100 protein-coding genes, 3 tRNA genes and 1 riboswitch (1 of these 104 running past the window's edge) are annotated in these 115,343 nt (G+C 65.0%); of the genes, 26 read left to right on the top strand and 77 right to left on the bottom strand.

Translation table 11 applies throughout. From position 1 onward, the window contains the following. The 3 genes in view from CIK75_RS01345 to pdhA are tightly spaced (each overlapping or abutting the next) and all read right to left on the bottom strand, a layout consistent with a single transcriptional unit that may run on beyond the window. Positions 1–952: the 5' portion of a dihydrolipoamide acetyltransferase family protein gene (locus CIK75_RS01345; protein ID WP_241895189.1), read on the bottom strand. 437 nt of this gene lie to the left of the window's left edge; the window shows 952 of its 1,389 coding nt (coding positions 1–952); it begins with the start codon at positions 950–952; the stop codon falls past the left edge of the window. Further along, positions 953–1,960, bottom strand: a complete 1,008-nt coding sequence (locus CIK75_RS01340) for an alpha-ketoacid dehydrogenase subunit beta (RefSeq protein ID WP_086994666.1) — start codon at positions 1,958–1,960, stop codon at positions 953–955. It abuts the gene before it with no gap. After that, on the bottom strand, positions 1,957–3,084 hold the full coding sequence (pdhA, locus tag CIK75_RS01335) for a pyruvate dehydrogenase (acetyl-transferring) E1 component subunit alpha (RefSeq protein ID WP_086994668.1): 1,128 nt from the start codon (positions 3,082–3,084) through the stop codon (positions 1,957–1,959). The genes CIK75_RS01340 and pdhA overlap by 4 nt, the downstream gene beginning before the upstream one ends. 203 nt (positions 3,085–3,287) lie before the next feature. Between pdhA and CIK75_RS01330 the strand changes: the two genes are divergently transcribed. Then, entirely contained in the window at positions 3,288–3,752 is a 465-nt protein-coding gene (locus tag CIK75_RS01330) for an Lrp/AsnC family transcriptional regulator (protein WP_086994671.1), read from the top strand. A gap of 26 nt (positions 3,753–3,778) precedes the next feature. On the opposite strand, the gene CIK75_RS16110 is transcribed toward CIK75_RS01330, so the two are convergent. The 3 genes from CIK75_RS16110 to CIK75_RS01320 all read right to left on the bottom strand — a co-directional run bounded on the left by CIK75_RS16110 (position 3,779) and on the right by CIK75_RS01320 (position 5,972). After that, positions 3,779–3,952, bottom strand: a complete 174-nt coding sequence (locus CIK75_RS16110) for a hypothetical protein (protein WP_158225847.1) — start codon at positions 3,950–3,952, stop codon at positions 3,779–3,781. A gap of 74 nt (positions 3,953–4,026) precedes the next feature. After that, positions 4,027–5,664, bottom strand: coding sequence for a cation acetate symporter (locus CIK75_RS01325; protein ID WP_086994674.1), 1,638 nt, complete (start codon positions 5,662–5,664; stop codon positions 4,027–4,029). After that, positions 5,661–5,972, bottom strand: a complete 312-nt coding sequence (locus CIK75_RS01320) for a DUF485 domain-containing protein (protein WP_241895220.1) — start codon at positions 5,970–5,972, stop codon at positions 5,661–5,663. The genes CIK75_RS01325 and CIK75_RS01320 overlap by 4 nt, the downstream gene beginning before the upstream one ends. 350 nt (positions 5,973–6,322) lie before the next feature. Here CIK75_RS01320 and CIK75_RS01315 point away from each other — a divergent pair, with 350 nt between their 5' ends. The 4 genes from CIK75_RS01315 to CIK75_RS01300 are packed head-to-tail and all read left to right on the top strand — an operon-like array spanning position 6,323 to position 10,135. After that, on the top strand, positions 6,323–7,510 hold the full coding sequence (locus CIK75_RS01315; protein WP_086994680.1) for a histidine kinase: 1,188 nt from the start codon (positions 6,323–6,325) through the stop codon (positions 7,508–7,510). Between the two features lie 35 nt (positions 7,511–7,545). Next, positions 7,546–8,262 carry a LytTR family DNA-binding domain-containing protein gene (locus tag CIK75_RS01310; protein ID WP_086994683.1) on the top strand — a complete coding sequence of 239 codons (717 nt, stop codon included), beginning with the start codon at positions 7,546–7,548 and terminating at the stop codon, positions 8,260–8,262. Beyond that, positions 8,259–8,645: a hypothetical protein gene (locus tag CIK75_RS01305; RefSeq protein WP_241895187.1), complete on the top strand. Its 387-nt coding sequence runs from the start codon at positions 8,259–8,261 to the stop codon at positions 8,643–8,645. Before CIK75_RS01310 ends, CIK75_RS01305 begins: the two co-directional genes overlap by 4 nt. Then, the gene (locus CIK75_RS01300; protein WP_086994688.1) at positions 8,642–10,135 is read left to right on the top strand and encodes a cation acetate symporter; all 1,494 of its coding nucleotides are present in this window, start codon (positions 8,642–8,644) and stop codon (positions 10,133–10,135) included. Before CIK75_RS01305 ends, CIK75_RS01300 begins: the two co-directional genes overlap by 4 nt. A gap of 7 nt (positions 10,136–10,142) precedes the next feature. On the opposite strand, the gene CIK75_RS01295 is transcribed toward CIK75_RS01300, so the two are convergent. The 6 genes from CIK75_RS01295 to rpsB all read right to left on the bottom strand — a co-directional run bounded on the left by CIK75_RS01295 (position 10,143) and on the right by rpsB (position 15,178). Further along, positions 10,143–10,727, bottom strand: a complete 585-nt coding sequence (locus CIK75_RS01295) for a DivIVA domain-containing protein (protein WP_086994691.1) — start codon at positions 10,725–10,727, stop codon at positions 10,143–10,145. 81 nt (positions 10,728–10,808) lie between these two features. Further along, entirely contained in the window at positions 10,809–11,684 is an 876-nt protein-coding gene (locus CIK75_RS01290; RefSeq protein WP_241895218.1) for a phosphatidate cytidylyltransferase, read from the bottom strand. 80 nt (positions 11,685–11,764) lie between these two features. Then, complete coding sequence (gene frr / locus CIK75_RS01285; protein ID WP_086994696.1) at positions 11,765–12,322, bottom strand: ribosome recycling factor; 558 nt, start codon at positions 12,320–12,322, stop codon at positions 11,765–11,767. 80 nt (positions 12,323–12,402) lie between these two features. Then, positions 12,403–13,137, bottom strand: a complete 735-nt coding sequence (pyrH, locus tag CIK75_RS01280) for a UMP kinase (RefSeq protein ID WP_086994877.1) — start codon at positions 13,135–13,137, stop codon at positions 12,403–12,405. A 165-nt stretch (positions 13,138–13,302) separates the two neighbouring features. Then, on the bottom strand, positions 13,303–14,142 hold the full coding sequence (gene tsf / locus CIK75_RS01275) for a translation elongation factor Ts (protein WP_086994698.1): 840 nt from the start codon (positions 14,140–14,142) through the stop codon (positions 13,303–13,305). Between the two features lie 124 nt (positions 14,143–14,266). Then, positions 14,267–15,178 (bottom strand): 30S ribosomal protein S2, encoded by a 912-nt coding sequence (rpsB, locus tag CIK75_RS01270; protein WP_086994701.1) that lies wholly within the window; start codon positions 15,176–15,178, stop codon positions 14,267–14,269. Positions 15,179–15,588: 410 nt separating this feature from the next. Here rpsB and CIK75_RS01265 point away from each other — a divergent pair, with 410 nt between their 5' ends. After that, on the top strand, positions 15,589–16,167 hold the full coding sequence (locus CIK75_RS01265) for a M23 family metallopeptidase (RefSeq protein ID WP_086994704.1): 579 nt from the start codon (positions 15,589–15,591) through the stop codon (positions 16,165–16,167). On the opposite strand, the gene CIK75_RS01260 is transcribed toward CIK75_RS01265, so the two are convergent. From CIK75_RS01260 to CIK75_RS01235, 6 genes are all read right to left on the bottom strand, one after another. After that, the gene (locus CIK75_RS01260) at positions 16,103–17,323 is read right to left on the bottom strand and encodes a glycosyltransferase (RefSeq protein ID WP_241895185.1); all 1,221 of its coding nucleotides are present in this window, start codon (positions 17,321–17,323) and stop codon (positions 16,103–16,105) included. The two genes, CIK75_RS01265 and CIK75_RS01260, sit on opposite strands and share 65 nt — an antisense overlap. 87 nt (positions 17,324–17,410) lie before the next feature. Continuing rightward, positions 17,411–17,484 (bottom strand) — tRNA-Ile (locus tag CIK75_RS01255). Positions 17,485–17,552: 68 nt separating this feature from the next. Further along, the gene (locus CIK75_RS01250; RefSeq protein ID WP_086994707.1) at positions 17,553–18,752 is read right to left on the bottom strand and encodes a glycosyltransferase; all 1,200 of its coding nucleotides are present in this window, start codon (positions 18,750–18,752) and stop codon (positions 17,553–17,555) included. A 90-nt stretch (positions 18,753–18,842) separates the two neighbouring features. Further along, positions 18,843–19,751, bottom strand: coding sequence for a DMT family transporter (locus tag CIK75_RS01245; RefSeq protein ID WP_086994710.1), 909 nt, complete (start codon positions 19,749–19,751; stop codon positions 18,843–18,845). Continuing rightward, positions 19,739–20,359 (bottom strand): CDP-alcohol phosphatidyltransferase family protein, encoded by a 621-nt coding sequence (locus CIK75_RS01240; RefSeq protein WP_086994713.1) that lies wholly within the window; start codon positions 20,357–20,359, stop codon positions 19,739–19,741. The genes CIK75_RS01245 and CIK75_RS01240 overlap by 13 nt, the downstream gene beginning before the upstream one ends. A 96-nt stretch (positions 20,360–20,455) precedes the next feature. Beyond that, the gene (locus CIK75_RS01235) at positions 20,456–21,250 is read right to left on the bottom strand and encodes a phage holin family protein (RefSeq protein WP_158225846.1); all 795 of its coding nucleotides are present in this window, start codon (positions 21,248–21,250) and stop codon (positions 20,456–20,458) included. A gap of 230 nt (positions 21,251–21,480) precedes the next feature. Between CIK75_RS01235 and CIK75_RS01230 the strand changes: the two genes are divergently transcribed. Beyond that, complete coding sequence (locus tag CIK75_RS01230; RefSeq protein ID WP_256382344.1) at positions 21,481–22,704, top strand: multidrug effflux MFS transporter; 1,224 nt, start codon at positions 21,481–21,483, stop codon at positions 22,702–22,704. Positions 22,705–22,763: 59 nt separating this feature from the next. On the opposite strand, the gene CIK75_RS01225 is transcribed toward CIK75_RS01230, so the two are convergent. The 9 genes from CIK75_RS01225 to CIK75_RS01185 form a co-directional block, all read right to left on the bottom strand. Further along, positions 22,764–22,836: transfer RNA gene (locus CIK75_RS01225), tRNA-Asn, on the bottom strand. Positions 22,837–22,903: 67 nt separating this feature from the next. Continuing rightward, on the bottom strand, positions 22,904–24,340 hold the full coding sequence (locus CIK75_RS01220; RefSeq protein WP_086994722.1) for a lipase maturation factor family protein: 1,437 nt from the start codon (positions 24,338–24,340) through the stop codon (positions 22,904–22,906). Positions 24,341–24,453: 113 nt separating this feature from the next. After that, positions 24,454–24,526, bottom strand: a tRNA-Asn gene (locus CIK75_RS01215). 65 nt (positions 24,527–24,591) lie between these two features. After that, positions 24,592–26,529: a DNA primase gene (dnaG, locus tag CIK75_RS01210; RefSeq protein WP_086994725.1), complete on the bottom strand. Its 1,938-nt coding sequence runs from the start codon at positions 26,527–26,529 to the stop codon at positions 24,592–24,594. A gap of 59 nt (positions 26,530–26,588) precedes the next feature. After that, positions 26,589–27,908, bottom strand: a complete 1,320-nt coding sequence (locus CIK75_RS01205; RefSeq protein WP_086994728.1) for a deoxyguanosinetriphosphate triphosphohydrolase — start codon at positions 27,906–27,908, stop codon at positions 26,589–26,591. Beyond that, the gene (dusB, locus tag CIK75_RS01200; protein WP_096222975.1) at positions 27,901–29,085 is read right to left on the bottom strand and encodes a tRNA dihydrouridine synthase DusB; all 1,185 of its coding nucleotides are present in this window, start codon (positions 29,083–29,085) and stop codon (positions 27,901–27,903) included. Before dusB ends, CIK75_RS01205 begins: the two co-directional genes overlap by 8 nt. A 77-nt stretch (positions 29,086–29,162) precedes the next feature. Next, positions 29,163–30,074 carry a GNAT family N-acetyltransferase gene (locus tag CIK75_RS01195; RefSeq protein ID WP_096222974.1) on the bottom strand — a complete coding sequence of 304 codons (912 nt, stop codon included), beginning with the start codon at positions 30,072–30,074 and terminating at the stop codon, positions 29,163–29,165. 75 nt (positions 30,075–30,149) lie between these two features. Then, complete coding sequence (locus CIK75_RS01190; protein WP_086994738.1) at positions 30,150–31,535, bottom strand: glycine--tRNA ligase; 1,386 nt, start codon at positions 31,533–31,535, stop codon at positions 30,150–30,152. Between the two features lie 103 nt (positions 31,536–31,638). Further along, a complete protein-coding gene (locus tag CIK75_RS01185) occupies positions 31,639–32,637 on the bottom strand; it encodes a DMT family transporter (protein WP_086994741.1) in 999 nt (332 codons plus the stop codon). 59 nt (positions 32,638–32,696) lie between these two features. On the opposite strand from CIK75_RS01185, the gene CIK75_RS01180 reads away from it, so the two are divergent. Further along, a complete protein-coding gene (locus CIK75_RS01180) occupies positions 32,697–32,924 on the top strand; it encodes an RNA-binding S4 domain-containing protein (protein ID WP_086994744.1) in 228 nt (75 codons plus the stop codon). Between the two features lie 21 nt (positions 32,925–32,945). Here CIK75_RS01180 and CIK75_RS01175 read toward each other — a convergent pair whose 3' ends face one another. After that, entirely contained in the window at positions 32,946–33,590 is a 645-nt protein-coding gene (locus tag CIK75_RS01175) for a dienelactone hydrolase family protein (protein WP_086994747.1), read from the bottom strand. Between the two features lie 206 nt (positions 33,591–33,796). On the opposite strand from CIK75_RS01175, the gene CIK75_RS01170 reads away from it, so the two are divergent. After that, positions 33,797–34,597 (top strand): SGNH/GDSL hydrolase family protein, encoded by an 801-nt coding sequence (locus CIK75_RS01170; RefSeq protein ID WP_086994750.1) that lies wholly within the window; start codon positions 33,797–33,799, stop codon positions 34,595–34,597. Between the two features lie 18 nt (positions 34,598–34,615). On the opposite strand, the gene CIK75_RS01165 is transcribed toward CIK75_RS01170, so the two are convergent. Next, a complete protein-coding gene (locus CIK75_RS01165; RefSeq protein ID WP_241895216.1) occupies positions 34,616–35,758 on the bottom strand; it encodes a homoserine O-acetyltransferase in 1,143 nt (380 codons plus the stop codon). A 50-nt stretch (positions 35,759–35,808) separates the two neighbouring features. After that, positions 35,809–37,170 carry a bifunctional o-acetylhomoserine/o-acetylserine sulfhydrylase gene (locus CIK75_RS01160; RefSeq protein ID WP_096222973.1) on the bottom strand — a complete coding sequence of 454 codons (1,362 nt, stop codon included), beginning with the start codon at positions 37,168–37,170 and terminating at the stop codon, positions 35,809–35,811. 68 nt (positions 37,171–37,238) lie between these two features. Next, positions 37,239–37,355: riboswitch (SAM riboswitch) on the bottom strand. Positions 37,356–37,562: 207 nt separating this feature from the next. Here CIK75_RS01160 and CIK75_RS01155 point away from each other — a divergent pair. After that, positions 37,563–38,207, top strand: a complete 645-nt coding sequence (locus tag CIK75_RS01155) for a VOC family protein (protein ID WP_086994755.1) — start codon at positions 37,563–37,565, stop codon at positions 38,205–38,207. Positions 38,208–38,285: 78 nt separating this feature from the next. On the opposite strand, the gene CIK75_RS01150 is transcribed toward CIK75_RS01155, so the two are convergent. Genes CIK75_RS01150 through CIK75_RS01115 form a run of 9 tightly spaced genes read right to left on the bottom strand, consistent with a single transcriptional unit; the run spans position 38,286 to position 46,983 of the window. Beyond that, positions 38,286–39,137, bottom strand: coding sequence for a GDSL-type esterase/lipase family protein (locus CIK75_RS01150; protein WP_241895183.1), 852 nt, complete (start codon positions 39,135–39,137; stop codon positions 38,286–38,288). 30 nt (positions 39,138–39,167) lie between these two features. Continuing rightward, positions 39,168–39,446, bottom strand: coding sequence for a hypothetical protein (locus CIK75_RS16445; protein WP_241895180.1), 279 nt, complete (start codon positions 39,444–39,446; stop codon positions 39,168–39,170). Next, positions 39,443–40,030 carry a TetR/AcrR family transcriptional regulator gene (locus CIK75_RS01145; RefSeq protein ID WP_096222972.1) on the bottom strand — a complete coding sequence of 196 codons (588 nt, stop codon included), beginning with the start codon at positions 40,028–40,030 and terminating at the stop codon, positions 39,443–39,445. Before CIK75_RS01145 ends, CIK75_RS16445 begins: the two co-directional genes overlap by 4 nt. A 55-nt stretch (positions 40,031–40,085) precedes the next feature. Further along, positions 40,086–40,829, bottom strand: a complete 744-nt coding sequence (locus tag CIK75_RS01140) for a CPBP family intramembrane glutamic endopeptidase (protein ID WP_096222971.1) — start codon at positions 40,827–40,829, stop codon at positions 40,086–40,088. A 9-nt stretch (positions 40,830–40,838) separates the two neighbouring features. Continuing rightward, positions 40,839–42,059: an imidazolonepropionase gene (gene hutI / locus CIK75_RS01135; RefSeq protein ID WP_086994767.1), complete on the bottom strand. Its 1,221-nt coding sequence runs from the start codon at positions 42,057–42,059 to the stop codon at positions 40,839–40,841. Then, positions 42,056–43,300 carry a formimidoylglutamate deiminase gene (locus tag CIK75_RS01130; RefSeq protein ID WP_096222970.1) on the bottom strand — a complete coding sequence of 415 codons (1,245 nt, stop codon included), beginning with the start codon at positions 43,298–43,300 and terminating at the stop codon, positions 42,056–42,058. Before CIK75_RS01130 ends, hutI begins: the two co-directional genes overlap by 4 nt. Next, a complete protein-coding gene (locus CIK75_RS01125) occupies positions 43,297–44,574 on the bottom strand; it encodes an allantoate amidohydrolase (protein WP_096222969.1) in 1,278 nt (425 codons plus the stop codon). The genes CIK75_RS01130 and CIK75_RS01125 overlap by 4 nt, the downstream gene beginning before the upstream one ends. A 1-nt stretch (position 44,575) precedes the next feature. Further along, the gene (locus CIK75_RS01120; protein WP_096222968.1) at positions 44,576–46,270 is read right to left on the bottom strand and encodes a urocanate hydratase; all 1,695 of its coding nucleotides are present in this window, start codon (positions 46,268–46,270) and stop codon (positions 44,576–44,578) included. Beyond that, positions 46,267–46,983 carry an IclR family transcriptional regulator gene (locus tag CIK75_RS01115; protein ID WP_086994779.1) on the bottom strand — a complete coding sequence of 239 codons (717 nt, stop codon included), beginning with the start codon at positions 46,981–46,983 and terminating at the stop codon, positions 46,267–46,269. Before CIK75_RS01115 ends, CIK75_RS01120 begins: the two co-directional genes overlap by 4 nt. A 146-nt stretch (positions 46,984–47,129) precedes the next feature. Between CIK75_RS01115 and hutH the strand changes: the two genes are divergently transcribed. Continuing rightward, on the top strand, positions 47,130–48,692 hold the full coding sequence (hutH, locus tag CIK75_RS01110) for a histidine ammonia-lyase (protein ID WP_086994782.1): 1,563 nt from the start codon (positions 47,130–47,132) through the stop codon (positions 48,690–48,692). A 31-nt stretch (positions 48,693–48,723) separates the two neighbouring features. Further along, positions 48,724–49,329 (top strand): HutD family protein, encoded by a 606-nt coding sequence (locus CIK75_RS01105; RefSeq protein ID WP_096222967.1) that lies wholly within the window; start codon positions 48,724–48,726, stop codon positions 49,327–49,329. Here CIK75_RS01105 and CIK75_RS01100 read toward each other — a convergent pair. After that, positions 49,326–49,823 (bottom strand): MarR family transcriptional regulator, encoded by a 498-nt coding sequence (locus CIK75_RS01100; RefSeq protein WP_143413230.1) that lies wholly within the window; start codon positions 49,821–49,823, stop codon positions 49,326–49,328. The two genes, CIK75_RS01105 and CIK75_RS01100, sit on opposite strands and share 4 nt — an antisense overlap. A gap of 85 nt (positions 49,824–49,908) precedes the next feature. Here CIK75_RS01100 and CIK75_RS01095 point away from each other — a divergent pair, with 85 nt between their 5' ends. Both CIK75_RS01095 and CIK75_RS01090 read left to right on the top strand, forming a co-directional pair. Then, positions 49,909–53,181, top strand: a complete 3,273-nt coding sequence (locus CIK75_RS01095; RefSeq protein ID WP_158225845.1) for an efflux RND transporter permease subunit — start codon at positions 49,909–49,911, stop codon at positions 53,179–53,181. Between the two features lie 122 nt (positions 53,182–53,303). Further along, a complete protein-coding gene (locus tag CIK75_RS01090; protein WP_096222964.1) occupies positions 53,304–54,473 on the top strand; it encodes an AI-2E family transporter in 1,170 nt (389 codons plus the stop codon). A 32-nt stretch (positions 54,474–54,505) separates the two neighbouring features. Here the strand turns inward: CIK75_RS01090 and CIK75_RS16400 are convergent, their stop codons facing one another. From CIK75_RS16400 to CIK75_RS01080, 3 genes are all read right to left on the bottom strand, one after another. Beyond that, positions 54,506–54,679, bottom strand: a complete 174-nt coding sequence (locus tag CIK75_RS16400; RefSeq protein WP_206745466.1) for a hypothetical protein — start codon at positions 54,677–54,679, stop codon at positions 54,506–54,508. Next, positions 54,676–56,001, bottom strand: coding sequence for an ISL3-like element ISPfr2 family transposase (locus CIK75_RS01085; protein ID WP_096222963.1), 1,326 nt, complete (start codon positions 55,999–56,001; stop codon positions 54,676–54,678). Before CIK75_RS01085 ends, CIK75_RS16400 begins: the two co-directional genes overlap by 4 nt. Positions 56,002–56,633: 632 nt before the next feature. After that, positions 56,634–56,945: an antibiotic biosynthesis monooxygenase gene (locus CIK75_RS01080; RefSeq protein ID WP_096222962.1), complete on the bottom strand. Its 312-nt coding sequence runs from the start codon at positions 56,943–56,945 to the stop codon at positions 56,634–56,636. Positions 56,946–57,053: 108 nt separating this feature from the next. Here CIK75_RS01080 and CIK75_RS01075 point away from each other — a divergent pair, with 108 nt between their 5' ends. After that, positions 57,054–57,995, top strand: a complete 942-nt coding sequence (locus CIK75_RS01075; RefSeq protein WP_096222961.1) for a helix-turn-helix domain-containing protein — start codon at positions 57,054–57,056, stop codon at positions 57,993–57,995. Between the two features lie 453 nt (positions 57,996–58,448). Here the strand turns inward: CIK75_RS01075 and CIK75_RS01065 are convergent, their stop codons facing one another. Beyond that, positions 58,449–59,648, bottom strand: a complete 1,200-nt coding sequence (locus tag CIK75_RS01065) for a glycine C-acetyltransferase (protein ID WP_096222959.1) — start codon at positions 59,646–59,648, stop codon at positions 58,449–58,451. Positions 59,649–59,672: 24 nt separating this feature from the next. Further along, positions 59,673–60,722 carry an L-threonine 3-dehydrogenase gene (gene tdh, locus CIK75_RS01060; RefSeq protein WP_096222958.1) on the bottom strand — a complete coding sequence of 350 codons (1,050 nt, stop codon included), beginning with the start codon at positions 60,720–60,722 and terminating at the stop codon, positions 59,673–59,675. Between the two features lie 131 nt (positions 60,723–60,853). Between tdh and CIK75_RS01055 the strand changes: the two genes are divergently transcribed. Both CIK75_RS01055 and CIK75_RS01050 read left to right on the top strand, forming a co-directional pair. Next, entirely contained in the window at positions 60,854–61,774 is a 921-nt protein-coding gene (locus CIK75_RS01055; protein ID WP_096222957.1) for a LysR family transcriptional regulator, read from the top strand. Positions 61,775–61,987: 213 nt separating this feature from the next. After that, positions 61,988–62,185, top strand: coding sequence for a hypothetical protein (locus CIK75_RS01050; RefSeq protein WP_086994803.1), 198 nt, complete (start codon positions 61,988–61,990; stop codon positions 62,183–62,185). Between the two features lie 104 nt (positions 62,186–62,289). Here the strand turns inward: CIK75_RS01050 and CIK75_RS01045 are convergent, their stop codons facing one another. From CIK75_RS01045 to CIK75_RS00980, 14 genes are all read right to left on the bottom strand, one after another. Further along, positions 62,290–63,069 carry a type 1 glutamine amidotransferase domain-containing protein gene (locus CIK75_RS01045; protein ID WP_086994806.1) on the bottom strand — a complete coding sequence of 260 codons (780 nt, stop codon included), beginning with the start codon at positions 63,067–63,069 and terminating at the stop codon, positions 62,290–62,292. A gap of 63 nt (positions 63,070–63,132) precedes the next feature. Beyond that, entirely contained in the window at positions 63,133–64,314 is a 1,182-nt protein-coding gene (locus CIK75_RS01040) for a Gfo/Idh/MocA family oxidoreductase (RefSeq protein ID WP_096222956.1), read from the bottom strand. Between the two features lie 56 nt (positions 64,315–64,370). Next, positions 64,371–65,408: a dipeptide ABC transporter ATP-binding protein gene (locus CIK75_RS01035; RefSeq protein ID WP_096222955.1), complete on the bottom strand. Its 1,038-nt coding sequence runs from the start codon at positions 65,406–65,408 to the stop codon at positions 64,371–64,373. Next, positions 65,395–66,423 carry an ABC transporter ATP-binding protein gene (locus CIK75_RS01030; RefSeq protein ID WP_241895179.1) on the bottom strand — a complete coding sequence of 343 codons (1,029 nt, stop codon included), beginning with the start codon at positions 66,421–66,423 and terminating at the stop codon, positions 65,395–65,397. The genes CIK75_RS01035 and CIK75_RS01030 overlap by 14 nt, the downstream gene beginning before the upstream one ends. Further along, positions 66,424–67,338, bottom strand: coding sequence for an ABC transporter permease (locus tag CIK75_RS01025; protein WP_096222954.1), 915 nt, complete (start codon positions 67,336–67,338; stop codon positions 66,424–66,426). Continuing rightward, on the bottom strand, positions 67,335–68,258 hold the full coding sequence (locus CIK75_RS01020; protein WP_086994818.1) for an ABC transporter permease: 924 nt from the start codon (positions 68,256–68,258) through the stop codon (positions 67,335–67,337). Before CIK75_RS01020 ends, CIK75_RS01025 begins: the two co-directional genes overlap by 4 nt. A 101-nt stretch (positions 68,259–68,359) precedes the next feature. Beyond that, entirely contained in the window at positions 68,360–69,952 is a 1,593-nt protein-coding gene (locus CIK75_RS01015) for an ABC transporter substrate-binding protein (protein WP_096222953.1), read from the bottom strand. Between the two features lie 195 nt (positions 69,953–70,147). Continuing rightward, positions 70,148–71,383: an ROK family transcriptional regulator gene (locus CIK75_RS01010; RefSeq protein ID WP_158225844.1), complete on the bottom strand. Its 1,236-nt coding sequence runs from the start codon at positions 71,381–71,383 to the stop codon at positions 70,148–70,150. Positions 71,384–71,447: 64 nt separating this feature from the next. Next, positions 71,448–72,365, bottom strand: coding sequence for an aminoglycoside phosphotransferase family protein (locus tag CIK75_RS01005; protein WP_096223026.1), 918 nt, complete (start codon positions 72,363–72,365; stop codon positions 71,448–71,450). Positions 72,366–72,469: 104 nt separating this feature from the next. After that, positions 72,470–73,981, bottom strand: coding sequence for an Asp-tRNA(Asn)/Glu-tRNA(Gln) amidotransferase subunit GatB (gene gatB / locus CIK75_RS01000; protein ID WP_096222951.1), 1,512 nt, complete (start codon positions 73,979–73,981; stop codon positions 72,470–72,472). 1 nt (position 73,982) lies between these two features. Continuing rightward, the gene (gene gatA / locus CIK75_RS00995; protein ID WP_096222950.1) at positions 73,983–75,530 is read right to left on the bottom strand and encodes an Asp-tRNA(Asn)/Glu-tRNA(Gln) amidotransferase subunit GatA; all 1,548 of its coding nucleotides are present in this window, start codon (positions 75,528–75,530) and stop codon (positions 73,983–73,985) included. A 3-nt stretch (positions 75,531–75,533) separates the two neighbouring features. Next, positions 75,534–75,830 carry an Asp-tRNA(Asn)/Glu-tRNA(Gln) amidotransferase subunit GatC gene (gene gatC, locus CIK75_RS00990; RefSeq protein WP_086994834.1) on the bottom strand — a complete coding sequence of 99 codons (297 nt, stop codon included), beginning with the start codon at positions 75,828–75,830 and terminating at the stop codon, positions 75,534–75,536. Positions 75,831–75,872: 42 nt separating this feature from the next. After that, complete coding sequence (locus CIK75_RS00985; RefSeq protein ID WP_096222949.1) at positions 75,873–77,219, bottom strand: MFS transporter; 1,347 nt, start codon at positions 77,217–77,219, stop codon at positions 75,873–75,875. Then, positions 77,119–77,637: a GNAT family N-acetyltransferase gene (locus CIK75_RS00980; RefSeq protein WP_086994840.1), complete on the bottom strand. Its 519-nt coding sequence runs from the start codon at positions 77,635–77,637 to the stop codon at positions 77,119–77,121. Before CIK75_RS00980 ends, CIK75_RS00985 begins: the two co-directional genes overlap by 101 nt. 518 nt (positions 77,638–78,155) lie before the next feature. On the opposite strand from CIK75_RS00980, the gene CIK75_RS16440 reads away from it, so the two are divergent. Next, the gene (locus tag CIK75_RS16440) at positions 78,156–78,326 is read left to right on the top strand and encodes a hypothetical protein (RefSeq protein WP_241895178.1); all 171 of its coding nucleotides are present in this window, start codon (positions 78,156–78,158) and stop codon (positions 78,324–78,326) included. 18 nt (positions 78,327–78,344) lie between these two features. Here CIK75_RS16440 and CIK75_RS00970 read toward each other — a convergent pair whose 3' ends face one another. The 3 genes from CIK75_RS00970 to CIK75_RS00960 all read right to left on the bottom strand — a co-directional run bounded on the left by CIK75_RS00970 (position 78,345) and on the right by CIK75_RS00960 (position 82,214). Further along, positions 78,345–79,169: an inositol monophosphatase family protein gene (locus CIK75_RS00970; RefSeq protein ID WP_086994842.1), complete on the bottom strand. Its 825-nt coding sequence runs from the start codon at positions 79,167–79,169 to the stop codon at positions 78,345–78,347. Next, on the bottom strand, positions 79,166–81,415 hold the full coding sequence (ligA, locus tag CIK75_RS00965) for an NAD-dependent DNA ligase LigA (RefSeq protein ID WP_241895215.1): 2,250 nt from the start codon (positions 81,413–81,415) through the stop codon (positions 79,166–79,168). Before ligA ends, CIK75_RS00970 begins: the two co-directional genes overlap by 4 nt. Positions 81,416–81,602: 187 nt before the next feature. Next, on the bottom strand, positions 81,603–82,214 hold the full coding sequence (locus CIK75_RS00960; RefSeq protein ID WP_086994848.1) for a DUF998 domain-containing protein: 612 nt from the start codon (positions 82,212–82,214) through the stop codon (positions 81,603–81,605). Positions 82,215–82,297: 83 nt separating this feature from the next. Between CIK75_RS00960 and CIK75_RS00955 the strand changes: the two genes are divergently transcribed. Continuing rightward, positions 82,298–82,648, top strand: a complete 351-nt coding sequence (locus tag CIK75_RS00955) for a MerR family transcriptional regulator (RefSeq protein ID WP_086994851.1) — start codon at positions 82,298–82,300, stop codon at positions 82,646–82,648. 39 nt (positions 82,649–82,687) lie between these two features. On the opposite strand, the gene CIK75_RS00950 is transcribed toward CIK75_RS00955, so the two are convergent. From CIK75_RS00950 to CIK75_RS00880, 15 genes are all read right to left on the bottom strand, one after another. Continuing rightward, on the bottom strand, positions 82,688–83,491 hold the full coding sequence (locus CIK75_RS00950; RefSeq protein WP_086994854.1) for a CPBP family intramembrane glutamic endopeptidase: 804 nt from the start codon (positions 83,489–83,491) through the stop codon (positions 82,688–82,690). A gap of 28 nt (positions 83,492–83,519) precedes the next feature. Continuing rightward, positions 83,520–84,545 (bottom strand): S66 peptidase family protein, encoded by a 1,026-nt coding sequence (locus CIK75_RS00945; RefSeq protein WP_086994856.1) that lies wholly within the window; start codon positions 84,543–84,545, stop codon positions 83,520–83,522. Positions 84,546–84,600: 55 nt separating this feature from the next. Further along, positions 84,601–85,302: a hypothetical protein gene (locus tag CIK75_RS00940; protein ID WP_086994859.1), complete on the bottom strand. Its 702-nt coding sequence runs from the start codon at positions 85,300–85,302 to the stop codon at positions 84,601–84,603. A 54-nt stretch (positions 85,303–85,356) separates the two neighbouring features. Next, complete coding sequence (locus tag CIK75_RS00935) at positions 85,357–86,994, bottom strand: serine/threonine-protein kinase (RefSeq protein WP_096222948.1); 1,638 nt, start codon at positions 86,992–86,994, stop codon at positions 85,357–85,359. Beyond that, positions 86,991–88,619: an FHA domain-containing protein gene (locus CIK75_RS00930; RefSeq protein WP_096222947.1), complete on the bottom strand. Its 1,629-nt coding sequence runs from the start codon at positions 88,617–88,619 to the stop codon at positions 86,991–86,993. Before CIK75_RS00930 ends, CIK75_RS00935 begins: the two co-directional genes overlap by 4 nt. Next, positions 88,616–89,452 (bottom strand): protein phosphatase 2C domain-containing protein, encoded by an 837-nt coding sequence (locus CIK75_RS00925; protein WP_096222946.1) that lies wholly within the window; start codon positions 89,450–89,452, stop codon positions 88,616–88,618. Before CIK75_RS00925 ends, CIK75_RS00930 begins: the two co-directional genes overlap by 4 nt. Further along, complete coding sequence (locus CIK75_RS00920; RefSeq protein WP_096222945.1) at positions 89,449–90,627, bottom strand: RDD family protein; 1,179 nt, start codon at positions 90,625–90,627, stop codon at positions 89,449–89,451. The genes CIK75_RS00925 and CIK75_RS00920 overlap by 4 nt, the downstream gene beginning before the upstream one ends. Before the next feature lie 3 nt (positions 90,628–90,630). Continuing rightward, a complete protein-coding gene (locus CIK75_RS00915; RefSeq protein WP_096222944.1) occupies positions 90,631–93,021 on the bottom strand; it encodes a DUF3488 and transglutaminase-like domain-containing protein in 2,391 nt (796 codons plus the stop codon). Further along, the gene (locus CIK75_RS00910; protein WP_096222943.1) at positions 93,018–94,415 is read right to left on the bottom strand and encodes a DUF58 domain-containing protein; all 1,398 of its coding nucleotides are present in this window, start codon (positions 94,413–94,415) and stop codon (positions 93,018–93,020) included. Before CIK75_RS00910 ends, CIK75_RS00915 begins: the two co-directional genes overlap by 4 nt. Positions 94,416–94,442: 27 nt before the next feature. Further along, positions 94,443–95,426 (bottom strand): MoxR family ATPase, encoded by a 984-nt coding sequence (locus tag CIK75_RS00905; protein WP_087000621.1) that lies wholly within the window; start codon positions 95,424–95,426, stop codon positions 94,443–94,445. A gap of 53 nt (positions 95,427–95,479) precedes the next feature. Further along, a complete protein-coding gene (locus CIK75_RS00900; protein WP_096222942.1) occupies positions 95,480–101,575 on the bottom strand; it encodes an Ig-like domain-containing protein in 6,096 nt (2,031 codons plus the stop codon). A 128-nt stretch (positions 101,576–101,703) separates the two neighbouring features. Further along, entirely contained in the window at positions 101,704–103,071 is a 1,368-nt protein-coding gene (locus tag CIK75_RS00895) for an adenylate/guanylate cyclase domain-containing protein (protein ID WP_241895177.1), read from the bottom strand. Next, positions 103,052–103,612 carry a PH domain-containing protein gene (locus CIK75_RS00890; RefSeq protein ID WP_096222941.1) on the bottom strand — a complete coding sequence of 187 codons (561 nt, stop codon included), beginning with the start codon at positions 103,610–103,612 and terminating at the stop codon, positions 103,052–103,054. Before CIK75_RS00890 ends, CIK75_RS00895 begins: the two co-directional genes overlap by 20 nt. Positions 103,613–103,688: 76 nt before the next feature. Then, entirely contained in the window at positions 103,689–104,564 is an 876-nt protein-coding gene (locus CIK75_RS00885) for a biotin--[acetyl-CoA-carboxylase] ligase (protein ID WP_096222940.1), read from the bottom strand. A gap of 73 nt (positions 104,565–104,637) precedes the next feature. Then, positions 104,638–105,513, bottom strand: coding sequence for an NAD(P)-dependent oxidoreductase (locus CIK75_RS00880; RefSeq protein WP_087000613.1), 876 nt, complete (start codon positions 105,511–105,513; stop codon positions 104,638–104,640). Positions 105,514–105,710: 197 nt separating this feature from the next. On the opposite strand from CIK75_RS00880, the gene CIK75_RS00875 reads away from it, so the two are divergent. From CIK75_RS00875 to CIK75_RS00845, 7 genes are all read left to right on the top strand, one after another. Next, positions 105,711–107,324: an acyl-CoA carboxylase subunit beta gene (locus CIK75_RS00875; protein WP_096222939.1), complete on the top strand. Its 1,614-nt coding sequence runs from the start codon at positions 105,711–105,713 to the stop codon at positions 107,322–107,324. After that, positions 107,321–107,569, top strand: coding sequence for an acyl-CoA carboxylase subunit epsilon (locus tag CIK75_RS00870; RefSeq protein ID WP_087000609.1), 249 nt, complete (start codon positions 107,321–107,323; stop codon positions 107,567–107,569). Before CIK75_RS00875 ends, CIK75_RS00870 begins: the two co-directional genes overlap by 4 nt. A 75-nt stretch (positions 107,570–107,644) precedes the next feature. Further along, the gene (locus CIK75_RS00865; protein WP_096222938.1) at positions 107,645–109,336 is read left to right on the top strand and encodes a DUF885 domain-containing protein; all 1,692 of its coding nucleotides are present in this window, start codon (positions 107,645–107,647) and stop codon (positions 109,334–109,336) included. A gap of 159 nt (positions 109,337–109,495) precedes the next feature. Further along, entirely contained in the window at positions 109,496–110,917 is a 1,422-nt protein-coding gene (locus CIK75_RS00860; RefSeq protein WP_241895176.1) for a dicarboxylate/amino acid:cation symporter, read from the top strand. A gap of 154 nt (positions 110,918–111,071) precedes the next feature. Then, complete coding sequence (locus CIK75_RS00855) at positions 111,072–111,737, top strand: TetR family transcriptional regulator (protein ID WP_158225842.1); 666 nt, start codon at positions 111,072–111,074, stop codon at positions 111,735–111,737. A gap of 3 nt (positions 111,738–111,740) precedes the next feature. Continuing rightward, the gene (locus tag CIK75_RS00850) at positions 111,741–114,587 is read left to right on the top strand and encodes an MMPL family transporter (RefSeq protein WP_087000601.1); all 2,847 of its coding nucleotides are present in this window, start codon (positions 111,741–111,743) and stop codon (positions 114,585–114,587) included. Between the two features lie 4 nt (positions 114,588–114,591). Next, the gene (locus CIK75_RS00845) at positions 114,592–115,305 is read left to right on the top strand and encodes a nucleoside triphosphate pyrophosphatase (RefSeq protein ID WP_087000599.1); all 714 of its coding nucleotides are present in this window, start codon (positions 114,592–114,594) and stop codon (positions 115,303–115,305) included. The last annotated feature ends 38 nt before the right edge of the window (positions 115,306–115,343 follow it).

The following is a 115,343-nucleotide window of genomic DNA, read 5'->3' as shown; positions in this document are numbered from 1 at the left end:
TCTCACCGGCGGCGGCATCCCAGCGTGAGTTCAGGGTCGGCTGGCGTTCCAGGGCGATGCAGACGGCCTTGGCCGCGATCGTCAGCGGGGTGAGCTTCACGTCCTGGTAGGCACGATCGGCACGCAGCCGGGTGAGCAGCTCCATCATCGGGGTCACATCAACGGTCAGGAACTCGGTGACATGCGGAGCGGTGAAGGCGCTATCGACCATGGCCTGCGCGGTGTGCTTGCGCATCCCCTTAATCGGCGTGCGTACCTCGCGCGGTTGGCCGCCCAGGGTCTTCGTTCCTCCGGCAGCCACGGTTCCGGCGCTCTGGGTGGGTGATCCCTCAGAGGGGGCGCCCTCCCCCGCCGAGGATCCTGCCGCATGGGCCGCGGTGACATCGTCCCGGGTGATCAGTCCGCGCGGACCGCTGCCGCCCACCTGTTCCAGGTCGACGCCGAGATCACGGGCAAGTTTGCGGACCGGAGGGGTGGAGCGGGGTCGCTCGGTCGCCGGAACCCGGGCCGCGGGGGCCGGTGTCGCGGCGGCTGCCGTGCTCGCGGCCCCCTGGGCACGCGACCTCCGGGCCGGGCGTTTGCCGGTCTCGACTTCGGCACCGTATCCAACCAGAGTGGGTTCCCGCTGGGCGGGGGCCTCGTCCTCGGCAGCGGCTTCGGCCGAATCCGATGGCCCGACGGGTGCGTCGCCGGAGCACGCCTCTCCGGGCACGTCGAAGGAAACGATCGGGTTACCGACCTCAACGACGGTGCCGGGCTGCTCGTGCAGCTCGGTGACCACCCCGGAATACGGGCTGGGCAACTCCACCACGGCCTTGGCGGTTTCCACCTCGGCAATGATCTGATTCAGCTGGACGGTATCGCCGACGGCGATCTTCCAGCTGACAATTTCGGATTCGGTCAGTCCTTCGCCGAGATCGGGAAGTTTGAAAACCTTCAGCACTGTACTCATCTAGCCTTCCAGACTGCTCAGGGAATTGGGGCGGTCCATGACCCGGTCGACGCCATCGAGGATGCGGTCCAGGTCGGGCAGGTGGTGCATTTCCAGCTTCGAGTAGGGGTAGGGGATATCGAAGCCCGTGACCCGTACGGGAGCATGCTCGAGCTGGTAGAAGCAGCGTTCGGTGATGCCCGAGGTGATTTCCGCTCCGAGGCCCAGATTTTGGCTGGCCTCATGGGTCACGACGAGGCGGCCGGTCTTCTTCACCGAGGCTTCGATGGTGTCGAAGTCGATCGGCGAGATGGAACGCAGGTCGATGACCTCAACGGAAATCCCGTCGTCCTCCGCTGCGGTGGCCGCCGACAGTGCCGTCTTGACCTGGGCGCCGTAGGCCACCAGGGTGACGTCGGTACCGGGGCGGCGCACGGCGGCACTGCCCATTTCGGACCCGGCAACCACGGCCTCCAGGTCGACTTCGCCGCGCTCGTGGTAGCGGCGCTTCGGTTCGAAGAAGACCACGGGATCATCACAGGCGATGGCCTGCTGCATCATGACGAAGGCGTCCTGCGGGGTCGAGGGGCTGACCACGCGCAATCCTGCCGTATGGGCGAAATAGGCTTCCGGGGACTCCGAATGGTGTTCGGGGGAACCAATGCCTCCGCCAAAAGGGATGCGGATGGTCAGCGGCATGGAGACCATTCCATGGGTGCGGTAGTGCAGTTTGGCGACCTGGCTGACGATCTGGTCGAAAGCCGGGTAGACGAATCCGTCGAACTGGATCTCGACCACGGGCCTGAAGCCCCGGTAGGCCATGCCAACAGCTGTACCGACGATGCCGGATTCGGCCAGTGGGGTATCGATGACCCGATGTTCGCCGAAGTCCTTCTGCAACCCATCAGTGATGCGGAAGACCCCTCCGAGTTTTCCGATGTCCTCCCCCATGAGCACGACTTTTGAGTCGGCTTCCATGGACTGGCGCATACCAGCATTCAGGGCCTTGCCGAATGTCAGCTTGCTCATCGCGCACCCTCTTCCGTGGCCGACCCGGTGTCGGCGAATTGTTCCTGATACAGCGCATAGTGTTCCCGCTGACGATCCAGGGCCGTGTGCGGCTGCGAATAGACGTGATCGAAGACGGCCATCGGCTCGGGGTCTTCCAAACCGATGATGCCCTTGCGCAGGCTGGCCGCCACGCCGTCGGCCACTTCCTCGGCAGCTGCCTTCAGCTCGGTCTCGTCGACCCCCAGGCCGACCAGGTGCTTCTCGAGGCGTTCGATCGGGTCCTTGGCAGCCCAGAGGTCCAGTTCGTTGGCATCGCGGTAGCGTGTGGGGTCATCCGCCGTGGTGTGCGGGCCCATCCGGTAGGTCACTGCCTCGATGAAGGTCGGGCCGTTGCCACTCCGGGCACGATCCAGGGCGATCCGGGTGGCCGCCAGACAGGCCAGCACATCGTTGCCGTCGACCCGAAGCGACGGGATGCCGAAGCCTGGTGATCGGTCGGCGATGTTGGTCAGGCTTTGCACGTCCACCGGCTCGGAGATCGCCCAGTGGTTGTTCTGGCAGAAGAAGACCACCGGCGCCTGATAGCTGGCGGCGAAAACCATGGCTTCGTTGACGTCACCCTGGCTGGTGGCGCCGTCGCCGAAGAAGGTGATCGCTGCTTGCGAGCCGCCGTCGTATTTGATGCCCATGGCGTAGCCGACGGCGTGGAGCGCCTGGGCCCCGATGATGATCTGTGGGGTGGCCATATTTTTCCCGAAGGGGTCCCAGCCGCTGTAGGCGTTGCCACGCCAGACGCGCAGGGTGTCCTCGGCGCTGATATCGCGGCAGTAGGCCAGGCCCGTCTCCCGGTAGGAGGGAAAAATGAAGTCGTCGTCTTCCAGCGCCCGGCCGGCGCCGATCTGCGCTGCTTCCTGCCCCAAAAGCGGTGGCCAGAGGGCGAGTTCACCCTGGCGTTGGAGTGCCGTCCCTTCATGGTCGACACGACGGATGGCCACCATATCGGTATGCAGGCGGCGCAGGGCCTCCACATCGATGTCGGTGACCCAAGGGTCGAATTCCCCGTGCGGGGTGCGGCGTCCGCTGGGGTCGATGAGCTGGATCAGCTCGTCGCCCCGCTCACCGGCTGCCTGTGGATTATTCATGGTCTGCGCTGCGTCCTTCGTTGTTCGTCGGCCGACTCGCTGGTTGCCGGATGGGTGCTCCGGTGTCCGAACGGCGGGGCGGACTTCGTCGTCGTCCCCTACCTGTGACGGTACTCACAAGAAGCAGTGCGCACAACCATCAATAAATTCTCTGAGCACTCTGCACGGTGAGCGCGAGGGCTTACCTGATACGGTTGCGCATTATGACTGACTTGGATGAGCTTGATCACAAACTGTTGGGTGCCCTGGCGCTGGATCCGAAGGCGACCACCGTTGCCTTGGCGACGACGTTGGGCTTATCCCGCAACACCGTGCAGGCGCGGTTGAATCGGCTGGAGAACCACGGGGCTTTTCTTTCCTTCGAACGCCGGATCAATCCCGCCGCCCTGGGCTACCCGCTGACCAGCTTCGTGCACATCCATGTCCAGCAGAAGAAGCTCGGCGACATCACTGAGGCCTTGGCCCGCATCCCCGAGGTGGTGGAAGCCCATGGGCTCAGCGGTACAGCGGATATCTTGGCCACCGTCGTGGCCCGTGGCGCCGAGGACCTGTTCCGTGTCAACGGAGCAATCCTCGATATCGACGGGATCGAGCGTGCGGACACCTCGTTGTCGATGGCCGAGCTCATCCCCCACCGGATGCTCCCGCTGCTGGAACGCCGTATCTGAGCGAGCTCTGCGGTGGCGACGGCAGACTAGTGGTGGTGGCGGCCCTGACCCGATACGGCAACGGCAACCAAGCCGGCGCCGACGCCTCGGGAGGACATCACCGATCCCACGCTGTCCATCGAACAGTTCGAAAGCATGGAGCCTCTGCTACCGATGCTCAGGAACGGGTCCTCGGAGGCGACGGACCATGGTGACGACATGGCGGGAGCCGGGTCCGCTCTCGCGAACCCGGCTCCCGCCGTCGTACCGGATGAAGAATCCGGGGGTGGAGGACCTAGTGGTCGGTCGCTTTCTCTGCCCCGAAACCGGTCAGTGAACGAACTTCCATTTCGGCCTGCTTCGCCGGGTCTTCCTTCCGGTTGCTGAGCACGGTGCCCAACCAACCCAGCAGGAACGCCAGCGGAATCGAGACGATGCCCGGGTTGCTCAGCGGGAAGATCGCGAAGTCCGCGCTGGTGATCATCGAGGTCTCGGTGCCGGAAACGACCGGGGAGAACGCGATCAGGATGATCGCGGTCGCCAGGCCGCCGTACATCGACCAGACGGCGCCCTGGGTGGAGAAGCGCTTCCAGTACAGCGAGTACACGATGGTCGGCAGGTTCGCCGACGCGGCGACGGCGAAGGCCAGGGCGACCAGGAAGGCCACATTCTGCCCCTGGGCACCAATGCCGCCCACGATGGCTGCGATGCCGATCACGACCACCGTCCGGCGGGCGACCTTCATCTCCTTCTGCGGGGTCGTCTTGTCCTTGGCGATGACGTTGGCGTAGATATCGTGGGCGAACGATGCGGCAGCGGTGATCGTCAGTCCGGCCACGACGGCCAGGATGGTCGCAAAGGCCACCGCCGAGATCACCCCGAGCAGGATCGGGCCTCCGAGTTCGAACGCCAGCAGCGGGGCCGCGGAGTTCACGCCTCCCGGTGCGTTGGTGATGCGCTCCGGGCCGATCAATGCTGCGGCGCCGTAGCCCAGGACCAGGGTGAACAGGTAGAACGCCCCGATGAGCCAGATCGCCCAGACCACCGATTTGCGGGCCTCCTTCGCGGTGGGGACCGTGTAGAAGCGCATCAGCACGTGCGGCAGGGCAGCGGTACCGAGCACCAGCGCCAGCGCCAGGGAAACGAAGTCCAGCTTGGATGCTTCGGAGACGCCGTACTTCAGGCCCGGATCAAGCAGGGCCGGATTATTGGCGGTTTCCACGGCGTCGCCGAGCAGCGCCGAAAGGTTGAAACCGTACATGGACAGTACCCAGACGGTCATCACCAGCACGCCGGCGATCAGCAGGCAGGCCTTGACGATCTGCACCCAGGTGGTGCCCTTCATGCCGCCGACCAGTACGTAGACGATCATCAGGGCGCCCACGACGGTGATAACCAACGACTGGCCGACTCGACCGTCGATGCCCAGCAGCAACGAAACCAGGGCGCCGGCGCCGGCCATCTGGGCCAGCAGGTAGAACAGGCACACCGAGAGCGTGGTGATGGCCGCCGCGATGCGAATGGGCCGCTGCTTGAGCCGGAAAGACAGGACATCGGCCATGGTGAACTTGCCCGTGTTGCGCAGCATCTCTGCCACGAGCAGCAGGGCGACCAGCCACGCCACCAGGAAGCCGATGGAGTAGAGGAAGCCGTCGTAACCGTTGATGGCGATCGCGCCGACGATCCCCAGGAACGAGGCAGCCGAAAGGTAGTCCCCCGCGATCGCTGTCCCGTTCTGGGTTCCGGTGAAGGACCGACCGCCGGCGTAGTAGTCGGCTGCCGTCTTGTTGTTCTTGCTGGCCTTCAACACGATCACCAAGGTGACGCCGACGAAGAGCGCAAAGATGCTGATGTTGACGATGGGGCTGCCCACCGACGTTGATTCCGTCGCCGCGGCCAGAGGTGCCGCCGCGCTCAGGCCCAGAAGGCTCATTTCAGGTCTCCTTCGTCGACGTTGGCTTCGAGTCGTTCGCGCAGCGCGGTGGCTCGTGGGTCCAGCTTCCTGTTCGAGAAGTGGACGTAGGCAGCGGTGATACCGAAGGTCGAGACGAATTGGAGCAGCCCCAGGAGAAGCCCCAGGTTGATGTTCCCGATCACCTTGATCGACATGAAGTCGTGCGCATAGTCGGCCAGCAGCACATAGGCGAAATACCACACGAGGAACGCGATGGCCATCGGGAAGATGAAGCTGCGTTGTGTTTTGCGAAGGTCTTGGAACTCGTCGCTGGCCTGGACGGCCATGAATTCTTCGGACACCTGGTCCGGGGCTGGGTCGGTCCTGACGGCGGCGTCATCGGCGTCGTCCTGCGGAGCGGGGTCCGGGGTGGTGGGGTGGGCCATTTTTTTCTCCTCAAAGTGGTGGCATCCATCCGCCGACGGACAAACCGTGTCAACACGCATCCTCGGCGGAGAGGTGACTCCCATCACTCTCGATCACCACCCGGTGATAGTGAAGCACCTCACATCATGTCGTGGCCCAGCGGTGGGCTCCGTGCGCCGAGCGGTCACTCCTCCCGCCGAACGGTCGGCCCCGACACGGCGGTCAACGCCCTGCCCCGGTGACCCCGCAGGCCGGCGTCTAAGCTGACTGCATGCTTTCCGCTGCCGCCCAGACCACACTGATCATTGCGATCCTCACGATCGCCGTGGCAGTGGTCTACTACGTCGGTTTCCATGTGCTGCGCGCTTCCCGCGAGCTGGGGACCGATGCCGATCGGGCCACGTACGAGACATTGCACCGGGTGTCCCAGGCTGCCCCGCATTTCAGTTCGGGGCTTCAAGCCGAAGGAGCCGGCAGGGCAGCACGGCATCTCCGTGACGTGCTCGGTTGCGAGGGTCTGGCGATCACCGACGAAACAACGGTTCTGGCCGTAGACGGTGTGCTTGCCGAGACCGTATCCCGGGAACCGGGCAGGATCGAAGAACACTCCTCCGACGCCGTGCGGGCCGCCCGGACACAGGTGATTCGTGGGCAGGGTGCCGACGGTGTCTATGCACCCATCATGGTTCGCGGCCAGGCCGTGGGAACCGTCGTGGCCCTGGCCCCACGGGCCAACGCCGGGCTGGTGCGGGCCACCACCGAGTTGGCTGCCTGGGTGGCCGCCCAGCTGGGTTTGGCCGAGCTGGATGAATCACGGGCCCTCTTGATGGAAGCCGAAGTGCGCGCCCTGCGGGCCCAGATCAGCCCACACTTCATCTACAACAGCCTCAATGCGATTGCCTCGTTCATCAATACCGACCCGCAACGGGCCAGGACGCTCGTCGTGGAATTCGCCGATTTCACCCGGTATTCCTTCCGCCGGCACGGTGACTTCACCACCGTGGCCGAAGAACTGCAGGCCATCGACCGCTACCTGCTCTTGGAAAAGGCCAGATTCGGCGAACGCATCAGGGTATCGCTGGCGATCGCCCCCGAGGTCCTGAGCACCGTCATCCCGTTCCTGTCGCTGCAGCCGTTGGTGGAGAATGCGGTGCGCCACGGCCTCGAGGGCAAAGCCAACGGCGGTTTGATCACCCTGACGGCCGCAGATGACGGAGCATTCGCCGAGATCACCGTCGAGGACGACGGGGTGGGCATCGACCCGCAGGAACTGCGCTCGTTATTGGCGGGGACCACCGACGGCATCCACGTGGGGCTGCGCAATGTCGATGTCCGCCTGCGCCAACTCTACGGCGATGATCACGGGCTGGTCATCGACACGGCCCCTGGTGCCGGGACGCTCATCACCGTGCGGATCCCCAAATTCCAGCCCGGTAATGACGCCGGCCCACCGCTGTAAGTGCCCAGCGGCACGGCTATCCCTAGACTATGAGCATGATCAATGTCGTCGTTGCCGATGATGAGCTGCCCGCCGTCGAGGAACTGGCCTTCCTGTTGGAACGTGACTCCCGGGTGGGGCAGATTCACCGGGCCACCTCGGGTGCCGCGGCCCTGAAGGCACTCCAGGAGTTCGACGTCGATGCCCTCTTCTTGGACATCCACATGCCTTCCTTATCCGGGCTGGACATTGCCCGGGTCATTTCTCGATTCAGCCGCCCTCCCGCCGTCGTCTTCGTCACCGCCGATGAGGCGCAGGCGCTGGAGGCTTTTGAACTGGCGGCCGTCGATTATGTGCTCAAACCGATCCGCCCGGAACGGTTGGCCGAATCGGTGCGGCGGGTCTGTGAGCTGATCCAGGACGGTCCGGAGGAACCCGAGGTCATCACCGTTGACCAGGGCGGGATCACCCGGATGATCCGGCGCGATGAGATCCGCTACGTCCAGGCCCAGGGGGACTATGCCCGGCTGCATACCGCCGAAGCCAGCTACCTCATCAGGGTCCCGTTGAACGATCTGGAGCAGCAATGGAACTCGGCAGGGTATCTGCGCATCCATCGCGGCTATCTGGTGGCCATGGACCGGGTGGATCAGGTGAAGTTGGCGCCGGGCAAGGCCTCGGTCGTCGTCGGGGATACCGAACTACCGGTGAGTCGTCGTGCCTTGCCGTTGCTGCGCGAACAATTGGCCGCCAACCGCATCCGACCACTATGAGCACCCCTGATTCCGGGCAGCCCTCCGCAGCCGGCTCCCGCCCGGCTCGGGTGCGAGTCACCGCCCCGGAAGGAGCACCCCTGGGGGTGTCCCGACGTCGGGCCACCCATGACCCCGCAGCGGAGTTCTACGTCAGGTCACTGATCCGTTCGCAATTGCGTTTGTCGTTATCGGTGGCGCTGGGCTTTCTGCTGCTTCTACTGTGCCTGGCCGTCGTGGTCACGTTCTGGCCGCAGATCCAGGACATCCGACTGCTGACCATCCCGCTGCCCTGGCTCGTTTTGGGGGTCGGAGTCTACCCGATCATCCTCCTGGGGGCTTTCCTCTACAACCGTGTCAGCGCCCGCTATGAGCGACAATACGTGGACGTGACCCGCGAATGAACGCAGGAACTTCGCTGCTGGCGATTGCCGCCGTCGTCATCTCCACGGTCCTGATCGCCGTGCACGGGCTCCGCCTCTCGCGGACCACCGGCGACTTCTATGTCGCTTCACGGACCGTCAAACCCTGGTGGAATGCTTCGGCGATCGGCGGAGAGTACCTTTCCGCGGCGAGTTTCCTGGGGATCGCCGGGCTCATCGTCGTCTCGGGTCAGGACGCCCTCTGGTTCCCGATCGGGTATACGGCCGGTTATCTGATGCTGCTGCTCTTTGTGGCCGCCCCGCTGCGCCGTTCGGGAGCCTATACGGTGCCCGACTTCGCCCAGATCCGGTTGGCGGGCCGCACCGTACGGTTGGTCACCAGCATCATGGTGGTCGTGGTCGGGTGGCTCTACATCGTCCCGCAGCTCCATGGTGCTTCGCTCACTTTGGGGATCACCACCGGTCTCCCCGGATGGTTGGGCGCCGGGCTGGTGATGACCGTGGTCTGCCTGACGGTGTTGGCCGGTGGGATGCGTTCGATCACCTTCGTCCAGGCCTTCCAGTTCTGGCTCAAGCTCGGGGCTTTGGCCATCCCCACGGTTTTCCTGCTGCTGCAGTTGGGGGTGACCGGCCAGTCCCCCACCCTGGGCGGTCTCGCCTTCGACCTGCCCCAGCAAGTACTGGGACGTTCGGGGATCTACGCGACGATTTCGCTGATCGTCGCCTTGCTCTTCGGCACCCTCGGGTTGCCGCATGTGCTGGTGCGGTTCTATACGAATCCCGATGGTGCCTCGGCCCGCAGGACCACGTTGATCGTCCTGGGGCTGCTGTCCTTGTTCTACCTGTTCCCCACGATCCTGGGAGTCCTGGGCCGGGCCTACCTTCCGGAGCTGGTTTCGGAAGGAAACGCGGACGCGACGGTATTGTTGCTCCCCACCCGCATCGTGGGCGGGACGATGGGGAACGTGTTGACCGCCCTGGTCATTGGTGGGGCGTTCGCCGCCTTCATGTCCACGACCTCCGGTCTGGTGGTCTCCTTGGCCGGGGTGATCAGCCAGGATCTCTTCGGAGGGACCGTGCGCGGCTTCCGTTTTGCCACGGTGCTGGCCAGCGTCATTCCGCTGGTTTTGGCCCTGGGAACCAGCACCTTGGCGCTGGCAGGGGCCATCGGGGCTGTCTTCGCGTTTACCGCCTCAACGATTTGTCCGCTGCTCCTGCTGGGCATTTGGTGGCGGGGCCTGACGGCTGCCGGCGCCGTCGCGGGCATGCTGTGCGGGGCCGTGGGATGTGCCGCGGCCATGGCAGCGGTTTCGTCGATGCCCCAGCTTTCCGGGTTGGCCCGCGAGGTAGTTAGCCAGCCAGCGGCATGGACGGTCCCGCTGGCGTTCATTGTCACCGTGCTGGTGTCCCGGGCCACCCGGGGGCCCTCCCCCGAGGCGATCACACGGGTGATGGCTCGCCTGCATGCCCCCGAGCGGACGACGGCCCACGGGGCCGCTGGCCCGCAGTAGCTGCGGATCAGTCGATGGAGGCCATCAACTCCACGACACGGTCCAGGAAGGCGTCGACCTGGCTCTCCTCGTATCCGTCCTTGCCGACTGCCTCGCGGAAGGCGATCCGGCGGACGGCATCAACGCTCATCGGCACGTCCTCCTCGAAGTACGCGAGCAGTTGGGTGCATAAGGAGTCGACGTCCTCGACGTTATAGCTGGGTGCGTTGCGCCGGCTCGGGCGGCGGAACCGTTCGCCCGGTTCCCGGTGCAGACGTCCGCGGAGGATCGCTGAGAGCCGACCGACTTGCTCAAGCCAGGCGTCTTCGCCCTCGGTTTCGATCAGGGCGTCCCGCTCCCGTTGGGCAAAGACGTCCTCGAGACGGTCCAGTGCAGCGTCGACCTCCTGGGCGGAGTAGCCGCCCTTCTGAGGTTCGAAGGAGGTGCGGCGAACCAGGTGGCTGGTGACCACGCTGTCATCGTCTCCGGTCCCGTTATAGGTCGCACGGGCGCGGGCCAGGAAATGGTCGACTTGCTTGACGTTGTAGCCGAATTCCCCTGACTCGACCCGATTGAAGGGGGTTTGGGTCTTCTGTTGGCTTTCCTGACTCAATGAACTTCCCTCAAGCTTGCACTGCACATGATGAACAATTTCACGGTGGCCGCATCCGGCCTCAACACTACTGACCCCATCCTAAGGCAGCAGCAGCCCGATCGTGCCGTCCGCCCCGGGCAGCAACAACACCGAAATAATGTAGCCAATGGGAATGGAGAAGACGACCGAGTCCAGACGATCCATCACGCCGCCGTGGCCCGGGAGCAGGTTGCTCATGTCCTTGATGCCCAGCTCGCGCTTGACCATCGATTCGGCCAGGTCACCTGCCGTTGCTGCCGCGACGGTAGCCAAGGCCAGGGGGATGCCGATCCACCACGGGCTGTCGAGCAGGAACACGACGCAGAGGATGCCCACGATGATCGCCCCGGCACAGGAACCGGCGAAACCTTCCCAGGACTTCTTCGGGCTGATCTTTGGTGCCATCGGGTGCTTGCCCATCGAGGCGCCGACCAGATACCCGAAGGTATCGTTGGCGACGACCAGGAGCACGACCACGGACACCAGGATCTTGCCTCGCTGCTCCTGCATCAGCAGGATGGCGAAACTGGCGAGGAACGGGACCCAGAGGACCACGAAAGTTGAGGCGACCACGGAACGGAAGGCCCCGGCGGCGCCTTCAACAATCCGCCAGATCAACACCAGCAGGATGCTTCCGGCCACGGCAAAGCCGAGCGCCTCCGCTCCGCCCAGATACGCGGAGAAGGGGAGAACGACGCCGGCCACCGCCAAAGGGGGCAGGGGCACCTCGGTCTTCGCCGCGGCCAGGGCCCTGCTGACTTCCCATGAACCGACGACGGCGAAGACCGCGACGATGCCGACGAACGCCAGCGGGAAGAAAAATAGTCCCACCAGCACGGCCCCGAGCAGGACCACACCAACACCGATCGCCGCCGGCAGGTTCCTCCCGGCTTTGGAGGGCTTGGCGTCGAGTTCGCGCCGTTGGCGTCGTGACATCTGGCCCGGGGTCGCCTGGGGGGCTCCCGGCGCTTCGCCGGGGCGGCCGTCGGCGCCGTCGGGTTGCGTCGGAATGGGCATTAGACGTCCAGCAGCTCGGCTTCCTTGCGTTTGAGCATCTCGTCAATCGCGTCGGTGGCCTTCTTGGTCAGCGCATCCAGGTCCTTCTCGCCCCGGACGCCGTCATCCTCACCGACGTCACCGTCCTTGACCATCTTGTCCATGGACTCCTTGGCCTTGCGGCGGTGGTTGCGCATGGCCACCTTGGCGTCTTCGCCCTTGCCCTTGACGATCTTCACGTATTCCTTCCGGCGTTCCTCCGTCAGTTCGGGCAACGTCACGCGAATGACCTTGCCGTCGTTGGAGGGATTGGCGCCGATTTCGGAGTCGCTCAGAGCCTTCTCGATGGCCCGCAGGGCGGTGGCATCGAAGGGGGTGATCAGGATGGTCCGGGCGTCGGGGACACCAAAGGAGGCCAGCTGCTGCAGTGGCGTGGCGGCTCCGTAATAATCAACCAGCACCTTGGAGTACAGGCCGGGGTTGGCCCGACCGGTCCGGATCGTGGCGAAGTCCTCCCTCGCCGCTTCGAGGGACCGATCCATCTTCTCGTTGGCGTCCTGCAGGGTTTCCTCGATCACTACTCTCTCCTTACGAATCCGGGCCGCTCAGCGGTACCCGGGATGGTTTCCGAGCTCAACATTCATCCTATGCCACCGGGCTAGACGGTGACGCGTGTGCCCCGGGCCTCGCCGCGAATGGCGCGGGTGACGTTACCCTCGCCTTCCATCCCGAAGACCAGCATTTCCAGCCCGTTGTCCTTGCACATGGTCATCGCCGTCTGGTCCATCACCCGGATGTCCTTCAGCAGTGCCTCGTCGTAGGTCAGCGTGCTCAGACGTTCGGCTGTCGGGTCCTTCTTCGGGTCGGCGGTGTAGACCCCGTCAACACCGCTTTTGCCCATGAGTACGACGTCGGCGCGTACTTCCAGCGCCCGCTGGGCGGCGACGGTGTCGGTAGAGAAGTAGGGAAGGCCGGCGCCGGCTCCGAAGATCACCACACGGTTCTTCTCCAGATGACGGATCGCACGGCGCGGGATGTAGGCCTCGGCCACCTGGGCCATGCTGATCGCCGATTGCACCCGGGTTTCCACCCCTGCCTGCTCGAGGAAGTCCTGCAGGGCCAGGCAGTTCATGACGGTACCGAGCATGCCCATGTAGTCCGCGCGGGAACGGTCCATCCCCGACTGGGACAATTCGGCCCCGCGGAAGAAGTTTCCTCCCCCGACCACGATCGCCGTCTCGACTTCACCGACGGTTGCGGCGATCTGCTCGGCAATACCGCGCACGGTGACCGGGTCAACGCCGACCTTGCCACCGCCGAAGACCTCTCCGGAGAGCTTGAGGAGGACCCGGCGCCGGGCCCCTGTTTCATGGGTGGGGTGGGTCTGTTCCATCTGGGTGGTTTCTTCCACGGTGGGCCTCCTCTGGCGGAGCCGGGTCCGCCGTCGTGCAGTGGTTCTGGAAAGGTCTGGGCGTGGCAAGGGGGCGGCCACCGTAGTGGTGGCCGCCCCCTTGATCACTGCCGCTTGGGCGGGCGGAATCCGGCCGCCGTGTAGCTGCTAGGAGCCTACGCGGAAACGAGCGAACCCGGTAGCTTTCACTCCGGCTTCCTCGAGGACCTTGCCGACCAGCTTCTTGGAGTCCTTGGCGAACGGCTGATCCAGCAGCACGATCTCCTTGAAGAACCCGGTGAGGCGGCCTTCGACGATCTTCGACAGCGCGGCTTCCGGCTTGCCTTCGGCCCGTGCGGTCTCATCGGCGATACGACGTTCGTTGGCGACGGTCTCGGCGGAGACGTCCTCGCGGCTCAGGTGCGTCGGGGCCAGTGCAGCGGTGTGCACGGCCACGTCGTGGGCCACGGTATGTGCTTCGTCGCCGTTGCCGTCGACGGCCATGAGCACGCCGACCTGCGCCGGGAGATCCTTGGACGTCTTGTGCAGGTAGGCATCAACCGTGGCGCCTTCGAGGCGTGCCATGCGACGGACGACGACCTTTTCACCCAGGATGGCGCCTTCTTCAACGACGACGTCGGCAAGCTTCTTGCCGTTCACGTCGGCGCCGAGCAGTGCCTCCAGGTCGGCTGCGCCGGTGGAGACGGCGACCTCGAGGACCTGGTTGGCCAGGGCGATGAACTTATCGTTCTTGGCGACGAAGTCGGTCTCGCAGTTGATTTCGATCATGTAGCCGACGTTGCCGTCGACGACCTTGGCGGCCACGAGGCCTTCGGCCGCGGAACGGCCTTCACGCTTGGTGGCGCCCTTGAGGCCCTTGACACGGATGACCTCGATGGCCTTCTCGGCATCACCGTTGGCCTCGTCGAGGGCCTTCTTCACATCCATCATGCCTGCGCCGGTACGCTCACGAAGCGCCTTGATATCAGCGGCGGTGTAGTTCGCCATGTGCAACCCCATTCTCAGTGGTGATCTAGCTTGTTCTTCCGGTGCCATACCGGCGGGGACCAGCCCCGGTTTGAGCGGAGCCGGCGGGCCGTGTGGCCCGCCGGCTCCTCTTAGCCCAAAGGTGTTACTTGGCGTCCTCGGCAGGCTTCTCGGCTGCTGCCTCGGTGGTTGCCTCCGCTGCGGCGGCGGCTTCCTGTGCGGGAGCCTCCGGTTCGGCGTCGGCTGCCGGTGCTGCCTCTTCGGCAGCAACCTTGGCTTCGTCCGTCTTGGCGTTGCCCTCGAGCAGCTCGCGCTCCCACTCGGCCATCGGCTCTGCGGCGGCTTCGGTGTTCCCGCTCTGCTTATTGCTGCGGGCAATCAGGCCCTCGGCCACGGCGTCGGCGACGACGCGGGTCAGCAGGTTCACGGAGCGGATGGCGTCGTCGTTGCCCGGGATCGGGAAATCGACTTCGTCAGGATCGCAGTTGGTGTCGAGAATGGCGACCACCGGGATGTTCAGCTTCTGTGCCTCGTCGACAGCCAGGTGTTCCTTCTTGGTGTCGACAACCCAGAGCAGCGACGGTGCCTTGGTCAGGTTGCGGATGCCACCGAGGTTGGTCTGCAGCTTGGTGAGCTCGCGGCGCATCAGCAGCAGTTCCTTCTTCGTGTACATCGAGCCTGCGACGTCGTCGAAGTCGATTTCCTCGAGCTCCTTCATGCGGGCAACCCGCCGGGAGACCGTGGCGAAGTTGGTCAGCATGCCGCCGAGCCAGCGCTGGTTCACGTAGGGCTGGTTCACGCGGGTGGCCTGCTCGGAGATGGCCTCCTGGGCCTGCTTCTTCGTGCCGACGAACAGCACGGTGCCGCCGTGGGCGACGGTGGCCTTGACGAACTCGTAGGCGCGGTCGATGTAGGACAGCGACTGCTGGAGGTCGATGATGTAGATGCCGTTGCGCTCGGTGAAGATGAAGCGCTTCATCTTCGGGTTCCAGCGACGGGTCTGGTGGCCAAAGTGGACGCCGCTGTCGAGCAGCTGGCGCATGGTTACGACGGGCATGTCGCAACTCCTTCCGGCGGTAGCAGTCCGGTCCCGGCAGGGACCGCGGTAACCACCTGTTGTTTCGGTTATGTGGCATTCCACCGGTCGGTGGTGCCCCTGGTATCGGCCGCCGTTTCCGGCCCCCTCAGCCCACCGGGTTTCCGGACCGTTGGCTGCAGGTTCCACCCGTGGGAAGCCGCCAAGAGACGGCATCAAAAAGTGGAGACGCAATACGCGAAGTCAGTTCCAGTCGTTTCTTGCCTGTAGGCACAGGCCTTCCACTCACAGAACTGCGATTAATAGTGTACTACAGCGGCGGGCACCGAATGGACGACACCGAACCCTCCACAGCAGCCACCGCGCCCTGGTTTCCCACGGCCTCCTGCGCGGGGGATGCGGCAGCCCATCCAGCGCTGCAGGATCGACTCATGCCCCTCCCCCGAGCTTTCCGTTGGCCCGTCGTCGTGGTCCTGTCCATGGCGCTACTGGTCGGGGGTGGATCGGCGAGCCCCGCCGGTCCTGCCGAGGCGCGGGGCGCCGATGCTGCGGCGGGGACCGGCCAGTGGTCTTGGCCGCTCGGTGGCCCGGAGGCACTCATGGATCCCTTCGCCGCCCCTCCAGCACCGTGGGCTGCCGGGCATCGTGGCGTGGACCTGCGGGCCGGGGCAGGCACGGGGGTTGATTCTCCTGCCGACGGAGTCGTTCGGTTTTCCGGGGTGGTCGTCGATCGCCAGGTGCTGACCATCGACCACGGTGGTGGACTGGTCTCCAGTTTTGAGCCGGTCGTGACAGAGCTGACGGTCGGCACCCGGGTCGTCTCCGGCCAGCAGGTCGCCAGCGTGGGCGCCGGCGGGCACTGTGCGGGATTCTGCCTTCACTGGGGCGTCCGCCTCAAGGGTGACTACATCGATCCGCTGTCACTGCTGATGGACCGGCGTCCTTCTATTCTGTTGCCCGTTCCCGAGGGGGCGAGTCGTCGAGGACTCGACCGTAGACCCCGAGCATGAGTTCTGTCTGGCGGCTTTGCAGCAGCTTCCCTGCCTCCGCCGCTTCGAGGGGTTCCCGACTGCCGTGCAACAGGTCGGCGGTCGCCCGACGCAGGGTCCGGGCCAGCCCCTCGACGGTATCGTCGTCGGTGAGCCAGAGCAGCTGCCGCGGCAGGTCGGCGGCAATGCGGTGATCGCTGAGCACGGCCGGGGTTCCCAAGGCTGCCGCCTCATAGACGGTCATGCCCTGGGTTTCGAAGCCCTGCGAGGTCTGGACCAGCGCATCGCTGTGGCGCAGCTCGGAGAGCATCAGGGCATAAGGAACGCGACCGCGGAACGTGATGGTCGAGGCGGTGATATCCGCGGCGATCCGTTCGGCACGTTGGCGTTCGGCCCCATCCCCGAAGATGTGCACATCGGCTCGGATCCCCGAGGCGGCCACCGCGCGCAGGAAGGGAATCAAACGCTTCTCCGCACTGAAACGTCCGATCCAGACCAGCCGTGGGCGCTCCCGTGTGGACTCCAAACGGGGTTCTTCGAGCAGGCGCTGCGCGACGTCGTCGTCCAGCCCGGTGGGAATCACCTCCAGCCGAGAACAGACCCCGTGCTCCTTCAGCAGCTCGGCGAAATGGGTCGACGGAGCGGTCACGGCCCCGGCACGGGAGGCAAAGCCACGCAAATACGTCCACGCGTCGCCAGCCGGCGGCTCACCGGTGTGCAGAACACGTTTTTGCATGAGCCCGAAACCGCGTTGGAACAGTCCGGGTAACGGCATGGTCGCCTTCAGCCCCGCTTGAAGGTGGTTATGCATGGTGTGTACCACGGGGACCCCCAGCCTCTCGGCGGCAGCGTATCCGATGGCTGCACCCCAGAAATCTGCTTGCACATGGTGCAGGTCCACGGGCCCACGGGCCCGCAAACGGGAGACGAGGGTTCTGATGGTGCGCGCGGTGGGCAGGGTCATCCCGTACTCACCCGGTCCCAGTGCCACGCTGGGAAGGGTCAACACGTGGGCGTCGGTATCGGATGCCCGGCCGCGGAGTGCCGGGGCCACGATGGTCACCCGGTGACCTGCCCGCTCCAGATATTTGCGCTGGAGCTGAACCGAGGTCTGCATTCCCCCGAGCGTCTCGGGATGCTGGTCGGTGAACATGACGATATGCAAGGTCCGCTCCATGCTGGCCTCCCCGGTCGACGTGCAAGCTATGGCCCAGGTTCTGCCGGTGGATCCGACCGGCACGCTCTCGCGTACCGGTCGGACGTGTGGGGCGAGTGGGGCTTGAACCCACGACCCAGGGATTATGAGTCCCTTGCTCTAACCAACTGAGCTATCGCCCCTCGGCACAGGCCGCGTTCGGCACCGCGGCCCTTGTCATCCTAATGGAAACCGGTACCGCAGTGGCCACTCAAGCGTCCGGGGCGACCAGGAAATCGTCGGCGCCGGCACCCCGGTAGAGCGCTTCGAAGATATCCATCGTCTTCGTTTCGCTGTGTTGTTCGGCCTTCTTCAAACCGGCGGCACCCATCCGGGCCCGTTCGGAGGCCTCCAGGCCCAGGATGGCGTCCACCTTTTTCGCCAGATCATTCGGGTCCCCAGGGGTGAACAGGTAGCCGTTGACTCCGTTGTCCACCAGATGCGGCAACGCCATCGCATCGGCCAAGACCACCGGCGTGGAGGCGGAGAGTGCTTCGAGGGTCACCAGCGACTGGAGTTCGGCGGTTCCGGGCTGGCAGAACACATCGGCCTGCAGATAGGCGACGCGTAGTTCAGCGTCCTCGATATGGCCGGTGAAATGTACGCGGTCCTGAAGCCCCAATTCGGCCACCCGCCGCTCGAGCGGCCCGCGTTGTTCCCCGCTACCGACAATGGTCAGATGCGGAGCCGGTTCGCTCCGGGTCAGGCTCAACGCTTGGACCAGCACGTCGACGTTCTTCTCCACGGCCAGCCGGCCCACGAACAGGAGCATGGGATGTTGGGCCCGGGGAACCGTTTCGCCGGGGTCGATCTGGTAGTTGGAGGCGTTGATGCCGTTGGACAACGGCAGGACCCGACGCAGCCGCGCGTGGGTCATCATGGCACGCGCAGCCAAGGGCGTGGGCGTCGTGACCACTGCGGCCTTGCCCATGATCTTGCCCATGTCGCGCCAGGAGTTGCGGGCCACAATGCGTTTGAACCACTTCGGGAACGGCAAGAACGGGTCCAGGTTCTCCGGCATGAAGTGGTTGGTCGCGACGGTTCTGATTCCGCGCTTTTCTGCTTCGTTCACGGCCGCCTGCCCGACCATGTAGTGGCACTGCACATGCACGATATCGGGTTTGATCTCATCCAGGATGCGCCCGATATCACGTTTGGCTTCCCACGGCAGACATAAGCGGAGCGTCGATTTGGTGGGCTGGCTGTGCGAACGCAGCCGATGCACGGTCGCTTCGCGACGGTGCTCGACGATTCCTGGGCCGTTCACGTCACGCGCTGCCACGACGTGGACCGTATGCCCTCGCGACTGCATGGCCGTGGCCAACCGGTGGGAGAAGACCGCCGCCCCGTTGATATCCGGCGGGTAGGTATCCGCCGCGATCAGGATGGTCAGGGGTTTGTCACCGCTCACTGGGGGCTGGCTCCTGCTTCTCGGGGATTTTTTCTGGATGCACGTGAGACACCACGTGCTGCGGATACGGTGGCCCGGCCCCTTAGCGGCCTAGCGTCCCGTTCCCGCCTGCCGGCGTCGTGCCTCTTCCTGCCGTTGCAACACATCGGGATGATGCCGCGACAACGCAGTAACACCCACGATAGCAATGAGAGCCGCCCCGACCATGGACATCGCCACGACCGGGTGCACGTCGGCTCTCAGCTCGCCCAGAATGCCGATGCCAATCGCGATGCCGATCATCGGGTCGATCACGGTGAGCCCGGCGATCACCAGCTCTGGGGGTCCGCTGGAATAGGCGTTCTGTACGCAGTAGGTTCCCAACAGTCCGGCGACGGCCACCGCGAGGATGACATACCAGGCAATATTTCCCAGGAACCTTCCGTTGGGGTTCATCAGCCCAATGGCAATGGTGCGCACCAGGACGGCGACGAAACCGAAGAGCACCCCGGCTCCCATGATGTAGACGAAAGCGCTGATCCGCCGCCGGAAACTGAGCAGAACCACGGTGAGGATGCCAACCACCATGGCGAGCAGCAGGACGGTAGCCAGCTCCTGTTGACGACTGATTTCGTGGGTGCTCGCGGTGACGTTGATGGCCAGCAAGACGAAGCCGATACTGCCGCTCATGCACGCAGTAATGGCCAGGACCGTGGGCCGGTTGATGCGGATGCCCTGGTCGCGGGCGTTGACGACGGTGGTGATGACCAGTGCGATGGCTCCGATCGGCTGCACCACGGTCAAGGGTGCACTAGCCAGCGCATAGACGTTCAGGACCATCCCGACGCCCATCAAGGAAAGGCCCAGCATCCAGCGGGGATTGGCCAGCAGACGCAGGATGCCCCGGGAGGACACAGCCAGGCCGCCGCTACTAGCGCGGACGGCGCTGCTCTGGCGCTGCGTGCCGAAGGCCAGGAAGAACGCTGCCGTGACCGCGCAGGAGACGGCTAACCAGACCATGTTCCCCCGGATTTCAGCATGCGTGCCCGGCGTTGGGCCTGCCGGAAATAGAACACTGCAGCGATCAGGTGCAGCACGCAACCGATGGCCAGCAGCACGATGGCCACGGTCTCCAGCACCTCGCCGGGTGCGGTCTCGACCCGACTGAGCAGCAGCAGGGGCATGCTGACCAGCAGGAGGGCGGTGCGGATCTTGCCGAGGTTGCTGACCGGCTGGTTCGGGTTCCCGCGAGCGAGGATCACCGTACTGGTGATCAGCAGGACGTCGGGGATGATGATCGCGTAGGCCAACCATGCCGGGGCGATTCCGTCGACGACGAAGACGACGATGACCACGATCAGGGCGACCCGATCGGCCACCGGGTCAAGCCATTTACCGACCGTCGAGATCTGGTTGAGCAACCGGGCAACATATCCATCGATCCAGTCGGTGGCACCCAGAACGACGAGGACGATGGTGGCCCAGCCATAACGGTCGGACTGGACCATCCACACGAAGACCGGAACCAGCCCGAAGCGCAGAACGGTGATCAGGTTCGGCAGGGTCCAGAACGTGGTGAGCTCGCGATATTCGATGTCATCACGCCCACCGGCGCCGATGATCTTCACGCGTGCTTCCCTTCTCCCCGGAGATCATGGTCCACCGTCGGGCCGATCGATACTGGTTGAACCACTCGAAACGGCCCGCCGACGGGTCCAGCTGGATCAGGACTTACGGAGCTTGCGCACGAAGGCGCCGAGGGCCACCAGCGAGGCGCCCATCAGTGCCAGCGGCTGCCAGCGGTCCTTGAGCAGTTGCGAGGCGTCGCTCGGAGCTTGCTGGTGGGTCCGCTCGTGCAATGCCTGACGTGCCCGCAGCTTGCCGTCCTGCGCATAGGTCTTGGCGGTTTCGGACTTCTCCTTCGCCTGGCGCTTCACATCGAGCTTCGGGGCCAGGTCGTCGCGGACCTCGGCCAGATGCTCACGACGTTCCTGTGAACGCTTGAGCAGCTCGTTATAGGGAACCGGCGCCGGCTTGTCCTCGTCCTTCTTCTTTTTCTTGTCCTTCTTGGCTTCCTCATCCTTGGGCTTCTTCTGGTCCAAGGTGGATGGGTCGAAGGAGCGACCCTGTTTCGCGACGCCGAGGTCGTACTTCACACCGCGGATGGCGTCCTCGGGGATCAACGGCATCTGCTGCTTGATCTTCATGACGCCGATCAAGGCCAGGATTGCTGCGATGATCAGGAAGAAGGCGGCGACCATCAGGGCGGCCAGCCATGGTTTGAAGACCAGCCCCAAAGCCAGGATCCCCGAAGTGATCAGCGCGACGATCATAAAGGTGATGAAGACGAGGCCGACGACAGCTAGCCCGGCTCCAATCCCCGCCTTGATGGCCTTGCTCTTCATCTGGGCAATAGCGAGCTGGATTTCGTCATTCAGCTGTTTGGGCACCAGTCGACCGACAAGCTTCATGAGGCCGGTGAACGACGATGGGCGACGTCCGGACGTGGTTCGTGTCATCCTGATCCTCCTTCGGTGGCGGCCCAGACGGGCCTGTGCACTCAAAAACCTACCATCTTGCCTGCATACGGGAGCTACTCGGGGGTAGACAACACTCAAGTCAGAGGTCATGATCGCGCCTACGAGCGTCTGTGTCCCGCAGTTCGCCGGTCGCTCGAGGACCCGGGATAGGCTGTGGCTATCGGCTTCGCAGCCGACCCGTTTCCCTCCTCTCCAACCTCGAGGACTCCTTGCCCGGAACCCCTGCACCGACCCCTGCCCCCAGCCGACGTTCAAAGGTCCTGCGCATCGTGGTGCTGGGCATGCTCACGGCCCTCGGCCCCTTCACCGTGGACCTCTACCTTCCGGCCATCCCGGCGTTGCGCCTGGACCTGGGCATTACCGAGGCAGCTGCACAATTGACGTTGACCGGGACGGTCTTCGGTTTTGCTGCCGGTCAGTTGGTGGTGGGGCCACTGAGCGACCGACTGGGACGCCGGGGCCCGCTCATTGCGGCAACGATTCTGCATATCGGCGCCTCAACGGGGGCAGCCCTTTCGCAGGATTTCGACATGCTGATGCTGTTCCGGGTCCTCCAGGGCGTGGGCGCCGCCGGCAGTTCGGTGGTCGCGATCGCCATGGTGCGCGATCTATATGACGGTCTGCGGTTGGTGAAGACGATGAGCTACGTGGCCCTGGTCAACGGCATGGCCCCGATTTTTGCCCCGGTGATCGGCTCCCAACTGTTGTTGGTCACCGACTGGCATGGGATCTTCGGGGCGCTGGCAGGCTACGGAATCGTTGCCTCGACAACGGCGATCCTCCTCTTGGGTGAGTCACTTCCCCCCGAACGCCGTCCGGTCGGTGGCCCACACCTGCTCCGCCGCTATTCGCTGGTTCTCAAGGACCGGATCTTCGTGGGTTTGCTGCTGGTCGGCGGGCTGAACTTCTCCGGGCTGTTCTCCTACCTCTCGGCCTCCCCGTTCGTCTTCCAGGACGTGTTCGGGTTGAACGAGCAGGCCTACGGTTTGCTGTTCATGGTGAACTCGCTGGGTGTGGTGGCCGGCGTACAGACCAGCGCCCGGCTGGTCCGCAGGTTCGGGGCCCAATGGATCATCGCCGCTGCCACGATCGCCCAGGTCGTCTTTGCCCTGTGCATCATCGTCGCCGACCAGCTGGGCTTCGGTTTCTGGGGCACGGCCATCCCGCTATGGTTCTATATTTGCGCCACCGGCTTCAATTTCCCCTGCATCCAGGGCCTGGCCTTGCACCGTCATGGCAGCCAGGCGGGCACGGCAGCGGCGCTGCTCGGGGCTGCGACCTTCGGGTTCTCCGGGGCGATCTCCCCCATCGTCGGTCTACTCGGCGTCGGCAGCGCGACGCCGATGGCTGCGGTGATGGCCGTCTGTATCCTGTTGGCCATCGCGACCTTGTGGATCGTGGTCAGGCCCCGCCAAGTACCACTGATGACCTAAACGACGTGACATGAAGAACGTCCGCCCCACCGTGCGGTGGGACGGACGTTCGCAACTAGCTCCCCCAACTGGACTCGAACCAGTAACCTTTCGATTAACAGTCGAACGCTCTGCCAATTGAGCTATGGGGGAAGGAAGCGAGTAAAACTTTAGCAGGACGCCGTCCCGAATTCGAATCGGCTCCGGTCCTGCCCTGCCCTCAACCGCGCTGGACCGGACCGATGGCCAGTCGCCGGTCCGAACGGACCCAGTGCACGTGCTGTTCCTTCTTCTCGCTCCGGGTGGCGAAACGGTAGCTGTAGGTCAACACTCGGACCCGGTCCGGGGCTCTGCCCGCGAAGGGATCTACCCGTAGCAAGGCCAATATTGCGGGGTCGGCCGCCAGGAGTTTGAGCAGCAGGGCATGGAACCAGCGCTGGTGCAGGGACCCCAACGGCAAAAACCACATCATCCAGTCCAAGCGCAAATGGTAGGGCGCGAACTGTCGCGGCCTGCGGGACGGGTCCCCGGGCTTGCCCCGGAACTCGTATTCATGCCAGCCTGTTTCACCGTCGATTTCTCCTTCGATGACCACCTCGACCCGCTGGCGAGTGACACTGCCGAAGGCGCCGTAGGCATTGCCCAGCTGCCACCGGTTGAAACTGGCGTTCATCAGTTGTGAACGTGAAAAGAAGTTCAGCAGCGCAGGGAACCCGGCGACCGCCAGGACCCCGGTGGCCAGCAGGACCAGGACGATCCACGCCGCGGGGCCGGCACCCACCTCAGGGTGGTACGCCACCGCGCCGGCGGGCACCCCGGGGATGATCGAAGCCACTGCTGCGAAGGCCCGGTCATTAACCGCACAGCAGGCCAGCACGATCGTGATCCAGTTCAGCCACGCGAAGTTACCGGTGGCCACCAACCATAATTGGGTGAAGATGATCAGCCCCGCGGCGATGGAGGCCACCGGTTGGGGGATGAACAGCAGAAAGGGAACGGCGAGTTGGGCCACATGGTTTCCCGCCACTTCACAGCGATGCCACCACCACGGGGCCAGATGCGCCCGGCGGCTCAACGGTCCGGGCATGGGCTGGGTCTCATGGTGGTAGTACAGGGCGGTGAGGTTCCGCCAGGCCGGGTCCCCGCGCCATTTGATCATCCCGGCACCGAATTCGAGCCGGAAGACCAGCCAGGCGATCAAGATCAGGATGGTCCGCGGAGGTTCCACCTGATGCGAGCCGAGGAATCCGACGGTGAACCCTGCCTCGAGCAGGAGCATCTCCCAGCCGAACCCGTAGAAGATCCCTCCGATGTTCACCATCGACTGGTAGAGCCCCCAGAGCACCAGGAACGCCAGCAGCGGCAGCCAGGCAGGACCTGCCTGTGGGAGTCCGAGGACAAGGACGCCGGCCACGACCAGGCCCACCCAACAGACGGCGACCAACTTGGCATCCGAGTACCCCCACCGGGTGAACAACGTGGGGCCGCGTGCGCCAGGCCCAGCCAGGAGCCGATCCGCGGGCAGCAGGCCCCGCTCGCCGAGCAGGGCACGGAACTGGTTCAGTGAGGAGGCGAAGGCGATGAGGAAGACGGCAGCGACCCCGCGCTGCAGGATTTCCCGTGCCACCCAGTAGTCGGGTGCCTGCAACCAGTCCATGGCCCCATGGTAGGTCGGCGATCATGCGAACTCGACGACCGGGTCGGCTCAGCTCAGGCGTTAAGCACGTTCGTCCCCGCCACCAGAGGTGACGAGGACGGACGTTTATTCCGCTCCCCCAACTGGACTCGAACCAGTAACCTTTCGATTAACAGTCGAACGCTCTGCCAATTGAGCTATGGGGGAAAGCAACAGAGACGACTATACAAGAGCTTGGCCGAGGTTGCTAAATCGCCCGGTTCGGCCCGCTCCTATTCCTGGCGCAGCGACCGACGGCGCAGCTCGAGTTCCATCAGCTCGCGCTGGATTCGCTGGTAGCCCTCGGGGTCGGCCACGGGATCCATCCGCTGAAGCTGACCGATACGATCGGCCTTCTGGTGGGTGATCTGCAAATCGAATAATCGGTTCATGATGCCCTGGCAATACCGCGTCAGTGACTCCTCCGAGTTCGCCGGCAAGGGGTTCACTGCCAGTTCGGAGACGAAGGAGCGCAACGGGTCCGGCACTTCCTGTCGGATGGATTCCACCCATTGTGATGGGGTGGCCCCCGCGGCTCCTGCGGCACGGACCGCGTCGTGGACGGCGGCATGAACGGGGGCGAGGAAGCGTGCCGTGTAGAACGCCTGCCATTGATCGGCGCTGAGCACGCCAGGCTGCTGCAGGACGACCTCCAGCGATTCACGTTCCATCCGGGTCACCGGGTCGCGCAGGTCGGGGCGTTCGAAGGTCGGCACGGGGGGTTCCTGAGCGGCCCCGGGACCATAGCCCGGGCCCTGCCGGCTGGTGCCGTGTTGCTGTCGCACCTCCCCCGCGGGACCGGTGCGGGGTCCTCGGTCATGAGCGGCTCCGGTTCCTTCGCGGGCACGTTTGGCAGCTGCGCCCACGGCACGGTTGACCTCATCCATGTCCATGCCCAGCCAGCCGGCCAGCTCACGGGAGTAGGCCGGACGCATGGCAGAGTCACGGATGGCGGCGACGATCGGTGCCGAGGCACGCAAGGCCTGCACCCGGCCCTCAACGGTATCGAGGTTGAATTTCTTCAGTCCGGCACGGATGGCGAATTCGAAGAGCGGACGTTTGGAATCGATGAGTTCCTTCACCGCCTCGGGGCCGCGGTGCTGGCGCAGTTCACAGGGATCCGCGCCGCTGGGTTCGACGGCCACATAGGTCTGGGCGATGAACCGCTGATCCTCTTCGAAGGCACGCAGTGCCGCTTTTTGTCCGGCGGCGTCACCATCGAAGGTGAAGACCACTTCGCCTCCCGAGCCGTCGTCGCGCAGGAGGCGGCGGGCAATCTTGATGTGCTCGGCGCCGAATGCCGTACCGCAGGTCGCCACCGCCGTGCCCAGCCCCGAGAGGTGGCAGGCCATGACGTCCGTATAGCCCTCCACAACAATGAGTTGCCGGTTTTTGGTGATCTCCCGTTTGGCTAGATCCACACCATAAAGGACCTGGGATTTCTTATAGAGCTGGGTCTCGGGGGTGTTCAGATATTTTGGCCCCTGGTCGTCTTCGTAGAGTTTTCGGGCCCCGAACCCAATCGTCGCCCCGGTCAGATCTCGGATGGGCCAGATGAGGCGGCCGCGGAACCTGTCGTAGATGCCACGGTTGCCCTCGGAGAACATTCCCGTGAGTTTGAGCTCCTCGTCGTGGAAGCCCCGGCTGCGCAGATGCTTCAGGAGCTGGTCCCACCCCTTGGGCGCATATCCGACGCCGAAATGATCACAGGCGGCCCGATCGAAGGCCCGCTCGGAGAGGTATTGCCTTCCGGTCGCAGCTTCCTCGGAGAGGAGTTGGCCGCGGAAGTATTCCTCCGCGATCTTATGGGCGTCGAGCAGTCGTTGCCGGCGTCCGACGTCCTGACGGCTGGGCCCGGATCCGCCGTCTTCGTAGCGCAGTTCGAAGCCGATGCGGCCTGCCAATTGCTCGACGGTCTCGGAGAACGTCGTATGATCCATTTTTTGGATGAAGGAGATGACGTCGCCGGATTCGCCACAGCCAAAACAGTGGAACGTCCCCACCTGGGGACGGACGTGGAAGGAGGGGCTGCGTTCGTCGTGGAAGGGGCACAACCCCTTGAACGATCCGATACCTGCCGAGCGGAGCGTGACGTACCCGTCAACGACTTCCTTGATGTCCGTGCGTGAGCGGACCTCGTCGATGTCTTCGCGCTTGATCAATCCGGCCATGGCCACCAGTCTAATGCCCGGGGTGGGGGCACCGGCCCAGTGCGGCGGCCTCCGGGGCCCTAGAAGAGCTCGAGGCTGAAGGAATGGCCCTGCACCAAGGTCGCATGCCATTCTTTTGCCGAGGAGTCCGTCAGGCTGGCGACCTGGTCGATGACCGCACGCAGACGGCCGGCATCGTCGGTGGCGCTGGCCCAGTCCTCGGCGAAAAGAGGTTCGAGATACCGGTCTCCGGTGTCCTCCAACAGTCCGACAAGCTCTCCGAGCACCTCCAGCTGGCGCTGGTAGATGGGCTGGCGTTCCTGGCTGGTCATCACGTAGGCGGCGGCGAGCCCCTTCATGGCGGCGATCTCATGATCTGTTTCTTCGGGAATGATCAGCTGGCCGTTGAAACGTGTCAGCCGGGTCGGGCCGTAGACCGCCCGGGTGGCGTCGAAGGCCGATTGGCAGAACCTACCGATGAACTGGCTGGTCATATCCTTCAACGCGGCGGCCCCCTTGCGGGACTGGTCGTAATGCTCGACCCATTCGTTGGTGGCCTCCAGCCGGGCCAAGGCGCCGTCGATGGTCGCGGTATCCACCTGGGGCAAATACCAGCGTTGGGTGCAGTCGATCACCCGGGCCCGCTGGTCGGCATCACGGATCCAGCGCAGCTGGAATCGGCCGGCGACAATCGCATCCTCCACGTCGTGCACCGAATAGGAGATGTCATCGGCCAGATCCATGACCTGGGCCTCCACACATTTCTGCCGTGGTTCGGGGCGGACCGTGGCGCCGCCGTCGTGCCCCGAGCGCAGCCAATCAAAGACGGGCAGATCATCTTCGTAGACACCGAATTTTCCGGTCTGTCGGCCGTTGACGATCGGGGCGTCGGCGCGCCGCCACGGGTATTTGCAGGCGGCGTCGAGCGTGGCACGGGTCAGGTTCAGCCCTGCGGGTTCGCCGTCGTCACGGAACTTCTTGGTTTCCAGCCGGGTGAGCAGTCTGAGGGTCTGCGCATTGCCTTCGAACCCGCCGATACCGGTGGCCAGCTGGTTCAGTGCCTTCTCACCGTTATGCCCGAAGGGTGGGTGCCCCAGATCGTGGGAGAGGCAAGCGGTGTCCACCACGTCGGGGTCACATCCCAGGGTGGCCCCCAGCTCACGGCCGACCTGGGCGACTTCGAGTGAATGCGTGAGCCGGGTGCGCACGAAATCATCGGACATGGGGGCGACGACCTGGGTCTTGGCACCGAGCCGGCGCAGCGCCGAGGAGTGCAGGACACGGGCCCTGTCGCGTTCGAAGCTGGTGCGGTAGGCGAGCTTCTCCGGTTCTTTGACCCAGCGTTCCTCATCGAAGGGCGTGTAGCCGGCCGGGCTGCGGCGGGTCTCCCGCTCAACCACCTGAGACGTCCAGCTCGGCGGCGGAGATCATGGCCCGGTGTTCCTCGTCCATGATCCGGCTATCCAACCAGCCATCGGGCAGGTGGGTGCGTTTCGGGGAGCCGGCGCGGCCGCGGGGGCCTTCGGCACCGACCCCCGGATAGGGCACGTCGGCATCGAGTTCGGCCAGCAATTCGGCCAGCACCTCGAGGGTCGGCACCGCGGCCAGGGAGGCGCGCAGATCTCCACCGACCGCGTACCCCTTGAAATACCAGGCCACGTGTTTGCGGATATCGCGGAGCGCCTTGGCCTCATCCTCGAAATACTCCACGAGCAGTTCGGCGTGACGTTGGAAGCTCGCGGCCACTTCGGCCAGCCCCGGGCGGAAACGGCGGTCGGACCCTTCGAACGCTGCCTGCAGATCCCCGAAGAGCCAGGGCCTGCCCTGGCAGCCACGACCGACGACGATGCCATCGACACCGGTCTGCTCGACCATGGCGATGGCGTCCTCGGCGCTCCAAATATCTCCGTTGCCCAGCACCGGGATATCCGGCAGGGAGTTGCGTAGTTCGGCGATCGCGTCCCAGTCGGCCTTTCCGGAATAGTGTTGGCCCGCGGTGCGCCCGTGCAGGGCCACCGCTGCAACGCCGGCGTCCCGGGCGATCTTCCCGGCTTCGATGAACGTGAGGTGGTCGTCGTCGATGCCCTTGCGCATTTTGATGGTCAGCGGGATCTCCCCGCGGGCCGCTTCACGGGTGGCTGCCTGAATGATGGCGGTGAACAGGTCGGTCTTCCACGGCAGTGCCGCTCCCCCACCCCGGCGGGTGACCTTGGGGACCGGGCAACCGAAGTTCAAATCGATATGGTCGGCGCGGTCCTCCTCGACGATCAGTCGCACCGCAGCCCCGACGGTGGCGGGGTCCACACCGTAGAGCTGTACCGACCGGATGCCTTCGTCGTCGTCGTGGGAGATGATCCGCAACGACTGTTCATTGCGTTCCACCAGGGCGCGGGAGGTCACCATTTCGGAGACATACAGTCCGCCCCCGTACTCCCGGCACAGGCGTCTGAAGGCGGCATTGGTGATGCCTGCCATCGGGGCCAGAACCACGGGGGTGTCCACGGTGAGATGGCCCAGTTGCAGCGGTGGCAGCTTCAGCTGGGGTGGGTTCGGGGTATCGGTGGAAATCACGGTCACGTCCCTATTGTGTCAAGAACGGGCCGATCCTCCGAATGCCGCCGCCGGGCCGACCTCTCTCCCGGCGGCGTGGCCGCCTAGTTGGCGACGATGATCGTCGTGGTCACGACGGTCGCCGACCCTGCGGTGATCAGCTCGTCGGTCAGATCGGCCAACGGGACCATGGCGTCGTCGACTTCGAGTTTGACCGGGTACTGGTGGGCCAGCATGGCCAGCAGCCCACGGACCGCTTCGCGGGCCTCGGAGTCGGAGAGCGAGGGATCCCAGCCCATGAGGACATCTGCCGGGGCGTCGACCCGGTCGGGCTCGTAGCTGATCGCGAAGGAGAGGATCTTGCCGCCGGCCTCCTTGGGCTTATCCCGCAGCACGATGGCGCCCTTGGCTCCGGTGGCGTCGTTGAGCAGCATCGTCTGGGCGCGGCCCAGGGTCATCTGCGCGCGATCCCAGGCGTGGACCGCGTTGTAGAAGTCAGCCACGATCTGGGAGAGCTCCACCGAACCGGTGGCTGCCTCCTCCAGGGTCAGGCCCTCGTCCTCGAAAACCGGCAGCCGCAAAGAGTCGGGTTCCACGACAACTCCGCGGGAGCGTTGGATCTGTTCCTGACCGAGCGAGACGGTGAAGGCGGCTGCGGCCTCGCCTTCGGCGCCTTCTACCGTGTACCTGGACTTCAGGGCGGTGACTCCCGACGGCGCCGGGAATTCGCGCAGCCGCCGCAAGAGTTCGGTGGCCACACCTTGGCGGCGTAGCCCCGGGGCGACCTCGACGAAGAACCACAGCCGGTCGGGGTGCAGGGAGGATTCAAATAAGGTGCCGGCACCCACCGGGACTCCTTCGTCAACGGCGACGAGGGTACGGGCCCACGGGTCATCGCTATCGGCACGGAGCATCGTGCGATCGATATGGGCCTGTGGTGTGGACGGATCTCCGAGGATCTCCAGGAGAGCCAGGTCGTCGCCTTCTTGCCACGGCCGGTAGGTGAGGTTGCTCATGATGCTCCTGATGCGAGTTAGAGGTGATAAAACAGCTGCGGGCCGGCCGCCGTGGGGCGGCCGGCCCGTGAAGGCTCAGGCTCCGAGTAGACGTGAAGCCAGGTAGGACTTCACCTGGTCGAGGGCCACTCGTTCCTGGTTCATGGTGTCGCGTTCACGAATGGTCACCGCATGGTCCTCGAGGGTGTCGAAGTCCACGGTGATGCAGAACGGGGTGCCGATCTCATCCTGCCGACGGTAGCGTCGTCCGATGGCTCCGGCGTCGTCGAAGTCGACATTCCAGTGCTTGCGCAGTTCTGCGGCCAGGTCCTTGGCCTTGGGGGTGAGCTCTTCGTTGCGGCTCAACGGCAGCACGGCCGCCTTCACCGGGGCCAGCCGCGGGTCCAGTTTGAGGACGGTGCGCTTATCGACACCGCCCTTGGAGTTCGGTGCCTCGTCCTCGGTGTAGGCGTCCACCAGGAACGCCATCATCGAACGGGTCAGGCCGAAGGAGGGCTCGATGACATACGGGGTGAACCGTTCGCCGGTGGCCTGGTCGAAGTAGCTCAATTCGGTGCCTGAGCCTTCGGTATGGGCGTTCAGGTCGTAATCGGTGCGGTTGGCCACCCCCATCAGTTCACCCCATTCGGAGCCCTTGAAGCCGAAGCGGTATTCGAAGTCGATGGTTCCTGCGGAGTAGTGGGCGCGTTCTCCGTCGGGGACGTCGTACTGGCGCATGTTTTCCGGGTTGATGCCCAGATCCAAAAACCAGGCCCAGCAGGCGTCGATCCATTCCCGGTACCAGTGCTCGGCGTCTTCGGGAGCGGTGAAGAATTCGATTTCCATCTGCTCGAATTCGCGGGTGCGGAAGATGAAGTTGCCCGGGGTGATCTCGTTGCGGAAGGCCTTGCCGATCTGGCCGATACCGAACGGGGGCTTCTTCCGTGAGGTGGTGAGGACGTTGTTGAAGTTCACGAAGATGCCCTGCGCGGTTTCGGGGCGCAAAAAGGTCAGCCCGGCTTCGTTGTCCACCGGACCGAGGTAGGTCTTCACCAGACCCGAGAAGAGCTGCGGTTCGGTCCAGCCGCCCTTATTGCCGCAATCCGGGCAGGCAATTTCGGACATGCCGTCGACCGGTTCGCGCTTCTTCCGTGCGGTGAACGCCTCGATGAGGTGGTCTTCGCGGTGGCGCCGGTGGCAGCTGGTGCATTCAACCAGCGGGTCCGTGAAGGTTGCTACGTGGCCGGAGGCTTCCCAAACGGCCTTGGGAAGGATGATCGAAGAGTCCAGGCCCACCATGTCCTCGCGGCCGCGGACGAAGGACTGCCACCATTCACGTTTGATGTTCTCTTTGAGCTCGGTACCCAACGGCCCGTAGTCCCAGGCGGAGCGGGAACCGCCGTAGATCTCACCGGCCTGGAAGACGAAGCCGCGTCGTTTCGCGAGCGAAATGACCTGATCGAGCGGTGACTGGGGCGCCATGAATTCAACTCCAATGGTTTACGAGGCCGCTGGTTGCGGTCCGTAGCGGGGTAACAATATCGGCCAAGCCTAACGTGATCGCCGTGTCGACCGGCAATTTCCACTAGCGGCGGGCGCTCGCCGGACGTGGCCAACGTCCAGCCGGAATGCTAGCCAGACCGACGGCGGCCAGGGTCAACAAAGTGCCCAGGACGGTGGCCACGGCAACGATGGTGCCGGGGGCAGGCAGGATCAGGTCGATGGCCAGCGAGCCGATCAGTTGTCCGGCGATCATGCATAATCCGGAGATCAGTACGCCCAACGATTTGACCAGCAGGGCACCGATGGCGATGAATACGCAGCCGAAGACCCCGCCGGTATACAGCCACCATTGGGGAGGGAACACCACCTGGGCTTCGGCACCGATGGAGCTGATACCCCACAGGATGAACAGGGCGGTTCCACCGACGAGGAAGTTGACCAGCGTGGCGGTGATGGGGGTGCCATAGGCGGCGGTCTGGGTCCCATTCATGGCTTGTTGGAATCCCATGAACAGTCCTGCACTGAACGGCAGGAGCACCGGCACCAGCCAGGAGAGCCCCTGGGTCGAGGATTCCAGCCGGGGTGAAACCGCCCACAGTACGGCGATGATCATGAGCACGGCTCCGGCCATCCGCCGGGCGGTGATGAAGCGTTTGCCGCCGGGGCCGAAACCGACCCGGTCGACCATCAGCCCGCTCATGGTCTGCCCGGTCACGATGGCCACGGTGAACAGTGCGACACCGATCAAGGGCACCGCATGGCTCTGCCCGAAGACGATGTACCCGCCGCTGAGCCCTGCCAGTAGGTACCAGCGAGGAAATTCGCGTCCTGCAACGGCCCGGCGCATGGCCGCCAACCCGGCACGTCCCCGCGGCAGCAGGACCGAGGTCAGCAGCATGACCACGGTGCCACCGGCGAAACTGATGGCCGCTGCGGCGTTGGCGTCCCCCATCCGTTCGGCCAGCCCACCGTTGATCCTGCCTTGGATGGGCATCATCAGTCCGCCGATGATGGCCAGGACCAGCCCGGCCCAGATCGGGAGGTGACGGGCGGTGGTCCTCGGAGCGGTCACTGGGTTCATCGCTGGTCATGCTATCCCCGCGGTGGCGGTCGAGCATGCTCGTGACGCAAGATGGACTCATGACAGCAGCTCAGCCCCAGCCCATCAGCATCCGCGACGAGTCCATCCGTTTGGGGCAGCTGCTCAAGCTGGCGAATCTGGCCGAAGACGGTTTCCATGCCAAGGAACTCATCGAGAACGGGATGGTGAAGGTCAACGGCGAGATCGAGACTCGCCGAGGTCGGCAGCTGCGGATCGGCGACGTCGTCGGGCTCGGCGACGAGTCAGTGGTCGTGGACGCCGAATAGCTCAGCGGCCGGCGCTATGCCCTAGGCCAGGAGGTGGTGGCTCAGGAATTCGCTCACATGTTTCATCTCCGGCTCCGAAACACTGTGGGCCATTCCGGCATAGAGCATCTTGGTCAGGTCGGTGTGTTCCCCCGCCCAGTTCAGGGTGAAGTCGATCTTGGCTTCGGTGATCACCGGGTCTGCCTGGCCGCGCCCCCAGAACATCGGCTTTCGTTCCGCCTTCGTGGCCTCGTCGTCGAAGAATTCGTGCCCGTTGGCTTGGATCGCAAATCCGGAAAGCCCGACGACGGCGTCGATTTCCTGCGGGCGGTGGCGCAGGACCGAGGTCGCCACGGCCATTCCCATGGAGAAGCCCAAGAGCGTCACCGAGGAGTGCTCTTCCTTCACCTCGTCCAGCCACGCCCACACCTGTTGTACCGATTCCACGACCCGCTCCAGCGAGTAGTCCAGATCTTCCATCAGCGGGAACCACGTGTAGCCCGGGCCCATGGCGTACGGGGCGCGGACCGAGGCCAGGGTGAATTCCTCCGGCAACATCGGGGCCAGGCCGATCAGGTCCTTCTCGTGGGAGAGATACCCGTGGAAGAGGACCAGCAGAGGTGTCCCCGCTCGTTCGGACTCGGGACGGGACCAGGCAACGACGGGCCGGGGCAAAGTGTCAGTCATGCGGCCATTGAATCATGTGCGACCCTCCGCCAACAGGACGCTGCCCGCTGCCCGGCGCGTCTTCCCGGCACCGTCTCGGGGTGGCGAACTCGGGCGCCCAGTGAAACACTGTACCCGTGAGTAACCTCGATTCTTCCTCCACACCCCAGCTGTCAGTCCCCCCGCTTTCGGCCACCGGCGAGGCGCCCCGGCATCCGTGGCGTCGCATGGTCTCCCTGGGCGATTCCTTTACCGAGGGCATCGGGGATCCGGATCCGCAAAGCCCCGGCGGACACCGGGGCTGGGCCGACCGTATGGCCGAGCAGCTCAGCCGGGAGGTGGAAGACTTCGCCTACGCCAACCTCGCGATCCGTGGGCGGCTTCTCGATCAGATCCATGAAGAACAACTCGAACCCGCCTTGGCTCTGCAACCGGACCTGATCACCATCTGTGCCGGCGGCAACGATGTGCTGCGCCCCGGAGGCGATCCCGATGCTCTGGCGGTGATCATGGACCGGTTCATCGGCGAACTCTCGGCGACCGGGGCCACGCTCCTGCTCTTCAACGGTCCCGATATCGGCGAAACACCGGTCTTGGGGTCGATGCGCGGCCGTGTGGCGATCTATAACGAGAATTTGCGGGCGATCGGCGCCCGCCATGACGCGGTCATCGCCGATATGTGGGCCATGCGCGAGCTTCACGAAGCACGGATGTGGGCTCCCGACCGTTTGCACTTCTCGCCCCTGGGCCACCACACCATCGCGATGATGGCCCTCAACGCCTTGAACGTTGAGCACGAACTCACGGCGTTGGAGCCCAGCCCTTCGGAGCCCAAACCGTGGCGGGTGGCCCGGCGTGAGGATCTGGTCTGGGCGCGCACGCATTTGGCCCCGTGGGTGTTGCGGCGGCTACGGCACCAATCCAGCGGTGACGGAATCACTGCCAAACGGCCGCAGGCCATGCCCTTCTCCACGGGCGGGACCACCCGCGGTGTGGGCGCCGGCGACCCGCGCAACGAAGCGGACTAGCCCTTCGGCCCGGGCCCCTCAGGCGTAGAAACCCGAACGCAGCACATGATTCAACTGTTCGATATCGGTCAGGAAGCCATCGTGGCCGATCGGTGAATGGATGTACTGGACCTGCGGTTTTCCCGGCAGCGCTGCTGCCAGCCGTTCGGACTGGTGGGGACCGTAGAGCCGGTCGCTGTCGACGGCGGCGACCAGGAATTCCACCCCGTCGCTCCGGCGCAAGGCCGCTTCGACTCCGCCCCTCCCCCGTCCGACGTCGTGCCCCACCAACGCTTCGGTGAGCACCATATAGGAGTTGGCGTCGAATCGGGTCACCAGTTTTCCTGCCTGATGGTCCAGATAGCTTTCAACCTGGTAGCGGCCCCGGGCGAAGCCGGGACTGCCGAAGGGGTCCTCGTCGCCCTGGCCTTCGTGCCCGAAACGGATTTCCAGCTCCGGTTCGGAACGGTAGGTGATATGCGCCAACCGACGGGCGATTCCCAGCCCCGTCAGAGGTCCGCTGCCGCTGCCGCGCGGCAGGGTGCCGATGGCGTCGATCGATCCTGCCAAGGACACCGATCCGTAGAAGTCCCCGCCGTTGAAGTCGGGGTCCAGGCGGATGGCCTGGGTCTGGATCTGTCCGAACGCGACCTGTTCGGCCGAGGCCACGGCGGTCGCCGCGATCACGGCGCACCGGGCCACCCGTTCGGGGTATTCCACGGCCCATTCCAGCGCCCGCGCCCCGCCGAGGGAACCGCCCAGGACGGAATGCCAGCGCGTAATGCCCAAGTAGTCGGCCAGCCGGGCCTCGGTACGCACCGAGTCCCGCACCGTGGTGAACGGGAAACGCGAGCCCCAGGCGCGCCCGTCGGGGTCCAGGCTGGAAGGTCCGCTGGAGCCGTAGCAGCCGCCCACCATATTCGGCGCCACGACGAAAAACCTGTCGGTGTCGATCGTCTTGCCGGGCCCGACGAGGCCTTCCCACCAGCCTTCTTCCTGACTATGACCGCGGGAGACATGGGTGTCCCCCGTGAGGGCATGGAGCAGGAGCACCGCGTTGGATGCCTGGGCGTCGAGGGTACCCCAGGTTTCATAGCCGATCGTGACCTCGGGCAGCCAGCCTCCGGTGTCGAACCGGTAGCCGCCGATGGGCAGGCATTTGAGGATCCCGTCGCGGATCAGCGGCGTTCCGGGGGCCCGACGTCGTTCCCTCACGTCACCAACGCCCTGACTCACCGGACTGCCTGGACTTCCGGGACGTCCCCGGCGGCGACATCTGCGGCTGCGGCGGCGGCAGCGAAACCGATCTCAAGGTCCGCGATGATGTCGTCGATATATTCGATGCCCACCGAGAGCCGCACCAGTCCGGAGCTCACCCCTGCTGCCGCGCGTTCGGGCTCGGAGAGCTGGGAGTGGGTGGTGGAGGCCGGGTGGATCACCAGGGAGCGCACATCGCCGATATTCGCGACATTGGAGTGCAATTCCAGTCCGTCGACGAAGGCCCGACCTGCCGGCTCACCACCGGCGATCTCAAAGGCCAGGACCGCTCCGACGCCCCGCGGAGCGTATTTGCGGCCCAGTTCGTACCAGGGGCTGGAGGGCAGACCGGCGAAGGCCACGGAATCGACCTGGCCGTGGGCCTCGAGCCATTCGGCGACTTTTTGCGCGTTCTCCACATGGCGTTCCATGCGCAGGCTCAGGGTTTCCAGACCCTGGGCGATGAGGAACGCGTTGAACGGGGACACCGCAGAACCCAGATCGCGCAGGAGCTGGACGCGCGCCTTGAGGATGAACGCCAGGTTCGCCCCCAGGGCACCGCCGACCCCGAGATCCCGGGCGAAAACCAGCCCGTTGTAGGACTCGTCGGGAGTGTTGAATTCCGGGAAGCGCTCCGGGTCTGCCGCGAAGTCGAAGTTGCCCGAATCCACGATGACCCCGGCGACGGAGGTTCCGTGTCCGCCCAGGTACTTCGTGGCCGAGTGCACCACGATATCGGCACCGAATTCGATGGGACGGACCAGGTACGGAGTAGCCAAGGTGTTGTCCACGATCAGCGGTACCCCCACCTCGTGGGCCACCGCGCTGACGCCCTCGACATCGAGCACGTCCTGGCGTGGGTTGGAAACGACTTCCCCGAAAAAGGCCTTCGTCCCGGGCTTCACGGCGGCCCGCCAGGAGTCCAGGCTGTCAGAGTCCTCCACGAAAGTGACCTCGATGCCCAAACGCTTCAGGGTGTGCTTGAACAGGTTCTGTGTTCCCCCGTAGAGGCTGGGGCTGGCCACGATATGGTCGCCGGCCCCTGCGAGGTTGAGGATCGAGAGCGTGGTCGCCGCCTGGCCTGAGGCCAGTAGCAGCGCTCCGACACCACCTTCGAGGTCGGCGATCCGCGTTTCGACGGCTTCCTGGGTCGGGTTGCCGATGCGGGTGTAGATCGGTTCGAGTTCCTTCAGCGCGAAGCGTGCTGCGGCACTCTCGGCACTGGGGAAGACATACGACGTCGTCTGGTAGATCGGCAGCGCCCGGGCTCCGGTGGTGGGATCCGGAGCCTGACCGGCGTGGACCTGACGAGTTTCAAAAGACCATGATGCAGACATTTCTGTCCCCTTCTACGACTCAGGGGCCCCTGTTCCACGGCGGTACCCGGGAGGGTATGCCGGGAGGTGACCCGCGCTTGTCCGTTCTCCTGGTGGAGGCGAACCTGGTCTTCACCCGGGGCACCCCACCGCGAGTGGAGGGTTGCCGGCCAGCAAACCGGGGTTTCGCGCTGGCACTCATGACCTGCCACCAGTGTTCTAGATCGGGCCTGACCCCGCAACAAATTCGCACCAATATGACCGCAGTGCGCAACATTCGCCGTCGTCCCCCACTTTTTCCTGTGCGCGGCTGGCCCTTTCCGGGCCTCGAGACGGTCGTCACATAAAACGATAAATAGTGACTTAGGCAACCCTAAGTCGAGACGCACCTCACAAAGTGCGATCATGAAGCCATGATGAGGTTGGATCACGTTTCATACGCATGTGGACCAGACGGGTTGGCCGCAACGGCCGCCCGTGTCGGCAAGACTCTGGGGATCGAGTCCGTCAAGGGAGGCATTCATCCCCGCTTCGGGACCAGGAACGTTATTTTCCCGTTGAAGAACACCCAATACCTGGAAGTGGTGGAAGTCCTGGACCACCCGTCCTCGGATAAGGCGCCGTTCGGGCAGGCCGTCCGTGCCCGCTCGGAGATGGGTGGCGGTTGGATGGGCTGGTGCGTCGCCGTTGACGATCTGGCACCGTTCGAGGAGCGTCTGGGCCGGTCATCGGTCCCGGGCAACCGCAAATTCCCTGACGGTCAGGAACTGACGTGGCAGCAAATCGGGATCAAGGGTCTGATCGCCGACCCGCAGGTGCCGTATATGCTGCGCTGGGATACCGGCACCGAGGACCTGCACCCCTCCCGGGCCCTGGAACCCCAGGGCAGCATCTCGGGTATTTCCATTGCCGGCTCGGTGGAACGGGTCAGGGAATGGCTGGGCACCCCCTCGGAGTCGCCGCTCGGCGAAGTCGAGGTCCAGTGGGAGGCCCCCAACGGCACTCCGGGCATCATGTCGGTGACTTTTGAGACCCCTTCGGGGACGATCACCCTCTAAACCGGTGACCGACCACAACACCGAACGACGGCGGCCCGCGAGCCGCCGTCGTTTTCGTGTTGTGGGTGCCGTCTGTGTTCAGTGGCGCGGGGCCGCCGCAAAGGGGCCGTTGACGCTGAACGCATAATCGGCGAAGCGATCGCCGATCAGCTGATGCGTTGCGGCGTCGGGGTGCAGGTTGTCCGGCGGCGGCAGGTCGTTTTCATCCGAGGCCCCATACAGGCCCAGCCCGTCGAGGAAGTACAGATTCCGGTCTTCCTCCCGGTGCTCCATGAGTGAGCGCATCTCGCGGCGGATGACTTCCAAGGTCAGCCGTCCCGCCGATTCATCCCCTGGGGTCCCCGTCGCGGTGAACTTGACCTGGCTCGTCCCCAGGCTCTCCGGGGCGATCGCGCCGGGGCCTGAAGTGCTTTCGTGGATCGGGCAGAAGATCGGGGAGATCAGTACGATCGGCGTGGTGGGATGCCCGTCGCGGATCGTGTCCAGGAATCCGTGGATGGCCGGGACCAACGCCCGCACGCGCATCGCATCGGTGTTCACGATGTTGATGCCGAAGTTCAGGCTGACCAGATCCGCCGGGGTATCGCGGATCACCCGCGCCATGAACGGGTCCACGATACTGCTGCCCCCTAACCCGAGGTTGCGTAGCTCCACGCCTCCGCGCCGGGCTGCCACGGCGGGCCAGATCCCCGCGGGTGCCGCGGCGTTCGAGCCCTGGCTGATGGAGCTGCCGTGGTGGACCCAGAGCGGACGGTCGGGCTCGATGGGCTGCAGCGGGGCGTCGGAGCGCAGGCCGATCAGCTCGAGGGCCTCGTTATGGGGCAACCAGATCTCCACGCGTTTCTGCCCCGCGGGCAGTCCGTGAAGCACGGTGGTGTGGGAGGGGCCGGGGACCTGCTCGACCGCGCCGGTGGCTAGGTCTACTTCCATGGCGTCCCCGCCCTCGAGCGGTTCGATGCTTCAGGGCTGGTCATCGATGAGGACCTGCAGGCAGCCGCGTGGCCGGTCTGCTCCGCGGTAGACCACCCGACTCGGATGTGTTTCCAACGCCATCTGGGTGGCCTCCGTCGTGAAGGTCAGCCGAACCCCCGAGGGCTGGACCTCCATGGACAGCAATTGTGGGTCGGGGTATTGCGTCCGCACCCAGGTCGGCAGGCGATGTGGCGTGAGGCCGCGCGGGGTTTCTTCGAGTTCGGAGATGCCCCGGACGAGGTCTGCGGTGATGTCGGTAGTGATCATGAGTGCTCCTGCTCTGATGTGGTGGGCCAGCTGGCCAAGGCGCGGTCGAGGGCGTCCAGGGCGCGGGACCACGACCTGCGGGTCTGCTCGTCGCGGTGTTCGAAGGAGGAAGCCCGGTCCAGGGCCAAGAACCCGTTGACCGTGGCGCCCATGAAGCGGGTCGCGTGCACCAGTTCGGTCTCCGGCAGGCGGTAGCCGCGAAGCACCGAGAAGGTGAGGTCAACGAGGCGGATGGCCCCCGCGGATCGGGCGGTCTTCGGTGTGGCAGGCCGCGCCAGGACGGCCCATCTGCCGGGGTGCTGCCCGGCGAAGTCGCGCTGGGCTTCGCCCAGACCGACGAGCGCCTCGTAACCGGAGCGCCCAGCAATCCCCGCGGCCACCGCCTCAGCCACCTCGCCGAGGACGAGTTCGTGCAACCCGTCCAGCAGGGCTGCCAGATCCTTGACGTGCGAGTAGAGGCTGGCGGGGCGGACGCCCACCTCCCGGGCCAACGCCGAGACCGTGATGGCCTCGAAGCCATCCCGGTCAGCCAGCTCGGCGGCTGCCTGGACCACTGCTGCGTAATGAAGGGGTGCCCGTTTCATGCACCAAACCTACACCCTGTAGGTGTTTACCTACAACCTGTAGGCGTTGGGGCGGCTAGGTTCCCAGCCCGATCGCCGAGCCGATGAGCGAATACCCCACGAAACCGGCGATATCGAGCAGCGCATGGGCGATGACCAACGGCATGACCCGGCCCGTCCGGGTATAGATCCACCCGAAGACCACCCCCATGATGGCGTTCCCCAGAAACGGGCCGAACCCCTGATACAGGTGGTAGCTTCCGCGGACCACGGCGCTGGTGAGGATGATCGGCCAGATCCCCCCACCGAGTTTCCGCAGCCGGTCGAAGAGGTACCCGATCATGATCGTCTCCTCCAGGATGCCGTGCCGGATGGCCGAGAGCAGAAGCACAGGGATCGTCCACCAATACGGTTCCAACGCTTCGGGGACGATGGCAGTGGTCACCCCCAGGGCCCTGCCCAGCGCGTAGACACCCAGCGTGCCGACCCCCATCAGCACAAAAAGTCCCACCCCCTGCCAGGAGTCCTTCCCCGGACGGCGCAGGTCGAACCCCAGGCGACGGAACCCATTGCTGCCGGCGAGATGGAAGAGGTAGAACACCAAGGCGACCGGCACCAGGGCGAACATGATGTCCATCAGTTGGTACGTCAGGTCAAAGTACTGCCGATTGCTGAGCGAATTATTCAGTGTGGTCGTTTGTGAGCCCAACGGGCCGCGGCTGAGCTTATCGATCAGCGAAACGATGGCGTAGATGGCTGACTGCCCCAGTGAGAGCCCCATGACGATCAGGATTTCCGGCCAGAGGCTCTTGGTACGCATGGGTGAATACTAGGCCAGTGGCGCGGAGCCGACGGCGATGCGATCCACCCGTTCTCCCGCCCGCCAGACGGCGCCGGTCAGCGGCATACCGGGCCGGTAAGCCAGGTGGGCCGAGGACGGCGCGTTGAGCAGCTGCAGATCCGCCCTTTTGCCGACCTCGATGCTGCCCACCTGATCCTGCACCCCCAAGGCCAGTGCTCCGCCCATGGTCGCTGCCCGCAGGGCCTCGGTCAGCGACAAACGCATCTGGAGCACAGCCGTGGAAACGCAGAACGCCATCGAGCTGGTGTAGCTGGTCCCCGGGTTGCAATTGGAGGCCAGGGCGATCTGGACTCCGGCGTCAAGCAGTCGGCGGCCATCGGCCAGGGGCTGCCGGGTCGAGAGGTCACAGGCGGGCAGGCAGGTGGCCACCGTCCCGGCTTCCCCGGTTCCGGTTTCGGCATCCCAGCCGCTCCAGGATCCGGCGAGCGCCGCGACATCTGCGTCGTCGAGGTAGTTCACATGGTCCACACTGGCGGCACCGAATTCCACGGCCAGCCGCACCCCCGGTCCGGGGCCAAGTTGATTGCCGTGGACCCGCAGGCCCAGGCCCGCATCACGGCAGGCGGTGAGGACCCTGCGGGATTGCTCTTCGGTGAAGGCCCCGCGCTCGCAGAACACATCGGCCCATTTCACATAGGGGCGCACGGCGGAGAGCATGTCCCCACAGACCAGATCCGTGTACTCCTCGCCGTCGGCCCCCGGAGGCACCAGATGGGCCCCCAGATAGGTGACCTGGTCGACAATGGTGGAAGCGATACGCGCGTGGCGGGTTTCCTCGGTGACATCCAGGCCATAGCCGGTCTTGGTCTCCAGGTAGGTGGTCCCCCCGGCGTTGGCTTCGGCCACCCGACCCATCAGCAGGCGGGTCAGTTCGTAGTCGGTGGCGGCCCGGGTTGCTTCCATGGTCACGCTGATCCCGCCGGCGGCGTAGTCCTGCCCGGCCATCCTCGCCTCGAATTCGGCGGCCCGGTCACCGGCGAACATCAGGTGGGTATGCGAATCCACCCAGCCCGGTAGCGCTGCCCGCCCTCCGGCGTCGTACACGGTATCCGTTGCCGGCGCCTGCCGGGGATGCCCGATCCAGGCAATACGCCCGCGGTCCAGGACCACGGCGGCACCGGCCAAAACGCGGGCGTCGGGGTCCAGTGTGGTCAGTTCTCCGATATTGGTCACCAAGGTGGCGCTCATGCGAACTCCCGATGCTCGTGGGTGAAGGTCAGGAACAAGGCGGCAGGATCGCCCAGCCGGGCGTGTATCCCGTTCCGGGCGACCTCGACGCCGTTGATGACCACAGCGTGGACGTCGGCGGCGGTGGCCGTCAAGGGCAGTTGGGCGACGCGGCTGCCGGCGGTACGCAGACTGTGGGCGTTTACGAGGATGTGGTCGTCGTTTTCGGGCAGGGACAGGCTGCGCAGTCCCCCGGCCCGCGATGCGGTGGCCAGCTCGGTCGGGGAGAAACGCCCCCGGATGCCGGTCCGCAGGCGTTCGCCGTATTCGAGGGCACGCATCTCCAGATAGGGGTCGACGACGGCGTGTTGGTCGGTGCCCAGGGCGATGGTCGCCCCGGCATCGGCCAGTTCGCGGGCCGGACCGATGCCGTCGGCCAGATCCGCCTCGGTGGTCGGGCACATCACGATCGAGCAGCCGGTTCCGCCCAGCGCGGCGATATCGGCTTCGGTGAGGTGGGTCGCGTGCACCGCCGACAGGTGCGGCCCCAACAACCCCTGCCCGGCCAACAGGCCGGTGGGGCTCATCCCGTGGGCTGCCCAACAACTCTGGTTCTCTGCGGGCTGTTCGGAAAGATGTACATGCAGCGGCTCCCCCGGTGCCAGCGCCGCGGCAAGGACCCGCAGTGCCGGGACCGGCACGGCACGCACCGAATGGATGGCGGCACCCAGGCAGACCAGTCCGGCGCCCTCTGCCTCGGTGGCGGGCTCCTCGGCGGCCAGTGCCTCCCGCAGGGCGGTATGCCGCTCCACCCACCCGGTGGCGTCGCCGTCGGAGAATCGCCGTTGGGTGGGGTTGAGTTCCAGCGGGTTCCCCGCGGCATCGAGTCCGCCGGAGAGGTAGCAGGTGTCCAGCAGGACCAACCGGATTCCTGCGGCTCGGGCTGCCCGGGCGAGGGCCCGTTCCATCTCATGGTCGGGGTAGGGCGCCCCGTCGGGGCCGTGGTGCAGGTAGTGGAATTCGCCGACGGCGGTGAACCCGGTGACCACCATTTCCGCGAACACCGCGGTGGCCAATTGTTCGTAGCCGGCAGGGTCCAGCCGTTCGGCGGCGGCATACATTTGTTCACGCCAGGTCCAGAAGTCCCCTGCCCCGCCGGCCGTCCCCTCGTGGGTGCGTCCACGCAGGATGCGGTGGAAGGCATGGGAATGCGCATTGACCGGCCCCGGGACCCGCACCAGGGTCTCCTCGTTCGCGCTCACAGCAGGTCCTCCAGGGTGTCGGCCAGGGCCGCGGTGCCTGCGCTCGCGTCCTCGTCCTCGACGTACTCCTCGGGCGAATGGCTGATGCCCGAGGGGTTGCGCACGAAGAGCATCCCGGTGGGGACCTCGGCAGCGAGGATCCCGGCGTCGTGCCCGGCGCCGGTGGAGAGCGCCGGCGCTCCGGGGGTGCTGCGTTGCACCGAGTTCTGCAGGGTCCGGGTGAGCGTGGCGTCGAAGTGCACGGTGCCGGAAGAGGATTCCTCGGTCATGGTCACCGAGCAGCCTTCGAAGGCGGCGATCTTCTGGGCCTGGCCATGGATCCGCTCGACCAGGGACCCGGTGATCGCATCGTCGGGGTGGCGCACATCCATCCAGAAGTCGATCCGGGAGGCGATGACGTTGGTCCCGCCGGGGATTGGTTCCAACCGTCCGACGGTGGCGCGGGCATCAGACTGGCCGGCCGCTGTCTTGCGGACGGCCAACACCATCTGGGCGGCGGCGACCATCGGGTCGGCACGGTCGGTCATCAACGTGGTTCCCGCGTGGTTCCCCTGTCCAGAAACGGAGAACCGCCAGCGCCCGTGCCCGAGGATCGAGGAGGCCACGGCCACCGCGGGCCCGCGTCCTGCGGCATCGGTATGGTCCTCGCCGTTGAGCCCCAGGCCCTGCTCGACGTGTAATTCGACGAAGTCGCCGATCCGGGCCAGTGCCTTCTCGTCGCGCCCCATGGCCGCGGGGTCCAACCCCTGGGCCTTCGAGGCGTCGGCGAAGGTGGTGCCCGAAGCGTCGCGTAGGTTCAGTGCCCGCGTCGGTTCGATGGCCCCGGTCAATAACCGGGACCCCAGACAGGCGACCCCGAAGGCGGAACCTTCCTCTTCGGGGAACACGGCGATGGCCATGGCGCGGTTGCGCTGCAGGTCCCCCGCCGCCTCGCGGGCAGCCAGGATGTCATGGGCTGCCAGCGCCGCGGCGACCCCGAGCGGGCCGTCGAAGGCCCCGCCACCGGGGACCGAGTCCAGATGCGAGCCGGTGACCAGGGCACCACGACGTGGTTCGGCGGAGCTGGGGCCGGGCAGGTCCCACCAGGCCCAGATGATGCCGTTGTGATCGCGTTCGACGGCGAGCCCGCGGCGGCTGGCCTCGGTGGTGAACCATTCGCGCAGTTCCAGTTCGGGGGTGGAGTAGACCGGGCGGGTGTAACCACCGCGGCGACGGTCGCGTCCGGTGTCTGCGATGGCTGCCATCAGTGAGTTGACGGTGCTGTTCTGGCTCATGCTATTCCGCCATCGGGATGCGCACGCCGCGTTCGGCAGCGACCTCGGACGCACGGTCGTAGCCGGCGTCGACGTGGCGGATGACACCCATGCCCGGGTCGTTGGTCAGCAATGCTTCGAGTTTGGCGGCGGCCAGTTCGGTGCCGTCGGCGACGGAGACCTGACCGGCGTGGATGGAGCGCCCGATGCCGACACCACCACCGTGGTGGATGGAAACCCACGTGGCGCCCGAGGATGCTGCGGTCAGGGCGTTGAGCAGCGGCCAGTCGGCGATGGCGTCGGAGCCGTCGGCCATGGCTTCGGTTTCGCGGTAGGGGCTGGCCACCGAGCCGGCGTCGAGGTGGTCGCGGCCGATGACGATGGGCGCTGAGACCTTGCCTTCGGCGACGAGGCGGTTGAACAGCAGGCCGGCCTTGGCGCGGTCTCCGTAGCCGAGCCAGCAGATGCGCGCGGGCAGGCCTTCGAATTCGACATGTTCAGCGGCGGCGTCAAGCCAGCGGTGCAGGTGGGCGTTGTCCGGGAAGAGTTCCTTCAACGCCTCGTCGGTGACGCGGATGTCCTCGGGATCCCCGGAGAGGGCAACCCAACGGAACGGGCCCAGCCCCTCGCAGAAGAGCGGGCGGATGTAGGCCGGAACGAAACCGGGGAAGGCGAAGGCCCGGGCGAAGCCACCCTGGCGGGCCTCGTCGCGGATGGAGTTGCCGTAGTCGAAGACCTCGGCGCCGGCGTCCTGGAAGCCGACCATCGCCTCCACCTGGGCTGCCATGGATTCCTGGGCCTTCTTGGTGAAACCGATCGGGTCGGCCTGCGCCTCGGCGTCCCACTGGTCCAGGGTGTGTTCCACCGGCAGGTAGGACAGCGGGTCGTGGGCGGAGGTCTGGTCGGTGACGATATCGACCGTGATGTCCCCTGACTGGTGGCGGCGCAGCAGTTCGGGGAAGACGTCCGCTGCGTTGCCGACGTAGCCCACGGAGAGCGCACGCTTTTCGGCCTTGGCGGTCAGGACCTTGGCCAGCGCGGTGTCGAGATCGGTTTCGACCTCGTCGAGGTAGCGTTTGCCTTCGCGGCGGCGCAGGCGTTCCTCGGAGACATCGACGATCAGGCAAGCGCCGCCATTGAGCGTCACGGCCAGGGGCTGGGCCCCGCCCATGCCTCCGCAGCCGCCGGTGAGCGTCAGCGTTCCGGCCAGTGTGCCGTCCTCGTCACCGGTGAGCTTGCGCGCGATGGCGCCGAAGGTCTCGTAGGTGCCCTGCAGGATGCCCTGGGTACCGATGTAGATCCAGGAACCGGCGGTCATTTGCCCGTACATCATCAGGCCTTCGGCCTCCAGCTTGCGGAACTCGGGCCAGGTGGCCCAGTCCCCGACCAGGTTCGAGTTGGCGATCAACACGCGTGGGGCCCACTTATTGGTGGTGAACACGCCGACGGGCTTTCCTGACTGGACCAACAGGGTCTCGTTGTCCTCCAGGGTCTCCAGGGTGCGGGTGATCGCGTCGTAGGCTTCCCAGGAGCGTGCTGCCCGCCCCGTGCCTCCGTAGACCACCAGGTCCTCGGGCCGTTCGGCGACCTCGGGGTCCAGGTTGTTCATCAGCATGCGCAGCGGCGCCTCGGTCTGCCATGACTTGGCGGTGAGCTGGGTTCCGCGGGAGGCACGGATGCTGCGGGAGGGATCGTGTTGGGTGAATGACTGGCTCATGCCGTCTGCTCCTTGCTGCCGGCGTCTTCGCCGGCTTCGGTATCAAGTTGGTGGGTGGTGAGGACGGTGTGGGCTTCGGCAGCGACTTGGCGGCCGATCTGGGCGATCAGGTCGGCGTCCATCCGGTACGACGGCGCAATCACCGACAGCGCGGCGATGACCCGTGTTTCGTCGCCGCGGCCCACGGTGATGGGGGCGGCGATCGCCGTCACGTCCTTTTCGACGCCGCGGTCCACGACGACGTACCCGGTAGCAGGGGTCTTGCCCTTCAGGACTGCGCCGACAGCACTGCCCTCGAGCGGAACACTGCGTCCGACCCAGGAGGTATGACGCACCGAATGTGTCCCTTCCTCCACGGCGATGTAGATGCTGTGTTGGGCGGCCGTACCGCCCACCGAGGGGACGCTGAGGTAGGCGGACTCCCCCGTGGCGGCCACCAGATGGCGGAGGGATTCCATGGCCAGCGAGACCAGGGATTCGTGGCTCAGCGCCTGCGCGCCGAGTTGGACGATCCGCATTCCCGGCCGGTAACCGGCTTCTGGTTCACGGCGGACGAACCCGCTGGATTCCAACGTGCGCAGCAACCGCAGGGCAGTGGATGCCGAGAGCCCGGTCTGCCGGGCGGCCTCGGCAAGGCTGATATGCCCTGCCTCGCAGACGGAACCGAGCAGGTGCAAGGCCCGCTCCACCGTGCGGGTGGACGGTTCGGCCATATCTCCTCCTATTTCGCTACCCCGAGATGGTTTCGACAGTCGGCTGTCTTGCCACCAGACAAAATTTACGTTTCACTTATTGAAACGTGAATATCACCACTTGGCAAGCCTTCTGGCCGGGAGGCACCCAACGAGAGGAATACCCCATGGCAGAGAACATCAGCCTGAGCCCAGCGCCGCTGGCGCCGCAGGACGTCGTGCAGGTCGCCCGCCATGACGCCCGGGTGGAGATCTCCGAGGAATCGTTATCCGCCATGGCCGCATCACGTCGGGTGATCGACGCACTGGTCACCGATACGCGACCGCATTACGGGGTTTCCACCGGCTTCGGCGCCTTGGCCACCAAGCAGATCCCTGTTGAGTTGCGCGCCCAGTTGCAGCGCTCCTTGATCCGCTCCCATGCCGCCTCCTCCGGCGCCGAGGTCGATCGTGAGGTCGTGCGCGGCCTGATGCTCAATCGCCTGCACACCATGACCACCGGACGCACCGGAGTGCGTCCGGAGGTCGCCAGCGCCTACGCCGCGGTGCTCAATGCCGGAATCACCCCGATCGTCGGAGAATACGGTTCGCTGGGCTGCTCCGGGGATCTGGCTCCGCTGTCCCACTGCGCCTTGGCCGTGATGGGCGAGGGCAAGGTCCGCAATGCCGCCGGCGAGCTCGTCGAAGCCGCCGAGGCACTGGCCGCGGCGGGCATCGAACCGGTCGTCTTGGCCGAAAAGGAAGGCCTGGCGCTGATCAACGGCACCGACGGAATGCTGGGCATGCTGTTGATGGCCGCCGAGGATCTGCACCGCCTGGTCGCCACCGCCGATTTATCCGCAGCGATGAGCATCGAGGGCCTGCTGGGCACCGATGATGTCTTCGCCCCCGATCTACATGCCCTGCGCCCGCATCCGGGGCAGATCGCCTCCGCGGCAAATATGCGTGCCGTGCTCTCGGGGTCAACGCTCATTGCCGAGCAGAAGGAAGGTTCACACGCCTTCACCCGAGTACAGGACGCCTATTCACTGCGTTGCGCACCGCAGGTCCATGGCGCCGTGCGTGCCACCCTGGCCCACGCCGAATCCGTGGCGGAATTGGAGCTGGCCTCGGCCATCGACAACCCGGTGGTCACCACCGACGGCCGGGTGGAGTCCAACGGCAACTTCCATGGGGCCCCGGTCGGCTACGTCCTGGACTTCCTGGCCATCGCCGTGGCCGATCTGGCCTCCATTTCGGAGCGCCGGACCGATAGGTTCCTGGACAAATCCCGCAGCCACGGCCTCAACGCCTTCCTGGCCGATGATCCGGGGGTGGACTCGGGCCACATGATCGCCCAGTACACCCAGGCCGGCATCGTTTCCGAGCTCAAGCGTCTGGCAGTACCGGCGTCGGTGGACTCGATTCCGAGCTCGGCCATGCAGGAAGACCACGTGTCGATGGGTTGGGCTGCCGGTCTGAAGCTGCGCCGCTCGATCGATGGGTTGCAGCGCGTGCTGGCCGTGGAGCTGCTCACCAGCGCCCGCGCCCTGGACATGCGCGATGGCGGACTGGCCACCGGCAAGTCCTCCCCCATCGTCACCGCGGTGCGTCGGGCGATCCGCGAGGTCGTCGACGGTCCGGGGACCGACAGGTACCTGGCCCCCGAGATCGAGGCCGTGCACACGCTGGTCGCCGACGGTACGCTGCTGGCGGCAGCCAACGGTGCAGCCACCTCGGCGCTACAGTAGGCGCCACACCCCTTAACGTCAGGATCCGTGCATGAACATCCCCGCTCCCGCCCACGTCATCCGTTTCGCGTCGCTGACCCCGGAACGCTGGCGCAATGGCGGGGGCACCACGGTGGAAATCGCCCGTTCGGCAGCACCGCCGGAACCTGGCGCGGAGGCCGTGGCGTCCGGCCCCGACTGGCAGTGGCGCATCAGCATCGCCGACGTGGCCCGGGAGGGCGAGTTCTCCGCCTTCCCGGGCTGCGAACGGATTCTGACCGTCATCGACGGTGAGTTCATGCTGCTCACCGTCGACGGCGTCGAGCAGGGACTACAGAAGTACCGGCCGTTCCGTTTTGATGGCGGCGCCCAGACCGGCGCCACCTTGCCTGAGGGGCCGATCAGGGACCTCAATTTGATCACCGGGCCCAGCCACCGGGGCCACGTGGTCATCCTGGAGCTTTCGAAGAAACGCCCGCACCCGGTTTTCGGGGACCAGCATGCGGTCTTCCTCCAGGGCAACGCGGCAGTATCTGCCGGCCCAGAGGCCGAACCCCTGGGGCTCGAACGGCTCGATACCGTGATCGGCAACGACACGGCTCCTCCTGAGATCTCCGGACGAGGCTTCCTCGCCGTCGTTTCCCACGACCTGGCCTAGACCGTTGCGGTCGGTGTGCCGTCCTCGACGAGGGCGACTGCCGCGAGGGCTTCGAGCCCCTGGACGAGGGCCCGCAGATCGGCGACCGCCAGCCGGGCCATCGCCGCCTTGCGATACCGATCGGCGTCGATGATCACCGCTTGGAGCATCTCCCGACCATGGTCGGTGGCCACCAGACGACGTGAGCGGCCATCGCGTTCATCGGGGAACCGTTCCACGACTCCCTGACTGACCAACCGGTCCACGATCCCCGATACCGTCGCCAGCGACACGTGAAGAACTTCGGAAATACGCTGGGACGTGGCATCACCATTGGCGGTGATCACCACCGCCGCGGCCTTGAGCTGCTGAACGGTCAGGGGCAGGGAGAGCAGCGCCTCCAGGGAGGCGTCACGAAGCATTCGATCAGCACTCGACTCCAGTGCCTCGATGCGTTCCATCAACGCTTCGCGCTCGCCCATGCCCCTCATTTCGTCGTCGTCCACAGTAGCCACCCAGTAAATGCTTAGCCACAAGCTATGCTTATTTGGTTACAGCTTATCGGCTGATCTTCCCCGCTGCCTGCCGAAGGATCCCCTCGTGCACCATCTCGCCCGCCTCAGCCTCGCCAACAGGGCTGTCGTCGCGCTCCTGACGCTCATCATTGCCGTGGCCGGTTTCGTTTCGATGGGTTCACTCAAGCAGGAGCTGATCCCGCCGATCAGCATCCCTCAGACGACGATCCTAACCACCGCCGTGGGGTCCAGCCCTGAGTTGATCGACGAGCAGATCAGTCTGCCGCTCTCCCAAGCAGTCAAGGGTGTCAGTGGAGTCGAAACCGTTTCTGCCACCTCGGCTCCGTCGGTGTCCACCATCACGGTGGCCACCGAATACGGTTTGGACCAGGACAAGGTCGAATCGAGTCTGCGTGAGGCCGTCGCCTCCGTCTCCTCGAAGCTCCCCGAGGGTGCCGACCCCGAGATCCTGGCTGGCAGCACCTCAGATATTCCCGTGGTCATGTTGACTGCTTCCTCCGATGCCTCCGCCGAAAGCCTCAGCCATAGCCTGGAAACAGCCGTCCTGCCCGAGATCCAGAGCATTGAAGGGGTCCGTGACGTCCAGCTCAGCGGCGAGACGAAACAGCGGATCACGATCGATCCCGACGCCAAAAAACTGGCTGCCGCCGGTCTTGGACAGCAGGCCATCTCCTCCGCCCTGAAGGCCAATGGAACGACCCTTCCCGCGGGCACCATCATCGAGGACGACCAATCCGTTTCGGTCCAGGCCGGCAACGCCATCGAATCCCTCGACGCCCTCAAGTCACTGCCCCTGCTGCCCCCCAGCCCGGCCGCAGGTGCCGATGGCGCTCCGGGACAGGGCGCCCCCGGTCAGGCGGACCAGGGCCAGGACGCTCCGGGCCAGGACTCGGATGCCGCAGCGGGCCAAGCCCCTGCCGCCCCCGCGGCCCCCGCCAGCGGGCCACTGAAGACCATTGGCGATGTCGCTTCGGTAAAGGTGACCAACGAGAAGCAAACATCCATCACCCGGACCAACGGCGAACCCAGCCTCTCCGTCCAGGTCACCGCGCTGCCAGATGCCGACATCGTGTCCATCTCCCATGCTGTCAATGACAAGCTCGACGGCTTCAAGGATGCCTTGGGCGCAGGTGCAGCCATCACCCCGATCTTTGATCAGGCCCCGTTCATCGAGCAGTCGATCAACCATCTGGCCATCGAGGGCCTGTTGGGATTGGCCTTCGCGGTGATCGTCATCCTCGTCTTCCTGCTCTCCGTGCGTTCGACACTGGTCACAGCGATTTCGATCCCGATCTCGGTCCTGGTCACCTTCATTGGGCTTAACGTGGGCGGCTATTCGCTGAACATGCTCACCCTGGGCGCCTTGACCATTGCCATCGGTCGCGTGGTCGACGACTCGATCGTGGTCATCGAGAACATCAAACGGCATCTGGGCTATGGGGAAGAAAAACGCCAAGCCATCCTGACAGCGGTGAAGGAGGTTGCCGGGGCGATCACCGCATCGACGCTGACCACGATCATGGTCTTCCTCCCTATCGCCTTGGTCGGCGATGTGGTGGGGGAACTGTTCAGGCCCTTCGCCCTCACCGTCGCCATCGCGATGCTCTCCTCGCTGTTCGTGGCACTGACCATCGTCCCGATCCTGGCCTACTGGTTCATGCGCCAACCGCAGCATGACGTCGACCCGGCCGAGGTTCGCGCCGCTTCCGAGGTCAAGGAGCGCAAAAGCCGGCTACAGCGCGGGTACCTCCCGATCCTGCGCGGCACCCAGCGCCACCCGGTCTGGACGCTGGTCGGTGCCGTGATGATCCTGGTCCTGACCGCAGGCATTCTGCCCCTATTGAAGGTCGACTTCCTGGGCAGCACCGGCCAAAACAGCCTGCAGGTCACCCAGCAGTTCAAGACCGGCGCCGATCTGAAGACGATCAGCACCCAGGCCCAGGCCACCGAAGAAGCCCTGATGGATTCCGAGGGTGTCCAAAGCGTCCTGCTGACCGCGGGAGTGGGCGGGGAAGGCCTAGCCGCCATGCTCGGAGGAGGTGCCAGTTCGGCGTCCTACACGGTGAACACCGACCCCGATGGCGACCAGAGCGACATCAGCGCGAATATCCAAAAACGTCTGGCTGATCTGCCCGACGGCAAGGACATCTCAGTTGGTGAGGCAGCTGCCTACGGAAGCAGCACGGTGGACGTCATCGTCAAGGCTCACGACGATAAGTCGGCACTGACCCAGGCCTCGGGCCAGGTGCTCTCCGCCCTCAAGGACACCCCGCACTCCACGGATATCGCCAGCGACCTTGCGACGGACCAGCCCACGATCGAGGTCGTGGTGGACCGCACCAAGGCCGCGCAGGCCGGGCTGACCGAAATGCAGGTCTCAGGGATCGTGGCCTCCGCAGCCAATCCGCAGGCGGTGGACAGCATCAGGATCGACGGCAAGGACCTCTCCGTCTACGTCGACAGCGGCTCTTCGGTCGCCTCGCTGAAGGAACTCAAGAACTCCCCGGTCCCCAGCGCCTCGGGGATGAAGAAGCTCTCGGAACTCGCAGATATCAAACCCACCAGCGTGCCTTCCTCGGTCAGCCGGCAAGGTGGCCAACTCGTCGCCACGGTCTCGCTGACCCCCGATGAGGGCGAACTGGGAGCGGTGACCTCAGCGGTCACTGACTCGTTGGATGGCATCGACCTGCCGCCGGGGGCCTCGGTGGAAATCGGCGGTGTCAGCGCGCAGCAGACGGATTCGTTCAAGCAGCTGGGGTTGGCCATGCTGGTCGCCATTGCGATCGTCTACTTGCTGATGGTGGCCGAGTTCAGGTCCCTGCTGCAACCGCTGATCCTGTTGGTGTCGATTCCGTTTGCCGCGACCGGGGCGATCCTGCTCATGCTCGTCTCCGGCAAACCGCTGGGTGTGGCCTCGATGATCGGTTTGCTGATGCTCATCGGCATTGTGGTCACCAACGCGATCGTGCTCATCGACCTGGTCAATCAATACCGGCGTCAGGGCCAGAGTGTCCAGGACGCCGTCGTCAATGGTGCCCGGCAGCGGCTGCGTCCGATCCTGATGACCGCTCTGGCGACGATCTTCGCCCTCACGCCGATGGCCTTGGGCGTGACCGGTTCCAGCGGGTTCATCTCCCAAGACTTGGCCATCGTGGTCATCGGCGGATTGGTCTCCTCCACGGCCCTGACGTTGGTTCTGGTGCCGGTGCTATACCAACTGGTCGAAGGTCGGCTCGAGAAACGTGAACAGCGCAAGGCCGGGACGTCCAAGCCGCAGGGGGCCCATGCGGCACCGGTGGAGCCTGACCTGCCGTCGAATACTGCCACGCACGGCTAAGCCGGCAACGGTTCCTCGCGGCCGACGGAAGAGATCGATCTTCCATTGGTCTGGTGGCTGCCTCGCGGTAGATTATAGGCATCGACAGACCGGCCGGCCTGCCCTCCATCAGAGGAACCAGCATGGCTGCACAGCAGAGCAATCGGAAACTTCAGGGGCCTTTCGGCTCCGGCCAGGGGGCAGCAGACCCGTGGGCAGATGCCTTGGGCCGGGCCAGTATCCGTTCCGCCCAGACACTGCTGGTCATCCTTTTAGCCGTCGTACTCATCTGGGCGGCAACGCGGGTGCCATTGGTCTTGATTCCTGTTTTGATTGCCTTGATTCTGGCCTCGGCCATCGCACCGCTGGTGCGCTGGCTCATCGGACACCGCTGGCCACCCATCCTGGCGGTGCTGACCTGCCTGGTCACGATCATGGCGGTGATGGGCGGCGTCGTCACGGGGATCGTCACACTGATCCAGCACCAATCCGCTGAACTGACGAGTCGTGCGGTGGACGGCGTCGAACAACTTCACGGGTTTCTCGTCACCGGCCCCTTTGCCCTCAGCAACCAGCAAATCAACGCCGCCGGGGACAAACTCCGGGGGTTCCTCTCCAGCGGGACGTTCAGCACCGAGGCCATCTCTGGGCTGCGGGTTGCCGGGGAAACCGTGGCAGGAGTGGTTCTCGTTGCCGTGATCTTGTTCTTCTTCCTCAAGGACGGAGAGAAAATCCGCGGCTTCCTCATCGGATTCCTTCCGGAAGGCCAACGCGCCAGGGCCTACCTCGCCGCCGAACACAGTGCCGTGGTGCTGGGCGGTTATGTCCGCGGAACGGCGATGATCGCGGCCATCGACGGCCTGATCGTCGGCGTCGCCCTGGTCATCCTCAGGGTGCCATTGGCCCTGCCATTGGGCGTCTTCGTCTTCTTGGGTGGTTTCGTTCCCATTATCGGAGCCACCCTCGCCGGCACATTGGCCTTCCTGGTCGCTCTGGTCTCCAATGGCCCGGTCTCTGCCCTCATTGTCCTGGCCGTTCTGATCGGGGCGAATCAGCTCGAACACCACCTGCTCCAACCCCTGCTCATGGGGCGGGTGCTCCATATCCATGGGCTAGTGATCCTGTTGGCGCTGGCCGCCGGGGCGGTACTGGCCGGCATCGTGGGGGCGCTGCTCGCGGTGCCGCTGACCGCCGTGGGCTGGACCGTGTTGAAGACCTGGTCCCAGCATGCCGCAGAGGCCTCCGACATCGTCGAGGCAGCCACCGGGGATCCCCCGGCCGACGAACACGACACCGATTCAGAAACCACCTGAGAGTGGGTCCTGGCCCCGGCCGGCGCGTCGACCTAGCGGTACATCCCTCCCCGATCGATCTGCCCGCGGATATTGCGCAGGGCAGCCGCCCTTTCCGGAGCGGAGTCGCGCAACTGCCGCGCCCGTCCTCCTGCATCCTCTTGGCGGGCGCCCTCCGGTGGCCGCTGACAGTCCATGGTCGCACCCACGCCCGTTTCGTGGCTCATCCCAATCGGGGGTGTAGGAGTTGGGGTCTGAAGCCGCCGGTCTCGAGCAGGCTTCGGGCGATGTAGTTGGTCAGGTTGCGGAACCCGAGTGCGGAGCCGCGCAGGTGTTCGAGCCGTCCGTTGAGCGCCTCGGTCGGCCCGTTGCTGGTGCCGGGTCGTTCGAAGTAGGCGAGCACGTCAGCGGCTCGCTTCTTCAGGGTCCGGCCCAGGGTGGTGAGCTCGGTGAGCACCTTGGGGACGCCGGCGCTGAGGTCGGTGCTCAGCTTCTCCATGAGCTCGCGGCCACGTTGCCGGTCCTCGTGGCGATAGGCGGCGATCATGCGCTGGTAGACACCCCAGGTCGCCTCGACCTCGACGTGAGCGTCATCAACGAACAGCGCGCGTAGCCTGTCGCTCTGCTTGTCGGTGAGCAGGTCCGCGCCGGTGTGCAGCGTGCGCCGCGACTTGTAGAGCGGGTCGTCCCTGAACCCACGGTGCCCGTGGATCGCGAGTTGGACCCGGCGCCGGCACCTGTCGAGGGCGTCACCGGCCAGGCGCACGACGTGGAAGGGATCCATCACCGTGACCGCGTCCGGGATCTCCTCTGCAGCGGCGGTCTTGAACCCGGTGAAGCCGTCCATCGCGACCACCTCGACCGCGTCACGGAAGGCGTCGTCGCGGTCGGCGAGCCAGGTCTTGAACGCCGCCTTCGACCGGCCCTCGACCATGTCCAGCAGCCTTGCTGGGCCGGCGCCATCGCGGACCGGGGTGAGGTCGATGATCACGGTGACGTACTTGTCGCCACGCCTGGTGTGGCGCCAGACGTGCTCATCGACGCCAATGACCTTCACGCCCTCAAACCGCGTGGGGTCGTTGATCAGCAGCCGCTTGCCTTCAGCCAGGACCGCGTTGTTGGCGGTGTCCCACGCGACCCCGAGTCCCTCGGCGACACGGGCGACGGTGAGGTGTGCGACCACGATCCCTTCCAGCGCCCACCGCAGCCCGGTGCGCGAGAGCTTCGCGCGTGGCTCCGCCGCGGCGCTGGTGTCTTGGCGCCACACGTGTCCGCAGTCGGCACAGCGGTAGCGGCGCACTACAACTTCCAGCACGGTCGGTCGCCAGCCCAGCGGCTCGTGGGCCAACCGCCGGATCACGGTGTCACGAGCAGCGCCTTCGCTGCCGCACCGTCGGCACCACTGATCTGGTTCCACCACGCGGCACGCGAGGACCGCACGATCCGGTTCAAGTCGTTGTCCCGTCACGCTCAGACCGAGGCCGTCGAGTCGAGCGAAGGCGGTCAGGTCAGGGCGGCCGAAGCCGGCCGGCGGGGTAGCGTCGGACACGTCGAGGTCTTTCGGATGGATGGCGTAGGAACCTCCGTCGTCGGGAGACCTCGACGTCTATCTGCAGACCGACGCGCCCGGCCGACCTACACAGTCATCTGAGAAGACCCCTGAAACGTCTTCGACGACGACTGGACCGGCGAGGAGGAGGGCGCGGTGAGCTAAAGGAATGGAGCTTGCTCGGCTTCGACGCCGCCGCAAGCTCCGGTGAAACGGTCGGTACTGGTCGGTCGTCGTCGGTCACCACCGGATGGCGGCGTCCCCCACGCTCGGCGTTTGCGCAGGTCAGCGGCTCGTTCGCCCAGTGGGCGCATCAAGCGATAGACGCAAAGCCGACGTGATTCGGTCGTCGGTTCGATTCCGACAGGCGGCTCCGGCGAACAGCCCCTGACCTGCGGAAACGCAGGGCAGGGGCTGTTCGGTTCTGGTGGTCGCGCGATGCGCTGGCCTCACGGCTCTGCCCGACACCGACGTCGCTCTCCTCTGCGACGGACCCCTCGCAGGCTGAGCGCTCGCGGCCGGCATCCTGTCCGTGTGCCGATAGGCCTCGCACCGCTCGGCAACGCAGCGTGGCGTTGCGTCGCGACCTGGCGACGGCTCGGCGGGGCGCGATCGTCTCGTGCGTTGGCGGACTACGGGAGCTTGGACGCGAGGACGTCGGCCGCCAGGATCTCGGGTGCTGTGCCGAGGAGGTGCTGGTTGGCCATCAGGGCTGCGACGATGGCGCCGTTGGCGTGGGCGTCGCGAGCGGCCTCGTCGGGGAATGCATCGAAGATCCAGAAGGTGTCGGCGTGGGTCCTGACCGCGAACCAGACAATCGTTCCTACTTCTTCGTTGGCGAGCGCGACAGCGCCGGCGAGCAGATCGGAGAGCGCGTCGTGCTGTCCATCGGCCGCGACGATCTTGGCGACGAAGGCATACGGAAGTGATGCGGGTGTTGACATGAGGGGTTCTCCTAGGTGTCGAGGTTTCTTGGTGAAGCGAGTTCAGTGTATGACGAGCAAGGGCATGTGAGAAGTGGCGTATACGGCAGTATTGCTATTGTTTACGTCATGCGTATCGGACTGATCGCGATCGACGGCTGCTTCGGTTCGGCTATCGCGTCGATCATCGACATCGTGCGGGTGGCCGACGGAGCCCGCGGCGATGTCGACCCGCGGATCGACCCGATCGAACTCGCCATCCTCGGACCGAAACGGCGAGTGACCACGACGGCATCGATGACCCTGTCGGTGGACCACCCGCTGTCGGAGTCCGGAGAGTTCGACGTGGTCGTCGTCCCTGCGCTTGGAACCCTTACGGCCGCCGCTACCAACGACGCCCTCCAGAGCCGAGATGCTCGTTCGGTCATCGCCTCGCTCGGGCGCCTCGACGAGGCGACCACCCGGATCGCCGCGGCGTGCACCGGCGTGTTCGCCGTCGCCGAGACCGGACGGATGCATCATCGGCGGGCGACGACCAGCTGGTTCCTGGGGCCGGAGTTCCTGAAGCGCTATCCGACCGTCGCCCTCGATCTCGACACCATGGTCGTGGTCGACGGGAACCTCGTCACCGCCGGCGCCGCCTTCGCCCACATCGACCTCGCGCTCTCACTCGTGCGATCGATCAGCCCCGACCTGGCCCAACATGTCGCCAAGCTCCTCATCATCGACGAGCGTCCGTCGCAGGCGGCCTTCGTCGCCTACGAACATCTCCGGCACGAGGACCCGATCGTCGTCGAGTTCGAACGCTTCGTGCGCGCCCGCCTGGACGAACCGTTCAACGTCGCCTTCGTCGCGCAGTCGCTCGGCACCAGCCGGCGCACCCTCGAACGACGAGTCCGTGCGGCGCTCAACCTCACTCCGCTCGGCTTCGTCCAACGGCTTCGCATCGAACGAGCTCGGCACCTCTCAGCAACCACGGACCTCACCTCCGCCGAGATCGCGCTACGGGTCGGCTACGCGAACGCCGAGACTCTGCGCTCCCTCCTGCGCAGGGAGCGACGCCGTTCCTGACCTATCGCCATGCCTTAGAACCACCTCTCAGCACGTCGCGTCGACGCTCCTGCGTCGCCCCTGGACGCCCCACTCGACACGCCCGCAGCACAGGCCATGCGACGTGCCCCGGCTTCCCAGACGGTCGGGGTTGGGTGGCTATGATGTCGCTGCGTTCTCGTCGAGAGGATCAGCAGACCCGATCATGGTCGATTGGGATGAGACGCGAAGGCGGTCAGGTCAGGGCGGCCGAAGCCGGCCGGCGGGGTAGCGTCGGTCACGTCGAGGTCTTTCGGATGGATGGCGTAGGAACCTCCATCGTCGGGAGACCTCGACGTCTATCTGCGGACCGACGCGCCCGACCGACCTACACCCTCATCTGGGAAGAGCCCGTTTCGTCCCTTACCCACAGCAGGCAAGGGGCCGATCCGCGATGGCGGATCGGCCCCTTTTTTCACCCATGTACTGCTCCGGCTACCGGGCGGCGATGAACGCCTGCACGCAGGCCTCGACGTCCTCGGCTGAGTGGGCTGCCGAAAGCTGGACGCGGATGCGTGCGGCGTCGCGGGGAACCACCGGGAAGCTGAACGCGGTGACGTACACCCCGTGTTCGAGCATCGTGTCGGCCACCGCTGCCGCCTTGGCTGCATCACCGAACATCACCGGGATGATCGCGTGTTCTCCATCGAGCAGTTCGAAGCCCTCTTCGGTCATCCGCCGACGGAACAGCGCCGCGTTTTCGAAGAGGCGGGTACGCAGTTCCCCGGAATCCACGACCAGTTCCAGGGCCTTCAGCGTCGCGGCGACGATGGCCGGTGCCAAGGAATTGGAGAACAGGTATGGCCTGGCCTTCTGTCGCAGCATCGCCACGATTTCCGAGCGACCCGAAACGTAGCCACCGGAGGCACCGCCCAGCGCCTTGCCGAAGGTTCCGGTATAAATATCGACCCGCTCGGACACTCCTGCATGTTCCGGGGTTCCGGCTCCGGTGGCACCCATGAAGCCGACGGCATGGGAATCATCCACCATCACCAGGGCACCGAATTCGTCGGCGAGGTCGCAGATCTCGTTCAGCGGGGCCAGGAAGCCGTCCATGGAGAAGACGCCGTCGGTGACGATGACCGAACGGCGGGGGCCGGCACCATCGTTCATGGCCGCCGCTTCGATGAGCTGGGCACGCAGGTCGCCCATATCCTGGTTGGCGTAGCGGAAGCGTTTGGCCTTGGACAAACGGATCCCGTCGATGATCGAGGCGTGGTTCAGCGCATCGGAGATCACCGCATCTTCGGGGCCGAAGAGGGATTCGAACACTCCCCCGTTGGCGTCGAAGCAGCTGGAGAACAAGATGGTGTCCTCGGTGCCGATGAAGGCAGAAACCTTGCGTTCGAGCTCGAGGTGCAGGTCCTGGGTGCCGCAGATGAAACGCACGGAGGCCATGCCGAGGCCGCGTTCATCCAGGGCGGTCTTGGCGGCCTCGATGAGCCGCGGGTCATCGGCCAGGCCGAGGTAGTTATTGGCGCAGAAGTTCAGGACGGCGCGGGCCGGCTGGCCGAGGGCGCCGGCGGCGATGTGGCTGGACTGGGCGGAGTCGATCCGGCGCTCATGTTTGAACGTTCCGGCATCACTGATTTCCGCCAGTTCCGCAGTGAGCTGGTCCTTCAGGGTGGAGTACATGGTTCTTCCTTTCGGAACGGACGATTAGTTGAACACGGTCCAGTCGAGAATGACTTTTCCGCCTTGGCCGGCGCGTGCGGCTTCGAAGCCGGCTTCCCATTCGGTGGCCGGGAGCCGGTCGGTGACGATGGAGGAGATCCGCTCGCGCAGTTGGGCGTTGGAACCAAGCATGGCGGACATGGCGTACCAGGTCTCGTACATTTCTCGGCCGTAGATGCCCTTGAGGGTGAGCATATGGGTGACGACCTTGCCCCAGTTGATGTCGATGCTGCTGCTGGGCAGGCCGAGCATGGCAATCTTGCCGCCATGGTTCATGTTGTCGATCATCTCCGGCAGCGCGGTGGCGTGACCCGACATTTCCAGGCCGATATCAAACCCTTCAACCATGCCCATTTCCTGCTGTGCCTCGCGGATCCGGTTGGCTGAGACGTCCACGGCCAGGTCGATGCCCATGCTCCGGGCGAGGTCGAGCCGGGCGGCAGAGACGTCGGTGATGACGATCTTGCGGGCCCCGGCATGGCGGACGACTTCGGCGGCCATGAGCCCAATCGGCCCGGCTCCGGTGATCAGCACGTCTTCACCCACCAGCGGATAGGCCAACGCCGTGTGGACGGCGTTGCCGAAGGGATCGAAGATGGCTCCGAGTTCGGGGGTGATGGATTCATCGCGGTGGACCCAGGCGTTGGTTTCGGGGATCACCACGTATTCGGCGAAGGCCCCGTCGCGCTGGACGCCGACGGAGACGGTGTTGATGCACATCTGCCGCCGACCGGCGCGGCAATTGCGGCACATCCCGCAGACCACATGCCCCTCGCCGGAGACCTTATCGCCCAGCTGGACGTGGGTCGCCAGTTCCCCGACCTCTACGACCTCGCCGTAGAACTCGTGGCCCGGGATCAGCGGGGCCTCGATCATGGAACGTGCTGCTTCGTCATAGGCCAAGATATGCAGGTCGGTGCCGCAGATACCAGCGGTCTCCACACGGATTTTAACCTCATGCGGGCCGGTGACGGGTTCGGGGCGATCAACAAGCTCCAGGCCCTCGTGCGGACCGGATTTATACAGTGCCTTCATGGGATCCTTACTGGCTACGTACGTGGTGCGGCAACCAAATACCGCCTCTGTCCCCAGTCTGACACCGGGATGACGACTTCAACGGTTAAGAATATGTGCCATTATCTGAAGTGACGATTTAGGATGAGCTAATGGAAGTTCATCAGTTGCAGATTCTCCGCGAGCTCGGCGATCTCGGCAGTGTCCGTGCCGTTGCGGCGTCGATGTTCGTGACCCCCTCAGCGGTGTCCCAACAATTGACCCTGCTTCAACGGGGCGTCGACGTCCCACTCACCCGCAAGGAAGGCAGGACCTTGGTCCTCACGGAGGCCGGTAGGATTCTGGCCAACGCCGGGGCCGCCGTCATCTCTTCGATGGCTGATGCCCGGGCAGCCATCGGGAACTACCAGAACGACGCCGCTGCATCGGTCACGCTCGCCGGCTTCCACTCGGTTGGGCAGTCCCTCTTCGCTCCGTTGTTGGCCCGGTTGAAGGCGGCGCAGGGACCCCAATTGCTGTTCTCCGACGAGGACGTCGCCCAAGACGACTTCCCGGCGCTGACTTCCCGCTATGATCTGGTCCTGGCCCACCGGATGGACCACACCCCGCCCTGGCCCGAACGACAGGTTTCCGTGGTGCCTCTGGCCCATGAGCCGCTGGATATCGCCGTGCCCATCGGCCACCGGCTGGCAGGGCATCTGGCAGTGACCCCCTCCGACCTGCTCGGTGAACGGTGGGCGGTCAGCCGCGAGGGGTACTCCCCCGCAGACATCCTGGGAGCCATCGCCGCCGTCTCCGGCGGTGCCCCCGAAATCGTCCACCGGATCAACGACTACGCCACCGTCGCCGAATTGGTCGGTACCGGAAATGTCCTGGGGGTCATTCCCCGCTACACGGCTGGCGCCTCGGTGGGTGACGGGGTGGTGTTGCTGCCCTTGGAGGGGATCGCCAACCGGCGGCGCATCGATCTTTTGGCCCGCCCCGAGTCGCTGCGAAGGCTCTCGGTGATGCGGGTTGCCGACGCCCTGCGCCAGACCATGGCCGAACGCGCCGCAGCGACGCAGGATCATTAATCGTCGAAGGGACCCTCATCCGGCCCCGGTTCATATTTCCGAGGATGGCGGCTGCTTGCTCGGGAGCTGCTGCCTGGCCTACGCAAATGCTCCGGACCCCAAGGTCACGGCCTTCTGGCCATGGTACGTTCGCCCTGACATCGAGACCCTGGTATCTGTCTCAAATCCATGCTGCGCAGCTTTGGCATTCCCAGCTGATTCGGAGGAGCCGCCGTGAACCATAAAATCATCTGGTTGTTCCCGGGAGCTATCCTCACATTCGCCTTGGCAGCAGCGGTCCTCATCTTGACGATTCCCGCGCTATTCGGTGCGCACGAGCCGTACCAGGCGTGGCTCACATCCTCACTGGCCGTCCTCACCACGCTTCTGGGAACAGCCGTCATTCTCCTGCGCCCTCCTCGCCGGAAGTGACGCAGCCTGCAGAACCGGCAATGGCCCTCACACCGGCGGGTGTGAGGGCCATCGCCCCATGTCGGATGGTCACGACTTCAAGAGCCCAAGGTCAGCTCGAGGTGTCAGTGCCCGGTTTCCTCGGCGGCGGCCTTCTCGGCGGCTTTCTCCGCGTCCTTGGCTTCGCGCAGCGCCTGGGCTTCGGATTCCTCTTCCGCCTTTTCCTGGTGGATGACCTCGGCCAGGAGTTTTTCCATCTCCTTGGCCACGCCGCCGGCCGACGCCGGGTTTTGGCCGGTGACCAGGCGGTCGTCCACCACGACCTTCTCTTCGAAGACGTCGGCCTGAACGTGGGTTGCCCCTTGTTCTTCGAGCCGGTCGGCGAGGAAGAACGGGATGACCTTGTCCTTGCCGGCGGCGACTTCCTCGTCATTGGTGAAGGCCGCCACCTTGCGCCCCGAGACCAGGCGGAAGCCGTCGGCCAATTCAACGTTCACCAGGCCGGCCGGTCCGTGGCAGACGGCACCGACGACGCCGCCGGCATCGTAGACACCGGCCACCAGCTTCTGCAGGCCTTCACTGTCGGGGAAGTCCCACATGGTGCCGTGGCCGCCCACGAGGTAGACGCCGTCGTACTGTTCAGGATCGACCACCGCGACCCGTGCCGTGTTGTACAAGCCAGCACGGGTGGTCTCACTTTCGGTGAAGGCCACTTGGATGGGGTCCTCCCGATCGACCACGTCCTGCGGGGGCTGCCCGCCCTGGATGGACGCGAAGTCCACGATGTGACCGGAATCGGCGAACACCTTCCAGGGATGCGCGGCCTCGGCGACGTTGTATCCGGTTTTCTCACCGGTATCGCCGAGTTCGGAAACGCTAGTCAGGACCATGAGGATCTTCTTCATGTCGTGCTCCTTTCGTCCGGTTTCCCAGCCTAGAACAGATGCGGCCTCCTTCACAGGGGGTATTTATTCGCCGGCAACCCGCTCCTGGTCGGCAGCGAAATAGCTCAACACTTCGGCATCCAGCGGCGGAACCTGCCGTGCTCCCCCGTCTCCACGTAAGGATTCGGTGGCCAGGACTCCAGCAGCCACGGCAGCCCGGGCGGCCACCGGGGAGGTTTCCGTCGGGCCGCCCTGGCTAGCGAAACGCAGGAACTCCCCGATCAGCAACGGGTCCGCTCCGCCATGCCCGCCATCGGCGTCGGCGATGACCACCTCATGGTCGGCCTCGACATGGCCGCCCTGGGTCCTGCTGGTCCACACCTTGATCCGGTCTCCCGCGTGATCCCCGACGTTCTCCAAGCGTCCGTTCGTGCCGATCACTGTGTAGTTGCGCCAATAGTCGGGTGTGAAATGACACTGTTGGTAGGACGCCAGCACGCCGTTGCCCAGCACCATGTTCATCATCGAGATATCTTCCACATCGATGACCGGGTTCAGATCCTGCTGTTCGGACGGCGGCCAGTTCTCCAACGAGAACCAGTCCCCCATCCGCCGATCGGAATTATCCCTTCGTGAGGCGACGTCGCCATACACGGCCAGGGTGCCGACCGCGGAAACCTGCTGAGTATAGGCATCGGCCAGCCAATGGATGACATCGATGTCGTGTGCTCCCTTTTGCAGCAGCAGGCCGGTGGTGTTGGCCCGTTCGGCATGCCAGTCCTTGAAGTAGTAGTCGCCGCCGTTGCCGACGAAGTGCCGGCACCAGACGGCCTTGACCTCTCCTATGGTTCCCGCCTGGATGATCTCCCGCATCTGGCGAATCACCGGCATATGGCGCATGTTGTGTCCGACATACAGTTTGGTCCCGGTCCGGAAAGCCGTTTCCAGGAGGGCATCCACAGCTTCGAGCGTGACGTCCAACGGCTTCTCACAAAAGGTGGGGATCCCTGCTTCGAGAGTGCGTGTAGCCACCGCTGCATGTTGATGATCCGGGGTGAGGACCAGAACCGCGTCCAGCCCCGCATTCAATAAGAGATCGAGGTCGGCGGTCACGGTGGCTTCGGGCAGCTTGGCAGCCGCATCGGCGCGGCCCCGTTCGCTGGTATCGCACACCATGGTGACCACCGAACCCTCACCAGGGCGGTGGGCATGCCGGAAAAGTCCTGAGCGCAGGCCGAAACCGACGACCCCTACTTTGAGATCCACGAATCTAACTCCTTAACTATTGATAAAAATGTCACCGCGGGCGCTGCCGGAGGCCTTCACCGTTCCGACACCGTTTCTGCGAAATGGCATCGTGCCGCATGTGTACCGGCAATTTCGACGGGCTCTGGTTCCTTCGTGACGCATATCTCCTGGGCCAGTGGACACCGCGTATGGAACCGGCACCCCGACGGCGGGTCGATCGGCGACGGCGGATCCCCCTGCAACACGATGCGTTCGCGGTCCGTCCCGTCATTTTTGCGGAGTTCGGGTGCCGCGGAGAGGAGCGCCTGGGTATATGGGTGGCCCGTGTGGTCATATACGTCGTCGTAGTTGCCCAGTTCGACGACCTTGCCCAGATACATGGTCGCGACTCGGTCGGAGATATGCCTGACGATTTGCAGGTCATGGGCGATGAAAAGGTAGCTCAGGCCCAACTCGTGTTGCAATGTATCGAGCAGATTCACGATCTGGGCACGGACTGAGACGTCTAGCGCCGAGACCGGTTCATCGCAGATGAGCATCTGGGGGTTCAGCGCGATCCCACGGGCAATGCCGATGCGTTGTTGCTGTCCGCCGGAGAAATTATGTGGATACCGGTCCGCATGATCGGGGTTCAAACCGACCAGTTCCAAGAGTTCACGGATCTTGCTCCGCCGTCCGGCGCGGGGCGCAATTTCGGAATGGATGGCGAACGGCTCGCCGACCAGCTCTTCAACGGTCATGCGCGGGTTGAGCGAGGAATACGGGTCCTGGAAGATCAGTTGGATGTTCCGGCGCATATCTCGCTTTTCCGCACCCTTGAGCTCATTGATGTCCTGCCCCCGGAAAAGCACCCGCCCTTCGGTGGGCTTTTCCAGACCAGACATGACCCGGGCCAGCGTTGATTTTCCACAGCCCGATTCCCCGATGACGCCCAGGGTTTCTCCCGGACGCACCGCCAGGTCCACCCCGTCCAGGGCCTTGACGATTTTGCGGGGTCCGATGGGCAGGTGTCGGTGTACCGGATAGTACTGTTTGATCCCCTGCAGTTCCATCAGCGGTGCGGTGCCGGCCTCGGGGGTACCGTTCTGGATCGTTGCTTCAGGCAGTGACATGGGCCAAGACCTCCTCGGTATGGAAACAAGCGCTCTGGCGCCCGGCGCCCACCGATTCCAACGGCGGTATTTCTTCCAGGCATTCGTCCGTGGCGAAGGAACACCGGCTGGCGAAGGAGCAGCCATCGGGCAAGCGCAACAAATCCGGTGGTGTGCCGGGGATGGCTGGCAGCCGTTGACCCTTCAGTTCCTCTCCGGCAACCGATGCGCGTAGCCCGCTGGTGTACGGGTGGCCCGGGTGGCTCAGCACCTCATCGGTGGCACCATGTTCGACGATCCGTCCCGCATACATCACAGCCACTTGATCGGTGACTTCCTTGACCACCGAGATGTCATGGGTGATCAGGATCAACCCCATGTTTCGTTCCACCTGTTGTTCCTTGAGTAGTTCGAGGATTTGTGCCTGAACGGTGACGTCCAGTGCCGTCGTGGGCTCATCGGCGATCAGCAGCACGGGATCCAGTGCCAGCGCCATGGCGATGACGATGCGCTGACGCATACCTCCGGAGAACTGGTGGGGATAGTCATTCACCCGCGAGGCAGCGGCCGGGATTCGTACCCGGTCCATCATGTCAATCGCGGCCGACTTGGCATCCTTGCGGGAATATCCGCGGTGTACCCGATACAACTCACCGATCTGGCGTCCGACCGGGTGGACAGGGTTCAGCGCGGTCAAGGCATCCTGGAAGACCATCGACACCCGGGATCCGACCAATTGACGGTGCCGTCTGGCACTGACCGTCAGCAGGTCCTCACCCTCAAGCAGGATCTCTCCGCGGGGGACCCGGGCCGGTGGCATGTCCAGAATGCCCATCACCGCACGGGCCGTGACAGATTTTCCGGATCCTGACTCGCCCAGAATGCCCAGCGCCTCACCGCGTTGGACGGTGAAGTTCATGCCACTGACGGCGGTGGCAATGCCCTTGGACGTATCGAATTCGACGTCGAGGTCCCTGACGCGCAGGAGCGCGTCGTCCTCCGAAACGCCGGGTTCTTGCCTCTGTTGCGTTCTCACTTACTTGCCTTTCGGATCGAATTCATCGCGCAGCGCTTCCCCGAAGAGCACGAAACCAAGCACCGTGACTGTCAGGAACAGCGCCGGGAAGACCAACAGGTGCGGTGCCGCAGAAATGTAGTCGCGTGCGGCAGCCAGTTGCAGTCCCCAGGAGACGGAGGGCGGGGTGAGGCCGATGCCGATGAAGGTCAGCCCCGCTTCGGCCGAAATGACCCCACCGACGCCCAGCGTCTGCAGGACCAACAGCGGGGTCAGCGAGTTCGGGATGATGTGGGACTTGATGATCCGGGTCTTGCTGGCGCCCAACAGCATTGATGCCTGAACGTATTCACGGTTGCGTACCTCCATCACGGAAGAACGCATGAACCGGACGCCACCTGGCCAGTTGAACAGTGCCAGCGCGAAGATCACCGTCCAGACGGTACGTTCGCTGAACAGTTGCAGCACCACGATGGCAGCCAGGATGAAGGGAAGGCCAAAGGCCATATCGCAGGCCCGCGAGATGATGACATCGACCCAACCTCCGAAATAGCCGGCCAAGGCTCCGAGGATGGCAGCAACGACGAAGGAAATCGCGGTGACCACGATGCCCACCAGAATCGAGGCACGGGCACCATAGATCACATTCGTGTAGTAGTCGCATCCTTGGATGTCGACGCCGAAAATGTGTTCGGCACTGGGCGCTTGGTTCGTCTCCATCACGTTGCAGTTCGCGTTGGGGTCGCTGCCGAGTCCGGCGAAGAGCTGCGGGAAGGCGGCCATGAGCAGCATCAGCACCACGATCGTTCCGGAAATCAGGAAGCGCGGTCTCAGCCATAATGGCCCGTGGTTCGTCTTCTTGCGTTGGCGTGGCGGAAAGGTCTCGGGTTCGCCGGCGGCAACGGCGGAAGCGGTCGGCTCGGTGGTCTGGCTCATACTCGTACCCTCGGATCAATGACGCCGTAGAGCAGATCCACGAGCAGGTTGAAGAGGAGATACACCAACACGAGCATCGTGGCGATGCCCACGACGATGGTCCCCTCCTTGTTGTTGATGGAGGTCACCATGAGCCCACCGATGCCAGGAATGTTGAAGATGGCCTCGATGATCACTGCGCCGCCGAGCATCCCGGCCAGGCTCAGTCCAAGATAGGTGACGACGGGAATCATGGCGTTGCGCAGGGCATGGCCCCAGATGACCCGTCGTGGGGAAAGGCCCTTGGCCCGTGCGGTGCGCATGTACTCCGACCGAAGCACCCCCACCAGCGAGGTGCGGGTCAGTCGTGCCAAGCCGGCAGCGGCTTCGAAGGCCATCACCAATGCTGGCAAGATGAAGGCCATGGGCCACCCGGCGCGGATTCCTGCCGGATCGACCCAGCCCAATTGGACACCGAATACCGTCTGGGCGCCCAAGGCGATCACGAATCCGGGAACGCCGAGGAAGACGACGGTGAAGATCAGGGCGAAGTGGTCCCCGGCACGGCCGTGCCGCAGCCCGCCGTATACGCCGATGACCAGACCGATGACCAGCTTCAGAACCCAGGCCGTCAGGGCCAGGGCGAAAGTCGTGGGCAGACGCTCCAAGATCAGACCCAAAACCGGGCGGCCGAAGAAATCAATACCGAAGTTCCCATGCAACAGGCCCCACATGTAGTTTCCGTATTGCACCAGGAACGGGTCATCCAGGTGATAGGCCTGACGAATCTGGGCCACCGTTGATTCGGGCAGGGGGCGGGCGCCGGTCAACGCCGCGATGGGGTCTCCGGGCATGAGGAAGGTCAAGGCGTAGATCAGGAAGGTGGCGCCGATGACCACCGGAATCATCTGCCCTATGCGGCGTATGGTGTAGCCGAGCATGCGGATGGTCCTTTCGCGGTGTGATGGGAGTGCTGGGACGGGGTCCGATGCACCGGTGTCTATTGCTCACCGGCGCATCGGAACCGTGGATGATTCACTACCTAGCAGCCGTACCCCGCGCGGTAGAACTGCAGATCCCCCTGGACTTCCTTCATATCGGCGCATTCGGTGTGCAAGCCGAAGTCGGTGGGAATGAACAGCGGGATGGCCGGCATGTCCTTGACGATCAGTGACTCGGCCTCTGCGTACGTCTTAGCTGCCGTGGCTTCGTTCTGCGACGCCCGTGCGGATCTGACCAGCTTGTCCACTGCCTTATTGGAGTATCCCGTGGTCTCGTTGCCGTCGCCGCCCGTTTCGTACTGGCTGAGGTACTGGTCAGGGCTCTTATAGGACCAGCCCCAGAGCCCGAAAACGGCTCCGTCGAGTTCCTGGTTGTTCCGACGCGACTGCAGCTCGGTCCCCAAAACCGGCTTGAGCTGGACCTTGATGCCCAGATTTTCCTTGATCTGTTTGGCGATGGCCTGCACCAGCTGCTGGTCGGAAGCCGAGTTGTGTTCGATCACCAGGGTTCCGTCGAATCCACCAGCCTTGGCCAGGAGCTTCTTCGCCTCATCGGCGTCGAAGGTGCATGAGTCGCAAGCGCCTTCCTCATAGGAATCCAGCGACGGTGGTACCAGTGAGTCCGAAGGCGTGGCGTAGCCCTGCAACAGGGACTTGGCGATGGATTCGCGGTCAATGGACATCGAGATGGCCCGGCGCAGATCCGGGTCCCGCAGATCCTTGATGTACTCCGGGATCTGCAAGGTGTACTGCTTGGAACCGGTTTCAACCTCGTAGAGGGAATCCTCACCCAGCTGGCTTTTGGCCTTGGAGACCATCGTGGCTGGCACGTTGCGGATCATGTCCAGGTTGCCGGCCGTCATGTCGGTGTAGGCCGCGTCCACCGCCGTGTAGATCTGCCCGGTGAGCTTGTCGGCGCCGCCGGAGAAACCGTCGGCCCCCTTGAAGTCGTCCCATTTTTCCAGCACGACTTCTTCGTTGTGGTTCCAGGAGACGAATTGGTAGGGCCCATTGGAAATGGGGTTCTCCTCGTAGGCCTCCGGATCGCTGAAGGCCTGTTCCGGCAGGGGGCAGAGGGCCGAGGTGCTCAGAAGCTTGGGGAAGTCGGCATTGGGCGCGTTGAGTGCGACTTCCAGATGCTGATCGTCAACGACCTTCACCCCGGAAAGCTCCGTGGCCTTGGGTTTGGATCCATCCGCAGGGTTCAGATCCTTATACCCCTCGAAGGCGGTGAAGGAGCCATTACCTTGCCAAGCGTTGGAGCCAGTGGCCGTCTTGTTCCACGCCTTGGCGAACGAGTCGGCAGTCACCGGTGCGCCGTCCTGGAACGTCCAGCCGTCCTGCAGTTCGATCTTCCAGTGCTGGGCGTCATCGCTGGTCACCGATGTCGCGGCCAGAGGCTCCAGTTCCTGAGATTCGGTGTTCACCTCCATGAGGTTCGCGCAGGTGGCCATGGCGACCTGGCTGCCCGGATCCTCATGCGGCACCAATGACTTGGGTTCGCTGAGTTGGAACGACAAAGCGCTGTCCTCCCCTGCCCCGGCTGCGTTCCCCGCACCGGATGCACAGCCACTGGCCATCAGCATCACTGCTGATGATGCCGCGACCAGCGCAAACATCTTCTTCTTCGACATGCTCCACTCCCGTTCAAATGATCTGTGATGATCGAGCTGATTAGGTGGTGTCCGGCGGAGCACGCAGAGATGTGATCCGCTTCACCCAGTTAATTTACGCTCTAAAATAAACCAGATACTGCAGGCCCTGTCAAGGATGGTCTTCAAATAATTGCGAAGGTTACCGACGGTTTCGAGGAGAAAAAACTCGCCGATTCAGCTCTCTGCCGGGTCGGGGGCAGCCAGGCCGATGATCCCCAGCGGATCCGCCAGCACGGCGGCAACCAGTGTTGAGGCGGCAAAAAGCGACAGTGAGAAGACGTGGTCGGTGGAAAGAACCACGCGTTCGGCGGCCCGTTTGCCAAGTTGTGCCCGCCGGGCCACTTCATCGACGAGCGAGGAAAAAACCAGGGGTGATTCGGCTGGGGTGCCGACCACCACCAGGAGCTCGGGATCGTGGATGTCAATGAGTTGGGCCGCTGCCCGGCCGACCCACCGGTTGCGTTGCTCCAGCAGGACAATGGCCCCCGGCTCCCCCTCCGCCGCTTGGAACAAGATCTCGTCGATATTCGGCTTCTCTTGCAGCCCTCGTTCCACGGCGGTGTCGGCTACTGCGTCGTCCGAAGCCATGACCGCCAAACATCCGGTGCGGCCGCAGGGGCAGGGCCGGGTGCCGTCGTCGACGGAGAGATGGGCGATCTGTCCCGCGGTTTGGCTGAACCCTGACCTGATCCTTCCGCCGTCGACCATGACCGAGCCGATATCCGCGGTCACCACCATCAGCACGAAGTCATTGGTTCGTTGCCCGTGCCCGTAGAGCAATTCGGATTGTGCCGCGGCACGGGCATTGTTTTCGAGGATCAACGGCCCGGGCAACCGGCCGCTGAGCAGGCGTATGACGTCAACGTTCTGCCAACCGGCTCCGGGGTTGTCAATGATGATCCCCGCCGCCCGATTCACGATGCCGCCGGTCGCGATCCCCGTCCCGATGATGACCCGTCCCCTGGTATTCTCACAAATCAACTCATCGGCGGCCGCGACGATCAAATCCATGGATTCTTCCGGTGGCATCCCGGTGTGTGGAACCAGTACCGAGGCATGTTCGCTGCCGCCCAAATCCATGAGGACGACGCCGGTGGTGCGCGGGCCCAGATGGATGCCCATGACCAGCGGGGTCCCGGTGTCGATCTGCAGGGGAACGCGTGGGCGCCCCTGCGTGCCCACGAGTGGTGCCAGCTCCCGCAATAAGCCGGCTTCGAGCAGCTGCGCCACCATCTTCGTGACCGACGCGGCACTGAGCCCCAGTTGCAGAGCAACTTCCGAACGAGACAGACCGGGGTGGTCGAAGACATGCTTCATGACGGCCGCCGTATTGAGTCGCCGCAGGTCATCGCCGCGATGTCCGCGACCGTTGCGCAGGGCGGGGTCGGCAGCAGGATCTAGGGTTGCCATGACCGCTGGTATTCTCCTGTCAGTGCCGGCCACGCCGGGATGCGTTGCCCTCCCATGATGCACGTCAGTAGCCCTCAACTGCCAACTGGTCCAGCGCATGCCGGCCCACGGACCGCAGCGGCTCTCCGTCCGGCATCAGGGCCATCATGGTCCCGAAGTGCACCGCCCACCCCCTGGCGCGCAACCAGGTGTCCCCGTCGTAGGGCAGTTCGGCCCTGAAGACGTCACGGCCCGCGGCGGTGAAATGTAGCCAGGCGGCCGCCAGGTCGCAGGCGGGGTCCCCCGCGGTGATGTCCCCGAAATCCACGACCGCAGAGATGGCCGCCGGTCCCGTACCGAGAGCAGTCACGACGTTATGCGGGTGCAGGTCCCCGTGCAACCATAGTGGCGGGCCATGGTATTCGGCCGCTTTCGCCCCGGCGGCAAAGATTTCGTGCCAGGGCCCCTCCAGTGGCGGGTTGGCTGCTGCCAGCCGTCGGGTGAAGGCCTCGGCGCGGGTTGCCAGCGCCTCCCCACGCACAGGATTGCGGGGAGCGTCGGCCGGGGCCGGAACGTGAAGTGCGCGTAGGAATCGGCCCAAGGCTGAGGCATAGCCGTCTCGGTCGGCTGCCGAACGAACCGCAGCGGAATCCCCCTCGAACCAGGGCACCACGGCCCAGTGGTAGGGGTAGCCGGCACCCGGGTGGCCTCGGCGGACAACTGCAGGAATCGACAACGGCAGCCGTGGCGCCAGGAAGGGCAGCCACCTCACTTCGTTCAGCAGCAGCTGATGGGCGCTGGCGCGGCGGGGTAGGCGTACTGCCAGTTCCCCACCGAGCCGGTAGACGACGTTGTCCCAACCGTTGGCGACCCGCAGGAGCTCCAGGCCCGCCAAGTCGGGGTGCTGTTCCTTCAGCAGCTGACGAACCAACGCCTCGGTGACCTCGACGTCGTGGTCGGGAACGGCGGTTCCGGTTCGTTTCGCTGCTCCCTGGGTGCTCATGGAACCACGCTACACACCTGCCCACGGCGAAGGGCGGGCGGAAGATTCTCCGCCCGCCCTTCGGCAGGTACTGCGGTGTCCGCGCCGCTAGGGCCCGGCGAGGGTCAGCCTTCGACGCCGAGTTTCTCCAGGACGATCTCGCGGACGCGACCGGCGTCGGCCTGACCACGGGTGGCCTTCATCACCGGACCGATGAGCGCGCCGATGGCCTGGACCTTGCCATCCTTGATCTTCGCGACGACGTCGGGCATCGAAGCCATGGCGTCGTCGATGGCTGCACCAAGTGCTGAATCATCATTGACGACGGCCAGCGAACGCTTCTCGACGATCTCGCTCGGCGTCCCCTCTCCCACCACTGCGTATTCGAGGACCTGGCGGGCGATCTTGTCGTTGATCTTCTTGGCTTCGATCAGCTGGTTAAGTTCGATGATGGTTGCCGGGGTGACCCCGAGTTCCAGCGGCTCCACGTCGGCGTTCTTAGCCAACCGGGAGATCTCGCCCATCCACCATTTGCGGGCCACGGCTGGGGTGGCACCGGCGGCGATGGTCTCCTCGATGGCGTCCAGGAATCCGGCATTGACCACATCACGGAATTCGGCGTCGGCATAGCCCCAATCGGCCTGCAGACGTTTGCGGCGTTCGGCCGGCGGCTCCGGCAGCTGGGCCCGCAATTCCTCAACCCATTCGCGGGTTGTCACGATCGGCACCAGGTCCGGCTCGGGGAAGTAGCGGTAGTCGTCGGCGTCGGACTTCGGACGTCCCGACGTCGTGGTCCGGGTGTCCTCGTGCCAGTGGCGTGTTTCCTGGACGACGAGGTTGCCGGCATCCAGGACCGCTGCGTGACGTTCGATTTCGAAGCGCATCGCGTGTTCGACGGCGCGCAACGAGTTCACGTTCTTGGTCTCGGAGCGGGTGCCGAACGTGGTGGTTCCCTGGGGCATCAACGAAATGTTGACGTCGCAGCGGACGTTGCCGCGTTCCATTTTGGCGTCGGAGACGTCGAGGTTCTTCACGATCTCGCGGATCGCCGCCACATAGGCCTTGGCCAGTTCGGGGGCACGCTTTCCGGCACCGGTGATCGGTTTGGTGACGATCTCCACCAACGGCACCCCGGCACGGTTGTAGTCGACCAGCGATGACTGGGCGCCCTGAATGCGCCCGGTGGAACCCATATGGGTGAGCTTGCCGGCGTCTTCCTCCATATGCGCGCGTTCGATCTCCACCCGGAAGATCTCCCCGTCGGACAGTTCCAGGTCCAGGTAACCATCGAAGGCAATGGGTTCGTCGTACTGCGAGGTCTGGAAGTTCTTCGGGGTGTCCGGGTAGAAGTAGTTCTTCCGGGCGAAGCGGCAGTATTCGGCGATCTGGCAGTTCAACGCCAGGCCGATCTTGATGGAGTACTCCACAGCCTTTTTATTGACCACTGGCAGCACGCCGGGCAGACCCAGGTCCACCGGGGTGACGTTGGTGTTCGGGACGTCGCCGAAGACGTTCGGGGCGTCGGAGAACATCTTGGTGGCGGTGTTCAGCTCGACGTGTACCTCGAAGCCCAGTACCGGGTCATAGCGTTCCAGGGCCTCATCGAAGTCGACGAGTTCTTCAGTTGCATGGGCCATCTCAGGCGACACCTTCCTTGGACGATTCGGCCAACTCGGGGGCCTGGTTGATCAACGGGCCATTCCAGCGGTCCTCCAGCAGTTTCTCCAAGGCCGCGGCGGCACGGTAGAGCCGTGCGTCCTCATGGGCCGGGGCCAGGAACTGGATGCCCACCGGCAGCCCTTCGGAGAGTCCACCGGGGACCGTGATCCCGGGAATGCCAGCCAGGTTGGCGGGGATGGTGGCGACGTCGTTGAGGTACATCGCCAACGGGTCATCCAGCTTCGAGCCCAGTTCGAAGGCGACGACCGGGGAGGTCGGGGACACCAGGACATCCGCCTGGGCGAAGGCTGCTTCGAAGTCCCGCTGGATCAGGGTGCGGACCTTCTGCGCTGAACCGTAGTAGGCGTCGTAGTAGCCGGCCGACAAGGCGTAGGTGCCCAGGATGATGCGGCGCTTGACCTCGTCGCCGAAGCCCGCGGAGCGGGTGGAGGCCATGACCCGTTCGATGGTCAGCGGCCCCTCGGTCGGCAGAACGCGGTTGCCGTAGCGGACGCCGTCGAACTTGGCGAGGTTGGAGGAGACCTCCGAGGGCATAATCAGGTAGTAGGCGCCCAACGCGTACTCAAAGTTGGGGCAGGAGACCTCGACGATCTCGGCGCCGGCAGCCTTCAACACTTCCAGGGATTCGTCGAAACGCGACTGGACGCCTGCCTGGTAGCCCTCCCCCTGCAGTTCGCGGATGACGCCGACGCGAACACCGGTCAGGTCACCGGTGGCACCCTGTTCGGCGGCCGCCGCCATATCGGGGACCGGGGCGTCGATAGAGGTGGAATCCTTGGGGTCGTGCCCGCCAATGAGCTCGTGCAGGAGAGCCGAATCACGGACGGTGCGGCTCACCGGGCCGATCTGGTCCAGCGAGGAGGCCATCGCGATGGCCCCGTAGCGAGAGACGGCACCGTAGGTGGGTTTGACGCCGACCGTGCCGGTGACGGCACCTGGCTGACGGATCGAACCACCGGTGTCGGTGCCCAGGGCCAGGGGTGCTTCGAAGGCGGCCACCGCAGCGGCCGAGCCACCCCCGGAACCGCCGGGGATCCGGTCCAGGTCCCATGGGTTGCGGGTGTCTCCGAAGGCCGAGTGCTCGGTGGAGGAACCCATCGCAAATTCGTCGAGGTTGGTTTTTCCCAGGATCGGCAGCTTGGCGGCACGGATCTTTTCGATCACGGTGGCGTCGTAGGGGCTCATCCACCCCTCAAGGAACTTCGACCCCGCGGTGGTGGGCTGGCCCTTGGTGACAATGAGGTCCTTGATGGCGATCGGTACTCCGGCCAGCGGGTGCAGCGCCTCGGCCTCGGCTCCGCCTGCGGCGCGAATCGCGTCGACCTCGGCGGCCACGGCGAGGGCTTCCTCCCCGTTCAGGTGCAAGAAGGCGTGGACTCCACGGTCCCCTCCGTCGACAGCAGCGATGCGGTCCAGATGGGCCTGGACGGCCTGGACGGAAGTGACCGATCCGTCACGGAGTTTCGCAGCCAGCTCGGCGGCGGAGAGCTTGATGATCTCGTTCATGTCCTACTCCCCTTCCAGGATGGCCGGAACCTTGAAACGGCCGTCTTCGGCGTCGGGCGCGTTCTGCAGCGCCTCCTCCTGCGTCAGCGTCTGCCCGACCACGTCTTCGCGCATCACGTTGGTCAGCGGTAGCGGGTGGCTGGTGGCTGGAACGTCGTCGCCAGCGGCCTCGCTCACGGACTTGATCGCGTTGACGATGACACCGAGTTCGCCGGCCATTTTCTCCAGCTCGGTCTCGCTCATCTCCAGGTGGGCCAGCTGCGCCAAATGGGCAACTTCCTCACGACTGATCGCAGGCATGTATCTCCCCGAATTCATGGATGGTGGGTTATCCCCACCAGTCTAGTTCAGGACCGGCGTCGCCTGTTGCCGGGCCGCTCTGCTCATCCCCACGAGCGCCAGGAGCACTGCCCCCAAGGAGCCGATTCCGGCAGCGATGATGATCAACCGGTCGCTATCCACCACCAGTCCCGGGGTTCCCAGCAGGAAGCCCAGTCCGACCATGATTTTGATGACGACGGTTAGGTAGGCCCAGGCGGCCCCGTGATGGGCTTCGGGAATCCGTGCATAAACGGCGTTGCGCACCCCCACGTTGTGCATCCCGTTGCCGAATCCGCCCAGGACGAAGACCGCCAGGATGACTAGGGCGTTGGGCCACAGCCCCTCCACCAGGATGGCGGCCCCGATCAGCGCTCCGCCAAGAAGCACGGGCGTCCGTACTCGTGCTCCGAGGAACCGGTTTCCGCAGACCAGGGCACCACCCAGGGCACCCACCGACCAGGCCCCCAGCATCACGGCGTAGATGGTGTCGGTATCGGCGACCGAGCGCAAATAGAAGACCCCCGCGACGCCTTCGGCGGAAGTGAACAACACGACGGCGGCCATGGGCACCAGCAGGATGGCCAGCAGTCGGTCCGTGAAGAGGACCCGCGCACCGGATCTGGCCCCTCCGGCTTTCGGTTCTTCGACATCAACCGTCACGGCATCGCGCGGAACCAACAGCCCGGCGCCGACGGCCAGCAACGTAAAACCCAACGCGTTCAACGCCAGCACGGGCTGGACGGACCACGCGGTATAGGCGATGGCAGCGATCGGCGGTGCGAGGATGCCTGCCAGTGAACCCGCCGAGACGATCAGGCTGCTGGCCCGGGCCAAGGGCAGGGAACCTTTGATGGAGGGAATGAGCTTGAAGATCGCCGAGGCGTTGACCACCGCGCTGATGCTGGTCCCGCACATCAACACCAAGCTAACGAGCAGCTCATCGACGACGGTCATGAGGGCGAACAGCAGGACGTGAGCGAGCAGGCTGGCCACCCAGATCCTGCGCAGGTTCGCGCCATCGACCAACCGGCCCACCAGTGGGGCGGCCAGGATCGGCGGGATCAGCCCCGTGAGGAATAGTGCAGTGACGCCCCAGGACCCCAGGTGATCGGCGGCGGCAAGGGTCAGGGCAAAAAGTGCCATCCCGTCCCCCACCATCGAGACGAAGGCCAAGAGTACGAAACCCAGATAGCTCCCTCGCGTGGGGGTTCTGGCTGGGGGGCATGAGGCGACCCTACTGCATGAGCCGGAGCGCCGGCTGTCGGTCTTAAAGCGGCAGGATGTAGACCTTGAGCAGGATGTCGGTATCGGGGACGAACCAGTCGCGTTCGGTGGCGCGCTGGAAACCCATGGCCGTGTAGAGGGCATTGGCTGCTTCCCAATGTCCACCGGTAGTCAGCGAGACCGTGTCCACGCCCTCGAGCTGCCGGGCCCGGTCGATCACCGCTTCGACCATGGTCCGCCCGGCCCCCGAACGCTGTACGGCGGGGTCCACGACCAGCATTCGGAATTCGAGTTCGCCCGCTTCAGCAATATCTGCGTAGGGGTTCCCCTGCTGAACCAGGGTCACCGCGCCGATGACTGTCCCGTTGTTTTCGGCGACCAGGATCTCGGCTGCCGCGTGCCGGTCGGCGACCTGGCGGACGAACTGCAGGTACTCGTGGTCGGGGTCATCGAAGTGTCCCGCCGCAAGGTAGGAGTCGACGGTGATCCGGCCGATCTCCGGGTAGTCGGCTTCCGTGGCCTGGCGGATGGTGAGCGGGAGGCGGGCGGTTGCAATAGTCATCACCTCCCAGTTTGACAGATTCCGGCACCGCCACGGTACGGGGACCTGAAAATGTCGGCCACCTCACGGCGTCGAGCGATCCTACGGCCACCAGGCCCCTACGATCGGTGGATGGTCGTGTCCTGACTGGTGTTCGCCGCCTTCGGAGTGCTCACCGGGCTGACAACCGTCTTGTTTGGCTTTGGCGGCGGCTTCGTCATCGTCCCTGTCGTCTATGCACTTGCCGTGGCCTCCGGGGGTTCCGGTGAGGCAACGTTGGTGGCCGTAGCGACGTCGACCGCAGTGATGATCGTCAATTCCCTTTCAGCCAGTTTTGCTCATTGGCGCTCTGGCAGATTGCGGACCGATATGCTCCATCCGCTCGCCGCCTATATCGGGCTCGGCGCCCTGATCGGGGCCGACAACAGCTTCTTGGGGGTGGGCGGTTCCATCATGACCGTTCCGCTGCTGCATCGACTGGGGCTGTCGTCCACGCTTTCGCGCTGCCCACTTCCGTGGGGCCGCTACCCACGGCGCATGTGGGCTATATCGACCTGCTGGCGACTGCGGGTTTGCTGGCCGGGTCCCTGCCGACGATTTTCGCCGCCAAACGCCTGGTCGGCAAGCTGCCTGACCGCATCCATGCTGTCGCCTTCCTCGCCCTGCTCGTGGTGGTGCTGGCGTCGATGCTGGTCATTCGGCCGGGTTGATTTTTCTCGGGAACCAGCTCAGCCCGCCGGTGGCGCGGGAAGCAGCTCGAAGTCGATGTAGCCAGCTGCCTGCCAGCCCGGATCGGCCGGAGGACGTAACACCGGGCAACCGGCTTCCTCGGCGATGAGCGCCCCGGCGGACCAGTCGTGTTCACCGGTACCGTATTCGGCGTAGGCATCGAGGGTGCCGTCGGCGACCATGCACAAATCCACGGCAGCCGAGCCGATCCGCCGCACATTGGCGAACCCCGGCAACAGGGTGGCCACCGCTTGGAGCTGGAAGTCGCGCCGTACGGCGTCGTAACCGAATCCGGTGGCCAGCAGGGCCCCCGCGGCTCCGGGCACGGGGCCGGTGAGCCGGCGTGCCCCGGCGTCGTTCCCGGTTTCGGTGCCGCCCAGCCAGGAACCCGCTCCGCGGGAGGCCCACCAGGTGCTGCCCAGCGCGGGAGCCTGCACGACGCCGGCGAGCCACACGGCGCCCTCCCCACCGTCGGGTGCGGGGCCGGCGACGGCCACCGAGGTGGCGTAGTAGACGATGCCTCGCACGAAGTTGGCTGTACCATCCAGCGGGTCGATGGACCAGCGGTAGGCGCTGGGTTCCGCGGGGGTGGTGCTGCCGTATTCCTCGCCGGTGATCGCATCATGCGGGCGTTCGGCGTTGATGACCGCCCGCACTGCCTGTTCGGCGCGTCGGTCGTAGTCGGTGACCCAGTCCCCGGCGGCGGATTTGGTGTCGGCTGCGATATGGACGCCGTGGCGTTCGGCCAGGACGGCGGCACCGGCGGCCGCGGCACGGCGGGCGATGGCCAACAGGTCGGCGGTGGCTGCGGGGTTTTGGCTCATGTGGGGTCTCCATCGGTGGTGGTTTCGGGTACGGGGCCGTTTTCGAGCAGGGCGCGGAAGCCGTCCTCGTCCAGTACGGTCAGCCCGAGGGAGATCGCTTTCTCCAATTTGGTGCCTGCCGCTTCACCGGCGACGACGTAGCTGGTCTTCTTCGACACGGATCCCGAGGCCTTGCCGCCACGGGTGATGATGGCCTCCTTGGCCTCGTCGCGGCTGAAGCCTTCGAGGGATCCGGTGACCACGATGGTCAGGCCCTCGAGCGTGCGCTGAGTCTCACCGTGGGAATCGTCCACCATGCGCACGTTTTCGGCGGCCCACGCATCGACGATTCCCAGATGCCAGTCGAGGTCGAACCATTCGATGAGGGCCTCGGCGATAATCGGCCCGATGCCGTCGACGTCGGCCAGCTTTTCGGTGGCATCCTCGGCGGTGACGGCCTGGCGGATGGCCTCCATCGACCCGTAGTGGGTGGCCAGGGCGCGCGAGGCGGTGGGCCCCACATGACGGATGGACAGGGCCACGATCACGCGCCACAACGGCTGCGTCTTGGCCTTTTCCAGTTCCTCGAACAGCTTCTTCGTAGTGGCGGTCGGGGCCGATGGCTTCTTCTCGGTGCCCTTGCTCCAGAAGTACGGAACGAGTTCGAAGTGACCGGTCCCGGTGCCCTTGGATCGCTTTTCACGCCAGACCTTGACCTCGGCGAGCGCATCGCGCAGCGTGTCGTCTTCATGGCCGCTGGCCAGGTCGAAGATCTGGGCTTCGTTCGTGATGGGGCCGGGTCCTGCAGGTTTGGGCAGGCCTCCGTGTTCGGCGGGATCCGGGCCTGGCCCCACGGTCAGTGCTAATGCGGCTTCCTCGCCCAGCGCCTCGACGTCGAAGGCTCCTCGGCCACCGAGGTGGGCCACTCGCTCGGTCAGCTGGGCCGGGCAGGACTGGGCGTTGAGGCAGCGGATGTCAATATCGCCTTCCTTCGCCGGGGCCAGCGGTTCCCCGCAGGAGGGGCAGTCGGTGGGCATGACGAATTCGCGGAGTTCCTCTTCCCGGCCCTCGCGCAGGGGAAGGACCGGGCCGACAATCTCGGGGATGACGTCACCTGCCTTGCGCAGGATGATGGTGTCTCCGATGAGCACGCCCTTGGCCTTGACGACGTCCTGGTTGTGCAGGGTGGCCATTTCGACGGTGGAGCCGGCGACCTTGACCGGTTCCATGACCCCGTAGGGGGTGACTCGTCCGGTGCGTCCGACGTTGACGCGGATGTCCAACAGTTTGGTGTGGACCTCCTCGGGCGGATACTTATAGGCCACCGACCAGCGCGGTACCCGGGAGGTGTAGCCCAACGCCCGTTGGATGGCGAAGGAATCGGCCTTGATGACGATGCCGTCGATATCGTGGACCAGTGAGTGCCGGTCGGCACCATAGGCCTCGATGTAGGCCAGGACCTCATCGATCGAATCCACGACCTTCGAGTACGGGGTCACCGGTAGGCCCCACCCCTTGAGAAGTTCGTAGGTTTCGGACTGGGAGGCCGCGTCGAGGCCTTCACGGACCCCGAACCCGTGGACAAACATGCCCAGGGGGCGCTTGGCGGTTTCTGCCGGGTCCTTCTGGCGCAAGGAGCCGGCGGCCGCGTTGCGCGGATTCGCCAGTTCGGGTTTGCCTGCTTCGAGCAGGGCCTCGTTATAGTCGCGGAACTTCTGTGAGGGGAAGAAGATCTCCCCACGGATCTCGACCTCGGTGGGCCAGTTGCTGCCCGAGAGCTCGGTGGGGATGTCTTTGATCGTCAGCACGTTATGGGTGACGTCTTCCCCGGTCGTGCCGTCGCCCCGGGTGGCGGCACGGAGCAGCTTGCCGTCACGGTAGAGCAGGTTGATCGCGAGCCCGTCGATCTTGACCTCACAAAGCCAGCGCAGTTCTTGGTTCGGGGCCCGGGTTCCGGCGTTGGCGGTGGCCCGTTCGAGCCAGGCGGTGAGCTCTTCGAGGGAGAACACATCCTCCAGCGAGTACATCTGGGTCAGGTGGACCACCGGGGAGAAGGCCGCGGAAACCTCTCCACCGACTTCTTGGGTGGGTGAATCGTTGGAGACGATTTCCGGGTGCAGTTGCTCGATTTCCTCGAGTCGGGTGAACAGAACATCGAACTCGGCGTCGGAGACGATCGGAGCATCCTCGACGTAATACGCCGTCCGGTACCGGCGGACATCGTCGATGAGCTGCTGGTACTCCTCCCGCAGTTGCCCTGCGGGGATGACCTCTTCACCGGCGGCGGTACTGGCGCCTTCGGCGGAGGCCGTGGTGGAACGGGTGGTGGTGTTCTGCTGCTCGCTTGTCGTCACCCCTCTATCTTGCCTCACTGCTCGGACGCGTGGGAGCGAAGGAGGCCCCTCGTCCATTGGTCGTGCTGAATTGCCCGACGGCGAGCCGGAAGGCTGTCCCTCACCGCAGCATGAACCCCAGGCTCGCGAGCAGTGGGGCGATCGTCACCGCCAGGATGAAGACGCGTTCACTCACGCCGAAGGTGCGTGATCTCAGCGGTCGCACGAGCAGGGAAACCACGAGGGCCGCCAGTGAGATGGCGGAGATGACATGGAGTATCTGCAGTCCCGTCCCGACGCCGGGCATCCCCTGTGTCTCCAGCAGCCGGGCCTGCGGAGCGATCGTCGAGTAGGAGATCGTGAACCATCCCACGGCCAGCAAAAGGTGCACACGACCACGCAGCGTCTTCGCGGCCCCCGGCCCGTCCGTCGGCACCCAGGGCATCACCACGAGAACCAGTGCGAGAACAAAGAGCCAGATCCCCACGGTCGACCGGGGCGCGCCGAGCCCACTATCGGTCAGGAGTCCGAGGCCCAACGCGGCCCAGGCCAGGGCCGCAGCCCAAGCCGAGAGGCGCGACAGAGCCCGCGTCAGGGCGTTTGCCGAAGCGGCGTAGTCGCTGACCGTGTCCCCGACCGGGTGGATTCCGCCAGGGAACAGATGCAAGGCGAGGAACAGGGCCAGCCGGCACGGGAAGAGAACGGCTGCGGCGAGATAGAGAGCGTGACTCATATGGATCCTTGGGAAGCTATTGACCGTGTTGTGGTTCTGGTGTCACGCTAAAGCTTCAAGCGACTTGAAGGTCAAGAGATAGAATGCGCATCGGCGAACTCGCCCATCGAACCGGTTTAGCTGCTTCAGCCATCCGATATTACGAAGAGCGGGACATGTTCAGCCCGGGGCAGATCACGCGTTCTCCCAACGGTTACCGCGATTACGGCCCGGGAGCGCAACGCCGGCTCGAGCTCATTCTCTCCGGACGCGCGGTCGGCCTCTCGCTGGACCAGATGCGAACACAAATGGAGCACTGGGACACCATGACCAGCTCAGAACGTGTGGTGCTGCTGGAACAGCAGTACGCAGTTCTCCACGAACGCATCAGCGAACTGACATACCGTCGGGATGCTCTTTCCACGGTGCTCGCCCAGCTGAGGTGCCCCGACTGAGCGCTCCGGTGGGCGGTGCGGCAGCTCACCGGCGGCCCTTTAACGGGGAACCAAACCGGTCAGTTGCAGCATCGGGAATATGACTGCGGGGGAACTGCTCAACAGGTTCACGATGAAGTGGGCGATGGTGATGGGCAGCAAACGTTTCTGTCGGAGCACGATCAGTGCCGATCCGATCCCCCACACCGTGAACGCCACGACATAGACGATCATGGCGTCCGCCGTCGGGGCGAAGAAGGCGTGCTGGGCGCCGAAAGCGAGCGAACAGAGCAATACGGTGGCGAGGACCGACCACCGACGCAACAGGCGTGACTGGGAGTAGCCACGGAACACCGCCTCCTCGGCGGGGGCATTGAGCGGAGCGAACGTCAGAACGGCGATGATGCCCAGGGCCAGGCCCCATCCGGGGTGGGCGATCGCGGCGGCCTGCGGGTCGAAGAAGACCGTTTCGAATGCCGTGAACATCTCGGGGCCGTGCAGGGCCCACATGGTGCCCATGATGGCGGCCACGAAGGGGAGGTAGAGGACGAGGATCCAGAGCAGTCCCCAGCCGGTTTCGCGCAGCATCGGGCGCCGGGCCGGGATGAACAGGGAACGAAGGTCCTGGCCTTCGGAGCGCAGGAAACGGGCAACGAGCCACAACGAGACGATGTTCACCGGGAGCAAGCTCAACGATGCGAGCAGGGGCGACGGCGGAAACGAGGCCGGACCGTCGACACCGACCATGACCAGCCAGGCGATCGTCGTGGCCAAGGCGACCAGCCCCACCCGCGCGATCAGCAGGACTCCCCCGCGCAGGGCGTGGGTTCGGACCCCGTCCGACGGTGCTGGTTGCGCACTCATGGCATCAGGATACGTCCAGCCCCAGTCATCACGGGATCAGGTGTTGGGTGATCCACCCGTGCCCGTCGACCAATTCGACCTCTGCCAGCGCCCCGTTGACCAACGGCATCTGCGGAGGCTGGTGCCCCGTATCGAAATCAAGGATCACCGGAATATCCAGATCCCCCAGTGCCCGTTCCACCGCTTCGCTCTGCGTCAATTCCGCGGTATCGGGAGCAGTGGTGCGTCCGATCAATATGCCGTTGGCGTGGTCGAACCATCCGGCCAGCCGCAACGCCCAGAGCATTCGAAGCACGCTCACGGCGTCGGAATCGACGACTTCGAGGTAGACGATTAGTCCTTCGGGGGCATGACGGCGAGCGAATCCCGACAGATCCCCAAAACTGGATCCCGCGAGCAAGGACACCGTCTCCAAACACCCTCCCAGGAGTCGGCCACGCAGTTCCACGTCCTCGGCATGCAGCGACGTCCAGGCGGTCGGCTCCTCATAGGCTTCGGCCCGCCCCAACGGTTCCTCGTCCCAGTCGGACCACGGGCGTGAACGACGATACGGGGCAGCTGTTTGGGTAAAGGATGCTCCTTCGGGGAGCGCTGCCACCTCGGTCCACCGATGGAACCCGGCCGGTAGTTCCCACGGCTCGTCCATCAGGCTGCCACCGTGAATGGTTGCGACACCGGTGGTGATCGTCAGTGGCAGCAGGAGGGTGGAGATATCCGACCAGCCCACAAACCATGTGGGGTCCTCCGCGAGGGCTTTCCAATCGGTTCCTTTGACGATTTCGATGGCCAGCTTCCCGCCCCAAGGTGGCAGGACGGCACGGGCCGGACCGGCGAAGGCGGCAGCGAGTTCGGTACGCCTCGTGGATGGCGGGCCTGAGGCCAGTCCCTCCTGGCGGACGGATTCCTCCACCCGTACTTCGAACCCGGCAGCGCGCAGGTCCGATACCGCATGGTCCAAGCGGGCGTGCAGGGATCCCGGGACGCCCATCGACGGGGCGGTCACGTCGATTCGGTCTCCCTCGGCAAGGGGGCGGGGGTATCGCATTCCGGTCATCTGATTGACCCTAGCAATGCTCTGGCCACCGTCCTTGCGTCCCTGGGTCTGAGGACTAGTCGTCGGCTGCGGGAGCTGCGTCCAACAACGGCAAATCCGCAGCGACCACCAGATGCGAGGTGACGGCATGTTCGACCAGGCGGGCCCGCCGGTTGGTCGCCAACTTGCCGGCGCCCCCGCGCAGCCCGGCGACTCCAGACTTGTCCAGCTTGTCGCAGACGTTGTCCAGTTTGCGGTTGAACTTGGTCAACGGCCAGCCCAGCCGGGCGGCTGCCTTGGCCGATGTCGGGATGGAGCTCAACCCGGTGCCGTCGCGGCGCAGCATGGGCTCCGCCAGCGCGACCACCAACGCCCGTTGGGCATCTGTGAGCACGACGGGGCCAATCGTGGTCTGCCCGTCACCATCGTCGGCACTCCATTCCTGACGGAAAGCCGGGGTCGAGAGGTGGACCGAAAATTCGTAGGTCGTCGGCCCTGCAGTGAAAACGACGTTGGTCTGACTGAACACCAAAGGGATACGTGCCCCCGGAGCCACCCAGGCCTGGAGACCGCCGGTGGCATCGGCGATGGTCGCCGAGAGGCGGGACCCGACATTGGAGAGCCACCAGATGCTGTCGTAGCGGGCCACGGTGAGGAAACGCCGATGCAGGTAGGGGTTCTCGTCGACCTCCAGGTCGCCTTCACGCCCAATGGTGAAAACCTGGTCATCGTCGACCGGGAACCATTCCCCACAAAAATCGATGTTTACTTCCACCATGAGTCCTGTCCCCTGTGTCCTGCTTCATCTCTCGCGGATCGTCCACCCACGAGACTAGCCGTCCGAACAGTATCTGCTGGGGTCCGAAGCTTTTCCTGTCGATCGCACCAACACCACTTGGATGCAGGTCGGCTCGCCTTTGACGGCCTCGGTCGTGACGGTGGGCTCCTCCACTTTCCGGTTCTCTCCTTGTTCGGTGGCCGTCACCGGAGCCCAATAAAAGACATCGCCCTTCTGGGCCTTCGGGCTCTTCCAACTGAAGGTCATCTTCGAACCGGACTGCTTTACGGCGAAGTCCTTGACCTGCGGGACCACGCCCTCCTGCCCCAGCAGCGGGTCTGCCGGTGCCTGGCTCAACGAAACACCCGAGGAAACCTCCTGTGCCTCACTTCCCCGGTTCAAGGCAGTCACCACAAAAATTCCCGCGATGACCATGGCCAACACGGCGCCGAGTCCCGCCACCAATCCGGTGGGGAATCGTTGGCCCTCGTGTTGCCGGCCCGCAGGCCGTGACGGTACGACCGGAACCCAGCCGTCGGCACCGGGTTCCTCCCCGTCGACCGCATTGACCACAGGGGGCGGGCCCACCTGACGTCCCTGCCGTTGGCGTGAGCCGGCCAGCGAACCGTCCGGCAGCCGGCCGCGCATGATGGTTGCGTCCTCCGCCCCTGCCGGGTCCGCAACTAGTGGATCCGTGATCGGCGTCGGCCCCCCTGTCGGGGGTCCCGGGGTAGCCCCGGCCTCAGGATCGATGGAAACGACCTGCCGCACCCGGGTCGCCTCACCGCCCTCGTCGACGCCGGATTCCTCGCGGGGAACCGGCTCCTCCATCACTTCGAATGCCGTCACGGACAGGCCGAGTTCGGCTTGGACTCGTTGCAAGGCCAGGGCCAGATCGTGGACGGATTCAAAACGTGCCCACGGACTCTTGGCCATGCTGGTGGCCAGTGTCTGTTCCAAAGCCGCCGGCACATCCGGGCGGTTGAGCGAGGCCAGGGGCGCGGTGGTAATCCGCGAAATCAGCTCGCGCTGGGAGTTGTCGGCCCCCGAGCGGACGAAGGGCGACCTGCCGGCCAGCAGCGTGTAGATCGTCGCGCCCAGGGACCAGACATCCATGCGCACCCCATTGGGGGAGCCCCCGGCAAAGGCCTCGGGCGGAGACCACGGGATCGACAATCCTGCTTCATCGTCCAGTGTGTCGGTCGTTCCGGAGATACCGAAGTCGGTCAAGGCCGGACGGTTATAGTCCGTCACGAGGATGTTCGCCGGTTTGATATCGCGGTGGACGATGCCGGCTCGGTGCGCGGTCTCCACAGCCGAGGCGACCTGGATGGCCAAGGACAGGACTTCGTCGACTCCCAGCCGGGCTCGCCGGTAGCGGACGTCCAGGCTCGGTCGGGAGCAGTACTCCATGGCCAAATACGAATGGCCTTCGGCGGTGATATCGGCTTCGAAGATCGTCACGATGTACGGATGCGAAGACAGCTGAGCCATGAGGTTGGCTTCGGATTCGAAGCGTTTACGGGCGCTTTCCGTTTTCAGGTCGGAGAGCAGCACCTTCACGGCCACCTTCCGGCGAGGCCGATCCTGTTGGTAGAGGTACACATCCGAAAAACCGCCGGATCCCAGGAGGTTCAGATATTCGAACCCCTCGATCGACGGTGGCGGTGCCGGGGGACGCTTGCCGCTCACAGCAGGCCCTCGAAGCGCAACGAGACCCCGTCTCCCAAATCGGCGATATCTCCGTCGAGCAGCATCAGCTTCTCCCCCTGGCCCAGTCGACGCGGCGGCATGTTCTGGCGGACCAGCAGGGTGCCGTTGGTCGCCTTGAGGTCCACCAACATGACGTGCCAGCCCTCGAGCCGTACTTCCAGATGCGAGCGGGAAATGTCACCGCTGGGGCTCTTCACTTGAACAACGCGTGGCATGGACTCGCTCGCCGAACGGCTGACGGTGGGCTGGCGGCCGATGACGGCGGGGCGGTCAAGTTCGACGATCTCGCCGTCGGAGATCACCATCCGGCCCAAGGCCGGCCGGGCCACATCCGTGGGGTCATCATTCAACGTGGCCTCACAGAGGCCACAGGTCGAGGAGGTCGGCGGGTTCGCATGCCCTTCTGCACAAAGTCGGCCCAGAACCAGCGGACCGGTCATCGGCTGTTCGGTTCCCGGGCTTCGCGACGTCGTCGGAATGGCCTCGGTGGGCAGGTCCCCGCGCATCACGGTGTTGCCGTCATGGTCACCCCAGGACGGCGTCGCAGTCCCCTCGAGGTCGGCGACAGGCGCCTGCGTCGGCGTTGGTTCGGGTCGGCCGGGTGCCGAGGTGATCGTCGGCAGGTCCTCGGCGCCGGCATCAGCTGCGGCAACCTTCTGGTTACCTCTGGCCTCCGGGTGTGCTTGGGCCCGTGCGGCTGCCAGCCACGGGACGGCGTCGATCAGTGCTTCGGGGTCCGGTTGCTCTTCCTCACCGTGAAGACCGGCAATGGTGTCGTCCGAAACCCGTTCAGCGGCTTCCGGTTCCTCGGCCCGTGGTTCCTCCGGGGCAGCTTCGGCAACCTGCTTCTCCGCAGGCTCCTGGGCCACTTCGTCCTTCGGCTCGGCCTCCGGCTCCGGTGAGGGCTCCCGGGAGGCCCGGGAAAGAACAGTATGAGACTCGTCGGCTTCCTCAGCCGAAACGAATTCTTCGTCAGCCTCGGCGGGCATCTGCGGCAGCTCGGTTGCTGCCGGCTCGGCGGCGCTCATTTCCGCTTCGGCCTCTGGTTCTGCCACGGCTTCAACGTCAAGATCGGCGGTTGCTGTTGCCGATGCCTGGGTTTCCGGCTGCGGGGCCGAGAGTGGCTCAATGGTTCCAGGGCCATCCGTCGGTAGCTGCACGCGAAGGCGTCCGAAGGGGACGATTCCCTCGACGATCGGCAACCAGGGTTGATCCCCGTCGTCGGGCTGGCGCAGCACGTCATCGAGGGCGAGACTCAGGCTCTCCTGGTTCGGGATGCGCCGTTCCATCCAGGTGGTGACGCCGAGCCCGTTCACGTGGGTGCTCAGTTCTCGACCTTCAGCCGACATCGAGACCGGGCCTCGCAGGATGGTGTGCACATCACTTTCGAGGCTGATGATTCCGAAGGGAGCCATCCCCGTCAGGGCCAGCCCCCGAGCCGAAAGCACTGCTGACAGAAGAGATTCCACCCCCGGCTCCTTCTCGAGTGCCTGCCACAGGCGCTCCAGGTGTTCCGGGTCGGTGCCTTCGGGCAACAGCACGAGGTGGCCATGACGTACCAACGCCCACCACGGCCCGGGAAGATAGCTCATCCGCATGGTCATGCCCCTTCAACCGTCGGACGCGGTTGGGTCTGACCGTGTTCAACCACCGCTCGTGGGGCGGTATCGCTGAACTCATCGTCCTCGTGTTCGAGCTCCACATCGACGATCACGAGGGAGATGTTATCGCGGCCGCCGGAGCGCAGGGCTGCCTGCAACAGGTCATCGACGGCAATCTGAGGTGGTGTGCGAGCCACCAGCACATCTCGGATCGCCCCGTCGCCGACTTCATTCGTCAGCCCATCAGAGCAGATGAGGAGCCGGTCCCCCGGGCGTGCCGGGAGCATCCAGAAGTCGGCTTCGCTGTCTTCGCCGGTCCCCAGCGCCCGGGTGATGACATTGCGGCGGGGGTGGGTCAGGGCTGCCTGCGCGGTGATCTCGCCCCGGTCGACCATCTCCTGGACCTCCGAGTGGTCCACGGTCACCTGGCGGAATTCATCACCGGCGAGCAGATAGGTTCGCGAATCCCCGACATTGAAGACCAGCCAATAGACCGCTTCACCCTGACGGACCAGGGCGGCACCTGTCACCGTGGTACCGGCGCGGGAGGCTGCCGCCTCGCGGATGGCCAAGTCTGCCGAGACCATGAACTGCTGCAGGTCTTCCGGAGTCAGCCAGTCACCTGCGGCTTCCTGCCCCGCGGCGAACGTGGCGACGCAGATACTGCTGGCCACCTCTCCTGCCTCATGCCCGCCCATGCCGTCGGCCACCGCGAAAAGGTGACGCTCGGCCAGGACGGCGTCCTCATTGAGCGGACGACGCAGGCCACGGTCGCTGGCACATCCGAAGTCCAACGCCACGTGGCCGTCGGCGGCTCGGGAATCCGCCCCGCTCATGCGGGGCTCACTACGAAATGACGGTCGCCGAAGTACACAGTGTCACCATACTCGGCATGTTGGGACTGGCCGGCAGCCAACGTCTTCCGTACCCCGTCGGCCCCGGCAAGACCCGATCCGTTGGTCGAGTTGCGGTCAGTGACCCAGACCCCCGAACTATCGGCTGCCAGATGCAGATGAGTTTTGGAAACCGAGCGGCCCATATCCGCGTAGTTGAACAGTTCGGCGACTTCTTCCCCGTCGTGGGCTGCCGGGTTCCTGCCGATCAGTGCCGTGGATTCCAGCACCATGACCTGACCGTCGTCGAAGCGCAGACGGGCACCACGGACCGCTTGGACGACGGCTGCCGACCGCAGTTGGGTGTATTCGACGTCGCCCTCCTCCGTCCCGGCTCCTTCAGGGTGTGGAGCCGCGGAGGCGGGTGGTTCGGGGGCTGGCTGGGCGGCAGGAGCCGGCGGGGTCGGGGCTGGCGTCGGCGTCGGCGTCGGGGCAGGCTCTCCGATGGTGGGAGCCGCCCCTGTCCCTTGCTGATTCATGCCGGGAACACCGGTGATGGGACCGCCGGCCGGCTCTGGTGCCAGGGCGGGCCACACCGCCTGACCGGAACCGTAGTCCGGGTGTCCCGGCTGCCCGGGTGCGGTGACTCCTCCGGGGGCGAAGGCCGAGGGGCCGAAGAGGCCTCCGGTGAGCAACGGGTTGCGTCCCTGGTTCACGTCGACCACGAGGGTGCGGGCTGCCTTGTCGTGCCAGCCCTGGCGCTGATGGTTCGGATCCCAGAGGTTGGAGAGCAGCATGATGACCGGCCCCACCACGGGGACGATCCCCGCAACCCATACCAGGGCGCGGCGGATGAAGACCTTGCCCCAACCGGGAGCAAAGCCGTCTTCGTCGGTGGTCCGCAATCCAAGGGCCAGATTGCCCAGGGTCTTGCCGGTCCCCGCTTCCCAGCCCCAGACAACGATCGCATAGGCCAGGATGAAGACGGTGAGGACCATCGATGCGGTGGCTGTCTCGGCGAGGAGTTCACCGGTGGTCAGGTAGCTGGCCCCGCTCATGGTGGAGGAGGTGACACCGGCGTAGACCATCGTCGCCAGGAGCACCGGGACGATGTCCAGCAGACCGGCAACCAGTCGTTTCGCGGCCACGGCGTTGACCAGGTTCAGGTTCTGGGCCACTGGCTACTCCTTTTCCTCGGGGGTTTCTACTGTACGGATATCTTGCTGCCCTGACCCACCTTGCGCCCGGCGGGCGTTGACCCGGGCCGTCGCATCAAGGACCAACGAACGCGGGGAATACTTGCCCCTCATGCGCCCCCAGAATCCTACCGAGGAACTCATGCCAGCTAATTGTTCGTCAACCATGTTCCAGTAGTCGGCGACCTCGGCCTCGGAGGGCACTGCGGCTCCGAAGACCGCGGCATCGGCCCGGTGGGCCAACGCCTTGGTGGTGTTCGCTGTTTGAGGGAAACCCTCGCCAAGGGCCCGGGCGTTCTCCCGGCGCGTGCCCGAAGGGTCGGGCCGCGCCCCCAGGTCGGTGGCTAGGCTGATGACTTCCTTCCACCCACCACCCAGGCGGTTGCCGGGTCCCCCGGTTCCGAAACGATGTTTGCGCCGGCGCAGCTTCAAGAAGGCCACCACGAGCAACGGAAGCATCAGGATGAACAAGGGGATCACGATGCTCAGTGTGACGGTGAGGATCGGCCCCCAGAAAGCCCAGAACTCTTCGTTGGACTCGTCGACATCCTGCGGATCGGGTGCCGTCTCCGGAGGTAGCTTCGCTTTGTCCTGTGGCGGTGGTGGCGGTTGCAGCACCTGGGGTTGTGGGATCGACTGGGGTTCCTGCTGTGGTGGGGTCGGTTCCTTATCCTTATCCGGGGTGGGGGTAAAGGCCACCCAGCCGACGTTTTCGAACCCGATCTCCACCCACGCGTGGACGTCCTCGCCCTTGATCTGCACGGTGCCCGACGGATCGTATTTTTCCGGATAGAAACCCATCACCACGCGGGCAGGCATCCCCTGGTCGCGGGCCATCAGAGCCATGGCGGCAGCATATTGTTCGTCGTCGCCGATCATGGCGTCGGCGTCGAGCAGGGAAGCTATCCGTGCCGCCCCGTGACCCGAGAGGCTCGGTACCTCGTTTTCCTTGCCGTTGGAGAAATAACCCGTCTCATGGAGGATGCCCTCCATCGCTGCGGCGCGTTCCACCCCTGTCGTTTCGTCTCCGACCATCTCGGCTGCCTTGCCCGAGATGATTTGTGGGACGTTGGCCAGCTTGGGCATCGTCACATCGGAGAGGCCATAGTCCTTGAGTTTCTTCCGGTCGATCTGCACCGGGTACTCGACGGTGGCCGTATAGGAATCCCCGGCCCGTAGGCCGGTGGTCGACAGTGCGGTTTCGGCGTCGTCGTTATAGAACAACGAACGGGCCAGTTCCTCGGAGCGTTCCCCCGAGACGTCCAGGCCCAGGAGTTTACCGCCGGCGGGCAGCCAGACCCCGTGGTATCCCTCGATCGTGATGTCCAGCGAACCGCGAGAACGCAACGGATCCTCGGCGCTCGAGGAGTTGACGTTCTCGGCATCCCCGACGGGGGTGAAGTTCCCGCCCGAACGCGGATCGACATCGAACACCATGCCGTCATAACTGTCCAGTGCGGCCAACCTGACCCGTTGGCCGTCGGGCAACCCGGTGACCGAGAGCAGCGGCTCATCGGCATGGTCCTTGGCATAGTTGCGGAAACTCATCAACGGGCTCGGGTAGTCATAGAGGTCGATGGGTGGGACGACGGCGTCGCGCAGCACCTGCCGCGGCTGGTCTACTTGTAGCGCCGGGGAGGCGACGGCCGTCAGACCGCCGGCAACCATCAGCACCACTGCACCGAATCCGATGCGGCGCAGACCGGGCCGGGCGGCCGAGACGTGGCCGCCACCGTTTCCGGTTGGCTGGTCGAGGCCCGCAGCACGGTCCACCTGTCGCCGCCAGGCCAACCAGCAGACCAAGGCCATGACCAGCACGAGGCCGCGCAGCAACGGCAGCGGCACGTCCCTGGTGCCAAAGATGATGCCGACGATGAACATCACGGTGATCGGGATGGCGGTCCAGAACGGTGAGCGGAAACGCCAGGCGAGCAGACCGGCGACCAGGGCGGTGACGTAGGCGCTGAGGAAGGGGACGACCAGCATGCCCGCACGCAGGCCGACCGGCGGGGCGACGGTGAGTACGTCCTTCCAGGACAAGACGACGCCGGCCAGCAGGGTGCGCAGTGATTCGAGGTTGGGCAGGAAACCCGAGGTGGCCTCCGCCGGGGTGGCCAGGGGCGTTCCGGCGATCAGGTAGATCGCGATGCCCAGGCCTGCCGCCGGCAGGAATCCCCACCGGTAGCGGACGATGACGTAGGACAGGACCAGGCCAAGCACCACGCCACCGAATCCGGCCAGCAGGTAGTGGCTGTCACCGCCGAAGGCGGCATCCAAGCCCAGGACCCCCAACCCGAGGCAGATCAGCAGGACCGCCGCATCGATGGCGCGGTGGGCGGAGGGCAGGTGCGAGCGCCACGAGACGGGGGCGCTCATGAGGCCACCTGGTGCAGGATCAGGGGCAGCTCGCTGAGTTGGCCGACGGTGATCACCGTCAGGTCCCCGATGGAAGCCCGGGCAGGTTCGGCTCCGGTCCCACAGCGTACGGCGAAGGCCCTGACCCCAACGGGTACGTGGGTGCTGGCCCGACGCAATTGCGCCGGGGTGGCGGCCGTACCGGTGATCAAGAAGAAGACCGAGGCGTTGGGCACCGCGTCGTTGATGGTTCGTGAGAGGTCGATCAGGTCGTTACGCCGGGCTGTGCCCTCGACCCGGGTGCAATCATCGAGCAGATTCCTGCCGGTCTGGGTGCGCAGCGGGCCCGCCTGGGTCAGTACCGAAAGGTTCCGTTGTTCACGGACCGCTTGGAGCCCAATCGAGGCGGCCACCGAGACGGCGAGTTCGAAATCATCAGACTCGACGTATTCCGCGGTGTTCGTGGACAAGGCGATGGCCAGATGGGAGCGGCGGGTCTCTTCGAACTGACGGACCATCAGCTCGCCGGTGCGTGCGGTGGTTTTCCAATGGATATGACGCCGGTCATCTCCAGGAACATAATCGCGGAGGGCATGGAAGGAGACATCCGAGGAGGACAGCACCCGGGTTGGCTCCCCTTCCAGATCCTTGATGAACCCGGAACTGGTCCCGCCCAACGCCGTCGTCCGGGGGTGGACGAACAGGTCTTGGACCTCCGTCCATTTGATCTGTCGTCTCAGCAGCCCAAACGGATCCTGTCGGATGGAGCGCACCGGCCCCACGGCAATGACGGCCCGTCGGTGGGTGGGGATGGTGAACAGTTCCTCATGGACTGCTACGGGGGCCAACCGGGGGATCCTGAAGAACGCGGTGGAGGTACCGACCGGCAATTCCATGGCTACCGGAAGCAGTGCCTTCGTCGAGGCGTTCTGCACTTCCAACCCGCCCACGGCCCGGTCCCCTACGGCGACCCGGGTCCGGTTCAGATCCAGGGTGACCCGGAAGACCGAACGGCCCAGAATGAAGGCGATGGCCAACAGCAGGAGCAGCGCACCCATCAGGGCGGCAATCCTCGCTTCCTGCCAGCCGAAGACCCCACCCAAAACGGCCAAGGCCACGACGACGGCGGCCAGCAGCCAACCCAGTGGGCTCACCACGTCCGTGGCCGGTTCAATCCTGGGCAGGGCCCACCCGCTCAAGCGCTGCCAGAGGGGCTGGACTTCGAGCTTGATGAGCTGGCCGACTTGGGCCGTGAGGGACGCCGGATGCAGTCGGGAACGTTTTTTCTCCGTTGGCTGCGTTCTGCGCGGCCCGTTGGACCCCCGCCGTGACCGGAACAGTCCCCCGAGGCCGGGGAACCGAGAAGACCCGGTCCTGGCCGACCGGCGACCGGAGTCCTGTGTCGGTGTGCTCATACTGAAGTGACTGCCTTCCGGACCGGGCTACGCGCGGGAATCTGCGTCGGCCCGCTGCTGCGGTGCCGCGGTCACGGACAGAATCCGGGCCAGGACGGACTCCGGGGTTGCCCCGGCAAACTCTGCTTCGGGGTCCATGACGAACCGGTGCGTCCACACGAACGGCGCAAGTTCCTTCACATCGTCGGGCAACACGTAGTTGCGGCCTTCCGACGCGGCCCACACCTTGGCGGCACGGACCATGGCCAAGGCGCCACGGACGGAGACCCCCAACCGGGTTTCCTCGGCCGCACGGGTCTGCTCGGTCAGTTCGGCAACATAGTTCAGCACGGACTCATCAACATGCGCGCTGGTGGCCAAATCGGCCATATCGGCGACGGCGCTGGTGGTGATCAGCGGTTTCAGCGCCAACGACCTGTCCCGGGTGGAGGCACCGGAGAGCAGGGCCACCGTGGAGGCCCGGTCCGGGTAACCGATGGACGTCTTGATCAGGAAGCGGTCCAGTTGTGCTTCGGGAAGCCGGTAGGTACCTGCCTGCTCAATCGGGTTTTGTGTCGCAATGACCATGAAGGGCCGCTCTTGGGTGTACGTTTTGCCGTCCACGCTGACGCGGGCTTCTTCCATGACTTCCAGCAGCGCCGACTGGGTTTTGGGCGAGGCACGGTTGATCTCATCGGCCAGCACGATATTGGCGAAGATCGGCCCCTGATGGAATTCGAAGAGCTGGCTCTTCTGGTCATAGATCGTGATGCCCGTGACGTCCGACGGCAACAGGTCGGGGGTGAACTGGATGCGCGAGTTCGAGCCCTGGACGGTGGCCGCCAGCGAACGGGCCAGCATTGTTTTGCCGGTGCCCGGGGCATCCTCGAGCAGCACGTGCCCTTCCGAGAGCATGGCCGTGAGGATCAACTTGATCACGTCGGGTTTACCCAAGATGGCCTGACCGACATTGGCCACCAGCTTCTCGAAAGTGCCGGCAAACCATTCGGCCTGTTCGTTGGTCATCGTCATGTGTTGGTTCCTCGGTTGGTGGTGTCGTCGCGGAGAGATCCTGCTGTACGGGGCTAGTTGGGCCACTTGGAGACATCGTTTGTCCAGATGGTTTTACCACCCTTTGTCAGTTTCACCGTGATGGGCATGAAGTAGTCGGCTCCATGCCAGCATCCCAATGACTGTTTTCCCGTGGTTCCACTCTTCACCGTGTAGGTGTAATTACTGAATTTGTTCTTTCGATTGCTGTCATAGCACTGGGCGTTCCAAGTTCCGGCATAGTCGCCGCGGAAATCGTCCATCACCACGGATAGCTTGTAGCAGTTGATGTCACAGTCGTCATCGACGACAGATCCACCGGAGCGCAACGTGGCCGACGGTTTCGGCGGGTCGGGTTTTTTATTGGACTTTTCGCTGATCGATTTACTCAGCGAGTGCTTTCCCTCGGAATCGGTGGCCGTGACGGTCAGTTTCCGGGTGGTTTCCCCCCCGACATTGACCTTCTCACTGCCGTCATTGGGGGTCGATGTTCCGCTGATGCTCGTTTTCAACGTCACCGGCCGGCCGTTGGCGTAGTCACTGGACTTCGAGTTCCAGGTGAATTTGATCCAGTCGTCTCCGTGGGAAGCTGAACGCCCGCCGCCGTCCTTCAACGGACCGTAGGAGCTCGTGCTGTTCGAAGCGGGGCTCGAATCGGCTGCGCCGGCCGCGTTAAGCGCCCTGACCCTCCACGAGTGGGACGCACCATTGGCGTTGGTGGTGATCACCGAGCCGGGGCCGCCGATCGACGTCCAGGACCCGCCGTCGGTGGAGTACTGGTAGCCGGTGATGGACGAACCATTGGCACCGGGCTTCTGGAAGGAGAGTTTGACCTTGTTGTTGGTTCCCGTGGCCTGGGCCGTGGGCTTGCCAATGGTCCTGGGCCGGCCATAAGGGGTCACTGCCGTCGACTTCCCGCTCGCAGGCGAGGTGCCGACCTTGTTCTTCGCCGTGACGGAGAACGTATAGGACCCGGTGGTCTTCAGCCCGGTCACCGACTGTTTTGTGGTCCCGGACGAGATCCCGTCGATGGTTTTGACGGTTGACCCACCCGCAAGGACTTTCAAGGTGTAGCCCTGGATGGGGGCGCCGTTGTTCCCGGGGGCCTTCCAGCTCACATTGACGACCCCGCCATTCACCGCCGATTCGGCGCGTACTGCGACGGGGGCCGTCGGCTGGAAGGGTTTGCCTGCTGGAATCACCGAGGACGAATAGTTGCTCCACTGCGAGGGCTTATCTGCCTTATTAACTGCCCTGACCCGGAACTGGTAGGACACCCCGTTCTTCAGGCCCTTCCAGGTATGGCTGGTCCCGGTGACTCCGGTGACCTGACTGACGCCGGTGGCCGGTGCCGGGGAGATTTCCAACGAGTAGCTGGTCACTGCCGAACCCCGGCTGACCGGTGGTGCCCAGTTCACGGTGGCTTGTTCGTCACCTGAGCTACTGGTCGGGGCCCCGGGCTGTTCCGGCTCGACATCGGGGCGGGCATCTGCCGAAGAGGCGGAGGCACTTGATTCACCGACGGCGTTGGTGGCGGTCACCGAGAAATTGTAGACGTGGTCGTTCTTCAACCCGTTGATGGTGCAGGTAGTGGTCGCACAGCTCTGCTCCACACCGTCACCGGAGACCGTGTAGGACTCGATCGGGGAGCCGTTGTTCGAGGGGGCATCCCAACTGAGAACTGCCTTGGAATCACCGGTGGATTCGACCAACGGCAGACCGGGAGCCTCGGGCTTTCCCTTGACGTTCAAGGTCACGGTGCCGTCGACCTGACGGTCGGGATCCTCGGTCACGTCCCCGATCGTGTACTGGACCGTCATCGTGCCGACGAAGTCCTGATCCGGGGTGATGGCCAACTGATCCCCGCGGATTTCCGCCCCGCCATCTCCCTGCTGCCCGGTGGCGCCAATGATCTTCAGCGGCCCCTGATCCTCATAGGGGTTGTGGTCGTTGGCCAGGACGTCGACGACCACTTTTTTGCCCTGCTGGGCGTCCTCGACGGTGTCAGCTACGGCCACCGGCAGTTCACGGGTGGAGGCGAGCACGTTCAGCGTGATGCTCGCCGACACGGCATCGTTGTGCCCGTCGCTCACCGAGACCTTCACCGAGCCCTTGCTGCCCTTGGGGGTCTTCACATCGGCGGAGGCGGTGAGGAAGTGGCCGTCCACCAGTTCGGTCTTGACCCCCTCGATGTTCTGCTCTCCGACAGAGAATTCGAGTTCGTCACCGTCGGGGTCACTGGCGATCTGACTCAGATCCAACCGGGCCGGGTCCTCGCCCTGGGCCACATCGAGCGAGTTGGACTGGATGCTGGGAGCCTCGTTGTCTTCCGGACGTGGCAGCACCTTGATCGGGATGGAGAGCACGCTATCGAGCCCATCACGGTCATCGGGCCCGGAACCGTCGGTGACCTCCACGGTCACCGATGCGGGGCCCGAATATTCCTTGGCTGATTTGAAGGTCAGCTCGGTGGCGGAACGGACCAGTTTGCCGTCGTTCTCCGGAACGGAGGACACCTTGGACTCATCGGTCAGTCGGGGCTGATGTCCGTCACGAACCTGCACCAGTTCCTCGAGGTCGAGTTTCAGGCTCTCCCCGGCCATCACTTCCTGCGGCTTATCGCTGCGCAGCACGGGACGTGCTCCGCCGACCCCCGGAACGATGGCGAAGGCCGTGGAGCTGAGGTCGTCCTGGTCGGTGATCGTGTAGGCAATGACTTGGGAATCGTCGGTCAGTTTGACCTTCAGCTGGTTGTCCTGGGTGACATTGGCCGTGGCCGGCTCATCCGGCAAGGTGATGTCCAGATCCTCGATCCGACCATCGGGATCCTCATCGTTATCGAGAATGGGTAGGGTGACATCTTCCTTGCCGACCACTTCCTGCAGCGAGGCATGGTCGTCACGGGCGATCGGGGCCAGGAGCTTGGCTTCCGGATCCGCTTCCACGGTGAGTGTGGCGCTGGCTGTTCCGCCGCGGCCGTCGGTGATCGTATATCTCACCGACAGGGACCCCTTCTGCTTCGGGGAGGTCACCACGATCCTGCCGTTGGAAACCTTGGCGTCCACGCCGTTGGACGTCTGCACGTCGTCGACGAGGGTGATCTGGTCGCCGTCCGGGTCGGTGTCGTTGCTCATGACGTCCACCGCTACCGGCCGATCGGGACGGACCGTGATGGAGTCGTTCACGGCCACCGGCGCGTTATTCGTCGTGGAGAGCGGGGCAACACCGACCATCACGGTGCCCGTCGCCCGGGCACCCAACCGGTCTTCGACGACGTAGGAGAACACGTCCGTCCCACTGGAGTTCCTGCTGGCGGTGTACTCGATGGCCGAACCCTTGACCTTCGCCGAGCCCAGCTGGGGGGCACCGCCGAGCTGGACGAGCGTCACCGAGTCCCCGTCGGGGTCGATTCCACCCAACGGGACGGCAATGGCGGTGGTTCCGCCGGCGAAGACCCGCCCGGTGATCTGTTCGGGTGAGGGTGGGGCGTTATCGGCCACGTCCACTGGCTGGACGTGGAAGTTCACGCGGGCGTTGGCTTCCTGCCCGTCGGGCCCGGCCACGGTGTAGACGGCGGAAACGTTATGCGGTTTGCCGTCGAATTCGCCGGCGCGGAAACGCACGGTGCTATCGGCGACGCTGATCAGCGATCCCTTGCCCAGGTCTTCGGCTTCCTTCAGGTCCGGAAGCAGCGTCAACTCCGCACCGTTGGGGTGTATGTCGTTCTCCAGGACGTCGACGGTGGCGACGTCTCCGGCCCGGACGACGACGTCGTCGGTGTTCGGCCGGGGCGGATCGAGCTTGGGCGGTGCCGGGACGGGGATCACATTGATCTCCCCGGTGGACACCCCACTGCCGTTGGACACCGTGTACTGGACCTTTTTCGGTTCGGTGAGACCGCGGACATCGGTGATCCGGACGAAACTGTTGCGTTCCACGGAGACGGTGAACGGAGCGTCGTCGGCTACGTCGGCACCGGTGAGGACCAGGACGCCGCCGGCGGGGTCGGAGTCGTTGCCCAGGACGTTGACCAGCACGTCCTGTCCTGCCGGCAGCAGGGCCACGTCGCGGACGGCGATGGGGTTGCCCGAGTTCTGTTCGGGGTCCTTGATGTCGATGCGCACCAGGCCGGGGGCACTGGCCGGACCGTTGGTGGCCACGTATTTGGCGTAGAAGGTCCCCGTCCGTTCACCGCGGATGGTCACCGTGCCGGTATCCGTATTGCTCTTCACCTCCACGCCATTGACCGATTCGACGGTGGCCAGGCGCAGTTCAGAGCCGCCAGGATCAAGATCGTTCTTCAACGGTGAGAACGTCACTTCTTCGCCGACATTCGCCGTGACGTGGTCGGTCGCGGTCACCGGCGGGGTCGCCGTTTTGGGCAGGACCTCCACGACGACACGCCCCTGGGCTCCTTCGCGCCCGTCGGAGACCTGCACGGTGATTTCCTTGCGTCCGACCTTCTTGCCGTTGTCCTGGAAGGTCAAGGCGCCATCGGGGCGAATGCGGATGATGTCCTTGTCATCACTGGAGCCACCCAGCAGTTGCAGGTCATCACCATCGGGGTCGATCCAGTCACTGAGGATGTTCTGGGTGACGGCTTCGCCTTGTTGGACCCGCAGGGTGGTGACGCGTTCCTGGCTGGGTTTGTGGTTTTCGTCCTCGGGGACGACGCGCACGGTGGCCTTCTCGGTCGCCTCGCCGCCTCGCCCATCGTCGGCCCGATAGGTGAAGGAGGTGCTACCGGTGGCGTCCTCGGGCACGACCATCTGGAACCCTGTGCCGTCGTTGACTTCTTGCAGGGTGCCCAGGGTGGGCTGCTTGCCGTCCAGCGAAGCAGTCAGCAGGTCGCCATCGGGGTCGACATCGTTGAAGAGCACCGGAAGGGCCGTGGTGCGCCCGGCCCGGACGCCGAAGGAATCGGGTTTGGTGATGGGCTTCTTATTCTTCTCGGTGCGGTTGGGCAGTTCGATGGCGTCGGTGACTTCCTTGGAGTCTTCCTTCTTCGCCTCGCCCTTGCCCTTGGGAGGTTCCAAATCGCTCCAGTTGCTCACGATCTGCATGCCGTCGTTGACCAGCCACACCTGCCCTGAGGTGACGTCATTGAGCACGACGACGTCACGGTTGACCCGGAACTGCAGGTCGGCGCCGCCCGGTAGCTCCGGCACCTGCCGGTTGACGTCTTGGGAGTCGTCATCACAATCACGCACGTATTGGGCGCTTCCCTGCCAGGCCGCATAGGTGCATTCACCGACCCTGACCGGCTGGATGGCGGTTCCGCTGGCTTTCAACGGCAGGTATTCTGTTTCCCCTCCCCCGAGCGGGACATCGGCCAATTTATTGCCCAAGGCGATCACCGCATGGTCGGTATCGGGACCGGGGGCCTGGAGTTGGCCGCCTTCGGGGTCGACGACGGTACTGGTCTTCCCCGCCGAGGTCGTGACCTTGCCCGTCTTTTCATCGAAGAGCACGGCGGTGTCGCCGACCACGCTGAGCTGCGCCTCCGAGGCATCCCCCAACTCCTCGACGTCCTGTTCACTTTCCTGGGTGAAGCTGCCGTCGGACTCGGCGACCCAACTGAAGAATTTATGCGCTTCGACGTCCACCGCCCAGACCGTGTCATCGGTCCCGACGGCGGTGAGGACCTGGCCCTTGGCCTCGAGCAAAGGAGGCGTGTCCTGGGAGGCGAAGCCGCCGAGGTTCTCCGTCGCCGTGGCATAGACGACGCCGTGATCGGCGTCGGTGACCGAGACGACGTCGGAGCCGTAGGAGAAGGATGAGTTGGCCGGCAGGGCGTTATCGTCGGCGAATTGGACCATGGCCGGATCGATGGTGGTCAGCGCGCCTTGTTCCAGGTTGCGCACGAAGACGTGCTCGGCGTCCTGCTCCAGATCGTAATCGGGCAGCGGTGTCAGCACGCCGCCGTCCAGGGTCTTGGACTGGTAGTTGAGGTGGCCGACCTTATTGAGCTCCTTATTCACCACCCAGACACCGCCGTCGTTCAGATCGACGTCAGCTGTCTTGAACCCCGGATAGATGATGGCCCCGGTGATGGCCAGCGCGGAGACCGCCGAGACGGCAGCCACCTTGAATCCCGTGCTTTTGCCCGGATTCGCACCCCATCGGGACATACCTGTAGTTCCTCATCACCGTCAATTTTTGTTCGGCACCCAAAGGAACAGAACCAGCCACCGTAGATCATAACGGATGGAAGAAAACCGTGACATGGGGAGAACTCCCCATCCCGTGGCCCAGGAGATCAGTCCAGGACGAGCCCTGCGCCCTCCCCCATGGACAAGACCACGGGGTTGATATCCCCGAAACCACGGACCTGCGTGGTCGGTTGCGGGTCCAGGACGAAGCGGTCGTCGCCTTCCAGGGTGCCCGCGGTGACGGAATCGGTCCAGACCGTCCCGGGGTCGGCGAGCGCCGTCAGTCGTGAGGCCAGGTTCACGGTCGGCCCGTAGACATCTCCCAGTCGGGAGAGGATGCGCCCCCAGACGATGGAGACCCTGGCCTTGGGCAGGAAGTCGTCGTTGGCGAATTCGGTGGCCAGGGTCAACGAGATCTGGGCCCCGGCCTGCGGGGTTTCGGCGATGAACAGGACCTCGTCCCCGATGGTCTTGACCAGACGGCCGCCACCGATGGAGATGATCTCGGCACATTTGTTCTCGAAGCGCTGCACGGTCTGCGCCAGGGTGCGTTCGTTCATCCGGCGCGACAGCGAGGTATAGGAGACCAGGTCAGCGAACCCGACGGCACGGGCCAACGGCAACGGGGCGTCGTCTTCGCTGCCATCGCGGCCCTCTTCGCTGGAGGCCAACCCCGTTTCGGCACGGACGCCTAGACGGTGGACCGCCGCGTTCAGCTGGCGGCGCCAGGAATAGACCAGCAGCTTCTCCAAGGGATCCACCAGATCCGGGAGGCGGTCCACGAGCCGGCGTCGGGCTTCGGGATCGCTGACACCCTGGTTTTGGACCATGTCCTCGACCAGCGCCTCGATCTGCCAGACGACCATCCTGTCGGTCATCTGTCCGATCGACCGGGTGATGGAGACTGCCGCCTCCTCCGTGAGCACCGAACTACGCACATTGCCCACGATCGTGCGCAAGGCCTCGAGATCGACCTCGGTGAAGGCGACGTCGTCGTCCCCCAGGTTGGGGAAGCCCAGGGCTCGCCACAGCTTCCGGGCACTGAGCAGCGAGATCCCGGCAGCGGCTGCGGCCTCGCGACGGCGCATGGTGCGTTTGGCCCCGAGCAGCAGTTTTTCCAGATCCTGGGCGGACTCCTTGACCTTTTCGCGTTCCAACGCTTGGGCCAACGGCAACGCCCGGGTTTCGGGTCCGGCATCGGGGCTCAGCTGCGGCAGGCCCCCGGTGGACGTCCCCAGCGAGGATGATCCCTGATCTGCCAGGTCCAGGTTGGCCGTGTCCGGGTGCGCAGGCTCGGTGGCCGGCTCCGGCGATGCGGGCTCCTGGTCCTCCGCAGCTTGCTCGGCCCGCTGCCAGGGGGCCAACGGCAGAATGGGGAGGGCCGCGGTCCTGGGTAGGGGCTCCCGGCCCGGTGTTGCGGCGCTTTCCGCCCGCTCATCACCGGCATCCTGCCCATCATCCATGTCCGATCCCATCCACGCGTTCCTCTGTACCAATTCCTACACCATCGAACCCCATCGTTCTGGGTAAACGCTCAATGGCCGTCACCACCAGCTCCCGGACCCGGTCGATCCGCGGCAGATGCGGGATACGGACCGGCCCGTTGGCCGTCTCCAGCACCAGGGCCCCCGAGCCGCTCGCCCGTTCAAACAATTTCTGGCTGGTCTTCAGGGTCCTGACGAAGGCCAGCGGCAATTCCCACTGGTTCTTGGCCCCGACACCCCGGCGCACGACGATGCGTTCGTTCGTCAAAAAGACCAGGGTTCGTCTCCATCGAATCACCGGGATGATGCTCCAGGCCAGCAGAAGCACTCCGGCAACGATGGGGATGACCACCTGCAATAAGGGCACGGTCTCCACCACGGCATCCGGCAGGTCGTTGCGGGTCAGGGTCCCCAGGACGAAGGCGCTCAGGGCCGCCAGCACGACGAAGACGACGGCGGGACGGTTCAGGACACGACGATGCGCACGGGTCTTGAAGATCACCCACTCGTTCTCGGCCAGTCGCAGCCTCATTTGCTTTTCCTTCCATCGCCTGGGCGTCGCGCCCCAGGTCGTATCCAATTCTAGGCGGGAGACCCGATGGCCTGGATCAGGCGTAACGTCCGTCGGTGCGGCGCAGGTGCACGACGTCTCCGGCACGGATGGACGTCGTCGTCCCGTCGGCAGTCCTGACGTTCAGCGCCCCGTCCGGCTCCAATCCGACGGCGGTGCCTTCCAGGGTGGAACCCGAAGGGAGTTCGGCCCGGATCGGTGCCCCGAGGGTGGCCATGGACCGGGCGACCCGTTCGAGCAGTGTGGCGTCGCCGTCGATCGCGTCCCCCGCCCGGCCGCCGGCCCGCAGGAAGCCGTGATAGAGCCGGGAGACCCGGCGCAGGTAGTCGCCCAGCAGGGCCGTCGTGTCCACCGTTCGGGCACCTTCAAGGAGCAGTGAGGTGGCGGTGGGCACGGGGAGTTCTTCCCGGCTCAGGGTGACGTTGACCCCCGAGCCGACGACGACGGCGGAGCCTCCGGGGGCGGGAACCAGGTGGGCCAGGACTCCGGCGATCTTACTTCCGGAGACGATCACATCATTGGGCCATTTGAGCTCGGCGGGGACACCGGCGCATTCCCGCAGGGTCTCGGCCAAGGCCGTGGCGCAGAGCATGGACATCCAGGCGTAGGTCTCCGCGGTGGCGGGCCGGCCTCCGGGTGTCGGGCGGAACAGGAGGCTCACCGCCAAGGAACTGCGCTCGGGTGCCTGCCAGCTGCGGTCCATCCTCCCTTTTCCTGCCGATTGGAAGTCGGTGGCCAGCGCGCTGATTTGTGGCCACTCCTCGGGGGCTGTGGTGAAGGCAGCGGCCAGGTCGGTATTGGTCGAACCCGTGGATTCCACGACGTCCAGCCGGGCGATGGTCCCCGGCCCGACCAGATCACGGCGCAGGGCCTCGGCATCCAAGGGGGCACGCAGGGCTGCTGATTCGTTCATGGTTTCCAGCCTAGTCCGAAGCCCCCGTGGCGGGCCGACCGTGTCGGTGCGGCCCGCCGGGGCGGCCAGGGGATCAGAGGAACATATCGGGAACCAACTGGTCCTCCGGCGCCCCCATGCTGTAGCCGGTGAAGTCGGTGACTCCCTCACCGCGCAGAACCTCTTCGTCGATGAAGAAGTTCCCGCTGCATTCGCTGGCGGGCCGGGCCAGGATGACCGCTGCGGCGTCGGAGACGATGGCTTCCTTGCGGGCCCCGCGGATCAGCTGCTCCCCACCGGGCATGTTCCGAATGGCTGCGGTGTTGATGAGCGTGGCCGGCCACAGCGAGTTCACGGCGATCCCGTCACCGCGCAGCTCCTCGGCCAGACCGAGCGTGGTCATGCTCATCCCGTATTTGGCCATGGTGTAGGCGAGGTTGGCGCCGGCCCATTTCGGGTCCAGGTTCAGCGGTGGGGACAAGGTGAGGATATGCGGGTTCTCCGAGCGGCGCAGGGCGTCCAGGCTCAACTTGGAGAGCAGGAACGTGCCGCGAACGTTGATGTCATGCATCAGGTCATAACGTTTCATCGAGACCGCATCGGTGGTGGACAGGTCGATCGCCGAGGCATTGTTCACGACCATGTCGATGCCACCGAATTCGGCGACGGTCGCCTCGACCGCGGACTGCACGTCGTCGTCGTTGCGCACGTCGCCGACGATCGGCAGGGCGCCAACGCCGTGGGCTCGGATCTGTTCGGCTGCCGTGTAGACGGTGCCTTCAAGGGTCGGCTGGGCCGTGGCGGTCTTGGCCATCAAGGCGATATTCGCTCCGCCGGCTGCCAGTTCCAAGGCGATGGCGAGTCCGATGCCGCGGCTTCCACCGCTCATCAGGACCGTACGTCCTGCAAAGGGGCGGGCTCCGTCGACGGCGTCGGCTACGGGGTTCTGGGGTACTGGTGACTCGGTCATGACCCCAGCCTACGGGAAATCCCTCCCAAAGGTTACCCGTCAGTAACAAGAAGTTTCTGCCCCGAACCAGCTGAGCGCCACGCGGCGACTTTGTAGGGTTCCTACAGCCGACACGACGCCGCACGTCACTAGACTGAGCTTGAGGGCACACTGATTGTGCCATTCCTACTACTTTCAAACAGACGGGAGTCTCCCGCATGAGCGAGACCGGCCTCCAGGCACCGGACGAGCAGATCGACCTGTCCACTACCGCGGGCAAGATCGCCGAATTCCGGCGCCGGCAGTCGCAGTCGCTGACCCCCTCCGGACCGGAAGCGGTGGAGAAGCAGCACGCCCGCGGCAAGAACACCGCCCGCGAGCGCATTGAGCAGCTCATGGACGAGGGCTCCTTCGTTGAATTCGATGCCTTGGCAGTGCACCGCTCCACGGCCTTCGGCATGGATGCCAAACATCCCCTCGGCGACGGCGTCGTCTCCGGGCACGGCACGGTCGATGGCCGCCTCGTGGCCGTCTACTCCCAGGACTTCACCGTTTTCGGCGGCTCACTGAGCAAGGTCAACGGCGAGAAGATCGTCAAGGTCCAGGAATTCGCCCTGCGCAATGGCTGCCCGGTCGTGGGTATCAACGACGGCGGTGGGGCGCGGATCCAGGAGGGTGTCGCCTCGCTGGCGATGTTCGCCGACATCTTCCGCAACAACGTCCACGCCTCGGGCGTCGTCCCCCAGATCTCCCTGATCCTTGGCCCCTGCGCCGGTGGTGCCGCCTACTCCCCCGCGCTGACCGACTTCGTGGTGATGGTGGATAAGACCAGCCACATGTTCATCACCGGCCCCGACGTCATCAAGACGGTCACCGGCGAGGAAGTCGACATGGAGACCCTCGGCGGTGCTCGCCAGCATAACGCCAACACCGGCACCGCCAGCTACCTGGCCACCGACGAATCCGATGCCATCGATTTCGTCAAGGAACTGTTGGACTACCTGCCCAGCAACAACCTCACCGAGGCGCCGCCCACGGAATTCGAGGAGGAACTGAGCGTCACCGAGGATGACCTGGACCTCGATCTGCTCATCCCGGATTCCGCCAACCAGCCCTATGACATGCGTACCGTCATCGAACACATCGTCGACGACGGCGCCTTCTTGGAAATGCAATCGCTCTACGCGCCGAATGTGATGATCGGCTATGCCCGCGTCGAGGGCCGCAGCATCGGCATCGTCGCGAACCAGCCGATGCAGTTTGCCGGGACGCTGGACATCGCCGCCTCGGAAAAGGCAGCACGCTTCGTGCGCCATTGCGACGCCTTCGGCCTGCCGATCCTGACCCTGGTGGACGTGCCCGGCTTCCTGCCCGGCAAGGACCAGGAGTTCCAGGGGATCATTCGCCGCGGCGCCAAACTCCTCTTCGCCTACGCCGAGGCCACCGTCCCGAAGCTGACGGTCATCACCCGCAAGGCCTATGGCGGCGCGTACATCGTCATGGGGTCCAAGAAACTCGGTGCAGACCTGAACCTGGCCTGGCCGACCGCGCAGATCGGTGTCATGGGTGCCCAGGGTGCCGTCAACATCCTGTTCCGGCGCGACTTGGCAGCGGTTGCGGCCGCGGGCGGGGACGTCGAAGCACGCCGGACCGAGATCATCGACGACTATGAAACCGAGCTGCTCAACCCCTACCAGGCGGCAGAGCTCGGGTACATCGACGCCGTCATTGCCCCCTCGGACACCAGGACCCAGATCGTTCGCGGGCTGCGGGCCCTGCGCGATAAGCACGCCTCACTGCCAGCCAAAAAGCATGGGAACATCCCGCTGTGACCGGATCAGCACACAATGAGAACGACGCCGCTGCTGCCGCGCCGCTCTTCGCCGTGGTCCGAGGAAACCCGGACGACGTGGAGGTGGCCGCGCTGACAGCGGTCCTGGCCTGCCTTCCGGGCACCAGCCAGGAGCCCAACGGCGCCGATGCGGCGACCTCCCGACGCGAGGTGATGCGCAACCAAGCCTGGCAGCGCCGTCATTTGGCGGGCCAGCCGGGCCCCTGGCGGAGCGGTCGCTCCTAGCGGGCCACTGCTCCCTCCGCGGAGGTCGCTGCCTGATCTTCAGCACCTGCTTCACTTGCGGTTAGGCTGTGCACTATGACCAACGCCACATCCGCAGCCACCCGTGCCCCCAGCGCCATCGATGCCGTCGCCGACCAGTTTTTCGACCGCCTCATCGCCCTCGCCCCCGATTTCGCCACCTCACTGGGCATCCCCGGCCACGAAACCGGATATTCCGACTACTCCCCCGCCGGCCAGCAGGCCTATGTCGAGGCCGTCCGCACCACGCTCCAAGCCCTCGAAGGCCTGGAGCCGGTCGACGACGTTGATGCCATCACCCTGGACGCCATGCGCGAACGACTCGGCCTGGACCTTGAACTTGACGCCACCGGGATCACCCAGCTGAACAACATCGCCAGTCCGGCCCAGGACATCCGGGCGATCTTCGATCTGATGCCCACCGACACCACCGAGCAGTGGCAGCACATCAGCGGTCGGCTCGCCAATGTTTCAGGAGCCATCGGCGGCTATATCGCCTCGCTGCGCAAAAGCCGCGACGAGGGCCATGTGGCGGCCCAGCGCCAGGTCCGCATTGTCATGGAACAGACCCGCGACTACGCCAAGGCCGGCGGTTTCTTCACCTCCCTCGCCGCCGAGGCACCCACCGCTGCCGGGGAACCGGCGGCAGCGCTAGGGGATGAACTCTCCACCCATGCCGCCGAGGCGGCCGCAGCCTATGCCCGCCTGGCCGACTTCCTGGAAACCGAACTTCTGCCCTCAGCCCCGACCAAGGATGCCGTGGGCCGGGAGTATTATGCCCTGTGCTCACGGCAGTTCATCGGTGCCGAGATCGACCTGGACGAAACCTACGACTGGGGCGTCGCCGAACTGGACCGACTCATCACCGAACAGGAGATGGTGGCCGGGCAGATCAAGGCGGGCGCCTCCATCGTCGAAGCCAAGGAGATCCTCAACGCCGACCCACAGCGCCAGCTCAAGGGCACCGAGGCGCTGAGGACCTGGATGCAGGAAAAGGCCGACGCGGCAGTGGCCGCCATGGAAGGGGTCCACTTCGAGATCCCCGAAACCATGCGCCGCCTCGAATGCATGATCGCCCCCACCCAGGAAGGGGGCATCTACTACACCGGCCCCTCCGACGATTTCAGTCGTCCGGGCCGCATGTGGTGGTCCGTTCCCGCAGGTGAGGACGACTTCACCACCTGGTCCGAGACGACCACGGTCTACCACGAGGGCGTTCCCGGCCACCACCTGCAGGTCGGCACCGCCACCTACCGCAAAGACACCCTGAACAACTGGCGCCGTAACGCCTGCTGGGTCTCCGGCCATGGTGAGGGCTGGGCCCTCTATGCCGAACGGCTGATGCTGGACCTGGGCTACCTGGCCGATCCGGGCGACCATATGGGCATGTTGGATATGCAGCGGATGCGTGCGGCCCGCGTGGTGTTCGACATCGGCGTCCACCTGGAGCTGGACATGCCAGAACGCTGGGGCTCCGGCCCGTGGACCCCCGAGAAGGGGTACGACTTCCTGTCCAAGCATCTGGACATCTCCGAGGGCCAGCGCCAATTCGAGTTCACCCGCTACCTCGGCTGGCCCGGTCAGGCCCCCTCCTACAAGGTGGGCCAGCGCCTCTGGGAGCAGATCCGCGATGCCCGTCGCGAGACCGAAGGCGATGACTTCGACCTCAAGGCCTTCCACAGCCAGGCACTGAACATGGGGTCGGTCGGTTTGGACACCCTGCGCCGGGCCCTGCTGCCTGCTGGCTGAGGCAGGAGGCAAGGCCCACATCGAAATCGGGAATGAACCCGCCGATCCCTTGCAGGACAAGGGATCGGCGGCGCCACCCGCGGGACAGCAATACAGCACCGCGTCATAAAGTGAAATATTAACTCTTCGGGGTGTACCTTCCGGCCCTACGGTCGTTTCGTGAGCACATCAACCAAACCCCACCGCATATTGCCCCGCTGGGTGACCGCCTTCGGCCCCCAGATCGTCGCGGGCCTGGTCCTCGGCGTCGTCCTCGGACTGGTCGCCAAATACACCGGTAGCACCGCCGAGTCCCCCAACGCCCTGGGCGCCACCTTGGACACGATCGGATCCAGCTACGTCTCGCTGCTGCGCGCGGCGGTCATCCCGCTGGTGTTCTTCGCCGTGGTCGCCTCCATCGCCAACCTCTCCCAGGTCACCAACGCCGCCCGCCTGGCCTGGCGGACCATCCTCTGGTTCGGCATCACCGCGCTGATCGCCGTGCTGATCGGCATGGGACTAGGCACCTTCATCCGTCCCGGTGCCAACACCGGCCAAGGAGCCCCTGAGGATTACGTCGGCAAAACCGGCGACTGGTGGGCCTTCCTCACCGGATTGATCCCGGAGAACTTCCTGGGTATGGAAACCAGCAGCAAGGTCGCCGAATCCGGTGACGTCTCCACGAGCCTGTCCTTCAACGTCCTCCAGGTCCTGGTCATCGCCGTGGCCGTCGGCATCGCGGCCCTGAAAATCGGTTCCGCGGCCAAGCCCTTCCTGGATCTGAGCGCCTCGCTGCTGTCGATCATCCAGAAGATCCTGTGGTGGATCATCCGGCTGGCGCCGCTGGGCACCGTCGGACTGATCGGCAACGCGACAGCCTCCTACGGCTGGGACACCATGGGTGCGCTGGGCAAGTTCGTCATTGCCATCTATCTGGGTCTGGCTCTGGTGCTGTTCGTGGTCTACCCGATCCTGGTCAAGGCCCACGGCCTGGGCGTGCGTTCCTACTATTCGGGGGTCTGGCCCGCGGTCCAGCTCGGCTTCGTCTCCCGTTCATCGATCGGCACGCTGCCACTGACCCAACGCGTGACCGAACGCAACCTCGGGGTCCCACGCGGCTACGCCTCGTTCGCCGTCCCGTTGGGCGCGACGACCAAGATGGACGGCTGCGCCGCGATCTACCCGGCCGTCTCGGCGATCTTCGTGGCCCAGTTCTTCGGCATCGATCTGGACGTCACCCAATACATCCTCATCGCCATCGTCTCGGTGCTGGGCTCCGCCGCCACCGCCGGGACCACCGGCGCCGTGGTGATGCTGACACTGACCCTCTCCACGCTGGGCCTGCCGTTGGCCGGTGTCGGCCTGCTGCTGGCCGTGGACCCGATTCTGGACATGGGCCGCACCGCGGTCAACGTCGCCGGACAGGCGCTGATCCCGGTGATCGTGGCCAAACGAGAAGGCATCCTGGACCACGACCTCTACAACGCTCCGCGCAACGGCACCCCCTTCGCCGATGAGTTCGAGTCCGCCCGCGCAGCCGAGGCCTCCGAGAAGGAAGAAACCCAGAACCCGGTACCGGTCCAGGCATCTTCCGCCTGCTGATCTTCAGCACGCTCACCACCGAGGGGCCCCGCACTGCCGATGCGCAGCGCGGGGCCCTCTTCGCTTCCTCCGCTTCTTCAGCTTCTTCCGCGTTCTTCCGGCACCCTCATCACCAACTTGCACAGTGTGCAAACTTGCACGTAGTGTAACGAAGGTGACTCCGCTTCCCGAATCCTCCACCAGTGGCCCCTCGCGCCGCGAAATCAACAAAACAGCCACCCGCGCCGCCATCGTCGACGCGGCCATGACGCTGCTGCGCGCCGAGGGCTTCGAAGCGGTGACCGCCGATCGGGTCGCCGATGCCGCCGGCGTCTCGCGGCGCACCTTCTTCAACTACTTCCCCTCCCTCGAAGCAGCCCTGAACGGCCCCACTGAGGCCTTCGTGGAACATGTCATCCAGCTCTTCGAGGCGCAGCCGCGCGAACTGCCGATCATGTCGGCCGCCGTGAACGCCCTGAACGGCATGGCCGATCGCAGTCTTCTGGCCCCGGTCGCCGAACTCGTCACCGTGTCCCACAGCAGTCCGCAACTGGACCGCCTGGAACTGGAATCCTGGAACGACTGCGCCGAACGCCTGGTGGCGATGATCGTGACCCGGGTTCCGTCCACCGACCCGCTGACCGCCTCGGTCTTCGCCAACTCGATCATCGGTGCCGGCCGCGCCGCCGTCGACTTCTGGATCGAACAGGCCGGCGGCGATCTCTCCGAGGCCTCCATCACCATCTTGCAGCAGCATCTGACCACAGCGCTGAGCCAACTACGCGATGGCTTCCCCACCCTGAACGTCCCGGCCACCCCGGCCCAGATCCGAGAGGCCTAAACCATGGCCACCTTCCTCTACAAACTCGGCCGCATGGCCTACCGCCGTCGCTGGGCCGTCCTCTCGGCCTGGATCGTGGGCCTGCTGGCCATCGGCCTGTCCGCCGGCGCCTTCATGGGTACCCTGACCAACAGCTTCTCCATCCCCGGCACCGAGACCCAGCGCGCGCTGGATACCCTCAAGAAGGAGATGCCCGAATTCTCGGGCGGCAGCGGTTCGATCGTCTACCAGACCTCCGACGGTAAGAAGTTCACCACGGACCAGAAGAAGGCCATTGGTACGTCACTGGACGAGCTCGAAGCCCTCCCGGATGTCCGGGAGGCCTCCAACCCCTTCACCACACAGAAGCAGCTGGACGACGCCCAACAAAAACTCGACGACTCCCAGCAGAAGCTCGACGACGGCGAAAAGCAACTCACCGACGGACGGCAGCAACTGGCGGACGGCAAGGACCAGATCGCCGACGCCAAGAAGGACATCGCCGACGGACGGCAGAAGCTCAAACCCGAACAAGCCAAGATCGACGACGGACGCGCCGAGCTCAAGGACGCGCAGACCAAACTTGACGGTGCGGCACAAGCCGGGGCCATCCCCCCGCGGCAGCTTGCCGCCCAGCGCGCCAAGCTGGAGGCCACCGAAAAGCAGCTCGATCAGGGTCAGGCCAAGCTCGATGCCTCGGCCCAGCAACTCGATGCCGCCGAACAGCAGATCACGGCGAAGGAATCCGAGGTCTCCGCGAGCGAGAAAAAACTCGAAAAGTCAGCGCAGAAGCTTGAGCAAGGCAAGAAGGATCTGGCCCTGGGCAAACGCCAGGCCAAATCCACCGATGGCATGCGCTTCGTCTCCCAGGACGGGACAACCGTTGCCGTCAATGTCTCCTTCACCGGCTCTGCCGATGCCCTGACCTCTGAAACCCGCGATGAGATCAAGGATATTGCCGGCGAAGCGACGTCCACCGGATTGAAGGTGGACTACTCCACGGAAATCGTCCAGGACATCTCCTCCATCTTCGGTTCGGCCGAGATCATCGGGCTGGTGATTGCCGCCGTCGTCCTGTTGGTGATGCTCGGAACGTTCGTCGCCGCCGGCCTGCCACTGCTGATGGCAGTCCTCGGCGTCGGAGCCGGTGTCGGCGGAACCCTTGCCCTGTCCAGTGTGATCGAGATGGCTTCGATCACTCCCGCACTGGCCCTGATGCTCGGGCTGGCCGTAGGCATCGACTATTCGCTGTTCATCGTGCACCGACATCGTCGACAGCTGTTGGACGGCATGGACCTGGAGGAATCGATCGGGCGGGCGACCGGCACCAGCGGCAACGCCGTGGTCTTCGCCGGCCTGACGGTGATCATCGCCCTCTCGGCGCTGGCCGTTCCCGCCCTGCCGTTCCTGTCGGTGCTGGGACTTTCGGCCGCCTTCACCGTGGCCATGGCCGTGCTCATCGCCATCACACTCACCCCGGCACTGCTGGGCTTCATCGGCCGCCGGCTCATCAGCAAGCGCGCCTGGCGCAAGGCTGCCGCCACGGCTGTCGCGCCGGCGACAGGCCCCGCCGACGACAGTGTCGATTCCGCAGCCCACCCCAATGCCGCGGGCAATCGCGGATGGGGTGCCTTCGTGACCAGGAAGCCGATCCTCATGGGTTTGATCGGCATCCTGTTGCTGGGCATCATGGCGATCCCTGCCCTGCAACTCCGCACGGCCCTGCCCGACGGCAGCGCGGAACCTGTCGATTCCAGCGCCCACCAGGCGTACGAACTGCTCAGCGATAAATTTGGTGCCGGCTATAACGGGCCCATCATCGCCTTGGCTGATCTGCCGGCCGGGTTGGACGCAGATGAAGCTGAAGCCAAGAACCTGGACATCGCTGACGAACTGCGCGGCATCAACGGAGTCGTCGCCGCAGTTCCCGTGGGCATCAACGATGACAACACGCTGGCAGTGCTGCAGATCGTCCCCGAGGAAGGCCCTGCCGACCCGGCGACCGAGCAAGTGGTCACCGACATCCGCAACGCTTCGTCGGGGATCGAAGCCGAGACCGGAGCACATCTGGCCCTGACCGGCCAGGTCACCGCGCAGATTGACGTCTCCGAGCGTCTGGCCGAGGTGTTGCCGCTCTACCTGGGCATCGTCGTCGGGCTCTCCCTGGTGCTCCTGCTGCTGGTCTTCCGTTCGGTGATCGTGCCGATCCTGGCCACTGGAGGTTTCCTGCTGTCCCTGATGGCCTCCTTCGGTGCCACGGTCGCGGTTTATCAATGGGGTTGGCTCTCAGGGATCTTCGGGGTGGCGACCCCGGGGCCGATCATGAGTTTCCTGCCGATCTTGCTGATCGGCATCCTCTTCGGCCTGGCCATGGACTACCAGGTGTTCCTGGTTTCGGGCATGCGGGAGTCCTTTGCCCACGGCGAGGACCCGAAGGCCGCCGTCCGCTCGGGGTTCGCTCATTCGGCCCCCGTGGTCACCGCCGCGGCACTGATCATGACCAGCGTCTTCGCCGGCTTCATCTTCGCCGAACTGACGATGATCCGGGCCATCGGCTTCGCGCTGGCGATTGGTGTGCTGCTGGATGCGTTCGTGGTCAGGATGACGATCACCCCGGCGATCATGCACCTGCTGGGGCGCCGCGCGTGGTACATCCCGAAGTGGCTGGATAAGGTCCTTCCCGATGTGGACGTCGAAGGCGCGAAGATCGCCGCACTGGACACGGCCGGCCCCGCGGGGGGCCCGGCCGGTGGATCAGACCCCGAGTCCGGCGGCCCCCACGGTGGAGGCGGAGACGACGGCAGCGACGACACCGGCGGACCGGGCCATCCCGCCCACCGTGCCGACACCCCGGTGGACGCATTACGGTAGGGGCATGAGCATGGACCCTTCCTCCCCCCGTACCGCCAACGCCGATCCCGCAGACCCCGGGGCCGAGGAGGAACCGCCACTGCTGGTGCTGGCCTCCCGCTCCCCGGGACGGGCCAGGATCCTGACGGACGCGGGCATCGACTTCGAGGCCATCGTCTCCGACGTCGATGAGGACGCTGCCGTGGCCGAGGCCGCCGAGCGTCTGGGAGGTTCACTGGATGCCCCGTCGATGGCGTTGCTGCTCGCCCGGACCAAGGCGGAGTCGGTGGCAGCCCTCGAAGCGGCCGACGGCGCCGTCGTTCTGGGCTGCGACTCGGTTTTTGAACTCGACGGGGTCTCCTACGGCAAACCCCCTGCCGCCGAGGTGGCCATCGAGCGCTGGAAGGCGATGCGGGGGAAGACCGGGGTGCTCCACACCGGCCATTGGCTCGTGGACAACCGCAGCACCGAAGAGGACGACGGCGGTACGGGGGCCACGCTGGGCACCGTGGCCTCGGCCTCGGTCAGCTTCGATGAGGTCACCGATGAGGAGATCGAGGCCTATGTGGCCACCGGGGAACCGTTGCCCTGCGCCGGGGCCTTCACCATCGACGGCCGCGGCGCAGCCTTCATCACCGGCATCGACGGCGACCCGCACACCGTGGTCGGCCTATCAGTGAACACGCTGCGTCACCTGCTGGTCTCCGCGGAGCTGTCGATCACCGATCTGTGGGGCTGAATAATTTCTAGAAAGTACCCTGTTGCCTCATAGCAATA

The sequence above is a fragment of the Glutamicibacter sp. BW78 genome (assembly GCF_002332245.1).
Taxonomy (GTDB): Bacteria; Actinomycetota; Actinomycetes; order Actinomycetales; family Micrococcaceae; genus Arthrobacter_H; species Arthrobacter_H rhombi_A.
This window is presented reverse-complemented; position numbering and strand designations above follow the sequence as displayed.

What these genes read in the sequence shown, in the direction of transcription:
- CIK75_RS01010 (WP_158225844.1), bottom strand. Translation starts at nt 71,383, where the DNA reads ATGGCAACCCTAGATCCTGCTGCCGACCCCGCCCTGCGCAACGGTCGC.
- CIK75_RS01065 (WP_096222959.1), bottom strand. Translation starts at nt 59,648, where the DNA reads ATGTACTCCACCCTGAAGGACCAGCTCACTGCGGAACTGGCGGAAATC.
- CIK75_RS00910 (WP_096222943.1), bottom strand. Translation starts at nt 94,415, where the DNA reads ATGAGCACACCGACACAGGACTCCGGTCGCCGGTCGGCCAGGACCGGG.
- CIK75_RS01140 (WP_096222971.1), bottom strand. Translation starts at nt 40,829, where the DNA reads ATGCGTACCAAGAGCCTCTGGCCGGAAATCCTGATCGTCATGGGGCTC.
- CIK75_RS01175 (WP_086994747.1), bottom strand. Translation starts at nt 33,590, where the DNA reads ATGACTGACACTTTGCCCCGGCCCGTCGTTGCCTGGTCCCGTCCCGAG.
- CIK75_RS00940 (WP_086994859.1), bottom strand. Translation starts at nt 85,302, where the DNA reads ATGGTGGAAGTAAACATCGATTTTTGTGGGGAATGGTTCCCGGTCGAC.
- CIK75_RS01150 (WP_241895183.1), bottom strand. Translation starts at nt 39,137, where the DNA reads ATGGAAGTAGACCTAGCCACCGGCGCGGTCGAGCAGGTCCCCGGCCCC.
- gatA (WP_096222950.1), bottom strand. Translation starts at nt 75,530, where the DNA reads ATGAACGAGATCATCAAGCTCTCCGCCGCCGAGCTGGCTGCGAAACTC.
- CIK75_RS01315 (WP_086994680.1), top strand. Translation starts at nt 6,323, where the DNA reads ATGCTTTCCGCTGCCGCCCAGACCACACTGATCATTGCGATCCTCACG.
- CIK75_RS01195 (WP_096222974.1), bottom strand. Translation starts at nt 30,074, where the DNA reads ATGAGCAACCTCACCTACCGGCCGTGGCAAGAAGGCGACGACCTGGCT.
- CIK75_RS16445 (WP_241895180.1), bottom strand. Translation starts at nt 39,446, where the DNA reads ATGATCACTACCGACATCACCGCAGACCTCGTCCGGGGCATCTCCGAA.
- CIK75_RS01305 (WP_241895187.1), top strand. Translation starts at nt 8,259, where the DNA reads ATGAGCACCCCTGATTCCGGGCAGCCCTCCGCAGCCGGCTCCCGCCCG.
- CIK75_RS01325 (WP_086994674.1), bottom strand. Translation starts at nt 5,664, where the DNA reads ATGAGCCTTCTGGGCCTGAGCGCGGCGGCACCTCTGGCCGCGGCGACG.
- CIK75_RS00955 (WP_086994851.1), top strand. Translation starts at nt 82,298, where the DNA reads ATGCGCATCGGCGAACTCGCCCATCGAACCGGTTTAGCTGCTTCAGCC.
- CIK75_RS00985 (WP_096222949.1), bottom strand. Translation starts at nt 77,219, where the DNA reads ATGCCCTCTACACGGCCATGGGTTTCCAGCGCGCCACCGAACGCGACT.
- CIK75_RS00900 (WP_096222942.1), bottom strand. Translation starts at nt 101,575, where the DNA reads ATGTCCCGATGGGGTGCGAATCCGGGCAAAAGCACGGGATTCAAGGTG.
- CIK75_RS01330 (WP_086994671.1), top strand. Translation starts at nt 3,288, where the DNA reads ATGACTGACTTGGATGAGCTTGATCACAAACTGTTGGGTGCCCTGGCG.
- CIK75_RS00970 (WP_086994842.1), bottom strand. Translation starts at nt 79,169, where the DNA reads ATGAGCCAAAACCCCGCAGCCACCGCCGACCTGTTGGCCATCGCCCGC.
- CIK75_RS01260 (WP_241895185.1), bottom strand. Translation starts at nt 17,323, where the DNA reads ATGGAGCGGACCTTGCATATCGTCATGTTCACCGACCAGCATCCCGAG.
- CIK75_RS01045 (WP_086994806.1), bottom strand. Translation starts at nt 63,069, where the DNA reads ATGAAGAAGATCCTCATGGTCCTGACTAGCGTTTCCGAACTCGGCGAT.
- gatC (WP_086994834.1), bottom strand. Translation starts at nt 75,830, where the DNA reads ATGCCTGCGATCAGTCGTGAGGAAGTTGCCCATTTGGCGCAGCTGGCC.
- CIK75_RS01090 (WP_096222964.1), top strand. Translation starts at nt 53,304, where the DNA reads ATGGCTGCACAGCAGAGCAATCGGAAACTTCAGGGGCCTTTCGGCTCC.
- pyrH (WP_086994877.1), bottom strand. Translation starts at nt 13,137, where the DNA reads ATGGAACAGACCCACCCCACCCATGAAACAGGGGCCCGGCGCCGGGTC.
- CIK75_RS00875 (WP_096222939.1), top strand. Translation starts at nt 105,711, where the DNA reads ATGAGCGAGACCGGCCTCCAGGCACCGGACGAGCAGATCGACCTGTCC.
- tdh (WP_096222958.1), bottom strand. Translation starts at nt 60,722, where the DNA reads ATGAAGGCACTGTATAAATCCGGTCCGCACGAGGGCCTGGAGCTTGTT.
- CIK75_RS00950 (WP_086994854.1), bottom strand. Translation starts at nt 83,491, where the DNA reads ATGAGTGCGCAACCAGCACCGTCGGACGGGGTCCGAACCCACGCCCTG.
- CIK75_RS01300 (WP_086994688.1), top strand. Translation starts at nt 8,642, where the DNA reads ATGAACGCAGGAACTTCGCTGCTGGCGATTGCCGCCGTCGTCATCTCC.
- CIK75_RS01170 (WP_086994750.1), top strand. Translation starts at nt 33,797, where the DNA reads ATGGTCTCCCTGGGCGATTCCTTTACCGAGGGCATCGGGGATCCGGAT.
- CIK75_RS01025 (WP_096222954.1), bottom strand. Translation starts at nt 67,338, where the DNA reads ATGAGCCAGACCACCGAGCCGACCGCTTCCGCCGTTGCCGCCGGCGAA.
- CIK75_RS01015 (WP_096222953.1), bottom strand. Translation starts at nt 69,952, where the DNA reads ATGTCGAAGAAGAAGATGTTTGCGCTGGTCGCGGCATCATCAGCAGTG.
- CIK75_RS16110 (WP_158225847.1), bottom strand. Translation starts at nt 3,952, where the DNA reads ATGTCGTCACCATGGTCCGTCGCCTCCGAGGACCCGTTCCTGAGCATC.
- CIK75_RS00915 (WP_096222944.1), bottom strand. Translation starts at nt 93,021, where the DNA reads ATGAGCGCCCCCGTCTCGTGGCGCTCGCACCTGCCCTCCGCCCACCGC.
- CIK75_RS01185 (WP_086994741.1), bottom strand. Translation starts at nt 32,637, where the DNA reads ATGAACCCAGTGACCGCTCCGAGGACCACCGCCCGTCACCTCCCGATC.
- CIK75_RS01340 (WP_086994666.1), bottom strand. Translation starts at nt 1,960, where the DNA reads ATGAGCAAGCTGACATTCGGCAAGGCCCTGAATGCTGGTATGCGCCAG.
- CIK75_RS01075 (WP_096222961.1), top strand. Translation starts at nt 57,054, where the DNA reads ATGCGTATCGGACTGATCGCGATCGACGGCTGCTTCGGTTCGGCTATC.
- CIK75_RS01190 (WP_086994738.1), bottom strand. Translation starts at nt 31,535, where the DNA reads ATGGCGCCCCAGTCACCGCTCGATCAGGTCATTTCGCTCGCGAAACGA.
- CIK75_RS01235 (WP_158225846.1), bottom strand. Translation starts at nt 21,250, where the DNA reads ATGACACGAACCACGTCCGGACGTCGCCCATCGTCGTTCACCGGCCTC.
- CIK75_RS01245 (WP_086994710.1), bottom strand. Translation starts at nt 19,751, where the DNA reads ATGGTCTGGTTAGCCGTCTCCTGCGCGGTCACGGCAGCGTTCTTCCTG.
- CIK75_RS00960 (WP_086994848.1), bottom strand. Translation starts at nt 82,214, where the DNA reads ATGAGTCACGCTCTCTATCTCGCCGCAGCCGTTCTCTTCCCGTGCCGG.
- hutI (WP_086994767.1), bottom strand. Translation starts at nt 42,059, where the DNA reads ATGAGCGCCACCTTGGTGACCAATATCGGAGAACTGACCACACTGGAC.
- dnaG (WP_086994725.1), bottom strand. Translation starts at nt 26,529, where the DNA reads ATGGCCGGATTGATCAAGCGCGAAGACATCGACGAGGTCCGCTCACGC.
- CIK75_RS01115 (WP_086994779.1), bottom strand. Translation starts at nt 46,983, where the DNA reads ATGGCCGAACCGTCCACCCGCACGGTGGAGCGGGCCTTGCACCTGCTC.
- CIK75_RS01055 (WP_096222957.1), top strand. Translation starts at nt 60,854, where the DNA reads ATGGAAGTTCATCAGTTGCAGATTCTCCGCGAGCTCGGCGATCTCGGC.
- CIK75_RS00865 (WP_096222938.1), top strand. Translation starts at nt 107,645, where the DNA reads ATGACCAACGCCACATCCGCAGCCACCCGTGCCCCCAGCGCCATCGAT.
- CIK75_RS00880 (WP_087000613.1), bottom strand. Translation starts at nt 105,513, where the DNA reads ATGACCGAGTCACCAGTACCCCAGAACCCCGTAGCCGACGCCGTCGAC.
- CIK75_RS01290 (WP_241895218.1), bottom strand. Translation starts at nt 11,684, where the DNA reads ATGTCACGACGCCAACGGCGCGAACTCGACGCCAAGCCCTCCAAAGCC.
- CIK75_RS00925 (WP_096222946.1), bottom strand. Translation starts at nt 89,452, where the DNA reads ATGAGCGGGGCGGATTCCCGAGCCGCCGACGGCCACGTGGCGTTGGAC.
- CIK75_RS01035 (WP_096222955.1), bottom strand. Translation starts at nt 65,408, where the DNA reads ATGTCACTGCCTGAAGCAACGATCCAGAACGGTACCCCCGAGGCCGGC.
- CIK75_RS01125 (WP_096222969.1), bottom strand. Translation starts at nt 44,574, where the DNA reads ATGAGCCAGAACAGCACCGTCAACTCACTGATGGCAGCCATCGCAGAC.
- tsf (WP_086994698.1), bottom strand. Translation starts at nt 14,142, where the DNA reads ATGGCGAACTACACCGCCGCTGATATCAAGGCGCTTCGTGAGCGTACC.
- CIK75_RS01180 (WP_086994744.1), top strand. Translation starts at nt 32,697, where the DNA reads ATGACAGCAGCTCAGCCCCAGCCCATCAGCATCCGCGACGAGTCCATC.
- CIK75_RS01320 (WP_241895220.1), bottom strand. Translation starts at nt 5,972, where the DNA reads ATGGCCGTCCAGGCCAGCGACGAGTTCCAAGACCTTCGCAAAACACAA.
- CIK75_RS00885 (WP_096222940.1), bottom strand. Translation starts at nt 104,564, where the DNA reads ATGAACGAATCAGCAGCCCTGCGTGCCCCCTTGGATGCCGAGGCCCTG.
- CIK75_RS00930 (WP_096222947.1), bottom strand. Translation starts at nt 88,619, where the DNA reads ATGACCATGCGGATGAGCTATCTTCCCGGGCCGTGGTGGGCGTTGGTA.
- CIK75_RS01265 (WP_086994704.1), top strand. Translation starts at nt 15,589, where the DNA reads ATGCCCCTCCCCCGAGCTTTCCGTTGGCCCGTCGTCGTGGTCCTGTCC.
- CIK75_RS01105 (WP_096222967.1), top strand. Translation starts at nt 48,724, where the DNA reads ATGAACATCCCCGCTCCCGCCCACGTCATCCGTTTCGCGTCGCTGACC.
- CIK75_RS00905 (WP_087000621.1), bottom strand. Translation starts at nt 95,426, where the DNA reads ATGACGATGACCAACGAACAGGCCGAATGGTTTGCCGGCACTTTCGAG.
- CIK75_RS01120 (WP_096222968.1), bottom strand. Translation starts at nt 46,270, where the DNA reads ATGAGCCAGTCATTCACCCAACACGATCCCTCCCGCAGCATCCGTGCC.
- CIK75_RS16400 (WP_206745466.1), bottom strand. Translation starts at nt 54,679, where the DNA reads ATGAGCCACGAAACGGGCGTGGGTGCGACCATGGACTGTCAGCGGCCA.
- CIK75_RS01145 (WP_096222972.1), bottom strand. Translation starts at nt 40,030, where the DNA reads ATGAAACGGGCACCCCTTCATTACGCAGCAGTGGTCCAGGCAGCCGCC.
- CIK75_RS00980 (WP_086994840.1), bottom strand. Translation starts at nt 77,637, where the DNA reads ATGACTATTGCAACCGCCCGCCTCCCGCTCACCATCCGCCAGGCCACG.
- hutH (WP_086994782.1), top strand. Translation starts at nt 47,130, where the DNA reads ATGGCAGAGAACATCAGCCTGAGCCCAGCGCCGCTGGCGCCGCAGGAC.
- gatB (WP_096222951.1), bottom strand. Translation starts at nt 73,981, where the DNA reads ATGGCCCATGCAACTGAAGAACTCGTCGACTTCGATGAGGCCCTGGAA.
- pdhA (WP_086994668.1), bottom strand. Translation starts at nt 3,084, where the DNA reads ATGAATAATCCACAGGCAGCCGGTGAGCGGGGCGACGAGCTGATCCAG.
- CIK75_RS01020 (WP_086994818.1), bottom strand. Translation starts at nt 68,258, where the DNA reads ATGCTCGGCTACACCATACGCCGCATAGGGCAGATGATTCCGGTGGTC.
- rpsB (WP_086994701.1), bottom strand. Translation starts at nt 15,178, where the DNA reads ATGCCCGTCGTAACCATGCGCCAGCTGCTCGACAGCGGCGTCCACTTT.
- CIK75_RS01005 (WP_096223026.1), bottom strand. Translation starts at nt 72,365, where the DNA reads ATGAGCACCCAGGGAGCAGCGAAACGAACCGGAACCGCCGTTCCCGAC.
- CIK75_RS01155 (WP_086994755.1), top strand. Translation starts at nt 37,563, where the DNA reads ATGATGAGGTTGGATCACGTTTCATACGCATGTGGACCAGACGGGTTG.
- CIK75_RS00850 (WP_087000601.1), top strand. Translation starts at nt 111,741, where the DNA reads ATGGCCACCTTCCTCTACAAACTCGGCCGCATGGCCTACCGCCGTCGC.
- CIK75_RS00945 (WP_086994856.1), bottom strand. Translation starts at nt 84,545, where the DNA reads ATGACCGGAATGCGATACCCCCGCCCCCTTGCCGAGGGAGACCGAATC.
- CIK75_RS00845 (WP_087000599.1), top strand. Translation starts at nt 114,592, where the DNA reads ATGAGCATGGACCCTTCCTCCCCCCGTACCGCCAACGCCGATCCCGCA.
- CIK75_RS00895 (WP_241895177.1), bottom strand. Translation starts at nt 103,071, where the DNA reads ATGGGATCGGACATGGATGATGGGCAGGATGCCGGTGATGAGCGGGCG.
- CIK75_RS01310 (WP_086994683.1), top strand. Translation starts at nt 7,546, where the DNA reads ATGATCAATGTCGTCGTTGCCGATGATGAGCTGCCCGCCGTCGAGGAA.
- CIK75_RS01080 (WP_096222962.1), bottom strand. Translation starts at nt 56,945, where the DNA reads ATGTCAACACCCGCATCACTTCCGTATGCCTTCGTCGCCAAGATCGTC.
- CIK75_RS01160 (WP_096222973.1), bottom strand. Translation starts at nt 37,170, where the DNA reads ATGTCTGCATCATGGTCTTTTGAAACTCGTCAGGTCCACGCCGGTCAG.
- CIK75_RS01220 (WP_086994722.1), bottom strand. Translation starts at nt 24,340, where the DNA reads ATGGACTGGTTGCAGGCACCCGACTACTGGGTGGCACGGGAAATCCTG.
- CIK75_RS00890 (WP_096222941.1), bottom strand. Translation starts at nt 103,612, where the DNA reads ATGAGGCTGCGACTGGCCGAGAACGAGTGGGTGATCTTCAAGACCCGT.